This is a genomic window from Gimesia sp. (assembly GCF_040219335.1).
In the GTDB taxonomy this organism is placed as follows: Bacteria; Planctomycetota; Planctomycetia; order Planctomycetales; family Planctomycetaceae; genus Gimesia.
Map to the genome: position 1 here is coordinate 1 of NZ_JAVJSQ010000029.1, position 115,343 is coordinate 115,343.

Below are 115,343 nucleotides of genomic sequence, written 5' to 3' on the forward strand. Positions count from 1 at the left end.
CTAAGGATACTTGATGACTGTTTATCAATAGCAGTCCGATCAACAACCTGATGAGGACGATGCTCTTAAAGTTTGACCACCAACCTTTTGCTATATCAAAGCCTCACTCAGAGAAATCTGAGTGAGGCTTTTTTTGCGCGCTGACATCAAACTCAACGAATCAGGTTCGAATTCGTTTCAGAATCCGTTCCAACAGGGAACGTTGTGGAGCTGGGATACCCGAGAATCCCGGATTGTGCAGTGCCGATTCAAATCGGGACCGCTGCTGCACCAATTGTGATTGGCAGTATCTTTCTTGCAAATAAATCATATTCCAATGCGAAATAGACTCCCCCCCCTCAAACCTCATGCTTCAACCGCTGTTCCAGTTCCAGCAGGGCCTGACTGACAATCTCTCGCAGTACAGGTAATTGCGTGCTCACGGTTTCCAGATCCCCATTCGCAGCGGCTTCTTCGGTGCGCTCAGCCTGTTTCAGCAGGGCAGGGATGCCGAATGTTCTCGCGGCTGCTTTTGTTGTGTGGGCGTGGCGATAGGCCTGGACGGCATCGCCGTGCTTCAAATCTCGCTCCAGCCGGTCCATTAATTCAGGCAGTTCGGTGAGACTTTCCCGGATCAACTCACAGAGCAGACCTTCGTCCCCCTCGACCACCCGCAACGCTTCCTGCCAGTCGACCAGAGCTTCGCACGCCTCTGGTTCCGGTTCAGTCGCTATGTTGTCTGAATCGATGACAGCAGTCGCAGGGAAGAACTTCACCAGAGCCGCATCGAGTTCCTGTTTATGAATCGGCTTGGCAATGTAGCCATCCATGCCCGACTCAAGACACGCCTTCACATCAGACTGCATCACCCGCGCCGTCATCGCGATAATCGGAATGTGCGCATCGCTCGCCGCTTCCTCATCACGAATCAATCCGGTCGCCTCCAGCCCGTCCATTTCCGGCATCGTCACATCCATCAGGATCAGATCGAACGGCTCACTTCGCCAGCGCTCTACCGCAAGACGTCCATTTTCAGCGATTTGCACCGTATGTCCCCACTTCTCCAGCAGTGCTTTGACCAGTCGCTGATTCGACCTTCCATCCTCGGCAACCAGGACCCGCAGCGGGGCACTCGTCCACGCATCAGGGCTTTCCGACGGTGCCGATTCTGCTTCAGGTGAATCACCGGCGGCTTTCTCTGCCGACGCGTCTCCCACTGGTAGCGGGAGCGTGAACCGGAATGTACTGCCCCGCCCCTCTTCGCTTTCCGCCCAAATCCGACCATGCATCGCTTCGACAATGCCGGCAGTGATCGTCAGGCCCAGTCCCGAACCGCCAAACTGACGCGTGGTCGAAGAGTCCGCCTGCACGAACCGCGAGAAAATCCGCTCCAGCTGTTCTGCCGGAATACCGATGCCCGTATCGCGGACCATAAACAGCAGTTGCACGCGGCTCTCCGCATCATCGGCTTCGCGTGTGACCTCCAGGTGGACTTCCCCCTCAAGCGTAAATTTGATCGCATTCCCCACCAGGTTCATCAACACCTGTCTCAGGTGCACGGGATCACCAATCAGAGTCTGCGGGACTGCCTCGTGTACCTCCCACGTGATCGCCAGATTTTTCTCCCGATTATGAGAACTGAGCAACCGAAAAACCTTGCCGACCTCTTCACGCAGATCAAAGGAAACCGCTTCCAGTTCGAGTTTCCCTGACTCAATTTTGGAAATATCAATCAGATCATTAATGATCGAAAGCAGCGATTCGCCCGATTCCAGCACGATCGTCAAAAATTCCTGCTGCTGGGGTGTCGGTGAATCACTAAGCAGCAGCTCGGAGAGGCCGATGATCGCATTTAAAGGTGTGCGGATCTCGTGACTCATGTTGGCCAGGAAGCGGCTTTTTTCTTCATTCGCCTGCTCGGCGGCCAGCCGGGCTCTCTGCAGAGTCTCGTCAATCTGTTTATGCACGGTCATGTCAAACAGACTGATCAGCACCAGTTGCTCGTCGTCGATTTCCACGGGAATCAGTCGGACTTCCAGCGGAATCAACTTCCCATCCTGACAGACGCCGTTCACTTCCTGCGGCTCGTTGAGCAGCCTCGCCTGCGGATGATTCAGCAGCTCGCGCAGGCTCTGAATTTCCACGTCCCCCGAGTGCTGGGAGAACAGGTTTTCCAGCGTCATACCGATCAGCACATCCAGATGATAACCAAACATCTGGAACGCGGCCCAGTTAGCCAACTGGATTGTCCCCGCGAGATTCACCAGCAGAATCGGATTCGGCGTCGCTTCCACAACGAGCCGAAAGCGTTCCTCGGCCCGTTTGATCTCAGTAATGTCATGGGCAATGCCGAAGGTTCCAATGACTTTCCCCTTGCGGTTCCGCAGCGGGATTTTCGTTGTCAGCATGGTGAGGTTCTTCCCGTTGGGTCCCTCCAGGCTCTCTTCCCGACGCAACATCTCGATTCCATTCTGCATCAGATCCCGTTCCTGCACCAGACGTTTCCGGGCATAGTCGGCGGGGAAGAAATCGAAGTTGGAGAGCCCCTCCATCTCTTTGGGGTTCTCAATCCCCAGTCGTCGGGAAAGCGCCGCACTCACACGCAGGAACCGGCCTTCGGTATCTTTGAACATGATTTCATCGGGCAGATAGGTGAGCAGTGTTTCCAGTAGAAACTGTTCGTATTCAAGCGCGGCTTCTGCCAGCTTCTGATCGTGAATATCGGTAATCGATCCCGCCATTCGTACTGCACGTCCCCGGTCATCCCAGATCGCCTGCCCACGGGCACGAAACCAGCGGTAAGCCCCATTTTTCAACTGAAGTCGGTACTCCACGTCATACGGTTTACGCCGTTCGATGTGTCTGCTGAGGGCGGCTTTGGTTGGGGTGAGATCATCGGGATGCAGACGATATTCAAATTCGAAAAAGTCGTCACCCATTTCCTCTTCTTTGAGTCCCAGCAGTTCCTTGAAGCGAGTCGCGTAATAGACCTTATTGGTCAGCAGATCCCAGTCCCACAGTCCATCGGTGGACCCCGCAACGGCCAGCTTGAACCGTTCTTCCTTGGCCTCCAGTTCCCGGGTACGCCGGGCAACGGTCTGATCCAGCCGCTCATTGGAAGTCTGTAGACGCCGGTTGAGATCGATCAGTTGCTGCTCCGTGGCGTGATACGCCCGCAGTGCAAACGAAAGGGCAGCGATGTAGGCACTGATCCTCAGGAAATGCCACCACCACCAGGCCATGTCCCACAGTGCCGACATTTCAAACAGAATCCCCGCTGCCCCCAGCAGCATGGTGTGCACGGCAAACAGCCACGATTCATGCTGCGCTGTTTTATGGAACCGCACGATGAAAAACAGACCCGCGATCAGAAATCCCACGCCGCCACAGATATTGAGCGCCCGCGCCAGTGGAGTAAAGTTGCCCTCAGTTATCATCGACGGCAGTTGAGTGGGGAACACGCAGGCATGTAATCCCAACAGGCAGCTGGTCAGCAGGATCAGCCAGATCAGTACCTGGGAGAGCCGGCCCGACAGCGGGGCATAACTGATCCAGACAGTAGCGAAGATCACCCCTCCCGCAAGGGTGGCGACGCTGTGCAGCCAGACAAAGGCATTGCCCGGTTCCACAGCCGCATGGAATGTATCGAGCACGCCCATCGCAATCAGGGCACTGGCCATCGACAGGTAGCAGACTGCTTCCGGCTTACGTCGGGATTCCACCATCAATATGCCGGCAATCGCGACCGCCATCAGTCCACCCGATGTTTCCAGCAGCGAATGTACGGGCAGGTGGGCGAAGCGGGTCTCCGGATAAAACAGCAGCACGATGGCACTGCCGACCGTCGGCATGACGAGTGAGAGCAGCACTCCCAGCAGGGCCCACCAGAGAGTCGGTTTACCTGACATGCCTTTGTCTTTCTACTCGACCATCTTGATTAACAGGATGGTAATGTCGTCCTCGCTTCTCAGTGATCCCGAGAAACGGTAAATCGCTTTTAGAATCTGTTTTACAATTTCTTTCCCCGGTTTCTCTCGATGCTGGTGGATGACCTCACACACCCGTTCGATGCCAAATAACTCCCCTTCGTCCGAGCGGCACTCATACAGGCCATCGGTCACGACGAGTAGAATATCGCCAATCTGTAACTGCAGTTTGCCATCCGTGCCATATTGGTAATCGTGCAGCAGTCCCAGGGCCGGACCGTTGTAATCGGGCATGCTTCTGATTCCCTCGGTATTGATGACCCAGAAGGGATGCCCCGCCGAACAGTATTCCAGTGTCCGTTCCAGGGGATCGTAACGTCCGTAACAGAGAGTCACGAACTGCCCCTCCAGTGTCACCTCACTCACAGCGCGATTGGCAAAGGTCAGAATCTCCCCCGGATCCTGCAGAATGTGGGAGCAGGTGCGCAGCACGCGGCGGGTATCGACCATGATCAGCGAAGGCGCGAAGCCGTGACTGCTGACATCCGCAATGGTCAGGCCCCAGATGGAATTGAGTTTGTCTTCTTCACTCATCAGATGCGCGGGTTGCCAGAGATCATGATTCTTTTTTGCCTGGCGGCTGATCGGAATCACGTCAAAAAAATCCCCGCCAGTCCAGTTAGCGGGGATATAAGCACTTGCCATGTCGACGCCGGCGATTTCCGGCAATGTCTGAGGCAGCAGATGCCGTTGAATTTCCCGGGCATATTCCAGATCCCGGTCCATCGCGATCATGTTCATTTCCATTTCCAGGCGGTGCCTGCGTTCGATGGCATAGCGTATCGATCGCTGCAGCACACAGCTGCTTGCCTCGGATTTGAACACGTAATCCTGTGCGCCCAGTGAAACCGCTTTGATGGCCAGTTCCTGATCGTTACGTCCGCTTAAAATCACGATAGGAATGTGCGCGAAACGCTGATGCAGAAATTGAAATGTATGCAGCCCCATCGAGTCGGGCAGCGTGAGATCGAGGACGATCACATCCACACGCGGGGCAGACTTGAGCCAGTTCACTGCTTCCTCCAGAGAACCGACATGTGTGAGAGCACCGCAGCCGATCTTCTGTAAGCGAGATGTGATCAGCCTGGCATCCAGGATGTTATCTTCGACAAGCAGTAATGAGGTATTTTGCATAATGGCCACGCTGAATATGCAGCATGGCAGGAATGAATATTCCCTCCCTGTATTCCTGCCACTGAACTAGTTACCTCAGGCCCATGTCTTTCAGGTCGAACTTGGAGCCGCGCACAGTTCTATGAATTGTGCGCGGTCAGTTATATCTAAGTTTGCTGATGTTTATTTGAGTTGGCAAGATGAATTTTTCGTTTAAGCAAGAGTTTTAAAAACTGCAACGAAAACCCTTATTCTTCCACTTGCAGATACAGATAAAATGATTCCTTATTCTCTGTTTTTAAGGAGGGTTTTCTCTGTTGTCTATTCGAACAGGTTTTCGCGAAACAGGCCAGCTTTTCTGAACCTGCATCGGGCGGAGATTGTCAGTAAACTGACAGAAGGAGTCCTTTCATAATGGCATTGAACCGCAAACACAGCCGCCGCATCGTGGTGGACAAAGAGACGTATCGATTTAAAGTCTCGACAACCAGCCTCGACAAAGACGGGAATTATCGCCTGAATGTAACCGTGCAGCGCGAGACAGGGGGAGCCCGACTGGATGTACGCGGTCTGCTGACACGCGATTTCTGGCTGGATATTTCGGAACCGGGAGACAAGGACCCTGCGGACTATCCTGTTATCACGCCGAAGCACGTCCGCTTTATTATCGAGCAGGCCCGACAGCAGGGCTGGCAGGCACTGGAACCAGGGCCGACGTTTGTACTCGAACTCGAAAATCAAATGCTGTTCTCTTTCTGAAACCATCGTCTGTGACTTAGCCAGACAGCAGCAGGGAATTTGCCGTGTTGAATTACGAACTCAGGAATCTGTATCACGATCTCATTGATGAGCAACAGGGATTCCAGAGAGCGGATCCCGCTGATATTCAATACCTGTTGGACGAGATCAACGCCGACCCGCAGCTCGGCCGGGCCGAGCGCGCTTTCCTGCGGGGCTATCTGAATTACCACTTTCGCGAAGTCATGCAGCCTCTCGACCGCGAAGCAGAATTCTGGACCGCAGTCGCACTGGCTCCCGACGATCACCAGTCCAATCTGCATCTGGGTTACGAAACCTTTGATGTCGGCAAATACGCGACCGCCCTGACGCAGTTTCAGAAGCTCAATCTGACACTCCATTTCCTCTGGTCGCAGATCAAAATCAGGGAATTGATCGTCAGCTGCCACCTGCATCTCCAGCAGTTCGAGGCGGCAGAAAGCCTCTTGTTCCCCCTGCTTCAACTCTCAGCCGAAGTCAAAGATGATGATTATGCATACCCCAGTGAACTGCTGCGGGCATTGGCACAATGGCACGCCGAATTCCATGCCGCAATTGGAGAGACCGCCTGGCAACGCCTGGTCGAACTGCTGTCTCTGGTTATAAAGAGACACGATCTGAACCGCCTGTTCCAGAAGGAGCTCAACCAGATTATGCAGGATGACTTATCCTCGCTGCCGGAGCTATTTGATTGAGGGAGGCTCCTGTTCTGGACATCCCGCGGAGACTCTGTCATGCTGAATACTACGTATAAGCTGTCACAGTTGTGAATTCGGGAGACGAAAGAAATGAGTCAACAGTCCGGAGATGTCCCCGTTGATCAGGATCGTCCGGTAACACGCAGAACGTTCATCCAGCAGGCAGGTACGGCGACGGCCGCCGGGCTGGCTGCCGCACCTTATGTCTGGGCCGGGGGGAATGAGCAGTCGGAAACACTCCGGGTCGGTCTGATCGGCTGCGGTTCCCGCGGCTCCGGGGCGGCCGTGAATGCCATGCAGGCGGATCCGAATTCAAAGCTCGTGGCTATGGCGGATGTCTTCGAAGATAAACTCAAAGCGAGTGCCGACCGGATCAAAAAAACGATTGGCAAGCAGTACGCTGTAAAACCGGATCAGCAATTCATCGGCTTCGACGCGTATGAAAAACTGTTGCAGACCGACGTCGATGTCGTGTTGCTGACCACGCCGCCCCACTTCCGCCCGCTGCATTTAAAGCAGGCGATTGCCGCCGGCAAACATGTTTTCGCGGAAAAGCCGGTCGCCGTCGACGCCCCCGGTGTCCGTTCCGTGATAGAAACCTGTCGCGTGGCCCGGGAGAAAAAGTTGTCCATCATGTCCGGCCTGATGCTCCGCTACAGCAAAGCCATGCAGGAAACGATGAAGCGGATCCATGAAGGGCAACTCGGCAAGATTGTGACGCTGCAGACGAATTACAACATCAATGGGCTCTGGTCACATCCCCGCAAACCCGAATGGAGCGACATGGAATGGCAGATGCGCAACTGGTACTACTTTACCTGGCTCTCGGGGGGACAACTGGTGGAGCAGCACGTGCATGGACTCGACCTGATGTCCTGGGCGATGCAGAATGAATATCCCGTCAAATGTTTCGGACTGGGCGGTCGGCAGTCGCGGGTCGATCCCCTCTATGGCCACATCTTCGATCATCACGCCATCTGTTATGAATACAGTGGCGGCGAACGCTGCTTTGCTTACTGTCGCCAGCAGGACGGCACCGACATCGATACCTCCCAGCTGATTTACGGATCAAAGGGAACCGCCGATCTGAATCGTAATACGCTCAGCGGCGCCAAGACCTGGCGTTACAGCCGGGCGCGCGGCAGTGCCAGAGGCGGCGTGCAGGACCTGCCTTACGTCCAGGAACACGCGGCCCTGTTTGAGAGCATTCGCACCGGCAGCCCCATCTGCAACGGGGAGTACGCCGCGAAAAGTTCGCTGATGGCCATCATGGGACGCATGGCTTCTTATACCGGGAAAAACGTGACCTGGGAAGAAGCCTGGAACTCTCAGGAAGACCTGACACCTGCCGAATATGCCTTTGGTCCTCTGAAAGTACCTCCCGTCGCCCAGCCAGGGAAAACTCAATTTATTTAAGTGAAACGGGCTGATTACCTCTGGGGGGGGTATCAGCGATTCATTCTCCATCCGTTCCGGTTTCGTTTTTTACGGACGCCTCTGATGCGGAATCCCCGACGATGAGGTGTTTCAACTCTTCAATTTCCTGTTGTAACTTTCGGAGCCGCCGAAGATGTTCGCCCATCAGTTTGAGCAGACCTAAGAGCGCGAAAAATACAAACAGCTGGAAGAAAACCATAGAATTTCCTGTCGAGAAAGTGGTTGATCCTGATGAGCAGCCTGTTTCAGGGAACGCCAAACAGGCCGCAAGGATCAAAATGAGTCGGAAATTGGGCAAATTTCTTTTTTTGCGTGATATTTCTATCTGTATTACGCCTCACTCACTGCAGGGCTAGATTTCTCCGGAAACGGGGGAGTCCGGCAGACGTCCAGTCAGTGATCTGAGGAGTCCGTTATGGACCAGCTTGAGCGACAGCAGAAGCGGTTTTTAAACGCGTTTCTATTGGCGTTATTTCAATTCGTATTGAATCCCGTCTTACTCTTTTTCGGATTCTGTTTTCTGGCAGCCGGTCATGGTGATGATCTGCTCTGGAATCTGGGGGTCACGTCCTGTCTGCTTTTCAACCTGACACTGTTGATGACAGTCGTAACCAGTTATCCCCTCCGCAAACAGGATATAGAACGGACTTTTATCTTTTATACGTTCCTGTTTTTCTTCCTGGCTTACGGAGTCTTCTCGTTCTGGGGACTGTTGCACCTGTAGTGCGTCGGACTGGGATACTTCATTGGCTGATGAAACAGGAACTGAGATGAATTTAACGCAACACATGCCTACATTTACCCGCTGGTATCGAACAGCCAGGCAACGCCTGGTCGAGATGCCTCGCACACCTTACGTTCTGTTTCTGCTGGCTTACATGTTGGCGTCGACAATCTTTCCTCTCTTAATGATGGTGGTTGATTGTCCGCCATTCTTTACTGAAACCATGCTTCTCTGGTTGCCGGTGGTGTCAGGAAATGTGGCGATTCTGTTTTGGAGCAGGAAACACAAACAATTTCGGCCGTCTGTCCTGGTGCGATTGCTGATCATGGCCCTGGTGATGGAAGGGTTCTTTCTGATCATGCGATACTATTATCCTCAGGAGACACCCGAGTATGCCACCATGGAAGAAGTCGTCTTCATGACCGTGTACGGCATCCATTGCGTGTTGCTCTTGATTATGGAACCGGGGCTCCGCAGTTTAATCCGCGGTAAACGTATCATTCGTCTGGTCGTCGATCCGGGGGATTACACAAGACCGTTCTAAAGGCGTTCCGCGATTGAGGAGCTTTGCCTTTACACCAGGCAAATTCCATTTATAATCCGACAGAGTTAATCAAGAATAAAAAACACATTGAGAAGCGATGCAGGACTTCTCAAAGAAAGGAACAACATGCATCAACTGCCTGACGCCGTGAGTGCGTCTTCTCATCTCCTGGTCGTTGATCTGGAAGCCACCTGTTGCAATCAGAAAACGGTGCCCCGCCACGAGATGGAGATCATCGAAATCGGGGCCGTGATGGTGGCCCGCGAATCGCTCCAGACCGTCTCTGAATTCCAGACCTTCATTCAACCGGTCCGGCATCCCCGGCTCACTGCCTTCTGTACCGAACTGACTTCGATCACTCAGAGCGATGTCTCTACCGCAGTCCGTTTCCCTCAAGCTCTGGACGCGCTGATCAACTGGAGCAGGGAGTACAAACCGTTCCTGTTCTGCTCGTGGGGCGACTATGACAAATCACAGTTTCAGCAGGACTGCCGATACCACGGTCGAGAGTATCCCTTTGGGAAGGAGCATCTCAATCTGAAAAAGCAGTTCTCTCAGGTCCAGGGTTATCCACGAAAATTCGGAATGACGCGCGCCCTGAAGCTGACGGGCCTGCCCCTGGAAGGAACCCATCATCGTGGAATCGACGATGCCCGTAACATGGTCCGCATGCTGCCCTGGATTGTGGGGGATTTTAAAGTCTCCGGGGCAGCGAAATCCTGATACCACAGACAGGAAACAGGAAAAACTCAAGAAACAATGAGTTTTTTTCATCTTTGCGCAGATCTTTACGTAAGAATGATGGTTGATTTCTAAACCAGCAGACAGGGAATGTACGCCATGCGGAACTCACGGGAGGCTCACTGACACTGTATTAACGCAGTAGCCAACCCGTTCAAAACTACGTTAAGCATCAATAGGTTAGCTGACTTATCTGCGTCAAGTTCCATAAAATTAATGGGAAAAAGAAGTCGCTATTTGCGTTTGTTTTCCGGCTGGTTTAAAATAAACTGTTCATCGGTATCTTTTATGCTGTACGCGGTCGATTGGGAATTGACTTCTGCACTGCGCAGGTGGAAGATATCAGGATAGAAAAGCGTACTGGAGACCAGGCAACAACCCTTTTCGAGTTACAAAATCCCGTCAAACTGCATCGGGCTGGGATCATGTTCAACATTTACAGGGAGTGATCGATGCGCGAACTCGTTTCAGATTCTAAACATTCATCCCGCAAGGGGTTTACGCTGATTGAGCTGCTCGTCGTGATGGCAATCATTGCGATTCTGGCTGCCATGTTGCTGCCAGCAATTCAGAGAGCCCGCGAGGCGGCACGTCGCACACAGTGCATCAACAATCTGAAACAGATCGCCCTGGCCACAATGAACTATGAAAGTTCTTTTCGCTCGTTCCCTTCCGGCTGGATTGAAGCGATGCCCGTCGATGCGAATGGAAATCAGCAACCAGGTCCAGCAAATGCCAATGTGGCTTTCGCCGAAAACGTGGTAATTCCAGTAGATACTCATACTACGGATTCCAACGGTAATAAAGTGCCCGTGACCCAGTGGAGCCTGACCGAATGGGAACTCTCCCCCTGGTGGGGCTGGCAGGCTCTGATCCTGTCCGATATGAATGCTACGACAGTGAATATCGATTATGATCTTGGCAAATTTGAACAAGACAGCAAAGTGGCGAGCACTGTTCCCATTGAAAGTTACATCTGTCCCAGTGCTTCTCTCCCCTCGAATCGTCCCCGGGACCTAGGGTATTGCAACTATCGTGGCGTTGGTGGACTGCTGACCGGATATTCTTCGGTGAATCCCTTCAGTGCCCAGTTTCGGGGTGGTGTTTTCGGTCCGAATAGCGCGACCAAAGTACGCGATATGCAGGATGGCGAATCCAATACGCTGCTCTTTGGCGAAGCGGCCTTTGGTTTCTGGGCGGACAGCCATAGCGCCGTCTCGGGGGCCGTCTTCGACCCCAACGCCGATCCCAGTACCAACCCACCCATTTTCCACGAAGGGACCAACTTTGACGGTCCACCTTATATGAGCCAGACAATCCACCTCACTTTTGGATCATGGCACGATGACGTCGTTCACTTCGCGCTCGCTGATGGCTCTGCCCGCGGGATGGCGAAAAATATCGATGCCCGGGTGTTCCTGGCGCTCTGTACCCGGAATGGAAACGAACGCGTTACCACCGAATGGTAAACTTCAGGCACGGTCAAACGGAAACGCAATCACTTCCTGCAGTCTCTGTTTACCCAGCGCCAGCATGATCAGCCGGTCAAGTCCCAACGCGGTTCCCGCGCAGGCGGGCAGGCCGGCTTCCATTGCCTGTAACAGATAACTCTCCGCCGGCAGTACCAGCCGCTGTTCCTGTTGACGCAGTTCTGACTGTTTCTGAATGCGTGCCCGCAGTTCGGTCGCGTCAGTCAGTTCGTGATACCCATTACAGATTTCGACTCCCTGTAGATAGAGTTCGAACCGTTCCGACACCGCATGTGGTGACTGCTCATCAGCAGGACGGATCCGGGCCAGCGCGGATTGTTCGGGAGGGTAATCATAAACAAAGACGGCGCCCCTGCGTTTCAATTCAGGTTCGACCAGTTCTACCAGCATCAGGTTCTGCCAGCTTAAACGGTCAGTGGCATCGAACCCTCCGGGCACAGAAATCTGTTTTGATTCTGCAACCCGGGCAAATTCTTCAGCAGATGAACTCAAAGCGGACAGCCCGGCAAACTGCTGAAAAGCGGCTTCATAGCTCAGCCGGGTGAATGTCTCGCTGGGCAGTGGATGTCGCTCACTCTGATCCGAAATTTCAGCAGCCGTCTGATAAATGGTGCGTACGAGAGTCTCCACAAAGGTCATCTGCTTCTGATGCGTCTCGCCCTGTCGATACCATTCCAGCATACTGAATTCGGGGTTATGCATCTCGCCCCGCTCGGCCTGTCGGAAAGCATGCGTGATCTGGTAGATCCGATCTGCCCCCGCGGTCAACAGCCGCTTCATGGCGAATTCGGGTGAGGTCTGCAGGTAGCGGATTGCTGCACCCCGGTTGGCTGTTGGCTGTGCTGTTCCTTCTTCGGCTCGCCACTCACTGGTGAAGGGGTCGATATAGGCATCAACAACAGTATCCCGGGAGAGCAGAGGCGTTTCGACTTCCCAGTACTCGCGCGCCTGGAAGAATTCCCGTATGGTTCGCAGTAACACACTTCGTTGTTGCAGAGTTTCCAGTGAAGCGGTCGGTAAATAATCGGGGAGCTCTGTCACAGCGGGCCTCAGATGGCAGGTGCCTGGTTTCGGAACGGGTTAAGGTGCGGTCGCCGCGAACTTCTGACGAATTGCTTCGATCCGTTCGCGGTTGGTTCCCAGGTCGGAATAACCGATGCGTGATGCGGATCGCACCTGGATCACATTCTGACGCGGTTCGATCAGGAACTCAACATCATCGACAAACCGCAGCCAGCGTGTACGAAATTCCGTCCGTAGATAGTTCTCATCTCCCGTCACAATCTGACAACCAGGAAATTCAGCCAGGACTGACAGCAGGCGTTCACGGGCCTGTGACGGGGAATCAGAAAACTCCAGGGGGGCGATCTCATGAGTTTTAGAGCTGTCGCTGGAACAGACGCAGTTCGGAGATTCCGGGCAGGGGCTGAGTTTACCAGCGTTAACTCCCAGGTTGTCAGGTGGGGAAGTCAGGGAATTCACCCCTACGATGCCGAGCCAGACGGCAATAAAAAAAGAGACGCACCAGAACAAAATCATGTATCTAATACGCCTCCTGTTTCGTGTTGTCTTGTGGGGACTGGTTATGGTTCTGCATCCGTTTCAAAATCAGGCTGATCCTGCAATTCGTGATCCGCATCGGCCTGGGGAGTTCTACGCTTACGGCGGGAATTTTTCACCAGTTGTGCTTCCAGTGATTGTAGTTCTTCCTCATCTGCTGACAATGCTTCTTCGTCAGCAGAAAATGAATTACTCTCTTCCAGAGTATCTGGCTCATCCTGAAAATCCACGAGCTCCGTAGCCGCCGCAGGTTCTGTGGCTGTTTGCGGATCGACTTGTTCGTCCTCGGCGCTGGACTCGAGATTCGACTTATCGGGGAACAGTTGCTTTACCTGCAGCAAACCACGCAGGAACTGAGCTGACGAGGTGACACTGACAGCCAGCGCTGCCCATTTGATGATCCCCAGAGTATTGGATCCCCAGATCGACTCTGCGAAAATAATCAGGGTCGTCAGCACACAGACGCTGGTCAGAATTCCTTTGAACAGCAGATCTGTTTTCTGATGCTTCATCGAATGCCGGGCGATCGCCATACGGGCCGAATAGTTGGCCACATCACGGAATGAGTTCATCGCATCACGAACCGCATCGCGATCCTGAGCGTGTGTGGGAGCCTGGTTCAGCGTCGCCAGTTTTTCTTCCATCGACAGCTGGGGAGCGGTGGCTTGGTGGACCAGCTTCATACCTGCTTCCGCATGATGCGTCGCGCCAGCCGGCTTTGCTGATCCGGATTGTTTCTGATTTGGTTGTGAACCGGGAGATTTGGAACGTGATCGCTCCAGCAGTTTTTCCATATAGGCTGCAATCGAATTTTCTTCCTCTTCTGCTTGCGGAGCAGGAGAGGGTTCGGCTGCAGTCGACTCATAAACAGACTGCATTTCTGCTGACTCAGTTTGCTCCATGGTCGGTGTGGCGTTGTCTTCGGGAGAAACTTCTGGATCTACAGGAGTCTCGCGGGAGAACATGCTCAGCAGCCGGCTTGTCTGCAGTGTCACACCCTCATTCTGTTTTGATTCAGGTTCAGAAACTGGCTCCGGCTCTGGTGTCTCATCTGGCTGGCTTAAGAATGATTCGAGTAAAGAACCGGTCGCTTGAGGTGTTTCTGTTTCAGACGGAGCTGGTTGAGCGGTGTCTGTTTCCGCTAACGCTGCTGCTTCTGGCTCTGCGGCGCTATGATCATCCATCCCGCTGGCAGGGAGCCCCACTTCCGCCATCAGGCTTTCGCGTTCATTCAACTGTTGCTCTCGCAGTTCGACGATATGTTCCCGATCGTCCAGTTGCCCGCGATCTTTCTCGATCTGTATCTGCTGTGTTTCCAAATCATCCCGTTGACGGCTGATCTCATCGCGATCAATCTCCAGCTGATCGCGATCCAGCATTAACTGTTCCCGCTCTGTGGCCAGTTGGGCGATCGTCGACTGTTCTTCATCGTACGCTTGCTGATTGTCAGTCAGTTCCTGTTCGCGTGCCGCGAGCTCTGCTTCCCGGTCCGCCAGTTGCCGTTCCCGCTCATGCAGCTGTTCCTCGTGTTCTCCGAGTTCAGCCTGGGCCTGCTGCAACCGGCTTTCATCCGCCTGCAATGCTTCCTGAGCAGCCTTGAACTGTTGCTGGTTCTGAGCGAGCGTTTCCTGCTCGGTTTCCCGCTGTGCGAGTTCGGCTTCGCGTTCTGCCAGTTGTCCCTCTCGCGCACTCAACTGTGCCTGTTGTTCTTCAAGTTCCGTCTGAGCTTCCTGCAACCGGGTTTCACCTGCCTGCAATGTTTCCTGGGCAGACTTCAACTGTTCCTGGCTCTGAGTGAGTTCTTCCAGTTCGGTTTCCCGTTCTGTGAGCTCGGCTCCACGCTGTTCCAGATCCGATCGCAGCTGTTCCAGTTCGTCACGCTCAACCGCCAGTTTCTCCGCATCTGTCGAATTCATGACGTCAGCAACAGGCTCATTCACCAGTTGATCAGCGCGTTGTTTCTGCTCGCTGATCAGTTTCGCAAGTTCCTGTTCCTGCTCCGAAATCAGGGCTTCCCGTTCCGCTAATGTCTTTTCGCGTGTTGCTAATTCATCCTGATCCGGCAAGTCGGATTTAGCACGTTCCAGTTCAGTTCGAGCTTCGTCGAGTTCGGTACGTTCTGTATCCAGCGCTACCCGCGACTGGGCGAGTTCGGCTTGCGTATTCTCTAATTCTGTCTGTGCGGTTTCCAGGGAAGACTGCTGCGCTTCCAGGCTGGTCTGTAGTTGTTCAAGTTCCTGCTGCCGTGTTTCCAGTTCAGACTCACGCTCAGACAATTCGAATTTCTGACGCTCGACTTCATCCTGTTGGTGATCTAGCGTAGACTGTGCCTGCTGTAATTTCTCTCGCTCAACTTCCAGCTCTTCACGGTCCCGAACGATCGCGGCCCGTTGTTCCTCGCAGGAGTTGCGATTCGTCTCCAGCTCTGTTTGTTCCTGCTCGATCGTAGTTTGTTTCGATTCCAGTTCCGCCTCTGTTTGACTCAGTTCTGTTTCGCGGTCGGTCAGCAGTTGTTCCTGTGTCGTCAGCTTCTGCTGCAACTGGTCGAGTTCTTCACTTCTCTGTGTGAGTTCTGTACGCTGATCATCCAGTTCAGCGCGGGCTCCTTCCAGTTCGCGTTGTTCCTGTTCCAGTTCGGTACGGGCATTGTCCCATTCGAGTTTTTCGTTTTCGAATTCACTCTGCTCGGCTTTCAGCTGTTCCGTCTGTGTGGCCAGCTCTGCCTGCTGCGTTTCGAGTTGAGACCGCTCTGCTGACAGTTCCTCAACCTGAGACTCCAGAGCCGCCTGTCGCTGCTCGAGTTCTGACTGCTGGGCCGTCAGTTCGTTCTGCTGCCGGGAGAGTTTGGTTTGCAATTCTTCCAGAGCCGCTGATTTCTGATCGAAGGCTTCACGCTGTGACTGCAATTCCTGTTGCTGCTGCGTGCAGGACTCTGTTTCTGCTTCCACTCGGGACTGCTGCGCTGCTAATTCCTGCCGCGCGGTTTCCAGGGATTCCCGCTCCTGTTGCAGTTGTTTTCGCTCTGTTTCCAGCTCCTGTTGCAGTGCACTCTGGTCGGCTGCGTTCTGCTGGGCGACATCGAGGTTCTGCTGCTGCTCTTTTAGGGCCTGTTGTTTCGATTCCAGTTCCTGCTGACGTTGTTCCAGGTCTTCTGCCCGGGTATTCAACTGGTTGTGCTGTTCTGCCAGATCCTGTTCCCAGTTTCTGAGAGCACGCTCAATCTCGATGACGGCGGCTGTCGAGTGCTGTTGGGCAGACTGATCTGCTTCCAGCCAGGCACGTTCGGTTTCCTGTTCTGAACGATCGGCGGCCTGCGTCTGTTCCAGGTCAATCCAGGCTGCGACCAGGGCACGCTGTTCCGCAGTGATGTTGTTTCGTTCGGCTTGCAGATTCTTTTGCAGACGCTGTAATCGTTGGTGCTGACCTTCCAGTTGTCGCTGTCCGATGATGATTTGCTGCTGTTCTTCAGCCACATCGCCTTTGAGAAGTTCCAGCTGCTGCAGTTTCTGATCCAGTTCCAGGATCGCTGCATCAAAAGAACGGATTGAGTCCTCCTGTTCTGCAGAGCGGGGCGCCGGTTCGGGCGGAGCAGGGGGCTGCAGGGTGAAGCGTTCCTGCAACTGTTCCAGTTCCGCTTCCTGTGCCTGCATTTCCTGCTGCAGGGCAACCTGCTCCTGTTCGATCTGTTTCAGGAGTTGCTGACGTTCTTCGAGCTGTTTCTGGAATGCAGCCAGGGCACGCAGTTCTTCCGGGATCTCAATCTGGGTACGTGTAGCAACAGGTGCATTGACTGGCGCTGGTTCCATTTCCGATTTCGCGGCGGGAGCCACTTCTTCGATCGATTCGACCTCGAACTTCACAGGGCCGATCAAAAGCTTCATGCCCTGCGTCAACGTCAGTCGTCGAATGGGGCGTTCGTTAACCCACAGCCGGTGATCGATGGCTTCGATCGTCGCGTCAAAGTCGGTGATTGTCAGCCGACAGTGTTCCGGAGCAATTCCCGGTACTTCCAGCCGGATCGCGCATTCCGTCCCTGAACCGATCAAATATTCACCGGTAGTCAGTTTGAGTGGAGCGATGCGATGAGTTATGGGCACGAGGCAGACTTCGAGCCCTGAGGTGCTCGTCTGCTGCCCTGACTGAGAGGCTGTGGATGAGGTCGTTAACATCCTGCTACTCCAAAAAAACACGTGGCTGGTACGGCGGGGAACGTAGCTGTCGCAGTGACCAGAGAGTTCAAATGTGACGATGATTCAAAAAAGAAACATACAATATCTACTGGCATATACCTCAGAAACAGAGGTCGGTCAAACTTTGGCACCTGCACAAATGGAGGGATTTCTCTGAAATAAAAGTGTCAGGTAACTCGGCGCGAAAATGACGATTGTAGGTATTCTCAGCCCGCTGGTTTTTGTCTGTATTTCCGGAAATTCAGACAAAAATGGTAGTGAAACCGCTCTCTTCTACAGAGTCCTGTGACATCGGCAGCCGGGATGTCTATAATGGTAGTGACTGTTACAATTCCGATTCGCACTCTCCATTCCATGACGGCGACACGGCAGGTTCCAGGGGGCCTGTCTCGCAAATGGTACCGGTTATATGGCACACTGGCTGAAAAATCCGTCGAAGGCAAAGCGTCGCGAAGAAGATATACCGGAGCCGTATGAGATCGTCTGCGTCTGTGGCGTGAGCCTTTCCGGATATCGACGCAAGGCCCCCTACAGACATACCTGTCAGCAGTGCGGCGAAAGCTATTTTATTCTGCCCCGTAACACTTATCCCCCGCTTCAGTCCCGGAAGAAAAAGAAGAAGATTCCGACCCAGCAGCGGATTACGGAATACGTATTGAATTCCCCGCTGGTGACGCGCCTGCGGGAGAAACGCCAGCAGAAACAGGCGACCCGTAAAGGGCAGGCTGCAGACAACGGTCAGCCCGCTCAGGCCGAGCTCTCACCCTTTGAGCTGCCACCCCCGCGTACCCGACTGATCACACCGTTTCGGGCGATCCTGGCGGGAATCGCGTTGATCATTGGAGTCACCGGTTATGGCATCTGGCACAGCCGTCAGATTGAGAAAGCCGAGGTCATGCTGAAAACCGCATCCGAAGCCGGGCAGCAACTGCTGGAAGAGGGAGATCTGGTCGGGGCGAACAGTGCATATCAACAGGCGTCTGAAGCCGTGGATATACTGGGCAGGCATGACCGACAGGCATTCGATGTGCAGCAGACCGCGCGGGAACTGCAGGCACTGAACCGCCAGGCGGGGGCTCCGCTGTTTGACATCGCAGAAGAAGCGGTCACTCAGATCAAGGAACAGGATCTCAAAGGTTGGCAGTCCCTGTTTGACATTCGTTATGAAGGCAGCTGGCTCCTGTTTGAAACCACACTCTCTCCCGTCTCCTCGGGTAAAGAGGAAGCAGGACCTCGCTACCGGCTCAATTTTCCGGTGATGCTGGATGAATACACGTTGAATCTGGATCTGGCTGATCCGTCATTTCGCGAGTATGTCGAAAGGCACCCCGGTGAGCCGCTGATTTTTGCCGCGCAGATGAAGGCCTTTGAACAGGATCAGAATCAGCCTGCGTCCGGCGTGATTCTGCTCGACGGCAAAACCGCATTTCTTTGGTCACACCTGAATCTGTATGAGCAACTGGGTATCCCCTTCGATGAATATCACGACCGGGGGCACGTCGAAAAACTGCTCAAGCAACAAACGTTATTTCTGGAGCGTGCCCTGTGATACAACGCCTGATACGCACCTGCTGCCTGTTTTTAGTCTGTCTCTCGTTGATCGGCACGGGGGATATCTTCGCCGCCGACCGCAGTATCCAGAACTTTGTGAGTCAGCGCGAACAATGGAATAAACTGCTGGGTGTGACGCAGACGCTGGAAGGACGCGTTTCAACGTACAACTCGCTCTCGATGCGGTTCCGCAACTGTCCCATCCCCTTCTACTTTGCCGGTAAAGTGCCCCGGCTGGATGACAGCTTTCAGAATGTGGAAGTGACCGGTCAACTGGCCCGCGAGAATGGACGGCTGTTGTTTAAGATTACATCGCTCAAAAAATTACCGGGCGACCTGGAGCATTTCGTCACCGAACAATCCAAAATCGATTTGAGTGATCCCCGCGACTGGTATGAACTCGCGAAATGGGGACAGCAGCGGGCCGAATTTTATAACGACGAGGAGCTCAAACAGAAGGCACTCAATGCATTTCGCCGAGGCGTCGAAGCCGAATACAGCCAGCTGCGAATCAAGCAGCCGGAGAACCTGATGAAACTGGCTGAGAAGGCAGAGGAATTCAAACTGGATCCCCGGCTGGCAGAGGCCTATCGGCACGAAGCCCTGGTTCTCGAATGGGAACAGTTGAAAAAACAGAAAGGTTCCAATGCAGATCCCGTCCGGGCGCAGCTGATCAAGCTGTTCCCCAAAAGTATTACCCCGCTCAAAGCCGATCAGCCGGCCGAACGCAAACGCTATCTCGCAGATCAGGTGGCCGAATTTCAGAAAGCAAACCCGGAGCAGCGGCAGCGGATGGTCCGCTGGTTCTATTCACAGATTGTGCTCGATCAGATTCTCAAAGGGCTCGCCGAAGGGGGGAGTAACGGCTTCAAGATCGCCGCAGATATCAAAAAACAGCTGCCCGAACGACCTGACCTTGCCAGACAGTATGAGCAGATGCAGCTCAGCTTTGACTTCCACCGGATTGACGAACTCCCCCGACAGTACGTTCTGGATCTGGCGAAAGAATACCAGCAGCGCGGTGATCAGACCAAAGCGAAACAGACTCTGGAAAACTGGGTGGAAGCCCGTCGGAAGAAACTCGAGCCCGGCGATGCGGATGGTCGCGTGAGTGTGGCCCGCGACCTGATGGAGCTGACGGGGAACAGGCCCGGGGCTGTCAAACTTCTGCTGCAGGCCTGGGAACTGAATCCGAAATCAGCGGAAACCGCAGCCATGCTGGGGCGGCTGGGGTATATGCTGCATGAAAATAAATGGCTCGATCCCCAGGAAGTTAAGGAGTTTCGCGACGATCCGATTCGTAAGGCGATTCGCAACGGGACCGTGGTCGCTGGCATGAACCGGGATCAGGTTAAGAAAGCACTGGGAGCGCCAACACAGGTCGGTCGCAGTATTTCCGGCGGGGCGATCAACGAGCTCTGGATCTATGGTGAAGCCGGGAACCAGGGATTGATCATTCAACTCTCCCGCAAGCAGCGGGCAGACGAATTCAAAGTCATCCGCATTAAAAATGCCGCCGCGGCAGCCGGTGGAATAGTGCCCGAAACATCAACGATTGAGTAAGCGAATGCACACACTGTGCTGCAGTCTGCCATGCGCATATGTGATTGTGAAAATCCGTTGAGATTCCCGGCTTTCATTGAATCAACATTGTAAGAAACCGTTGCAGACACTATGGTTTAGCTGCTTTGAACCCGGGTCCGGGTTGTCTGAATGCTCCCCCTTTACAAGGACTGTAACTGGTGACCGAAACGGAATCGACGTCTCAAACAGAACTGCCATCCCTGTATCATGATTCCTCGTTCTGGGGGATGACGGTCACGCAGTTCTGGGGCGCCTTCAACGACAATCTCTATAAACAGTTGGTGTTGCTGTTCTGCGCGCAACAGGCGCTGCAAGGGGCGAAAGATCAGCAGGGGATCGCACTGGGAGTCTTCGCGCTCCCCTTCGTCTTCTTCTCAGGATTGGGTGGCTGGTACGCCGATCGACACACAAAACGGACGATTGTCATCGCCTGTAAGGTTGCTGAGATCATCATTGCGCTGCTGGCGATGGCGGCCTTCTTTACCGGTCAACTGTTGCCTCTGCTGGTCGTTCTCGGTCTGCTCAGTACCCAGAGTGCGATCTTCGGACCTGCCAAGTATGGGATCCTGCCGGAAATGCTCCGCAGCGATGATCTGCCTCAGGCTAACGGTGTGATTCAGATGACAACATTCGTCGCCATCATCTTCGGCATGGCTTCCGCGGGCTTCGTAAAGCAGGCCTTTCCCGATGCATTGTGGAAAACCAGTTATTTCTGTATCGCGATTGCCGTGATCGGCACGATCTCTGCCTTCTGGGTTCGCCGCACGCCGGTGGCGCATCCGGGGCTCCCCTTTCGCTGGTCGACACTGGGCATTAACCCCGAGACGCGAACTCTGCTATTGCAGGATCGTCGCCTGTTGTCTGTACTGCTGATTTCATCGGTCTTCTGGTTTGTGGGAGGCATCGTGCAACCCCTGGTGAATATCTTCGGGATTGGACAACTGCACTTAAGTGAAAGTCGTACCAGTCTGATGGCGGCCTGTATGGGAGTTGGGATTTCGCTGGGATGTGTCGCCGCGGGACGTGTTTCGCATAAACGGGTGAATTTCAAACTGGTCACTGTCGGCGCCTGGGGGCTGGTCCTCTGCCTGGCGCTCATGTCGGGGATCGGCTGGTGGGGGCCTGGAGACGGACTGGAAACCGTCAAACAAACTGATGCTTCGCTCTGGGAAGCCTTCATTCCCCTCAACGCCGCCGAGTGGATGTCGCGGACGGTATTGACCCTCGTCGGTTTCTTCGCCGGTCTGTTCATTGTCCCGCTCCAGGTGGAACTGCAGACCCGGCCCCCCAAATCGCAGAAGGGCCGCATGATCGGTACAATGAATCTGATCAACTGGGTGGGCATCGTACTCTCCGCGGTCTTCTTCGGTCTCTTTACCATGGTCTGTAACAAGCTGAACTGGCCTATGAGCCATGTCTTCCTCGTGCTGGCATTGGTAATCCTGCCTGTTGCGCTGTTTTATCATCCCCGCGATGAAGCTTTATCGCACGATGCCCCTGGAACCTGATAACTTTTGCTTGACCAGCGTCGATCAGCGCCCACAATTGAATGAGACGCGCCATCCTTGCAGCCGATCCTTCAGGACAGAACACCCATGACCAGGCAATTTGATTTTAATCCGGCCAAAGTCCATACGATTCTCAACGAGACCTGGCGGCACCTGAACTATGCGGTCGAAACGGAAACGCATCCCTGGCGGCTGGGCACTCTGGCTACGATTTCAGACAATCGTCCCCGCGTACGTACCGTGGTTCTGAGAGCCGTGGAAATCGAGCAGCGGCAGGTGATCTGCTACACCGATCAGCGTTCAGACAAAGTCCAGGAGCTTAAGGAAAAACCCTGGATTGAGTGGGTGGCCTATGATCCGGTCACACGGGTGCAGATCCGTCTGCGCGGCCGGGCTGAAGTGCATACCCAAAATGATCAGGCTGCCCGGCACTGGGAGGCCAGCAGTCCCGAGCACCGTCGTGGTTATATCACAGTTTCAGCTCCGGGAACGCAGGCCGAAACCGCTTCGCCCAATCTGCCCGACTACCTGTTTGACCGACTGCCCAATGATGAAGAAGCACAACTGGGCTACGAAAATTTCGCGGTAATCGTCTGTCAGATTGAACACATCGACTGGCTGGAACTCCGCCGCAACGGCCATCTCGCCGCCCGGTTCCACTGGACCGACAAATGGGAAGGCCACTGGAAATATGCGTGACAGGATGCTTTAAAACGAAGAAAATCCCATCAACCTGATGGAAGGAGTCGGCGATGTCCAGACAGCTCTGGAGAGATCTGGCAGTGATGATGGGGATCTTCCTGCTGCTCATCGCACTGCTTGTCCCAGCCATACATCGTTCCCGCACGGCAGCCCGTATGTCGTCAGCGAAAAACAACCTGAAACAAATTGGGCTGGCACTGCACAATTACCATGACACTCATGGTTGCTTTCCTCCCGGCGGTGTGATTCGCGAAGACGGCACTGCCATACATGGCTGGATGACATTTGCCATGCCGTTCCTCGATGCAAGTCCCTATTACAATATGATCAATTTTGATTACCCTTGGGACAGTCCGGAGAATAACCGGGTCTTTGAGGTCAAATACCCTGTTTATCAGATTCCTGGCAGAGACATGGGGCTGACCAGCGGCGGATATGAGCTTACCTGTTATATGGGGAATCCAAATCTACTGTCGCGAAACAGTTCCGTGACACTTAGAGAAATCGACACAGGCAGTTCACATAACTGGCTTGCAGGGGAAGCCGCCGGAAACTTTCAGCCCTGGGGCTACCCGTTCAACTGGCGTCCTCTGGGAACAAAACTCTGTGATGGACCGGATAGTTTCGGCCAGCTTGCCTGGGACGGCGTGCATCTCCTGCTGGTGGATGGCAGCGTGCATTTTTTTTCTACTGAGACTGCTCCTGAAATATTGCAGGCACTCGCAGACGCACCACCGATCGCCACCCATGCTCAGACTGCGGTTCCTGAACGCACCTTTGTTATCGGCGATTATGAGTGGGAGCGAATCGACCTGCAGTCCGATCTACAGGGGGAAAATCAATATATCGTCAAAGTCTTGCGAAGACCTGCTGGCATGCCATTGAAAATGAGCGTCTGCTCTAAATACATCGTGAGGCCGGGAGACGAACCAGAGTATAAGGGAAAGGGGGCTGTGTTTCTGTTCCTGGCACACATTGGTCCGCAGACAGACATAGCCTCTACTCTCAAAGATACGACTCTCAAGGAAGAAATCACTCCCAAACAGTGGGCAGCAAACATGAAATTGTTAAAATCCATTCAACAACAACTGCCACAAACTGATGCACAATAAATACTATTAACGTAAAGTGAGTTGAGGAGTCTGAAGATGCAGCGTTGGATTTCGGTAATCGTTGTTTTGCTATTAATCGTGCTGGTGATCGGCCTGACGATGCCCGCGGTGGAGCAGACCAGGCAAGAGGCGCGCAGGTCTCATTCGAAATATAACCTGAAGCAGATTGGCCTGGCGGTGCACAATTATCATGACGCACACAAGTGCCTGCCCCCCGGTGGTGTCATTCGAGAGGACGACGTCGCACTGCACGGCTGGATTACGATGCTTCTGCCTTACTTTGATCAGAATGACGATTACTTAAGAATCAACTATCAGGTTCCCTGGGATCAGGATAGAAACAGAGCTGTTTTGGAACAATCTCGATCCCTGTTTCTGATTCCCGGAAACTTTTCGCGGTTCACGAGTCAGGGGTACGGCCTGACCAACTACCTGGGAAATCCCAATCTGCTGTATCGCAACAGCAATGTCACCTTCGAGCAGATGTCGAATGGTACCTCGCATACCTGGCTGGCGGGAGAAGTGGCCGGCAACTTCCAGCCCTGGGGTTATCCTTTCAACTGGCGACCGCTGGGGACGAAACTCTGTGACGGACCGAATAGCTTCGGCCATCCCCCCTGGCAGGGCGGACATCTGTTGTTTGCCGATGGGAGTGTTACGTTCTTTTCAGAGAATACCTCGGACGTGATCTTGGAAAAATTCGCCGCGGCACCACCGGTCTCCACCGCCGAACAGACACAAGTCCCGGACAAAACCTTTCAAACCGGCGACTTCTCCTGGAATAATCAGTCCTTACAGTCAGATCCCCAGGCGGAACAGCTGTACTACGTGCACGTACTGAGGGGGCAAAACGATCAGCCACTAAGGATTGAAGTCTATTCAGAGATCAACCTGGAACAGGTGCCGGATTTACCAAAGCTCCGCGGCCCCGACTTTCTCTTCTTGGTTGATAAGAACACCGACATCGCTGAGGCGCTTCAAGCCACATCACTACCGAAGTCTTCTTCCCCCGAACAATTACAACACAATGCTGAGCTTTTGAAGAACCTGCAGGAACGACTACCGGAGTAGAACCTGGTGAGAAAGGAGACTGAACGATGCAGCGCTGGATTTCAATAAGCGTCGTTCTGCTCCTGATTGTCCTGGTGTTCGGTTTGCTGATTCCAGCGGTACAGCAGGCACGCGAAGCGGCACGCAGATCGACTGCGAAGAACGACCTGAAACAGGTCGGACTGGCGGCACATAACTATGCAGACGCGCATCGCTGTTTTCCTTCCGGTGGAGTGATTCGCGAGGATGACACCGCCACGCAGGGCTGGATGACGATGTATCTTCCCTATCTGGATGCGAGTCCGGATTATTCTCAGCTTAGTCTGGATGAGCCCTGGTTGAGCGCAGCCAATCGAACTGTGATCGAAACCGTCCGACCACAATATCTGAATCCGGAAGTCAGGTCGAACTATACAAGTACCGGCTTTGGTCTGACGCATTACCTGGGAAATCCGCATCTCTACTACCGTAACAGCAGTGTCACTTTCGATCAGATGGAGCGGGGCACCACATATACCTGGGTGACTGGAGATGTGGCTGGTGAATTTCAACCATGGGCTTATCCGTTTAACTGGCGTCCTCTGGGAACACAACTTTGTGCAGGACCGGGAAGTTTCGGCTGCCCGAACTGGGAAGGCGGTCATCTGCTCTTTGCCGATGGCAAAGTCCTGTTCTTTTCTGAAGAGACTTCGCCGGAAATTCTCAAGCAGTTGGCTGCAGCTCCACCCGTGCCAGCGTCGGAGCAAATGGCAGTCCCCGATAAACGCTTTGAGACGGGAGTCTATCATTGGGAACATGTTCCGCTGGAGAGTCAACCAGAGAACGAACATCGTTTTTACGCTGAAGTTCTGAAGAAAGCCGGGGAACCACTGCTGATCGACCTGTTTGCAGTTGAGAATCTGTCAGACAGTGAATGGGAGGAAGTGATGGAAAAGGAAAGGAGCTTTCCAGATACCCTGCTGATACAGAGAATCGACAAGACCACCGACCTTTCTCAGGTTCTGTCAGGATCGATGCTGAAGCAGGCGGCCAGTGCGCAGCAGATGCAGGAGAATCTCAAGTTGCTCAAGACGCTCCAGAAACAGATGCCTTAGGTTAATTCCTCCGCTGCTAGAAATGCGAGCCATTGACGCTTGCAGCAGGTTTACCGAGATGTTCTGCTAGATGTGCTAATATCTGTGTTTTGTATCACTTCAAATATTTGAGATTACCATGCGCGAATCAGGGACAACGCCAGATCCGGAACGGATTTCAGGCCATCAATGGCTGCGCGAAGATTCGCGTTCACTGCAGCAGACCAGGCGAGGCTTGAATCTGTTTCTGTATGGCATCGTCCTGGTTTTCTTCGCCTTGCTGGGGGTACTCTACTTCCGCTTCACTACTGATCTACTCTCTGTCATGATGACGCTCCTGCCGATCTTAAGCATGACCGGTAACCTGTTGATGCTCGCGGGGGCCATCTATTGCCGGGCCGTGCCTGCGGAAGCGGACTGTCGCAATCTGCTGTGGGGCGTCATCGCCGGCGTCTGTGCCAATATCATTTTTTCCGGCTTCATGTATTCCGACCCCAGTCTGATGCCCATGCCGGTCGCCCTGTTACTGAAGCTCGTCGGTTATACTGGTCTGATCCTCTTCGCTTTATTCCAGCGACGCTTGTTACTCTATGTGGATCGCCCCGATCAGACAGGCAAGGTGACCATTCTGGTGCTGACCACGGCACTGTTTCTGCTCGGATCCTGGGGAATGGAAGTGGTGGCGTATCTCGAACTCATGGAAATCGCGTCCATCACGATCTACGCGGTCATGCTGCCCGGATTTTTCACCTATCCCTGTTTTCTTGGCAGTCTGAAAAAGGCCTTCGTGCCTGCTGGATGATTCAGTCAGAGGGGACAGGCAGTGCGGAAACGCTCGGTCATGTCCTGAATCTCGGCAGATGTGGTTTCTCCGGTGTGGGAATGTCTGATCAGTGCCTTTTTCCCCTGATCTGGACTGAAAATCGCCCCCTGGAATCGAAAATCTGGAATTCTTTACACTGAAAGCGTTCTCAGCCGGGGGATCAGCTTGACGCGTAATTTCAGGGGCAATATACTCGCGCGATGGACTCAGTTATCTCGTTGGGAGAGCATGAGTTTAGGTCTGTTTAATATTCACTGTGAGAGACTCTGATGAAGAGCGAACATCGACACGATCTGCAAACCAATGACCTGGGCAAACTGATGGTTCAGGCAGAGCCCTTTGTGGAAAAATATGGCGCGAAAATCCTCGGTGGTATCGGGGCATTAATCGTGCTGCTGATCGTGCTGATCATCTGGAATTCTCAGAAAACCTCTGCACAGTCCGAAGCCTGGACCCGCCTGGCGGCTGCAGGCTCTACTGAAGACTTCGAAAACGTTGCTGAAGACTACGCAGGTACTCCCGTAGCGAACTGGGCACTGATTCACGCTGCTGAAAGTCATCTGCAGTCTGGTATTCGCAGCTCTTTCACTGATCGCAGTGCCGGCGATCGTGAACTGAAGGACGCCAAAGAACAGTTCCAGAAACTGCTGGATTCTTCCTCAACACCTCCGGAAATTCGCGAACGGGCTCTGTTCGGGATGGCACGCGTTGAAGAAACAACCTCCAATGGCGATCTGAAAACCGCCACCGAGCTTTATCAGAAGCTGATTAACGAATTCCCCGAGTCTATTTTCCGCCAGCTGGCTGAACAGCGGGTGAAACCGGTTGAAGGGGAAAAAGTCGCTGCTCTGGATGAGGAAGGGACCAAAGAGTTCTACAAATGGTTCCACGAGCAGAATCCCAAGCCCGGCGACCGTCAGCGTCCTGGTTTCAATATGCCGATGCCCGGTATGGCGCCCCAAGGGGCAGCGCCCCAGGGAAGTGCCCCCGCAGGTGGTGCAGGCACTCCCGGTCTGCCGGAGCTCCCGGCTCTGCCGAGCCTGCCCGGTCTGCCTGAGCCTCTGACTTCGGAAGAAGGAAAAGCCAGTGAGGGAACTCCGGCTGCTCCCGAAAAAACCGAAGCACCCAAGACTGAAGGTAAGCCGGCTCCAGAAGCAGGGAAGGCTCCCGCGGAACAACCTAAAGCTGAACAACCCAAGACCGAGGCACCGAAGCCGGAACCAGCGCCCGAAAAGAAACCATAATGTCTGACGAACTTTCGTCACCGCCGGAACTCTCCACCGAGCCGATCGAAATTACTGTCGAGGCACGCGCTCATGGCTGGCGGATAGATCATTATCTCTGTCGCCTGTATCCGAATTACACCCGCGTCTTATTCCAGAAAGCGATCAAGCAGGAAGCGGTGCTGGTCAACGGCTTGCCCGTCAAAGCTGCCCGCCGCATGCGAGTCAACGACCGGGTCTCGGTTCGCCTGCCTGAGCTGCCCGATAATCAGCTTCCCCCGGAAGACATTCCGCTGGATATCATTTACGAAGACGACTTTATCGCCGTCATCAATAAGCCTTCGGATATGATCGTCCATCCCGGCAAAGGCAACTATGCGGGAACACTGGCAGGAGCCCTGCAGCATCACTTCGATCAGCTCAGCGATGTCGCCGGCCAGTTTCGGCCCGGAATCGTCCATCGTCTCGACCGGAATACCAGCGGTCTGCTGGTTGTCGCCAAGGATAACCAGGTTCACGCCCGTCTGAGTGCCCAGTTCGAAAAGCGGGAAGTTCAGAAGGAATACCGGGCGATTGTCTGGGGACGCATGGAATTCGACACCGATTACATCGAGACGTTCATGTGCGTGCATCCCCGACACCGGGAGAAAATGATCGTCTGTGATGAAGGGGGCAATGCCCGCGACGCGTTCACTTATTACGAAGTGATTCAGCGTTACAAGGCGTTTAGCTACGTGCGACTCAAACCCCGCACCGGGCGCACCCACCAGCTGCGGGTACATATGCAACATATCGGCCATCCCATTGTGGCGGACCGCGTGTATGGCGGCCGGATCACTCTGAAAATGAAGGATCTGAGCGTGCAGGCCGAGGCGGACGCCGCGGAGCTGGAAAGCGACATTCTGATCGAACGACAGGCCCTGCATGCCTATCGTCTGGAATTTAGTCATCCGCACAGTGGAAAACCGATGCAGTTTGAGGCACCATTACCAGAAGATATGCAACAGACCTTAGCCGCCTTGGACCAGTATCAGAAGGAAAATTGAAGATGAAGCTCGCGAAAGTGCTATTGTCAAACGGGGAACGTCATGTCGCCATCGTGGAAGCAAACGGAGTGCAGCTGCTGGATCTGTCACAGGTCGACAACATCCACCGTCTGTCGGACATCCTGCATTCCGCCGATCCGGTCGGACTGGCCAAATTCCTGATCGACAAAGAGCTGCCGCCCGTCCCCTTCAATCAGCTGGAGTTCCTCGCCCCCGTTGATTACCAGGAAGTCTGGGCCGCCGGGGTGACCTACAAGCGCAGCCAGGTGGCGCGGATGGAAGAATCCGAAACAGCCGCTTCGCATTACGACCAGGTCTACACCGCAGATCGTCCCGAGCTCTTCTTCAAGGCAACTCCCAACCGGGTCTGTGGTCCGAATCAGCCGGTTCGTGTCCGCTTTGACAGTCAGTGGTCTGTGCCCGAACCAGAGCTGGCTCTGATCGTCTCTCCCGATCAGAAACTGGTGGGTTACACGGTGGGCAACGATATGTCCGCCCGTGACATCGAAGGCGAAAACCCGCTTTATCTGCCACAGGCGAAATTTTACAAACAGTGTTGCGGCCTGGGCCCCTGTGTCCTGCTGCACGAGGGCCCCCTGGATCGCGAAGCCACCAGGATCATTCTGACCATCGAACGGGACGGCGAAGAAGTCTTCCGCGGCGATACGTCCGTCGCAGAAATGGCCCGCGGACTGGAAGATCTCATCAGCTGGCTCGTGAAAGAGAATGATTTCCCCAGCGGTGCGATTCTGCTTACCGGAACCGGCATTGTTCCGCCGGACGAATTCACTCTCGAAGATCGGGACATCGTCTCCATCGAGATCACCGGTATCGGGACGCTGATCAATCCAGTTGTGAAAGATTCAGCTCCTTAGTCTGCAGGACGGCTTCGATTTCCGCGAGGGACGGCAGTGCATCCCGATTGCCCAGGCGTTCGCATTTCAACGCTGCGGTGACACAGGCGAACTTCAGCACCCGCTCCCGCGGCCAGTCCTCAAGCAAGCCATAGAGCAGGGCACCGCTGAAGACATCGCCGGCCCCCGTGGTATCCAGAGAAAGCACGGGGAGTGCCGCGCAGTGCAGACAGCCTTCCTGACTGAATAACCACGCGCCGCGTACTCCATCGGTCACGGTGACCAGCTCCGGTCCCTGGTCCAGCAGTACTCTGCCACCTGCCAGCACATCGTCGGTCTGCAGATACTCGCTGAGAAACCGACGGGGGCAGTTCATGACATTCAGGTAAGGGATCAGTGTCTCCATCCCCGGCTTGAGTGAACCGGCATCGAGACAGACGGTCACGCCGGCTTCCCGGGCGATCTGCGCTGCTTGCAGACACGTTTCCTGAGGCCAGCCATCCAGGTGCAGGAAGCGGGCCTGCTGAATGATTTGTCGATCCAGATCTTCCGGTTGCAACCAGTGTTCGGGACGATAGCAGGCGATCGTCCGCGTGCTTGCCTGTTCGTCGATCCAGACCTGGGCATATCCCGAGCGGGTCCCGGGGAGCAGACGGCTGGCATCGAGGTTCAGCTGCTCTGTTGCCAGGTCCTGCGCTATCAGGGGCCCGTATTGATCGTCGCCCCAACTGCCAACAAAAGCGCACTGTTTTCCCAGGCGACTGAGCACAACCTGCGCCGTCGGCACCGGTCCGCCTACCTGGTAGGCGTCGCTGATAATGTTGGTTTTCGCATCCTGGGGTGGGTGTTGTGCCAGCAGGACCAGGTGGTCCACCACAACGGTTCCCAGACCGACGACATCATATTTCATCTGACTGTGATTCTAACTTATGAATGATAGGTTCGACTTGCTTAGAGCTTCTTTTCCCAGAACAGTGCGCGTCCCATTTGAGGATCCAGTTCGTAGCCGTTGAAACCGAATTTACGGTAAGCCGCCTGGGCACGCTGATTTCCTTCCAGCACTTCCAGCGTAAGTTTGCAGCAGCCCCGTGCCCGGGCGATCTGTTCAACGAATTCAAACAGCTGCCCGGCCAGACCGGTGCCGCGAAACTCCGGAGCAACATACACATCGTGGATATTCAGTAGAGGCTGACAGGCGAACGAGGAGAATCCTTCAATGCAGATAATCAGGCCGACGGGTGTCTCTTCGTCAAACGCGAGGACGACCACTGCATCGTTACGCTGATGCAGACGCGGAGCCAGATTCTCCTGCACCGTTTGTGGCAACGGTTTGCCGCCCCCTTCCGGCGAACAGGCGTAGCTGTTGAGCAGAGTCACCACCGCCGCAGCGTTACGGGGTTCACTCAAGTCGGCTTCGATAATCTGCATCAGTGGCTCTTTTCATCTGGAAGCGAGAGGGGAGCCCGTTGTCTCCTCCGGTTCATATTCAGGCTGTTATTGTAATCAGATCCGCTGTCCCGGGGGAGCCAGACTGTTGGGGAACTGTTAAACTAAGTCTTTCTGGTTGTATTGAAATACGGATTTCTCAAGTAAGAGACGCGATGAAAATCATTCCGGTACTGGACATTCTGAATCAAACCGTGGTGCGGGGGGTGGCTGGGGAACGCGATCTGTATCAACCCCTCCAGAGCAATCTGACTGACTCCAGTGATCCACTCGATCTGGCCCGCGCGATTCGCGCTGAATTTGGCCTCAGTGAATTCTATGTAGCCGACCTCGATGCCATCATCCACCAGCGGCAGAATCTTGAGTTGTACCAGGGCCTGCTTGCCGAGGGTTTTACATTCCTGCTCGATTGCGGTCTGCGCACTACAGCGGACTGTGCAGCTTTGCAGGAATATCCGGGCATCAACATCGTGGCTGGCCTGGAGACGCTGGCAGGACCTGAAGAACTGGCGACACTCGCTGATCAGTGGGGGAGTGAGAGAACGGTCTTCAGTCTCGACCTGAAACAGGGAAAGCCTGTAGTCAGTGTTGCTGCTGGGAACCTGTTTGCGGAGCTTACGAATCCTCTCGATGTGGCAGAGCTGTCGCGGGAGCAGGGCGTTATGCAGATGATCCTGCTCGATCTGGCACAGGTCGGCACCAGTCAGGGGACCGGCACCGAAGAGTTGTGTCAGACGTTACACGCACGATATCCCGAGTTGACGCTGATCACTGGAGGAGGGATTCGCAACGCAGCAGAGCTCCAGGCTCAGGCGGCACTCGGGGCCGCGGGTGTGCTTGTCGCCTCTGCCTTGCATGACGGACGACTGGGGAGAGACGTGGTGCTCTCCCTGTCGTGAGTCAGCGTCTTTCGGTGCCCGGACTACTTCAGCAGATCGGGCAGGGCTTTCTTGACATCAGCCACGGTGGCACTGCGGTTGACGACCTTGCCCGACTTGTCCACGAGGAACATGGTCGGCAGGGAGATCACACCAAAGTCCCGGGCAGGGGCACTTTCCAGGCCACCCTCTTCATGGATGTGAGCCCAGGCCACTTTGTGCTGTTTGATATAGGTTTCAGCCAGTTCCGGGGTGGCGTCGAGGTTGATCCCCAGTACATCAAAGCCCTGGCTGTGGTACTTGTTGTAGAGGTCCTGAATCTGAGGCAGGTCTTCCGTGCAGGGTTTACACCAGCTGGACCAGAAGATGACCAGCAGCACTTTGCCGCGATACTGTTTGGCATCAATGCCGCCTCCGGCCAGACCTTTGCCTGACAGCTCCAGTTCCTGGCCAGCCAGGTTCATGCGTCGCAAGGCGCCTGCACCACGGGTGCCTGCTTCCGAACTGGCGTGAGACTCGACCAGTTTCGTGTACCATTTCTTGGACTCGGCAACTTTACCGCTGAATTCCTGGGTGACTGCCAGCTGCAGCATTGCTTCTGCAGAGTCATCGGAATTCGGATATTTCTTAATGAAGTCTTCGAGCTGTGTCAGCCACCAGGTCTGCACATCGCGGAGTTTATCGCTCTGCGTGCTCTGTAACTGGGTGCTGTAATCAGCGAGCAGGGTCCGGTAAGTGACGTAAGCCACCAGGTCCTGATCCTGTGAGGACTTCTGGACTTCGTCGCGAATCCGTTTCAGTTGAGTGAGGCCGTCCTTATAGCCTACCGTCTGAACGGCGGCGGCCAGACCGTCAACCATCTGTCGCGTCCACTGGGAACGTTCGTCTTCGTTCTTGGAAGCAGCAATCAGTTTTTCGATGATCGCCACCCGGTCTGCATTGTAGCGGGCGACGGCTTGCGGACCCTGCTCGGGAGAGGGGCCGTTCTGATCCAGTTTCTGCAATTCATCCAGCAGCCCCTGCATTTCTTTCGAGAGGCCAACCGTTGAGTTGGTAGGCAGTGTGCTGGCACCGGCAACAGGCTGCATCAGTGTGCCCCCTTCGGTGACCTGAATCGATTCACCTTCAATGGGCAGCGGTGCCTGGGTCAGACGCCAGGCGTCGCCAACGCGGATCAGTTCACCGAACTGCACCAGCCCACTTTTCCCCTTGGTGTCGACAATGGCCATCACGTTTTCAAAGACCTGCAGGTCTTTATCGGTTTTTACATCGTCGGCGGGAATCAATCCAGGCATTGCACCGTCGAAGCGAACCCAGACCGTATCGGACGAGAGCATTTTCGATTTCGAGAGCAGTTCGGGAATCTTCGCGGAAGCCGCTTTGGTTGATTCACTAATCTTGTCGGCGAAGGGATTCTTAATCCCGGACGCGGACAGCTCATCATCGGTGATCAGCAGCGATTCGAAAACCTTTGTGTTATTTTTCGCCAGTGCGCTGATGGCAACCCGGGTGACTTCTTCGGGCGAAATCATTTTCCATTCATCAATGATTCCGTCTTCATTTTTATCGAGGCCCCAGCGGGTCCCTGCCAGATTCATCCAGCGCGATGCATCAACCTTGTTGTTATAGTTCGCATCAATGTCCCGGTAGACTTCCAGGCCGCGATTGAAATACCGCCATTGATCGACCACGTTGTCTCCGTTGGTGTCGACGAAGCGACGCAGGACCTGGCCATTCGGGCCGTAAACGATCCAGCCAGAGCTCTTCTTGCTCTGTTCGACTTCGACCTTGCAGCGACCGTACTCCGATTTTTCAGGCGTTTCGATTTCGATGTCCTGCTGAATCGGCTTGAAGGTGAGTGCCAGTTCAACAGAGGGGGCATCCGCCGCGGGTAGCGAACGGGAGAATGTAACCAGGAGGGCAAAACCAGTGAGGAAGATTATGCGACCAATAGACATAGCACGGGGCTCCGATTCCGTTTGACGCGTCAGTAACAACAGTAACATTTAACAGAGTCGGGATTTTAGTAGAAAACCGGCTCTGGGGTCACCATCAATTTTGACGATTCCCGGGAAACCCGCTGGACTTGCCGCAATCGGCGGTCATCAGTTGATCAAGAGGCCTGCATAACCGACGACCCGCGATCGATCGCCGGTCACATCGCCCGAAGTTGCATAGCCCACTCGCTCTACCTGACTCAGTTTGCCCATTTTCTGAAGGGTCTTCATCACAATCACAGCGGGCAGCACACCACACATGGAAATATGCTGTGCCCGCACCGTTTCCAGCAGACCATCAGGATCAAGGGCGTCCATCTTTTCCAGGGCCAGTTGATCCAGTCGTCGGTTTTCGGCATCCGTGGCAAAGTGATTCATATCGCTGGAGATCAGCAATAGAGGCGGTTCGTCCAATTGTTCGATGACCCGTGCCAGCCCCGCTGCGAAAGCGTCGCATTGCTGCAGGTTTCCTCCGCCGATGGCGATGCCGACGACGTGGGAATCGGGAGCCAGACGTTTGATCAAGGGGAGTTCGACTTCGATGGCATGCTCACTCCGATGTGCAGCGGCATCGAGTTCCAGCCCGGGGATCTCCTCAGCCAGTCGGCGTGCGAGAGTGACGTCTGCTTCGAGGTTTCCATTAGGCAGTTGCCAGACCTTGTGAGGGGCCACCGCCCATTCCACGCCCTCCCGCGTGTGCTTGGGGCCGATTACAATGATCGTGGATGGCAGTTTGATTCGCTGTAGAACCTCAGCAGCGATCTTGCCGGAGTACTTCCAGCCTGCATGAGGCACCATGGCTGCAGCCCACGTCTGAGGTTCTGCTTCATCGCGAAACAGTTCATCCAGTTGCATTTCCACGCTCTGAGGGTCAGCAGGGTAAAACGTGCCTGCTACGCCGGTGGGGCGGATTTCCGTACCCAGTTCTGCCCGGGGCCGATTGACGATCTCAAACCGGGACACAGCGGACTGTGTGGCCATACTGGCGACCTGGGCCGTTTCCAGCTGCATGAGCGACAGTGACTCTTGTGCCCGGGCGATGATTTCGGCTGCGGTCTCTTCCCGCTGATAGAACCAGCCCGTTTTCTGACCCTCCATCACAAACAGACTGCGGTTGCGGGAATCGAAGTCCTCCAGCGCAAGCCCTTCGACCGGGCCATGCAGGGCGGGGTCAGTCGCCAGGACCAGTTTGACCTGGAATTCACCCGGCCTCAGATTCTGGCGGGCAATAATCTGCGCGAGCTGCTGACACATGGAGAAGACGGTCGACTGCATCGGGAACGACTGTTTCAAGGCCCATTTAGAGAGCACCAGTTCTTCCGCAGTACTGCCGTGAATCAGAATCAGGGCCACTCCCTGAATGTTGGCATCCGAGACTTGCGGGCAGTAGTAGGAAGGAACCTGTCCCAGTCGTAATGCTTCGATCGTTGACTGAATGTACTGCTGGTACTGAGCGAACTCGCGGTGACTCAGAATCTGAGGCGCCGCTTTCTCCAGCGGCGCTTCCAGCATCTCCACCAGCTTGGCCTTACAGGAAACGCCCTGATAGCGGAGCAGGGTGGTCCCCGGATCTTTCCATGCGGTTGGAGGGAGCCCTGCCTTGATGCAGGTCTGGTTCAGAAATTCCTCTTCGCTCCAGCCATGGTCCAATGGCACGCCGGGCAGTAATAATCCGCTGCGGCCATCGGCGCGAATCTGCAGCCCATGCAGGCCGACCTGAACCGCTTTCAAACGTTCGAGGCCCTGTTCTTCTACCAGTTCGAGATCGGAGAGCAGCCAGACTTCGACGTCCAGTTGTTCGATTTCACTTGGTGAGATAGGGGGAAACCGCGGGTCGTCTTTCGCGGCGCGGATGGCTGCCTGGTGGAGCGCCTGTCCCAGCGGAAGCGGCTGACCGAAGTTACCACAGCAGGACCGCAGCTGTCCTTGTCTTTTGAGGCTGACAAATGCGCCGTTGATGACCATGTTCTCTAGATCTTCCAAAGCGATCTCGGCCGGCACGGTGCGAGTCGCTGTTCCCACTACCACCGCAGCCGCTTTCTGCAGAAGTTTTTGATGATGTTCGGGAGAAAGTTCGATCCTGGCAGTAGTGGAATCGCTTTGCATCGACGTGGAACCTTTCTGCTGTTCGCTGGAAGAAGAAGGAAGTGGATGCTGTTTCAAAAATGACTGCATATCCACGGGGAGTCGCTTTTGACCCCAATCACCCGGTCGTTGATCGAAATGCCCGGCAACCTCAGTATTACAATACTGACAGCGGTTACCATTCAGAGCATACTTTCCGAGCTGGTACCAGTTGCGTTCAATCAGTGTTTCGCCACAAGCGGGACAATAAGTACTCTGTCGGCGGACATCATTCACGTTTCCGGTGTAGACATATTTCAAACCGGCGGCGACTGCGATCTCACGGGCCCGGATCAGAGTTTCCGGGGGAGTGCTACCCCGGTCCAGCATGCGGAAGTCCGGATGAAAGGCAGAGAAGTGCAAGGGAACTTCGTCTCCCACTTTGTTGAGGATCCAGTCGCACATCCGCTGGAATTCGTCGTCATCATCATTGGCCTGGGGAATCACCAGGTTGGTAATTTCGAACCAGACATCCGTTTCCCGTTTTAACCAGCCCAGGGTATCCAGGACAGGTTGGAGATGAGACAACGTTATGCGGTAGTAAAATTCCTCGGTAAACGCTTTGAGATCGATATTGGCGGCGTCAATGTGCTCGAAGAAGTCCGCGCGGGCCGACTCGGTGATATAACCTGCTGTCACGGCGACCGTTTTGACACCCTGGGCATGACAGGCTTTGGAAGTTTCGATCGCATATTCCGACCAGATGATCGGGTCGTTGTAAGTAAACGCGACACTCTGGCAGCCCAGTTGTGCGGCGACATGGGCAATTTCTTCGGGAATGGCCCGGGAGCTCAGGCGTTCGAATTCCCGCGATTTGGAAATGTCCCAGTTCTGACAGAACTTACAACCCAGGTTACAGCCTGCGGTTCCGAAAGACAGCACGCTTGAACCGGGATAAAAATGGTTCAGTGGTTTCTTTTCGATCGGGTCGACGCAGAATCCGGTGCTGCGACCGAAGGTAGTCAGTGCCATCTCGCCGCCCAGATTCTGGCGGACGAAACAGAATCCTCGATCATTTTCCCCCAGGGCGCAGGCACGGGGACAGAGATCACAGACGATCTTTTCTCCCTCGCGATGCCACCAGCGCGCGGGATACAGGCCCTGATCGCGATCCGCTGGAGACGCATGGCCGGACGAGAGAATAGGGAGTGCTTTTTCTGTCATGGTTTTGAGAGAGAGAAACAGAGTATCAGAGAAGGGAGCCCTGTCCTGTTCAGAATAATACATTCAAGGGGACAGGGCTAACAGTTTGTCAGATTTTTAACCGGGGAGGCGAATAGAATCATCGCTGGACCCCGGCTGGTGGGTACTGATGCTGATTATTTGTAACTGGCGTCAGGACCTGTCGTTGTGCTCATCTACCGCTGTCGGGTATTATCACGAGCACAGAATACGTCCTGTCATGCCTCTGACTTTATTATACGAATCGCCCCTGCTGATGTTTACAGATTATTTCTGGTTTTTTGTCGCGGTCCTCTCCTATCTGGCCGGTTCCATCCCTTTTGGCCTGGTGACAGCGAAGCTGGTAGCCGGCACCGATATCCGCAAAGTCGGCAGTGGGAACATCGGTGCGACAAACGTGGCCCGTACACTGGGGGCAAAATGGGGCATTGTGGTTCTGGTGCTTGATGCGCTGAAAGGACTGTTGCCGGTCCTGTTTATCCCCGCGCTGTTTGTCAGCCCGGATTCCCCCGACTTTGATCATGCCCGCGTTTTGAGTGGAATCGCCACGATCGTCGGGCACATGTTTCCGGTCTGGCTTGGCTTTCGCGGAGGCAAAGGAGTTGCGACCAGTCTGGGCGTGATTCTGGTACTGGGCCCCTGGTCAACCCTGGCGGCTGTCGGGGCATTTGCCCTGACATTTTTTATCTCGCGGATCGTGGCGCTCAGCTCGATTGTGGCGGCACTCGCATTTGGTATCGCCCAGTTTGCGCAGTTGGGAAGTGCAGCCTTCACGCGGGAAAAATGGAGTCTGACCGCATTCAGTATCGCGGTTCCCCTCTTGATTATTATCCGTCATCGCAGCAACCTGGGACGGATCGTGCGGGGAGAAGAGAAGAAGTTTCAGTTTGGCAGCCGAAACAAAGAGGGCACCGGATCCACCTCAGCCAGTGAGCAGTCAGAGGGCTGAACGGTTCCGGGGTGGTCGGTAGTCGGGGAATCAGCCGCGAGAGATCATCCTGATCCTGTCGCTGGCTCAGATTCCAATACGGTGTGAGACCTTTCCTGAATCCTGCAGGAAAGCAGACCTTGATCAGGATTCAACGCGAATGTTGTTGGTGAGGGCGTACTGATCGATTTCACTCAGTGCGGCGTGGGTTGCCAGCTGTTTGTGGTAAAAGGAATCAGTGCGTCCCGAAAGCACGACGATCTCTCCCAGAATATCCACTTTCAGCGACTGAACCTGACTGCCGGTTCTCAGGGCAATGGTCTGTTCAATCTTTTCTGACAGCTTCCTGGCTTTTTGAGAGTAGGTTTCGACGGTCATAAGCGATCCTCCTTGAAATCAGTAAAAGTACTAACAGACAATCACTTGTGTTCCAGCCAGTGCACAATCCAGGCTGTGATGACGTTCAAGGCAGGTAACTCTGAGGCAGCAATCTCTGGAAACTTCGGTCAGCAGACACTGTTCCACACCGGGTAGAACGCTAAGCTCATTTCTGTCAGCGTAAATCTTAATTGAATACTTCCTGAAATTCAGGGGAGATGGAACAGGCGCTGGCTCCAGGGTCCTGTCGCTGAAGCCCGCAACCGGAAGATCCCCCGCTGAATATTTAATGAAGTAAATTTATCGAGCTGTCACTCGTTCGTCAAATAAAATTGTGAACGAATGGTACGATTCGAGGGAAATAACTCGCTTGAAACCGTGCTCGTTATTTCTCTGAATCGGATTGCCAGATCCAGACCAGCGCTTCCGGCAGAACAGCTTTACCGTGCCGGCTGCTGTGCATGCCATGTCCTTCAACGAACCAGTATTCGTAGCCACTGTAAGCCAACGCGGCTGCCATTCGTTCATTGTTCAAAAACCAGTTGCCCAGCTTGTTGTCCAGGTCGTTATCTCCGTCCTGCAGAAAGACTTTGATCTTCTTCTGTGGATACTGTTTACGGATCAGACCCGGGTAATCGTGGGCGGTTTTCCACGGACCAAACTGGTCGAGTGGCAGCGTGTTTTTCTCGCGGGACGGGTAATCGTCGATTCCGCGGAAGTCACAGAAACTGCCGACAAATGAGATCACTTTGCCGAACAGGTCGTTACGATGCCAGGCAGCCGTGAAGGCACAGCTTCCTCCGGAAGAGGCACCACAGAAAATATGATCTTCCGGCTTGTCTGAGATCCGGTATTCTTTGCGGACGATGGGCAGCATCTCTTCATCGAGGAATGTGGCATACTGCGCGGTGCAGGTATCGTATTCGTTGCTGCGGTTGCGAACTTCCTGCTTCCCTTTTGTGCCGGCAGGGAAGACGCCCGGATTGATGAAGACGGCGATGGTCACCGGAATTTTTTTCGCGTGGATCAGGTTGTCCAGCACGATAGTCGCATTTCCGTCATTGTGACAGTATCCGCCGCCATCCGCGAAGACCATCAGTTTGGCTGGGGTCTGTGATTCTTTATATTGAGCTGGCACATAGACCCACCAGTCACGCACGGTGCCGGGATAATGCTTCCGGCTTTCAAAGGCGGGCATCTTGGTGAGCTTACCCTCGGGGACGCCGGGCTGTTTCACACTTTCGGGTTTCCATTCATAGCTTTCGAACCCAAAGCGACTGTTTTTGCCGGCCGGTAAGCGGTCGCCGTTAATCTCATAACGATAATGGACTGAGGAGAAGTTCGGGAAACGTTCCACCCGGGCAAAGTAACCGGTATTTCCCAGCTCGATCATGGGCCAGGAGCGGCCCTTCTCAGCGAAAATGACGACCTGGTCACCCGGCTCTGCTTTGAAGAACCAGCCGGCGTAACCGCCACCATCGTCGGTCTTCTGAATCAGATACTTCTGGTCCCCTTTGGTAAGGTCTTTTTCCTTCTGATATTTCTTTTTGAAAAATTCCAGCGCCTGTTTTTGATTAGCCTGACTGACGGGAGCCTGTAATAATTCAGAAACCTCCTGCAGCGTCTGAGGTGCAGCGGTCAGTGGATTGATGAGACACAGCATTAAGCCGGCCCAGACGGACAGCGAGACGGTTGAGGGGCGAGATGACAATCGCATGGCAGGAGACTCCTGGTAAATGATCTCTGGCAGATCAGGGAAGATTCTATGGTAGAGGCAACCCGGCTTTCCCGGATTGCCTGAACTTGAAAATACAGATCCTATTACACTGGGTGTCGAGTGGATTTTCAATTCAGACCGTGGTTGGAATTCAAATCTGTTGATTCATCAGAGAAAGTGGAGGCTGTCCGTTTGGATCAATTGCGAATCCAGCTACAATGAAAGGAGTTATTGATCACCCCCGGAGAGGAAAGGCAGTGTCGTGACAGGTTCGCTCAATCCACATCATGCTGTTTATGTCGGCAGTTTTGATCCACCAACCCTGGGTCATCTGGATATTGTGGAACGGGGTGCCGTGATTTACGACAAGATCACCGTGGGCATCGGGATCAACCCCGATAAACGTCCGCTGTTTTCCCCCGAGGAACGACAACAACTGCTGGAACTGCTCGTCCAAGATTTTCCGAATGTGGAAGTCAAATGCTTTCAGGGACTGGCTGTCAACTTCGTAAAAGAGTGTGGCGGCGGCGTCATGCTTCGCGGGTTGCGCACCCTGACCGATGTGGAAGCAGAATTCACGATGTCGCTGGCTAACCGCACGCTGTCAGGTGATATCGAAACGGTCTTCCTGATGGCCAGTGAAAAATACACGCACATCTCCAGTTCGCTGATCAAACAGATCGCGCAGCTGGGTGGTGATGTGGCTGAAGAGAAACTCAGGGACTTCGTCCCGCATCAGGTGGTCGCCCCCCTGATCGAAAAATTTGCATCAAAAACTTCTGCTCAGGAATAGCGTAATACTTCCTGATCAATTGAGAAAGGAGAACATACCATGGTCAAAACTGCCTCAACAATGTTACCCCTCGGAACGCAGGCTCCCGACTTTTCACTGAAGAATGTCGACGGACAGACCGTATCGCTCAGCGATTTTAAAGATTCCAAAGGCCTGCTGGTCATCTTCATGTGCAATCACTGCCCCTTCGTGATTCACCTCCGCGAGGCACTGGCTGTATTTGCTGATGAATACATGGCGAAAGGCATGGCAGTCGTCGGCATCAGTGCCAACGATGTGGCCACTCATCCTGATGACAGTCCGGAAAAGATGGTCGAAGAAGCAAAATCCGCAGGCTACAACTTCCCTTATCTCTACGATGGGACTCAGGAAGTTGCCAAGGCCTACAAAGCAGCCTGTACTCCCGACTTCTTCCTGTTCGATCAGGAACAGAAACTCGTCTATCGTGGCCAGTTCGACGACAGCCGTCCCGGGAATGACAAACCCGTGACTGGTGCCGATCTCAAAGCGGCCTGCGATGCCGTGATCGCCGGAGATCCAGTCACCGAAAATCAGAAGCCCAGCATCGGCTGCAACATCAAATGGAAAGAAGGCATGGAACCGGAATACTTCACCGGACAGCCTGCTGTTTAATCACAGCATCAACCTCACGCATCCAACTCTCTTCGCTGCCGACGGAGAGAGTTTTTTGCTGCGCGGTTCTCAAGATCCGATGTTTCAGATGAGCTCACTTGTATTCGGGCAGGGCCTCTGCCTACAATTTATTAACCTTTCTTCTTAATGTTCTGTGCACTGCGGTTGTCATTTTAGCCGTCGAGAGGTTTCTGATGCGTTCTATTTTCTGCAAACCGACTCTGTTTTTCACTGCAGGAGCCATTCTCGCGTTCGGAGCGATCAACGCTGGTCGCATCACTTCCGCTGAGAATCGTCCGCTGCCGCAAGATTCGCTGGCCGAAAAGCTGCCTCACCTGGAACCGACCGCACCGGACAAGGCAGAAGAGACTTTCCGCCTGCTCAACGGCTTTCGCATGGAACTCCTGGCGGCGGAACCTTTAGTCACCGATCCGGTAGCGATGCAGTATGACGAGAACGGGCTCGGGTATGTGATCGAGATGAATGATTATCCCTACACGGATAAATCAAAAGATGAAGCCTGGGCTGAGCAGAAGTCAGCACCGATCGGCAAGGTGCGTGTGCTGGAAGATGTCGACGGGGACGGCAAGTTCGATCGTTCGACGATCTTTGCCGAGGGGCTCTCCTGGCCCACCGGCCTGGCCTTCTGGAAAGGGGGCGTCTATGTCTCAGCGACTCCCGATATCTGGTATTTCAAAGATACAGACGGCGATCATAAAGCCGATATCAAACGCAAAGTCTTCACCGGCTTTCGCAAGTACAACGTGCAGGCTGTAATGAATAATCTCAAGTGGGGCCTCGATCATCAGATCTATGGTGCAGGGGGGAGTAACGGCGGAGTCATTCAGGTCGTAGGGGCTCCCAAGAGTGATCCGATCAATATGGGACGTCGTGATTTCCGCTTCGATGCAGATACAGAAACGTTCGAAGTGATTTCAGGGGGCGCCCGCTTCGGAAATACTTTCGACGACTGGGGCAACCGGTTCATCTGTAACATCCGCAACCCGCTGATGCATATTGTTCTGCCAACAAAGTATCTGCAGCGGAATCGCTATCTGCCGGTGACTTCGGCCATCAATGATGTTGCCAATGCCGGCGATGCGATTGCCGTCTTTCGAGCCAGTCCTCCCGAACCCTGGCGGATCATCAATGCCCGCCGTCTCTCCAACGATCCGGACTCTCGCTCACCCAGCAGTGAGAAGCATGCCACGGGTTTTGTGACCTCCGCTGCCGGGATTACCTTCTATCGGGGAGCCGCTTATCCGTCCGAGTATTATAACAATGCCTTCATCGGTGAAGTGGCCGGCAATCTCGTGATGCGGTATCGGGTCGCACCGGACGGGGTTACGTTTAAAGCAGATCGCGCCCATGAAAAAGTGGAATTCCTGGCGTCGACCGATAACTGGTTTCGGCCAGTCAACTTTCTGAACGCACCCGATGGGACGTTGCACGTGCTCGATATGTATCGCGAGAACATCGAGCATCCCTGGTCGATGCCCGAGGATATCAAAGCACATCTGGACCTTACCAGCGGACGCGACCGGGGCCGCATCTATCGGATGCTGCCTGCGAAATATCCGGATGGCTTCCAGAGACCGGAACCACCGCGTTTGGGCGAAGCTGATATCAATCGACTGGTTGCTGAACTGGAAAATCCGAATGTCTGGTGGCGTGATACCGCGCATCGACTGATCTATGAACGTCAGGATCCCCGGGCGATCCCTCTACTGATTCAACTCTTCCAGCAGAGCCCGTCTGCCCTGGCGCGACTGCACGCACTCTGGTCTCTGCAGGGACTCAAGGCACTGAATGAAGAGCTGCTGCTGCAGGCCCTGTCCGACAGTGAACCGGAAATCAGGCGGGTCGGGGTCAGGCTGGCAGAGCCGGAATTGAAACAGAGTGCAGCACTGAAAAAGAAGGTCATAACACTGGCGAAAGACGACGCTCCCCGCGTCCGGTTCCAGACGGCTTTTACCCTGGGAGAAGTGACAGGACCGGAAGCAGCGAAAGCACTCTACACGATTGTGCGCCAGGATTACGGTGATCCCTGGATCCGGACGGCGGTGCTCAGTTCGTTGTCCGAATCGACGGCGGATTTCCTGGCCAGCCTGCTCTCAGATGTCAAATTTGCAGCCAGCCCGCAGGCACGTCCTTTATTGTCTCAACTGGCCAATGTGATCGGGACACGACAGCAGCCAGCGGAGGTAGAACGCATACTCGAACTGGCAGCCCGCTATGATTATCCCGATAAACCCCGGCAGACGGCTGCAGTACAGACTGAGCTCCTGCGGGGACTGGGAGAAGGCCTCAAGCGCAGCGGTAAATCACTATTGCTGTATGCGACCAACGAGAATACGGATGCCGCTCGCTTGATCCGCACGCAGATCTCACAGGCGAAGAAAACCGCAGCTGACCGGCGAGAAACCTCTGCCAGACGGTTGGGATCTATCGACCTCTTGAGTTGCACAGATCTGACTGCTGCACAGTCAGCCCTGCTGCCGTTACTCGATGCGCGCGAAACACAGGAACTGCAGTCGGCGGTGGTGGTCGCACTCACCAGTTTTGCAGATCCCCGGGTCGCGGATCTGCTGCTGGAACAATATCCCTCGTTGACTCCCGCGATCAGAAGAGAAATTGTGGACCGTCTGCTCAGAAGGCAGGACTGGATTCTGCAACTCTTTTCTGCCCTCGAGGATCGCAAGGTTTCCGTGAGCCAGATTCCGCAGGTCCGGCGCGATATTCTGATGAAGAGTACGAATCCGGAAATTCAGAAGCAGGCGAAACAGTTGTTTGCCGGTGAAGTGCTGGGACCGCGTCGGGAGATTATCGTCGCCTATCAGCCTGCTTTGTCAGTGAAGACAGATCTCTCAGCTGGAAAGCGGATATTTAAACGAGAATGCCTGACCTGTCACCGGCTGGGGCAGGAAGGTTACGAAGTCGGTCCCAATCTGGCAACCATTAAAAACCGGACTGCTTCCGAAATTCTGGTGCATGTGCTCGACCCCAATAAAGAGGTCTCGCCCAACTACCTGGAATTTGTGGTGGTTACCGATGAGGGGCTGATTGAAACGGGAATCATTGTGAATGAAACGCCCTCCAGCATTACGCTCAAGAAGGCGGAGAATAAAAAGGTCACTATCCTGCGAGAGAATATCGACGAGATCAAAAGTTCCGGCAAGTCACTGATGCCCGAAGGCTTTGAGAAAAAGATTCAGACCCAGGAGATGGCTGATCTGATCGCTTATCTATTGTCACTCGAAAACTGAGAGGGCAACACTGAATTACCATAAAAAACGCCCCTGATTCCATGGAATTCAGGGGCGTTGATGTTTTGTGGTCAGCGGGTGGAATTATTCAGTGCTGAGCGTAAAGTTGATGATGTTCTCCCCCGGTTTGACCTCTTCAGTCAGAGTGGTTTGCGAATTGTACATGGGAGGAATCGTTTCTTTCGCCGGGGCGCCACTCTCTTCGCCGCCGGATTCTTCAGAGCTGTCGGTCTGGGCCGTGGTGATGCTCACTTTGTGTTGACCGATCTTCGCACCCTTTGTATCGCCCACGTATTCCAGTTCGTAGTTTCCTTCGGCGTCGGTCACTCCCATGGAAGAGCGACCATTTTCAGGGCTGAATACCACCATTACATCGGTCAGCGGTTCACCATTCATGGTGACAGTCCCGGTGACGGTTCCCAGATCGGGCTGGTCAGTCGGGGCACCACCACAGCCGACCAGCGGCAGGCACAGTGCACAAAACAATAAGAACCAGGCTGGTTTACCTGTCGATTTCATTCATCATCTCCTGAGCGCGTTTCGACGACGATTCGCCGTGTAAGTATGGGAAAAAGCAAAGGACGATCTTAGGGCAGGGCTTGTGGAATCTCAACCCAGCGCAGAGAGGTGTAATCCGTAATAAGAGAGAGACAAGCAGCAGCAGCGGCCACTTGTCTCTCAAGAAAACAGAATCACTCTGGATGACTGCGTCGTTTAGAACTCACCGACGACGTTACCGTCATTGATGCCGATCAGATATTCGAACGTACTGTCGGCAGGAATGGTGGCGGCACGGTGATCAATGTTCTCGCTCAGGAAAGCAACGCGACCATCGCCAAACAGGAAGTGCGCTCCACCAACGTGCTTACTGCTGAATGCGATACGACCCTGTCCGGATGAGGCATTCGCATTGATGGGAGCGGCCCCACCACCAAAGATCGAGATCAATCCCTGGTTGGAACTGGAACCAGCAGAACTGATGGCAGGACCAGTGGCGTTGTAGTCACGGGCAGCATACAGAGCACCCGCAAACGCATTATTCGAACCCAGCTTGTAGGCCCGTTCCCCAGCCAGAATCACGTTGCTGCTGCCGTCGGTCAGGTCGCGCATCCGCACGTTACTGTTCCGGTAAAAGGCACCGTTGGCGTAGTTGGTCGGATCGGTACCAGCGTCTTTCTTCAAACCGTATGAGTTGTTGGACGCAATGTAGTTCGTGACGGCCAGACCGTATTCAGATCCACCAGTGGCCATGATCCGGCGGCCGGCTTCGACATGAATCTGTGGGCCGGTATCAGAGGGGCAGCGAAATACGGGCAATGTTTTCTGCATGGAGCCGCGGACCGTGGCATTATTCAGCATGGTCGAAACAGGAACGGTACCAACGTTGAGCTGGTTAAACAGTGGTGCCTGATCGAGATAAGGCAGCAGCAGAGCGTTCCAGGCCCAGTGACCTTCATTGTCGGCGACATGGCCGCCATTGGTGTTCAGGATCTCTTCCACGTAACCCGGGGGAAACATTCCGAAGGTTTCGTGGTAGTTGTGCATGGCCAGCCCGATCTGCTTCAGATTGTTTTTGCAGGTACTGCGGCGGGCTGCTTCGCGAGCCTGCTGTACAGCTGGTAACAGCAGAGCAATTAAAATAGCAATAATAGCGATGACCACCAGCAGTTCGATCAGGGTAAAACCCCGCTGGCAATTTGAGCGACGTGCATTCTTCATTGAGTCGTTCCTGTTTTCTTAACTGTTTATGAGGAAATAATTTGTTCAGCTGGAGCAAGTAAAAAATGATGAGTCCAGAGAAACGCAGTACGTAAAGAGGGACAAAATAGAAAGGCTTCACCAGACCTTGTCCCAATAGAAATCAGACAAGGAGCCCCAGTAAAGCACTCGTATGTAAATACGTTGATTTACCGGAATATTTTTTGAAATATGACAAATATCGCATATTTTGCCGGCTGGAGAAGTGGTCTTTAGTGCATTGTTGGGGTTTGAGCCTTGAAAGATTCCGATCTATATCAAAATTGCCCAATTGATGGGGTAAGTCGCTCTTTATGTGTACGATAGCTTAATAAGGCGACTTTCTTTTTGAATAGCGGGTCGCAAATCAGTATCGTATTATTCAACAATATGAATGAAATCGTTCCGATGGATAATGAACAGCACCCGACTGACATCTCCGACGATTTGCATGTGAAATTTTTGCATGTATTTACCCAGCATCGGAACCAGATCTATTCGTATATTTTTTCTCTGCTGCCTCACAGGGATGACGCTGAGGACGTTTTTCAGCGGACCAGTCTGATCCTCTGGAAGAAGTTCCCCGAATACGATGAGTCGAGCAGTTTTTTTTCCTGGGCCTGTGGCGTCGCCTTTTATGAAGTCAAGAACTTCATCAGGGTGGCACAACGCAAACGACTGCAGTTCCGGGAAGATGTGATTGAACAGCTTGCCGACGAACGGGCCGGGATCCCTCAGCTGAAACTCGATCAGCGAGCCAGCACGCTGCAGGAATGTATCAAGAAATTAAAAGATAAAGACCGGGAACTGATTAATCAGGTCTATCGTGAGCAGACTCCTGTCAAGGAACTGGCGGATGCCGCAGGAGCAGCCATTCAGACGTTATATAACAGGCTGAATCAGATCCGCCGTCAGTTAACTCACTGTATTGAACGCACGTTGTCATATACAGGAGAGGGAAAATGAGCCAGAGCAATCAGCATAACGAAATCCTGTATGAGCTGTTTGGTGCACTGTGCAACGAAAGCATCACGCCCGAGCAGCATCAGCAGCTTGAAGAGATTCTGGCTACCGATGCAGATGCCCGGGAAAAGTACTTCAACTATCTCGATCTGCACCTCAATCTTGATCGTTTGCACGACGAACAGACAGACGAGGAATTTGAATTTCAACCGCATATTTCTCCCGCCAGTCAGACAAATACACTGCCCGGGAATGTCTGGAAAACGTCCCAGGTTCTGTTGCTGATGAGCGCATTGATCTGTGTGACAGTCATCGTCAGTTTCGTCGCTCTGAGTCAGCCACAGGCACCCGCGCTGCTCAGTCAGGTGGGGCCCGCTATTCCTGCTCTGGACGAATCACCGCTCGCGAAAGTCACCCAGACTGCAGCAGTCCGTTTTGCAGAAGGTGCACCGCTGCTGAAAGTTGGTTCGCCAATCGAGGAAGGTCAGGAATACGCGATTTCAGCCGGTCAACTGCAGCTGATTTTTGCCAACGGTGCGGAAGTGATTTTAACAGGCCCTGCCGTCTTTGAGAGCCAGGGCTGCGAGCATCTGGCAGTACGCTACGGTGCCTGTTCGGTTTATGCTCCCGATGGTGCAGAAGGCTTTACCGTCGAAACCCCGCTCTCCAACGTTGTCGATTACGGTACCCGCTTCTCGGTGAATGTTTCAGAAGCAGGTATCACCGACGTGCAGGTGATTGAAGGCGAAACAGATGTCCGACCCGTCAAGCTGGATCCGTCCTGTGATCTGCCCCCCAAGCGACTGACCCGGGGCATGGCGCAGCGGCTGACTACCAACAACGGTCTGGTCGTAGACGAAATTCCCTTCGACAAGAGTCAGTACGTTTCCCAACTGCCCGACCGGATCGTGACCTACACAACGACCAGGGGACCCAGCAACCGCGCGCAGGACCTGAAATGCGTGACTGTGCAGCGTGGCGGAAAACAATACCAATACGAAATAGAAGACCTGATCGGCGTCGAATTGACACACTATACCGGGAAATCTTTCCTGACGCGGAATGACGGTATCGACCCGGCTAAGGACGACAATTCAGAAACACTCCGTCGTCATCTGCTCGATCAGGATCACTGTCTGTTGACAGGCGTTGTCAATCCTGGTGGGGCTACCAACCCTCTGACAACTCCACCAGTGATGAACCCAGTCAACGATCCCAGTCAACCAAATACACCAGGTATGGCAGTCCGTTTCCATCAGCCGATCGTCAACGACGTCGGTCCGGATATCGTGCTGTTCGATCTGCAGGTCATCGTACATAGCACCACCGGCGATGCCTTTTATGTCACGCCGCTCCCCTTTTCCTCAAAACTGAAAACACACAAAGTTGAACAGTTTGATATCGATCTGGCTTCTCCGGAAGCACAGCTGCTTGAGAAATTCTGGCTGCATATTTTCCAGCAGAAGAACAAGAATCAGCAGGATGCAATTCAATCGATCAGCGAACTGGAATCAGCCATCGGCAATGGTGGTAACTGGCATGTGGTCGGCGCGAAAGCTCTGGCTGTAGGCATTGATCTGTCCGACCTGGGAGTCCCGGAAGGCCAGGCTGTCGATGGAATCTTCCTCCAGGATGCCCTCGATAACCAGGACATTGTCGATCCGGTCTTTATTGCCGGGTTCCCTCCGTTGAAACATACCACTGAAAAATAACTGCATTACTGCATAACAATAAATTCGAGTACGTTCAGAAGATAGATACCCTTTTATTTTCAGCGTCGCTAAATGAAAGAGACTAAATTCATGAGACTCCTTGCTGTTAGTCTATTGCTGTTAATCTCGGTCCCTGCGGTCCACGCAGCCGATAAAGCTCAAACTCCGAACGCCGCTGATGCGCATCAGCAGTTGAAGTTCTTCGAGAAAAATGTACGCCCCCTGCTGATTAAACACTGCCTGGAATGCCATGGCGAAAAGAAGCAGAAAGGCGAGCTGCGGCTGGACTCCCTTAAAGCAATGTTGCAGGGGGGAGAGAGCGGTTCCGCTTCGGTCGTGCCCGGAAAGTCGTCCGAAAGTCTGCTGATCGAGGCGATCAAATACGAATCATACGAAATGCCACCCGAGAAGAAGCTCTCTGATAAAGAGATTGCCGTGCTGACTCGCTGGGTGGATGAAGGCGCATTCTGGCCACAGCACGAAGATCATGTTATCAAACAGCGGAAAAACGAAACCTTCTTCACCGAAGAAGACCGCAGCTTCTGGGTCTTCCAGCCGGTCGAGGAGCCCAAGGTTCCCCAGGTGGATCAGGCACAGTGGTCAAAGAACCCGGTCGATGCTTTCGTCTATCGCCGTCTGAAAAAAGAAGGGCTCGCTCCCGCGGATGAAGCGAGCCGGACAGCATTGATTCGGCGTGCCTACTTCGACCTGCTGGGACTGCCTCCCACCGTCGAGCAAATCAACGCTTTTGTGAATGATCCCTCTCCCGATGCCTGGCCACGCCTGATTGATGAGCTGCTGGAAAGCCCGCACTACGGCGAAAAATGGGCCCGTCACTGGCTGGATGTTGTCCGCTATGCGGAATCGGACGGTTTCAACCAGGATGCGTTCCGACCGGAAATCTGGCGTTATCGGGACTATGTCATTGAGTCATTCAATTCAGACAAGCCTTATTCCCGCTTCGTCAAGGAGCAGCTGGCCGGCGATGAAATCGCTCCCGAAGATCCCAATGCTCTGGCAGCCACCGGCTTCCTGAGACACTACCTCTACGAGTACAACCAGCGCGATTCCCGAACCCAGTGGAATGACATTCTGGATAATATCACCGATGCTACCGGGGATGTGTTCCTGGGGGTCAGCATGGGTTGTGCCCGCTGCCACGATCATAAGTTTGATCCGATTCCCAACCAGGACTACTATCGTCTGCGGGCCTTCTTCGCTCCGCTGATGCCCCGCGATGACGTTCCTTTTGCGACTCCACAGGAGCAGGCAGAATACAATCAAAAACTAGAAGTCTGGGAAAAGAAAACCGCTGATATCCGCGCTCAGATTGATGAGCTCACCAAAAGCAAACTGGAGCGAGCGGCTGCGAATCAGATCAAGATGTTCCCGCCCGACCTCCAGGAAATTATGGCTAAGCCGCAAGGAGAGTGGACCGCGCTGGAACACCAGTTGGCCGATCTCATTCAGCGACAGGTCGACATTCAAGAAAGTCGAGCGCTGGCTTCTCTGAAGAAGAGCGACAAGGATGATGGGAAGAAATACAACGAACTGCTCAAGCAACTGGCGGCCTTCGATGATCTGAAGCCCAAACCGCTGCCAACCGGTATGAGTGTTACTGACGCACCTGGTGCACCACCGGTGACCACGATTCCCGATGATCCAAATCATACGCCCATCGATCCCGGATTCCTCTCGCTGCTTAAGCCGGGTGAAGCCGAGATTATGCAGATTTCTACCGCCCCGCATTCTTCAGGGCGACGTACTGCACTGGCGAACTGGATGGTCGATCCCAACAACCGGCTCACAACCCGAGTGATGACCAACCGGGTCTGGCAGTACCATTTCGGTACCGGTCTGGTCGCGACTTCCAACGACTTCGGTCACATGGGAGAAGCGCCGACTCATCCCGAACTGCTCGACTGGCTGACCTCCTATTTCGTCGAGAATAACTGGAGTATCAAGAGCCTGCACCGGTTGATCATGAATTCGAAGACCTACCGTCTGTCGGCCTTTCATCGCAATCCGGGACCGGCTGAGTTGAAAGATCCCCAGAACCGTCTGTACTGGCGGGGAAATATCCGTCGCCTGAATGCGGAAGACATTCGCGATGCGGCACTGCTGATTTCAGGTGAACTGGATACAAAACTGGGTGGTCCCAGTGTCAGTGCCAGCCAGCCGCGACGCAGTGTCTACACCATCATGAAGCGGAATAAGCAGGATGAAGTCCTCGGGGCGTTCGACCTGCCGGGCGGCATTCAGAGTACTGCGAAGCGGGATGTCACCACGACTGCAAACCAGGCCCTGCTGATGCTCAACGGAAAATGGTTCCTGTCGCGTGCCAAAGCCATGGCCCGCACAGTTAAGCCGGAATCATTTAATGATGACCGGGAACTGGTATCGTTCTTGCATCAGAAAACCTACGGCAAGAAACCGGAACCGGCGGAAATTGATCTCATGCTCGGATTCCTCAAGTCACAGGAAAAACGCGTAGCCGCTGCAGCGGAATCTCAACAGCAGAACTACGTTGGTCAGATCACGCAGACCGATGCGGAAGCGGTCAAGCTGGGTAAAGGCTCGACGTTGAATGATCTGCACCTGTCTCCAGCCCACGCGTTGCCCGATGAAGATTTCACAATCGAAGCAACGGTCAAACTGGATTCCATCTATGAGAACGCCGCCGTCAATACGATTGCCTCTCACTGGACCGGTAATAATAAACAGCAGGGCTGGTCGCTGGGAGTCACCAGTCAGAAGTCTGCTTATAAGCCGCGGAATCTGATTCTGCAGTTTGTCGGTAAGAACAAGGAAGGCAAACTGACTTATGAAGTTGTACCTTCCAATCTGCACCTGGAACTCAATAAGCCCTATTACGTGGCCGCGACCGTCGATATTTCAGAGACCGGAGAGTCCGGCATTCACTTCTATGTGAAAGCCCTCGACTCGAAAGAACCTGTGCAGACGGCTGCAGTAAAACATCAGGTCGTCGGCGACTATCGTCCGGGGCATGATTTTATTCTGGGCGGTCGCGAGAAAACCTCCGGCAGTCGCTGGAACGGGATGCTTGACAATGTCCGACTGTCTCGTGCAGCACTGACCCCGGAAGAACTTTTGATTAACAAACCGGAACAGCGACCCGACTCCGTGGTCGGTTTCTGGCAGTTTAATACACAGCAGGGACTGCTGAAAAACAGTCTGGCTGATCGTCTGCATCTGTCTGCTCCCGCTGGTTCGGGAGGCGCCGATGCGCGACAGCAGGCCCTCGTTGACTTGTGTCACGTGATGTTGAACTCTAACGGGTTTCTGTATCTCGATTAAGGATCAAGCAGAAACGCCATCAAACACCCGTGACCATTAAACGCTTTTGCGGAAAGATAATCTCATGAATCAATATCAGGATATCAATACTGTCGTCAATCGTCGTCAGCTCCTCATGCAGGCTGGAGCCGGCTTCGGTGGGATCGCTTTGAACGCCATGCTCGCACAGCAGGCCGAAGCAGCTGCAAAGACGAAACCAAAGAAGCCTACGCAATCCTTTTCACCTCTGTCAGCCAAGCAGACGCACTTCCCGGCAACAGCGAAGAGTGTGATCTTCCTGTTCATGGAAGGGGGCCCGAGCCACATCGACATGTTCGATCCCAAACCGGCACTGCAGAAGCTGGCTGGCAAACCGCTGCCCGACAGTTTCGAGAAGCCGATTACCGCGATGGGTGAAATCAACGCACCGCTGCTGGCTTCCAAACGCAAATGGAAACAGCACGGCGAAGCCGGTACCTGGGTTTCTGACTGGTTGCCGAACATCGCAACCTGCGTAGATGACATCGCTGTCGTACGCGGCTGCTGGACCAACGGGATTAACCACGCCGGTGGTGTCTGCCAGATGAATACCTGTATTCCGCTCGCTGGCCGTCCCTCACTGGGGAGTTGGGTGACTTATGGACTGGGAACCGAAAACGAAAGTCTGCCCGCCTTCGTCGTCATTCAGGACAACAACGGCACGGTGGTCAATGGTCCGCGTAACTGGGGAACGGCTTTCATTCCCGCCGTGTACCAGGGAACCCGCTTGAATACAGGTAAGGAACCTATTTCCAATCTGTATCGTCCCGATGATGTGTTTGTCACTCAGGAGTCTGGCAAACTCGATCTGCTTGCCAGGCTGAATGAGCGGCATGCTGCGTCCCGCAAACAGCAGTCTGAACTGGATGCTCGAATTGAATCCTACGAGCTGGCGTTCCGGATGCAGGCTGCTGCTCCCGAAGCTGTTGACCTGACTCAGGAAACCCAGGCGACCCGGGAAATGTACGGGATGGACGAGAAAGAGACCCAGGTCTACGGCACCAACTGTCTGCTGGCTCGCCGCCTGGTCGAACGAGGCGTCCGCTTCGTGCAGCTCTACAATGGTGCTGGTAGTAAGTGGGATTCACACTCCGGTATTGAAAAACGTCATTCGGCACTCTGTCGCGGCATGGATAAATGTGTTGCCGGCTTGCTGAAAGACCTCAAGCAGCGTGGTCTGCTCGATTCGACTCTCGTCGTCTGGGGCGGAGAATTTGGTCGAACCCCGATGAGTGAAAAAGGGGATGGCCGCGATCATAACCCGACCGGGTTTACCATGTTCATGGCCGGTGGCGGTGTGAAAGGGGGCCAGACGATCGGCGGGACCGACGAACTGGGCCTCTATGCCGTCGAAGACCGGATGCATGTGAAAGACATTCACACCAGCATTTATCACCTGCTCGGTCTGAGTAACATGAAGCTGGAATATCGTCACAAGGGAAGTCCGGAACGCCCCACGCTGAACGAAGGGGAATTCATGGAAAAACTGGTGACAGGCTAGTTGATTGTGTAAGTATATTTAAAATAATACTTTACGAATAGATGAGCGGTTTGCGTGCTGTCAAAGGTCACCAAACCGCTCTTTTTTACATAACCCGGATCTTTTTACCGTTTCTGATTAATCCAACCCGTTTGAAAATCCTCTCTTGCACTTCGGGGTAAAACCGATACCATAATATATAGGCAACTTTTAGTTATTATTAGACTTTGAGCTGCTCATGAGCCCTCCATTTAGACTGCCTGGTTCCGCCGGGTAGCCCTCACCATAAACCTTACCACGAGAGTCTTCTTCTATGATCGGTCGACTTTTCCTGGCGTCTCTGTTTTCTGCATCCGTCTGTCTGACTTCAACTCAGGCCGCTGAGTCTGAGAAAAAAACGGATACGCTCTCCTTTGAGAACGATGTGCGCAAGATCCTCAAAGTCCACTGTTTGCACTGCCATGGCGAAAATGGCGAGATGGAAGGCAGTCTCGATCTCCGTCTCAAGCGGTTCATGGTCAAAGGGGGCGACAGCGGTCCCTCCATCGTGCCGGGCAAGAGTGGCGAGAGTGAACTGATCGCCCGCATCGAAGCCAAAGAGATGCCTCCCGAGGGCAAACACATGCCTGATGAGGAACTCGCGATTCTCAAACAGTGGGTCGATCAAGGCGCGCATACGCTGCGTCCCGAACCGGAAAAAATCGGCGCTGATTATATCGCTCCTGACGACCTGGCTTTCTGGTCATTCCAGCCTGTTAAAAATCCTTCCGTACCACAGGTAAAACAACCCAAACTGGTCCGCCAGCCAATCGATGCGTTCCTGTTGTCCAGACTGGAAGAAAAAGATCTGACCTTTACGGCGGAAGCAGCCAAAGCATCGCTGGCACGACGTGCGTTTTACGATCTGATTGGCCTGCCTCCCACTCCGGAAGAACTGAAGCAGTTTCTGGATGATAAGAGTCCGGACGCCTATGAAAAACTGATCGACCGTCTGCTCGCTTCGCCGCATTACGGAGAACGCTGGGGACGTCACTGGCTGGATGTCGCCGGGTATGCTGACTCCGAAGGCTACAACAATAAAGACCAGGAACGCCCCTGGGCCTTCCGTTACCGTGATTACGTCATCAAGTCGTTCAACGAAGATAAGCCTTACGATCAGTTCCTGCAGGAACAGCTGGCCGGCGATGAAATGGTCAAGCCGCCTTATCACAAGTTGAGTCCGGAAGACATGCAGAAGCTGGTTGCCACCGGTTTTCTGCGTATGGCCCCGGATGGGACCGGCAGTAACCCTGCTGAAAAGGAAGTCGCGAAAAACCAGGTTGTGACAGACACCGTGGATATTGTGTCGTCTTCCATCCTGGGAATGACCGTCGCGTGTGCCCAGTGTCACGATCACAAATACGATCCAATTCCACAAAACGATTACTATCGTTTCCGTGCCATTTTCGAACCGGCTCTGGACTGGAAAAACTGGCGGACCCCAGCCGGACGTCGGATTTCGATCATGTCGGACGCTGATCGCCAGAAAGCGAACGAACTGGAAAAAGAAGCTCAGAAAGTCCTCGCGGAACGTACCGAACTGGTTAACAAGTTTATCGACCGTACTCTCGAGCGTGAACTGCTGGAGGTGCCTGAAGAGAAGCGGGAAGCCGCCCGCAAAGCTTATAAAACGGCGGGTAAAGAACGGACCAAGGAACAGGTGGCCCTGCTGAAGGACTATCCCCGTATTAACCGTCTCTCTGCAGGTTCGTTGTATCTCTACGACCGGACTCTGTATGAGCAGTCCAGCAAAGCGACTCAGAAATCCAAGGAACTGGCTCGCGATCTGGTCGAAAAAGTCAAAACAGAAACGCTGGCCAAAATTCCGGAAGACCGCAAAGCACTGGCTTTAGCTGCACAGAAAGCCGACGCGAAAAAACGGACGGAAGAAGAGAAGAAAATTATCGAAGAGTTTCCAGGTCTCCTGGTTTCGACAACCAATCTGAAGGAATTTGATCCTGAAGGAGCTGCGCAGGTGCAGCACTTCAAAGATGAAGCCAAGCGGTTTAATGAACTGAAAACCACGGCGATCCTCAAGGAATACAGTGACAAAGCGGCTAAGATCCGTGAGAAAAAACCGCAGGAAGAATTCATTCGTGTCCTGACTGAAGTCCCGGGGAAAGTGCCAAAAACCTTCTTCTTCAATCGGGGTGACTTCGAACAACCCAAACATGAACTGGAACCTGCAGGCCTGTCGGTCGTCAAAACCAGTCTGAACCAGCAGGTTGAAATTCCAACGCAGAATAAAGACATCCCCACAACGGGACGTCGTCTGGCCTACGCGAAGTACATCACCAACGGCGAGCATCCGCTGACGGCCCGTGTGTTTGTGAACCGTCTCTGGCTGCATCACTTCGGGAAAGGGATCGTGGCTTCGCCAACCGACTTCGGCAAGCTGGGCATTCCGCCGACCCACAGTGAACTGCTGGACTGGCTGGCTCACGACTTTGTTTCCAACGGTTGGAAAATCAAACGTCTGCACAAGATGATGATGACCTCTACCGCTTACATGCAGAGTTCACAACGATCCGACGAATATGATGTCGTCGATCCAGACAACCTGCTCTACGGCCATATGCCGGTTCGTCGTCTCGAAGCGGAAACGATTCGCGATTCCATCATCGCCGTGACAGGTAAACTGAAGAACGACCTGTATGGTACTCCGGTTCCCGTCAAAGAAGACGAAGTCGGCCAGATCGTGGTTGGGATCTCCAATGTCGATTCCGCCGGTCGCCAGGGTAAGAATATCAAAATGGACGATCGCCAGTTCCGCCGCAGTATCTATGTTGCGGTCAGCCGCAGTAAACCGCTGGCTGTGTTGGATATGTTCGATGCTCCCAAGATGGAGCCCAACTGTGAAAAACGTTCCTCCTCCACCGTGGCTCCACAGTCACTGTTAATGATGAACAGTGGTTTCATGGTGGAACATGCCGAGTACTTCGCAGAACGTCTGCAGAAAGAACGGGCCGGCAACAAAGCGGAACAGGTCAAACTGGCCTGGATGCTGGCCTACGGTAAAGAGCCGACGGCCGAAGAAGTTAAACAGTCGATTGCGTTCATTGATTCACAGATTCCTCAGTTTGATAAGAAAAACAGTGCAGGCAAAACTCCGGAACAGCTGGCACTGGCAACCTTCTGCCAGGCCCTGCTCAGCAGTAACGGATTCCTGTATGTCGACTGACGCGGGGCGCTGAATTTCAGCTGCACGCCTTTTATGTCTCACATGTTTTAAAACTTCAGATACTCGAATGGTATCGCACTATGCATAAACAAGCCCCCCTGACAGCCCCGCATTCACGCCGTCACTTTCTGGCCTCCAGTTCCATGGGCATTGGTTCGGTCGCCCTGTCCTGGTTGCTCAATCATGAGCAGGCCCAGGCGAAGAATCCCGTGGCCCGGCCGGAACTGGAAAAGAAAGTCTTTGACCTCAAGGTCAAACCGACGCATCATCCAGCCCGCGCCAAGTCGATGATTTCCATGTTCATGCAGGGCGGTCCCAGTCACCTGGACATGTTCGACCCCAAACCGATGCTGCAGAAGTACGACGGCAAAAAGTTTCCCGGCGATATCAAATACGACAATGCCGCCCAGGCCAGTTCCAAAGTGCTGGGCACCCCCTGGAAATTCAGGAAGCACGGCGAATGCGGCATGGAGCTCTCCGAGCTGGTGCCCGGTCTGGGAGAAGTCGTCGATGACATCGTGCTGATGCGTTCGATGCACACCGGCGTCAACAATCACGGACAGTCGATCTACGCCATGCACAGTGGTCGCATTCTGCCCGGTCGCCCGACACTGGGGAGCTGGTTGACATATGGTCTGGGATCAGAATCCGAAAACCTGCCCGCTTATATCGCCATGGTCGATCCCGGCGGCGCACCCGTTTTGGGCGTTGATAACTGGACCAATGGCTGGCTGCCCTCGTTGTACCAGGGCACGGTCATTCGTCCGAAAGAACCACGTATTCTGAACCTGAATGCACCGCCGCACCTGAGTGGTAAAGCCCAGGAAAAATATCTCGACTTCCTCGGTCAATTGAACCAGCGGCACCTGAGCCAGCATCCTCGCGAAGACGATCTTTCAGCTCGTATCGCCAGCTATGAACTGGCAGCCAAGATGCAGACCGCAGCCACCGAGGCACTCGACCTGAGCCAGGAAACACTGGCCACCCAGAAGATGTACGGCATTGACGTGCCGGAATCAGCCGAGTTCGGCAAACGCTGCCTGATTGCCCGCCGCCTGATTGAACGTGGTGTTCGCTTCGTGCAGATCATGACGGGGAACCAGCACTGGGATCACCATACCAGCATGCGGACTTCACTGCCGCGAACCTGTAAGCGGGTGGATGTGCCTTCCGCAGGTCTGGTCAAAGACCTCAAACAACGCGGTCTGCTGGATGAAACCCTGGTCCACTGGGGTGGTGAAATGGGTCGTCTCCCCGTGATCCAGAACGATGCCGGAGTTGCCAAGCAGGGCCGCGATCATAACACCTATGGCTTCACTCAGTGGATGGCCGGCGGTGGCCTGAAGAGCGGTATGACGTATGGCGAGACCGACGACTTTGGTCACCATGCCATCAAAGACAAAGTCAGTCACAGCGACTATCACGCTACTCTGATGCATCTGTTTGGTCTCGATGCTGAGCAGTTGACCTTCACCCGCAACGGGGCAGAGCAGACGCTGATTGATGGTCAGCCCAGCCGCATCGTACATGACATCATTGCTTAATGGCAGATGCACTGACGACAACTGAGAATCAATGAAAAACGCCCTGCTGTAATGCAGGGCGTTTTTTGTTTGCTCGATCGAAGCGGATTCGCTTACTTGACGGGAACCGCGATCATATCCATCAGCAGGATCCGGTTCGGAATGCCCACGCTTTTGATGGTCGCCTTGGAGGCTGCCGGGGGCCGTTTCGGATTGTAGTATTCCTGGCGGATCTTACCGAAGTCGCCACTGATTTCGTTGTCGGAAACATAGTAGGTCGCTTTGGCCAGGTGCTCCATATCGCTGCCTGCTTCCGTCACAATCGCTTTCAGCTGGTCGAAGGCGCTGTGGATCCGCGTACTGTAATTCCCCGGCTCTTTAGAAGTGATTCCCGAAACATAGATCCGGTCACTCACCTCGGCAATCGCGACGCGACTGTAGACGGGGGACGCTTTCATCCCGGTCGGCGTCTTGTAGGCGATGGTCTCCGCAGGACGGGAGGCTGGTGCCGGCTCAGGTAATGCGACAATCATTTCGATCTCGACCGGCAGGGTGGAAAACCATTCCACCAGCGAGACCGGCGGGCGGCGTTTCTCGGGGAAGAAACTGTCAATCACCTCTGCGGAACTCTCTCCCTGTTTCATCGGGGTAAGAAACGCTTTGAGGTGCACGATGTTTTCGGGAGAGCCACCCAGGAACTTCAGTGTCTGGTGAAGTTCTTCCATGGTCTTTTTTGTGGCTTCTTCCAGTGTGTCCGCTTTGACGGCCTGACCGGAAATGTAGGCGGTCCGTCCTGCGGGTAACAGGGCGACACGGAACCCGGAGACATTGTCGTTGTAGATCTCAGTCTTCGCAATCTTTTTGTCTGAGTCGAGTGCCGCCACCACATCCATGGCCACCAGGGCCTTGGGATCTGCGAGTTTGGTCACCACGAAAGTACAGGCGGGCTGAACTTTGAATTTCAGTTCTTTGACCAGTCGCTGTTTGACTTCAGAGACCAGTTCCTCGCGGGCCACATAGACGTTGAGTTTCACAATGCGATACAGGGTGGCATCGACTTTGCCCAGCAGGTAATCCAGATTCTGCAGTACCATCGCAGTCTGATCTCCCGCATTTCCTGCCACGACCTGTCCCCCATTGAAATTGATCGGCAGGATCTGAGAAGTGTGTGCGAGCACACTGTTTTTGACGACAGCACACTGCGAGGTTCCTGTCTCAGCGGACGGATTCAGGTAGGCCACCTCGGCCGAGGCCGATCCGGTCAGAGCCAGCAGTGCAACGGCTGTTAGTAGATTCGTCAGGGATTTCATGAGTGAGTTCACCATTAAAAAGAATCGAACGTAAATACTCCCCGGGCACATTGCCCGGGGAAGTGTTGGGTCATTTCAAACGCCAGAATTCATCGAAGAAGTTGGCATCAACCACTTTTCCGGGATACTGACTGCCAGCCGGAGTGCGTAAATCGATGATTGCCCAGTCGGGCAGCATCGGCACCTGGCGGGCATTATTCAGATAGGCATACTCGCGATAAGTAAACCCGCTGTTGAGAACTACGTATTTCTCTGGATTCAGTGGGTTAGGGAAGATCAACACGGGAGCGTGATGGTCGGCAGCATACTGCTTATTGCCTACAACGATCATCTCCTGGTTCCACTGGATCGGCAGCTTGTCGATGATTTTCTTCAGGATCTGATTGCTCTGCGGGTCGCCCCAGAGTACCAGATTGCTCGCAGCGATTTCCTTGTCCGTGATCTGTGAGTCCTGCATCACGCGGGCATCACCGCGGAACTGCTGACGCCAGTGTACGATCGCATGTTTCATTTCTGACTGGACCCACTTCTCAACCGTAGGTGAGGCAGATTTGCCGGACGGAGAGACAAAGATGAACGAATCCATAAAGGCATCGTCGATAGGACCCTGCAGATTATGTTTTTTGACGAGTTGCCCCTTGGCATATTCAGCAGGGCCGACCTGCCAGCCAGCATCGGCTTTATGAAACGAGACCTGCCAGGAACGGTCTGAGAGCGGGCGAGGGGCTTTCAGTTCCGCACCGTCTACTTTGACTGTGACGGGATGCGTCATGTCCAGTGGTGCTTCGCCGGGAGCCATCTTCAATGTGAAAGCAGTGACATTCTGTGTTTTGACCTCCACCCGGTTGCCTCCCGGCAGGCGGGCATCAATACGGCCCTGGGTCCATTCTTCGCCCATCGCATCCAGAGTCACCCAGTCCATCTGATTGTATTTGAGGGTATAGGTGACCAGGTGAATGGTGGAAGGCACCCGCTGTCGCCCTACGCGAGCCAGGGAATCCATTTTCTCTTCGATGATTACCTTGGAGTCGGGATGAATCCGGTGTGCGGTTTCCGGACCGATGATGTGGACCATGTCGATGCCTACTTTGGCGAGTGCTTCCTCCATCACATCGGCTGCCTGCTTTTGTTTATCGATTTCACCACTGTAGGCGACCGTCGGACATTGAAACAGGTTCAAGGCATACCCGGGGCAGTCGTAGAGTTGCCAGAGTTTTTCCTCGTACCAGGTCGGCTTCAGCTCTTCGTTCTGGAAGACATCCAGGAAGAGCGGGGTTTCGGAGAAGCCTGCTCCCGGATTTGCGGCAAACCAGCGGTCAGCATAATGGACGGCAAACTGCCAGCAGGCAGCGCCCCCCATCGAGAATCCACGGACTGCGACGCGATCATCGTCGATGCGGTAATTCTGTTTTGTTGATTCCAGTGCTTCCAGGACATCGACTTCGCCGGCGAATTTAAACGCATTCGAGTAGCGGCCGTAAGGGTGCAGAACGATCGTGTCGGTCGGCGTGTACTGCCCGCGAGAACGCTGTGCCTGGTTAATGAAATTAACTTCACTCAACCGTTCACCCCGTCCGTGGAACCAGAGGTCACAGCGGTACTGGCTCTTACCCGAGAAGGTATAGCTCTCGGGAATGACCAGGCCGTAAGGTTGAACCGTCTGATCGATTTTCGAGATATAGCCGCGGACGACCAGGCCGGTCTGTTTTGTCCAGGGGGCTTCCCCTTTCAGCAGCTGGTCGGCTCGCTCCTGTCCCTGTTCGAGCAGCTTCGAGCCCACTCCGATTTCCCGTTCGTGGAAAAACTCCTGGTATTCCAGGGCACAACGCACGGCCCGATGGTAGATTTCGACATCGGGGATCAGGGAACGAATGCGGGCATCCTTAGTCTGTTTAAGCTGATCGATTGACGATTTGAGTTTCGCCAGCCCCTCTTCCAGTTGCGCACGCTGTTTCTCTGGTACTTCGACACCCAATGCGGGGATGCGGCGGACCTGGTCGGGCAGATTATCCTTCGGGCCATCCGCGTACAGCAGGCTGGAAGACCAGCAGGCCGCCAGGATGAGTGGGATTGTATTTTTGACAAGATATTTTTGTGGTAATTTCATAGGATGAATCTCGCAGGAACCAGGAATGATGTAACTTCTTAAACAGTGGTCACTAAGCTTGGTATCCATATCATGTCTGAATCCGCCTCGTTTGAAAACTCCTGCAGTCCAGATTATCCCTGATCGGGTAAAGAGGCGAAATCGCTCACAATTGGCATGGACCCTCTAAAAACTGTCTGTTAGAACACCGGCCAGAGCCTGCCCCGGCTGTAAGAATTTAGTTTTCCAGGAAGCTGAGTTCACTCAACAAATCTGAAATGGAGTTCAGAAATGCTCACCCGGATTTTGGTCGTAATGTTGTGTCTGATTGGAATGTCTGATCTGTGCTTAGCCGATGGTTTCGTTCCAGGTCGTAAGTATTTTGTGAAAAATACCTATACGCCGCGTCCTGTAAAAACGAAATCCCTGGAAGAACTGCCTTTCAAAGTCGAGGCAGAGGATTTGACTATCCACGTGACACTTGAGGATCAATGTTTCATCAGGCTCAAAGGCAATGCTCGGCTGCTCTGTGGTCAGACTCGGTATGCTGCAGATCAGATCGAGGTTTCTTATGGAAGTCCAGATGATCTCTGGATCCAGATGCAGGGGCATGTGGAGATTGAAATTGCACAGGAACAGCTGCGAATGACCGCTCAGCAAGCGATCCTGGATAAAGGACGACGCTTTCTCAGGCTGCAGTCCCGTCAGGGAGAAGAAGTAACACTTTCGACGACCCAGGGGACACAAACTACTCAGATTCGTGCGGGTTACATCGACCTGTTTTATAAAAACCTGGATACCCTGCTGATTCATCCCACAGATCACGTCACGATGAAAGTGCTGCCAGCAATGCATGCACAGCGGATCGAGGTTACCGGAGGGCAGTCAAATCCGTTTGATTTCTTCAGTGGGATCGAACTGGCTGCGATCAAATTCTATTCAGAGGAATGGGTAGCCACAGCTCGAAAGCCTTAGCACTATCTGGTTTAAGTTCATTCTGTGTATCAGAAAATGTATCCAGCAAGCTGAAACGGAGTTCAGAAATGGTGTCTCGAATTTTCGCGATTCTGGTATGCCTGGCCGGGCTGCAGGTGATCTGTTCTGCTGAGGATAATCCACGTCAGGAGAAAGCGGATCATGAAAAAGTGAGCGAGACCGGCGATCAGACACTGGAGTTTTGTCCATTCGTTTTACAGGGAGAGGATCTGAAGGTCCGTCTGCGTAGTAAGGGGCGACGCAACGTCGCCATTACTGGTAAAGCTCGTCTGGTGTGTGGAAATACGCGTTTCATTGCTCAATCCATTGAAGCTTCCTGGAAAAATTCGGGTGAGATGTATTTCAATCTGTGGGGAAATGTCGAAATTCAGAACATCTCCGGTCAACTGCGGATGTATGCACCGCAGGCAGCTCTGTTTCATGATCAGGATGGCACACATCTGGTCCTGCAAAACCTGCGACAGGGGACTGTCACTCTGCTCAGCACTGCCGATCAGAAAACCACGGAGCTTGTTGCGGTCAAGATCAACGTCTGTTCCAGAGACTCAAAAACGTTTCGAGTTGTGCCCACTGATCTGGTGAGTTTTGATGAACGCGATAGACGTCTGACTGATCAAATTCGATTCGAAGCTTCAGCTCCCAGTGAATACGATATTTTTAATCAAATCTCAAAGATAGAGTTCGAGATTCCGCCTCGCCGGTCAGCGTCCGCTCAAAGCCAGAAGATATCGAAAACTGAATTCCTGCAACTGCTTAAGTAGGTTTCCCGCGGTTTGAGCACGAATCTGCCTGCGCTCGACAGGGCGAAAAATCCCTCTTGACCTGTTTTTCACAATGCCATAAGCTCCCGATCCACATTAATCTCTCTCAAAATCAAATCTCAATTTCTCTTCAGGTTTTCTACTTTGTCGATTCCGGCACTGTCTGATTCCTCAGGTTCATTTCAGTAATTTTACTGATGCAGGGACAGGTTCTCGCGAACGGTCCGTCTGCCTGTTGATCAACGTCCGTCCGGCTTCGGTTAAGGTGGGGAACACACATTCTGAAAAGACTGTATTCTCACAAACGGGGTCGTGCTGTGAAGAACTTTGTCAATCCGTTCATCGTGCTGATCACACTGGCGTTTTCATTCGCCGGATGTCAGGAACTCGATTTGAAGCCACAAAGCTGGCTGAAAAATGTCAACATGCGGTCGCAAAGCCCGGATGAAGATGAGGAGGAAGACTTCTCCGAGCTGGAAAAATTCGAGACAAAGGTCGAAACGCCCTTTGTGGGAGATTACACACAGATTACCGGGAAGAACCTGATCGCCCTGCAGGGGGTCGGCCTGGTGACCGGCCTCAAAGGGACCGGTGGTAATCCACCTCCGTCCGTGCACCGCGAAGCACTGCTGCGTGAGATGCGCCGCCGGAATGTCAAAAACCCGAACATGATTTTACGCAGCCCGTCTACCGCGCTGGTCATCGTGAAAGCCTATCTGCCTCCGCTGATTCGCAAAGGGGAGAGCTTCGACGTGGAAGTCTACCTGCCTGGTAACAGTGAAGCGACCAGCCTGGAAGGGGGCTGGTTGATGGAAGCATACCTGGCTGAACAGGCAATGATTCAGGGACGCGGTCTGCTCAAAGGTCATATCCTGGCGAAAGCCAAAGGTCCGATTCTGATTCCGCCGATGGGCGAGGATGTCGAAGTTGCCAACGGAATGCTCCGCCGTGGTCGTATTCTGGCCGGTGGGATCTCCACCGCGGACGACCGGGATCTGGCACTGTACCTGCGGAACGATTTCAAGAGTATTCGTAACGCGCAGCGTATCGCCAACAAGATCGGCACACGATTCCATCATTATGATCAATACGGAATCGAAGAGCCTTTAGCCGAAGCCAAGACTGACAAGAAAGTAGTACTGAAACTCAAGCCACGCTACAAACACAACGATTCACGTTATCTGCAGGTCGTGCGGTATATCGCCTTCCGGGAAACCGATGTGGCGCAACGCGTACGCATGCAGAAGCTGAGTGAAGAAATTATGATCCCCGAGAAAGCGGAACGGGCTTCCATTCAACTGGAGGCCATCGGTAAGAAATCGATTCCGATTCTCAAGATGGCTTTGAAGAGTCCGTTGCTCGAAGTCCGCTTCCACGCTGCGGTCGCGCTGGCTTACCTGGGAGAAGGAGCGGGTCTGAAGCATCTGGCTGAAGCCGCCCGCGAGGAACCTGCGTTCCGCGTCTATGCCCTGGCTGCGATGTCGGCGATTGACGAGCCGGAGGCGCACCTCTACCTGCGGGATCTGATGTGCATGACCAGTGCCGAAACCCGTTACGGGGCGTTCCGGGCACTCTGGACCCTGGATAAAAATGATCCCTTCATTCGTGGTGAAGACATGAATGGTCAGTTTCTGCTGCATGTTCTGCAGACGGAACTGGAGCAGGGAACCAGTCACGATCCCAATCAGAAAGAGGGCAGCAATGCCCGTAATGGCGGGCCGATGATTCATATCACGCACCGGAAACATCCGGAAGTAGTCCTGTTTGGTTCTGAGCAGGAGTTCCGGGTTCCCATGGCAGTGCGTGCCGGGGAAGTGCTGGTGACCGGGGCTGCCGGCAGTGAGGAAGTGATTGTCAGTAAATACGAAGTCGGCGAACCCGACCAGCGAAAGAAAGTCTCACGGAACATCGCCGTTGTGATACGCACCGCTGTGGAGATGGGAGCCAGCTATCCCGATATCGCCGCCATGATCCTGCAGGCACACCGCCAGGGGAACATTGACGCACAGGTTGAAATCGACGCACTGCCGGAAGGGGGCCGGATGTACTTCCGACCCGAACCGGAAGATTCACTGATGGCTCTGAAATCGGGCGAAATGAAATCTACAAAGCCAAAACGTCGTAAAGGTTCACGCGTTGGCAACGAAAACATGGTCCCCAATATCTTCCACGATGGTGCTCCTCAGTCGAAACGTTCCAAAAAATCGGAATATGAAGAGGAAATGCGGGAACGGGCAGAGGCAGAAGGTGATTCAGACAACAAAGGTGAAGCCAGTCTGTCTGATACACGGAAGCCGAAAGCCAGTCCCACGGATGAGGAAGGGAAATTCGTGAAGCGGGGTGCCTTCGATAGCTGGTTACGTTACTTCAAAAAATAATCCGGCAAGGACGGTCAGGCACCTTGATTGCGATCATCGTACCTGACTCCCTGCTCATTAAGACGTCTGTTGTTTAATTTCCCGTTTAAGGTTTAGTGATGCTGAAATCATTGGAACTGTTCGGCTTTAAGAGTTTTGCCGATCGGACCATCTTTGAATTTTCGGAAGGCATTACTTGCGTTGTCGGGCCCAACGGAAGTGGTAAGAGTAACGTTGTCGACGGAATCAAGTGGGTTTTGGGTGACCAGAGTCCCAAGAGTCTCCGCGGCAAAGATATGACCGATGTGATCTTCAACGGATCCAAAGGGCGTAAAGCGAACGCCTATGCTGAAGCGACGTTGACGTTCAAGAATACCCAACGGTTTCTGGATATCGACGCCGAAGAGGTTCATATCGGACGCCGTCTCTGGAAGAACGGCGATTCGGAATATCTGCTTAACCGGAATCCGGTACGTCTGAAAGACATTCGCGACCTGTTCATGGGGACCGGAGCCGCCACCTCGGCCTACAGCATTATTGAGCAGGGACGCGTCGATCAGATTCTGCAGGCTAATGCAGCTACCCGGCGCGTCGTCTTTGAAGAGGCAGCGGGTATCAGCCGGTATAAAGCCCGCAAGGTCGACGCCGAACGGAAACTGGAACGGGTCGGACAGAATATTCTCCGCCTGACGGACATCGTCGATGAAGTGGAAGCCCAGCTCAACTCAACGCGGAGCCAGGCCTCTAAGGCGGCAAAATATCGTGAGGCATCAACCGAGCTGCGAAAACTCTGGATGGGGATGGCCGCCGATGACTGGCGACATCTGACCGCCCAACTCTCAACCTTGCATAACCAGATCGGTCAGTACCAGAAACGGATCGATGAACTGAACGCGGGTTACCAGGAATACGAAGATAAGCTGGGCGCCATCGACGCTGAAGTATCCGAATTCGAGGATCAGCTTCGAACCGTGGAAAAACAGCTGTCCACTCACCGCGAAGGGATCGCCGGCAACCAGACTGCCATCGAACATCAGCTCGAGCGGAAAACGGAATTCGAAACCGAAATCACCCGGCTTCGTAAGCAGCGGATTCTGATGGCCAAGCGTACGACGGAAATCCAGCGGGATCTGGAAGCGGTCACACAGGAGAAAGAAAATTCCGAAGCCGGTTTTGAACTGCAGCGGGCAAAACTGCAGGAAGCCCAGGAACGCATTACCGTGGTCACTGCGGAACTGGATGCGATCAGCGAAGAAATCCAGCAGAAGCGGCAGCAGATGCACGAGTTCAACAAGCAGTCGCTGGCTTTGGATAATCGTCTGTTTTCCATGCAGACTCAGCAGGAAACCGTCAGTAACTCGATGACCAAGGCGAATGAAAAACGCCTGCAGCTGGAAGCACGCGTTGAAGAAGCCGAGTCGGTCGTCGAAGAGTGTACCGCGCGCTTCCGTACCGCCGGGGACAAAGTCGCCGAGTTCGCACAGGCACTCTCGGCCGTCGATGAAAAACAACAGGATCTGCTCAGTCAGCAGGATCAGCGCACGCAACAACTCTCCGAATTGCGGGAACGTCGCTCTGCGTACCAGGCTCGCAAAAGCGTACTGGAAGATCTGGAACGTCGGCAGGAAGGCTTGAGCATCGGCGTGAAGGATATTCTGAACCGTGCCCAGACCTCAAATTATCCCCCCTGGAATACCATCCTGGGGAGCGTGGCAGATCTGCTGGATGTTGATCTGGAACAGGCGGCTCTTCTCGAAGTCGCTTTGGGCAGTCGGTCACAGCTGTTGGTAATCAGTGAGTTTGATCCCCTCTATCAGTTTTTAAAAGAGGGCAAGTATTCCATTTCCGGTCGCGTCGGTTTTATTACGCATCCCTCTGCGAATGCTGCCGAACCGAATGCGGCGAGTGGGTTCACGCTGTCGGCAGATTCCCTGGTTCCAGAGAGCTTTGCTGTACCGAAGGCAGAGTCGGAAACAACGACGAATTCCCCGGAAGGTGTGCTGGATCTGAGCAGCGAGCGGGGAGTGATTTATCGTGCCGATCAGCTGGTAAAAGACACTCCCCAGAACCGTCAGCTTGCCGAACTGTTATTGACCGATACCTGGATCGTGGATTCCCTGGAGACGGCTGTTCGCCTCTCCCGCGAGGAAGGGAAGCAGTGTCGATTCGTTACTCTGCAGGGCGAACTGGTCGAGGAAAACCTGTCGATCTTCGTTGGGGCGATCGGTGGTGAATCAGCGATCTTCACTCGCCGTAGTGAACTGCGAAAACTCAAGAATGATCTGATTCGTATCGACCGCACACTGAATGATAATGAAGTCGCGCTGGAGAAGCTCGACGAGCTGTTGTCCACGGTTGATGGGGAACGCAGTGCCTGCCAGGAGCAGATGCAGGAAGCGTCCGAAGCACTGGCCACGGAAAAAGCAGCCAAGGTTTCTGCAGAACAGAAGCAGGAACAGTTGAACGAAGAACTGGCAACGGTTCTCAGTGACCTGCAGGATCTGGAAGCACATTCCGCGAAACTGACTGCGGAAGCCGAAGCGGTGCTGGTCGAGAAGCAGGAGCTGGAAGCAGAACTGGATCGCCTGAACGCACTGATTCAGGAAGGCGAACAGCAGCTGCTCGATAAGCAATGTGAAGTCCAGGAACTGAAAGAACAGCAGAATGCGCGCAAGCTGGAACTGGCGACGCATGAGGAACGTCTGGCCGGTCTGGAACAGCGTTTCAGTCGTCTCAACAGTGAATCGGAACAGCGTCACCAGCAGCAGGAAGAATCGAATCGGCGGTACGAATCTTCTCTGGAGAAGAATTCCCAGATCAATCTGCACATTCTGAATACACGTGCCCTGCTGGATGAACAGTTGCTGGTTCAGGAGAACTTCCTGGAGCAGGCACGCAACCTGACTCTGTTGCGGGATGAGAAACGCCAGTACAAGAAACAGTTGAGTTCCGAAGAGGCAGCGATTCGCAAGGAGCGTCGTGAGCTGAGCGACAAGAAGCACGAAGAGGAATTCAAGACGCGCGACATCGAGCATGAAATCAAGACGCTGGCCGAGCGAATTGAGGAAGAGTACCAGCTCACTTTGGAAGAAATCGTCTCCTCGGGTGAATCGATTCTCAAACAGCACCTGGAAGAGATCGCGGAAGCGGAACGGGAACAGGCTGCTGAGGAAGAAGCCGAAGTCGCTCAGGTAGAGGAAACAGATCCGGAAGCAGAGAGCGCGATCGAGCAGGATTCACTCAGTGAAGACTTCGAGACAGCGACTCCGGAAGAGCCGGTCGAGATCGAGCTGGTCAACGAAGATGATGCGCTGACTGAACCGGGTTTCAATGCGGAGCTGTACCTCGAAATTCGTCCCGAGATTGAAGCCCAGGTAAACCGACTGCGGCGGAAAATCAAGATGATGGGCAGCATCAACTCGGACAGTCTGAAAGACCTGGACGAACTGGAATGCCGCTTTGAGTATATGAAGTCACAGCTGGATGACCTCAATGAAGCCAAATCGTCTCTGGAAGAAATCATCCGCCGGATCAATGTCGAAAGTAAGCGGCTGTTCTTTGATACGTTCGAAGTGGTGCGGGGGCATTTCCAGGAAATCTTTCGTAAACTGTTCGGCGGTGGTGAAGCCGATATCATTCTGGAAGATCCGGATGATGTGCTCGAATGTGGAATCGAAATCGTCGCCCGGCCTCCCGGAAAAGAATTGCGTGGTCTGACGCTGCTCAGCGGTGGCGAAAAGACTCTGACCGCGGTGGCGCTGTTGATGTCGATCTTCCGCAGCCGGCCCAGCCCGTTCTGTATTCTGGACGAGGTTGATGCCGCGCTGGATGAAGCAAACGTGGAACGTTATGCCGGACTGATCGATGACTTCAAGGAAACGACCCAGTTCATTATGATCACTCATAATAAACGATCGATGACTGTTGGTAACGTATTGTATGGCGTTACAATGGAACAGTCCGGGGTTTCCAAGCGGATGTCCGTCCGGTTTGATGACATCAGCGAAGATGGTCACTTCAAGCAGTCCAGCTCCGGCGGTGACGGGGCCTCCGAAGCCGCTTAAACAGTGGCTGCGTATCCGGTTCCAGTTGAGGGGACCGACCCCTTTTCTTTGACACAGCCGAGGTAGCGATGTCTGAACTGACCCATTTTGATGACGAGGGCGCCAGCCGCATGGTTGATGTGGGAGGCAAGGATGTGACTGCGCGGATCGCGGTGGCAGAGTCCTTCGTCACAATGGAGCCTGCCACACAAAGGCTGATTCTGGATCGCCGGGTCTCTAAGGGAGACGTGCTTGAGATCGCCCGGATCGCTGGCATCATGGCGACGAAAAAGACGGCAGACCTGATTCCCCTGTGTCATCCATTGAGTATCAGCAGCGTGCGCCTGGATTATGAAGTTCAGGACGAATCTACCATCCGGATCATCGCCACCGTCAAGATTGATGGTAAAACGGGTGTGGAAATGGAAGCCCTCACAGCCGTCAGCATTGCAGCGCTCACTATTTACGATATGTGTAAAGCCGTTGACCGGGGAATGAGTCTGGGACCGACTCGACTGCTGGAAAAGTCGGGTGGCAAAAGCGGACATTTTATCCGCGAAGATGCCTGAGTATAGTGCGGTGAGAGGCAGTATCGTTCACGCTGAGCTGGTCTGACCCTGCTGACTTACCCCAGCAGACGGGAAAGTCTGATTTCATCCCCGAAATCCAACAGAGGCCCCTGTTTGCATTCCTATCTGCCGGTAGAATGCTTACAATGGTCGCGGAATATGATCGGTGGAAGCGATTCATATGTTCCGTATTTGATAAATAACTGACCGCCAGACGAAAACTGGAAATCGATTCGATATTGTGGTGAGGCTGTAATGGGGGAGCATCTTACGACACATGACCTGCTGGCACGTGTCGAAGAGTTAATTGGCGGTGAGCTGGCACAGGCAGAGCAGGTCTTTTTGAGCGAAGTCAGCTCGAAGCACCCTTACGTGCACGACGTTTTGCAGCATATCACCCGCTTTCAGGGAAAACGGCTCCGTCCGATCCTGCTGCTGCTCTCCGCTGCAGCGACGGGTGGCATTAAAGAGAGCCACTATGTTTTAGCCTCCGTGGTCGAGATGATTCATCTGGCGACGCTGGTGCACGACGATGTTCTGGACGACGCCCTGATCCGCAGACATGTCGCAACCGTCAATTCCCGCTGGAATAACGAAACCAGCGTACTGGTCGGTGATTTCCTCTTCACCCATGCGTTCCATCTGAGTGCCAGCCTGGGCGATGCCCGCGCCTGTCGATTAATTGGTCGGGCAACCAATCTGGTCTGCGAAGGCGAACTGGCCCAGATCTACGAACGGGGTAACGTGGCCTTGTCGGAAGAACAGTATCTGCAGATCATCAACGGGAAAACCGCGGAACTCTGTGCCATCAGTACCGAGCTCGGAGCCCTGTATGCGGGAGCCGATGAGACCGTAGTGACTGCCCTGGAAGATTATGGTCGTGCCCTGGGAGTCGCCTTCCAGATTACCGATGACCTGCTCGATCTGCTCGGAGACGAAGAGCAGATGGGCAAATCACTGGGTTCAGACCTGCAGAAAGAGAAGCTGACACTCCCCCTGATCCGCCTGCTGGACCAGAGCAGTCCTGCCGATCAGGCGACGATTCAGGAGATCCTCACACAACCCGACCCGCAGACCAAATCGCGGCTGTCACAGTTCATCAAGAACAGCGACGCCATCGAATATGCCGCCAACCGGGCACGGGATTTTGCCCGCCAGGCGCGGGAATCGCTCAAGGTATGTGCCGCTTCACCCACACGACAGATTCTTGAGGAACTGACCGAATTTGCCATCCAGAGAACGATCTAATATCATTAAAGAATAACCGGTCGAGGGGAGAAGGGCGTCTCTGACTGACTACAGTCACTTATCGGATAAAGAGGCCAGAGAGCATTGTTTAACAATCCTATTTTCATTCGGGAAGCACTGACGTCACCCCGACAGATCCGGCATTACCTGATTCGTTCCGGCTACGTGGCTGCGGTATTCATTCTGATTTTCACCGCCGGCCAGACAATCCTGGGAACTCAGCAGATTCAGACCACCACCATTGGTGAATTTGCCCGGTTGGGAAATCTGATCTTTCAGATGATCTCGTTTCTGCAGTTGCTGCTGGTGATGTTTTTTACACTTCTGTTTTCTGCGGGAAGCATTGCGCAGGAAAAAGACCGCGGCACCCTGATTCTGCTGCTGATGACCGAACTCAAGGACCGGGAGTTGGTCAGCGGGAAAACCCAGTCCAGTCTGCTGATTGTGTATGTTTTGCTGGCGGCGTCGGTCCCCGTGTGTGTCTTCCTGCATCTGCTGGGAGGCGTCGAACTGGCGCAGATTCTCTGGATGGAACTGATCTGCCTGATCACCGTTTATGCCACGGGAAGCTGGGCCGCCCTGGTGGCGTTCTGGCGGGAGAAAACATTCCAGACGCTGGCGATCAGCGTCTTGGGGATGGTGGTCTTTCTGGGAGTTATGGAACTGCTGGTCGGTCTGATCGGACCCACATCAGCACTTCGCCCCTGGATCGCCGGCCTCGATCCTTTCCGAGCACTGTATGAAATTCTGAATCCGCTCTCGCTGAATACCGGTCTTTCGCCGATCTCCGTGAGTGCCTGGCCTTCCCTGATCAGTCTGGCGGTACTGGGAATCGCATTGCGGGTGTTTACCGTTTTCCGGCTGCGTGTCTGGAATCCGTCCCGCTCGGTTTACAAAGCAACCCCCAAAGCAGAGAAAGAAGGGGAAGCCCAGGCCGAACAGCAACCAGTCATCGTCAAAGAAAAGTCACGTGCCATCTGGTCGAACCCGGTCATCTGGCGTGAGATCATGACGAAGGCCTACGGTCGCAAGGTGTTTGTGATCAAGCTGGCTTACTTTCTGCTGGCCGGTTTCCTGCTCTGGTCGGCGACCAGTTCCGAAGCGGCCGCGGCTGGAATGCTGTACCTCGGAGTAATTCCACCTCAGGGGCTCGCGTTTGCCGGGATTGCCTGGTTGAGCCTGGTATTGGCGAATACTCAGGCGGTGACGTCGATCACCTCGGAAAAGGACAGTAAAACACTTGAGTTGCTGCTGGTGACCGATATTTCGGCGAAGGAATTCGTGCTCGGCAAGCTGGGCGGTATTTTCTATAACAGCAAAGAACTGATCCTGGTGCCCGTCCTGATTCTGTGCTACCTGGTGGCACAGGGGGCGTTTTCAGTGGAAGGTTTCCTGTGTGCACTGATCGGATTCCTGGCGTTGATGATCTTCTCGATCGTGCTCGGTCTGCACATGGGATTGACCTATGACAACAGCCGTTCGGCTATCGGCGGCAGTCTGGGAACGATGTTCTTTCTGTTTATCGGGATCGGGATATTCATGATCCTGCTGGTGCAGGCCCGCTCATCGTTTGCCCTGCAACTGCAGAGCTTCCTGGTGTTTATCGTCGTGGGAAGTGCCGCCCTGCATTCGGCTCTGACACATCGGAACCCGTCGCGGGCTCTGGCGATTTCCGCCTGGCTGCTTCCCTTCCTGACCTTTTATGCTATTACTTCGTTTTTACTGGGAGGCACACTGGGTGTGCTGGTGACGATTCTGTTTGCCTACGGTCTGCCCGTGCTTTCCATGTATATTCCCGCAGTATCTGAGTTCGATGTTGCCCTGGGAAAAACTACTTACGATAAAGGATAGAGCGGCCGTCCCGTTTCACGATGATCGCATTAATTGATACGATTGCAATCTGGTTTCCCGGAGCTCTGGCTCTGCTGGCTCTGATCTGTGCCTCCGGATTTTTTTCCGGTAGTGAGACTGCCATCTTCTATCTCTCTCGGGCTGAGCTTCGCCAGTTCAGCAAGGGAAAGTCCAGCGAACAGGTTGTTGCTGCTCTGGCCGCCGATGCGGATCGCCTGTTGACAGCGGTCCTGTTCTGGAACCTGCTGATCAACCTGTCCTACTTTGCGGTCGCCGGTGTGATTGCCAAGGAATTAGCTGACGAGGGACAGCCTGCTGCTGCCGGATTTTTCACGGTGGGCAGCCTGTTGGCGATCATTCTGTTTGGAGAAGTGCTTCCCAAAAGTCTTTCGATTGTATTCCGCAAGAGGATTGCGATCCTGGTCAGCTGGCCGCTGGCATTTTCGATACGCGTGCTGGATCCGGTGATCCCACTGTTACAGAATATCAGTCGTCTGATGCGGCGGACTTTCTGGCCGCATATTCAGAAAGAGTCATACCTGCATTCCGAGGACCTGGAACGTGCTGTCGATGCCTCGGGGGCGAGTGAGGAAGTGATTCGCCACGAGCGGCAGATCCTGCATAATATCCTGGACCTTTCGGAAATCCTCGTTGAAGAGGCGATGCGTCCCCGGGGGACCTATCTCACGTTCAAAATGCCTCTGCAGCTGGAAGACCTCACACGGATTACTCCCAATACCGATTACATCATCCTCCGCAAACAGGGCGTCGACTCAGAAGAAATCGATCGCATTATTTCCTTATCCGAGTTGTCTTCGTTTTCTACTTCTTCGCTGAATAAAAAATCGAAGCGGGTAATTCATGTGCCCTGGTGTTCGAACCTGGCAGACGTCTACACCCGGTTTCAGGCAGAAGAGTGTAACTTCGCCTCGGTCGTCGACGAATACGGAGAGACGATCGGCATTGTCGCTTTTGATGATATCATCGATACCATTTTGTCTCCGGAACCGAGTCGCGCCAGGCGCATTTTACGCCGCGATCCGGTGCGTGAGGTCGAGTCGGGTGTGTACCATGTCGAGGGCATCACGACCCTGCGTTATCTCTGTCGCAAGCTGCAGCAGGAATATGAAATTGCCGATGACGGCCTGCTGACCGTAGCCGGCATGTTCCACGAAAAACTGGAACGCATTCCTGAAGTGGGCGATGTCTGCGACTGGCAAGGATATCAGCTGGAAGTAATCGAAGTCCGTAAGCTGGGGCACCTGGTGGCGGAACTCAAGCCTCAGCCACCTGGTGATTCTGAAGAGGAAGAAGACTGACAGGCCCGGGGGGCCTGTGTTTATTTCTTCCACATTCCCGACATCCAGTAGAACGCGATCGCTGGCACGGAGAGGGTGGAGAGCACCCAAGGCCATGGCCAGGTCTGTGAAAAGACATAGTTTTTCAGTACAAACTGGTCGATCAGAACGGCGGCAATGAATGCCCAGCCACTGAAGATGATCGAGAGCTGTTTCCTCTCCTTCAACTGCTCAGGTGCGAGTTGACTTCCACCCTTCGCGGGCTTCTTCTTTTCGGGCTTTTTGGCCGGCTTGGCAGCTTTGGCTGACTTTTTGGAAGTGGTCTCTTCGACTGCGACTTCTTCTTCCGATTCGCTCTCTTCAGCGGCCGCATAGTACTTTTTGATCCCCTCGTTGATCGAGCGGGGCATCGCGAGTACCCAGCGAGAGGGAACCTGGTATCGCATCCGCAGGTCATCTTCGAGTTCGTGGGTGGGTTGATCCGCACAGGCAACCAGCAGCATATCATCGTCGATGAAGAGTGGCAGAATGGTATTCCTTTTGGCGACGTGCTGGGGGAGTTCGAGGAGGATTTCGTGATCCGGCTGGGTTTCCTCCAGGTCGATGTACGGCATCCCCTGGGAGCGGGCCATGGCCTGAGTGGCGGTGGCCGCGTTAACCAGTCGCATCTGGACGGCGGCATCACGCATGGTCAGTCCGCGCTGATCAGCAAAACCTTTGAGCTCCGCTGCCTGCTCTTTCGTGATGTGTCCCTGTTCGACCAGGACCTGTTCAACGGACTGTGGACCGGTGAGTTCATCTTCCTCAAACTCGCGGCCCAGGCTTTCGTCGTACTCGCGTTTCCGTTCCGGGTCAGTCAGGCAGAGCATGGCCTTGGCCAACTCGTTGAGCAGTTCCTGGGATTCGTTGGAGTATTTTCCGGCGGCGTATTTTCGAACGTGATTATTCAGCTTCTTATAATGCGCTCGAATTTTCTCTTCGTTGTCTTCGAATTTGACCAGACGCAGTAAGTCGTAGTGGTGTGGAGGACGTTCTCCTTCCGGGATTCCCAGCCATTCCTTGTAGACGTCAATTGCCACCTGAGAGAACTCCTTGCTCTGTGTTGTGAAATCACAAATTGAAAAACATCAGCGACACTTATCAGAAAGAGGGCGGCGGGTCGAAGATGGCCCGCCGCACTGATTTTTACTCGACCACGTAGTCTCTGGCCAGAACTTCGAAGCGGTCAATGCCTTCAGAATCCAGACCGGAATCGCGGACAATTTCCGTTGCCGATTCGTTGTTCCCGGTCAGTTCGCGGGCAGACGCATGAATTCGGCCGTTAGCATCATACCGGTAGGTGACTTCTACCGGAGAACCTTTCGGAAGGTTGGGAGGCAGATTCAGGATGCGGAAGTCACCGATTGTGGTGCAGGCATCCGGATCACTGGCTTCCCCTTCCAGAATAATCACGTGAATCCGTTGCTGGTTGTCTGAAGTTGTAACAAACTTCTGGCTGACACTGGCAGGGATTTCGGTATTGCGTTTGATCATGATGTGATTGATCTTCCGAGTCCGGTCGTTGGGATCGGTGATCTTCACACCCAGCGAGTGCGAGTTCACATCAGCGGTGCTGACGTTACGCAGACGCTTGTTAACTGCCTGGGCCATGCGGCTTTCACCGCCGGTAGCGCGGGCTTCCAGAATTGCCGCATGGATCGCGGCTCCCTGGGCAACGGCTTCTTCCGGGTTCATGCTGCGGGATGGCTCGCGACCACAGACGGTCTTCAGCATCTCCTCGACAACGGGCATCAGGGTTGAACCACCTACCAGCACGACGTCGTCCAGTTCCCCTTTTTCGACGCCTGCCTGCTGCATAACCAGCTCGGTGGTGTCACGGGTACGCTGCAGGAGGTCGGCGGTCATGCGCTCGAAATCGCCTCGGGTCAACGCGACCGTCAGTGTGTTCCCTTTGTGATAAATCGATACCGGGGCCTGGGCTTTCTGACTCAGTTCCCGCTTGGCGTCTTCACACTCCTGCACGCAGGTCCGCATGGTGACGGGATCTTCGCGCGGGTCGCTGCCGAACTTTTTCTTGAACTGTTCCGCGACATGGTCCACGATTCGCTGACTCCAGTCCAGACCACCGAGCATCACGTCCCCGTCGGTTGCCAGTACGCGGAACTGCGTAGGCGAATAGCGGACGATTGTGACGTCGAATGTACCACCCCCGAGGTCGTAAACCAGAATGGTGCGTTCGCCGTCAGGCATGGCATCAGGATTACCCAGCTCGTTCCGTTTCCAGGCATAGGCCAGGGTGGCTGCCGTTGGTTCGTTGATGATGTCAATCACGTTCAGCCCGGCAATCCGGCCGGCGTCCTGGGTGGCTTTACGACGAACGTCATTGAAGTAGTAGGGCACGGTGATGACAGCATTGGTGATCGAACCGATGTCTTTTTCCGCATCCTGTTTCATTTTCTTCAGGATCAACGCTGACAGGAATTCCGCGGTCAGCTTCTTTTCCTGATAGACGACGTAAAAGTGATCGTCGCCCATATGGCGTTTGACTGCTTCGATGATGCGGGAGGGATCGTCTTCGATCGCCGTCCGTTCGAACGAGGGGCCGACGACGACGCGTCCCTCTTCTCCCAGCAGAACTACCGAAGGTGTAATCGAGCGGCCATCCGTGTTTTTCAGGGAAATGGGATTCCCGTCTTTGTCGAGTTGGGCGATGGCGGAATATGTGGTTCCGAGGTCGATGCCAACAGTCTGGCCTTCAACAAACTTCATAATGCTACCTTAATTTCGATTATCAAGCGGGTTCATCATGGATCAGGACATTGGAGCGGAATCGCAGGAATCAGGTTGCGAAACAGGAAGACGCGCTCCCGATTTCATCTGATTCTGAAATCAAGATTGGTGTATCCAGTTAATCTGTATAACGTTTAACTCACCTATTCTGCCACCGTGGTGATGGGGAATCAAGGACTTGATCGTTGGGAAACTAAAATCTGGCAAAGTCTTAACGAAATGGATTTGATCGTTATGGGCAAAAATTCAGTGCCATGGTCAGGAGCGTTTCCTGACTGATTCCTACATTCGCGCTGATCGGGATAACTGGAGTCGCAATCTCGATTGATGAAAAGTCTCGATTTCGATTTCTGAACGTGACTTCCAGAGCATTTCCTGCGCGCGTCCGCAGAATCAGAGAGGGCGTGAGGGTTGGCTCTGGGAGAAGTTCCCTTTACAATCTAAGCCAGATTCAGAACCCGTTCACACCAACCTGGTTCGTGATAGCGGTCTGGGAACTGCTCCGGTTCTGAAGCAGAAACAACTGATATATAAGATTTTACGCACATAGAAACCAGCTCCCGCGGTCTCAACAATGAAAACGAGAACAGGATGAACCAGCCGTCTCCTTCCATCACTTCCGAGCAGGCACTCGATCTGGCTCAGAACGCTGTCTCGGAAAAACAGCTTTCCGAATCCGCTTTCAAAAATCTCAAACGCTGGGTTACTGAACCTCAGTATGCCAGCTATCAGCCGGCACTGCTCCAGCTGATTGAAGACAAAGCCTTTGAAGATCTCGATACCTACTTCTGGGAAGTGATCCCGTTTGGAACCGGCGGACGTCGGGGGCTGATGAGTGAGCTGGGTTCAGCGACGATCAACGAGCGGACGATTGCCGAGTCGGCGCATGGACTCGCCGCGTATTACAAGAAATTCTCGGGACAGGAAACAGGTAAGGCCGCGATTGCTCATGACTCGCGTATCAATTCCTCGAAATTCGCCCGCATTGCAGCCAGTGTGCTGGCCGCCCATGGTCTGACGGTTTACTTCTTCAAGACATCCCGTTCCACGCCGGAACTCTCTTTTGCGGTTCGTCAGCTGGGCTGTGACGTCGGGGCCATGATCACCGCCTCGCACAATCCCCCCTCGGACAATGGGTTCAAAGCCTACTGGTCCACAGGTGGGCAGGTTCTGCCGCCACACGACCAGGGAATTATCGATGAAGTCTACCAGGCGACCGAAATTCCTGTTGTCGATTTCGACACCGCGATGGAACAGGGAACAATTCAACTGATCGACGAGGACGTTGCCGGCGAGTATCGCAAGTGTGTCGCCGAGCACAGTCATTCGAGTGCCCGGGAACTGAAAGGACTTTTCACACCTCTGCACGGTGTAGGCGAAACCTCTGTCTTTCAGGTTCTGCAGCACGTTGGCTTCAAAGGCATTGAGCGGTTCGAACCGCAATGCGAACAGAACGGCAACTTTCCGAATGTACCTGACCAGCTGCCTAACCCGGAACGGGATGAAGTCTATCAGCCGGCCATTGAGCAGGCAGCGCAGACCGGAGCCGAGATCATTCTGGCCAGTGATCCGGATGCGGATCGACTGGGAGTCTGCGTCAAAAACGATGCTGGCCAATTCGTGCATCTGACCGGTAATCAAGTCGGGGCACTGCTCGCCGATTATGTGTTACGCAAACAAAAAGAGAACGGCAGCCTGACCTCCGAGCATTATGTTGTGGAGACAATTGTCACCACGCCGCTGATTGCTGCGATCACACGGAGCGCTGGTGCACGGATCATTAACAATCTGCTGGTCGGCTTCAAATACATTGCCGAGACAATGGATGCGGAAGGGCCGGACAAATTCGTGTTCGGTACGGAAGAATCGCTGGGTTACCTGGCGGGAACGTACTGTCGTGACAAAGACGCCGCCATTGGTGCCCTCTGGGCCTGTGAACTGGCGGCAGAATTGAAGAGTGAGGGGAAAACCCTGCTCAATCGCCTGGACGAACTCTATGTTGAGCATGGATTTCATCTGGAAGGTCAGGTGTCCAAGACGTGTAAGGGGTCACAAGGCAACGAGCAGATCAGACAGCTGATGAAGGCGTTTCGCAGCACGCCCCCACAGAAAATGGGGCAGCTGACGTTTACTCTGGTCCGGGATTACGCGGATCTCGAAATTCGTTCATTACCCGAAAATACCACTGCTGAGACCTTTTCTAAACCCAAAGGAAATGTTCTGATGTTTGAAGCGCGGGCCGAAGGCTCGCCGCTGACAGTTCAGCTGGGTGTGCGTCCGTCAGGTACAGAACCGAAGATCAAGTTCTACTATTTTGCCCAGGCGGAGGTTTCTGAAGCCGGTCAGCTTGCGGAAACCAAAGCCTCCGCACTGGCAACCATTGAAGAATTCAAGCAGTCACTCATGGACTGGATTGATCAGACATTACAAACCAGCTGAACCGAGTCCAGAGACAGATCAGATAAAAATGTGGGTGAGTCTGGCATTTCCTTGATTGTGAACTGACGACTGCCATCTATAATATTAAGCAAATTTAAGTATATTTTCCGGCAATTTATTGTCATCAACTTCCCTCAGAGATGGTGATCCAGCATCAGTAGTCAGGAGTTCCGGTTGGCCTCATGTCATGCCGGTCTCTACTGGACTGCCCCCACCCGGCCAGCTAACAACAACGATTACCATTAGACCAACTTTTATCAGATTTCAGGCAATATCATGACGCAACAACGTATCGGGATTTGGATTATCGGAGCATGGGGCGGTGTGGCTACCACAGCTGCAGTGGGGCTTTCCGCATTGACGAAAGGCCTGACCGGCACCAGCGGTCTTGTTTCAGAAAATCCCTACTTCAAGAAACTGAACCTGCGCGACTGGGATCAGTTCGTCATCGGCGGTCACGAAATCCGCGATACCTCGTTTGTCGAAGCCGCGAAATACTTCAGTGAAAACTCAGGCGTGTTCCACCCCGCGCTGTTGCAGGCCGTCGAAGAGGACCTCAAGTCCTACGATGAAAACGTCAAGCCGGGAACGCTGATCCATGTAGGAGATACGATTCGATCTCTCGCCGGTGATGCCGTTCGTAAGTTCGATACAGAAACTCTGCAGGAAACCCTGGCCCGTCTGACTGCGGATATCAAAGAGTTCCAGGAAAAGCATGATCTGGGCCACGTCGTTGTGGTCAACCTGGCTTCCACGGAACCGCCGGTCGATGAAGCAGCGAAATCGCTCAGCCTGGCTGAACTCAAAGACGCCCTCGAAAACGGAGTGACATCTCCGGTTCCCGCCAGTTCGCTGTATGCGATTGCCGCGATGGAAGCCGGCTGTTCGCATCTCAACTTCACTCCTTCCGCAGCCACCGATCTGCCGGCGATGATCGAACTGGCAGAAGAGAAGCAGGTTCTGCACGGAGGACGGGACGGTAAGACCGGTGAGACTCTGATGAAGAGTGTACTGGCCCCGATGTTTGCTCATCGCAACCTGAATGTGATGAGCTGGGTCGGACATAACATCTTCGGAAACCTGGACGGCAAAGTGCTGGACGATCCGGTTAATAAGTCGAACAAGGTACATTCAAAAGACCATCTACTGACCGAAATCCTGGGATACAAGCCGCAGACACTAGTCTCCATCGAATACATTGAATCGATGGGTGACTGGAAGACCGCCTGGGACCACATTCACTTCCAGGGCTTCCTCGATACCAAGATGGCGCTGCAGTTTACCTGGCAGGGAACCGATTCGATTCTGGCTGCTCCCCTGATGCTCGACATGGTTCGCTTTACCGAACGGGAATGGCGGCGGGGTGGTCGCAGCGGTGTGATGTCGTATCTGAGTTCGTTCTTCAAGAGCCCGATGCAGGCAACCACGCCCGAATTTGAACGACAGTACCAGCAGCTGGAAGCCTGGGCCGACGCCGTTTCCGAGGAATAGAAATCAACGTCAGCATGAAAAAGTGTCTCGCGTATTTACAATTAATGCGGTTTCCCACGGTGTTCACAGCGATGTCGGACATCATCCTGGGGTTTCTGCTGACGCATAATTCGTTTGAGCCACGGCTGGATTTCGGATTATTACTGGTCGCATCAGCGGGCCTGTACCTCGCGGGTATGGTCTTCAACGATGTGTTCGACCGGAAAGTGGATGCCGAAGAACGGCCGTCACGGCCGATTCCTTCCGGACGCATATCTACTCGGAACGCTGCGGTGCTGGGTGGTATGTTGATGCTGGCCGGTGTCGGGGCAGCGCAGACGGTGGGGACGCAGAGCCTGATTGTCGCCGGCCTGCTGGTTGTCGCGATTCTGGGCTATGACGTGATTCTGAAGAAGACATTCCTTGGTCCGGTCATGATGGGCAGCTGCCGTTTCCTGAACCTGATGCTGGGGGCCAGTGCGGTGGCACGCGAGATCAATCTGTGGGTCAAACCACAATTACGCATCGCGGCTGCCATGGGACTCTTCATTATGGGGCTCACCTGGTTTGCCCGTATGGAAGCGAAACAGAGTCATCGCGGCCACCTTGTTGGTGGCCTGCTGGTGATTAACGCTGGTCTCGGCGGCCTGGTCTGGATGCTGGCGACCTATCCCTGGCCGCGGGAAATCAATCTGACGATGGTCCTGGCGGCGGCAGGTGTGGTGATTCTGACCATCAACCGGCGGCTGGTGCAGGCCATTCTGAACCCCGCCCCCCAGAACGTGCAGATCGCCGTCAAGACGATGCTCATCTCGTACGTGATGCTGAACGCGATCATGGTCTTTGTGTGGACGACCAACCCTGCCTACGCGATTCTGACGGCGGCGTTGCTGCTGCCCACGATCCTGCTCTCCCGCTGGATGGCGGTCACCTGATCGGGGCAGGCAGAGAAGTCCGTTTGACTTATACCGGCTGGAAGCCCATGACCTGGTAGCGGGCCAGTTCCATTGTGTCGGTCAGCTTGATGGCACTGATCGCTTCATAAGACAGCATGACTTTGCGCGCTCCCTGGGAATCCGGTTTGTCCCGCTCCAAAAGCACCACGCCCGTAGAGAGCAGGAAGTTCTGAAAAGGAATCGTTTCCTGGTAATTCGTGACGATGATACCCTGTTTGGGGATCACTTCGGGCCAGTTCTCTAGAATGGAACGCCATCCTTCTGCACTTTGCATGGTAATTGTCTTTCGAAGGAAATAGGGAAAAACTCAAACACCACGCAAGATAGGATTTCCCGATCATTTCAGCAAGAGGAACATTCGGGGATGAAGCATGGTTTTCTCCGCGGGAGTGGAACGATATGATTCAGAGGCGGGCGCCCGTATCACTGATAATTCCCTGGATCTCCTTCTAGTAGAAAATAGCGTTCCTTGAGTGTGAAACGAGAACCCGTCGCGATTTCCTTTGCGGAATTTGTGGCGATGATGGCTTTGATGCAGTCGCTGGTAGCACTTTCGATCGATGCGATGCTGCCTGCCCTGACAGAAATCGGTCAGGATCTGGGTGCCCGTGAAGCCAATGACAGCCAGCTGATTGTCTCCTTTCTGTTTCTGGGACTCGCGTTCGGGCAGGGCGTGTATGGTCCACTCTCAGATACCACCGGCCGAAAACCAGCTGTCTACCTCGGATTCGGTCTGTTTCTGACAGGCAGTCTGTTTTCACTGTTTGCTACAGATCTGAACGTAATGCTCGGGGGGCGGTTTCTCCAGGGGCTCGGGCTGGCAGCGCCCCGGTGTGTCATCGTGGCGATTGTCCGCGATCAGTACGAAGGCCCCGCGATGGCCCGGGTGATGTCGTTCGTGATGACGATCTTCATTTTTGTTCCGGCGATCGCACCCACCCTGGGTCAGGGGATTTTACTGATCGCACACTGGCGCGCCATCTTTGCTGCGCTCTTGGTCTGCGGACTGCTGACCCTGGCCTGGTTTGCGCTGCGTCTGCCCGAGACGCTGAGCGTAGAACGGCGGATTCCCTTCTCAGTCGCGCGCATCAAGTCTGCTGTGATTGAAGTCTGCTCACACCGCGTTTCACTCGGTTACACGATATCTTTGGGGTTGATCTCCAGTGCGTTCCTGGGATATTTAAGTTCCGCCCAGCAGATCTTTCAGAAACAGTACAAACTGGGAACCATGTTTCCGCTGTACTTCGCCATCCTGGCCCTCTGTATCGGCAGTGCTTCGTTTGTGAACGGGCGACTGGTCATGCGGTTCGGGATGCAGAACCTGTCGCGGTGGTCCAAACAGTTTTCGACGGTCATCTCCCTGCTGTTCTTCGTGTACGTTCTGAGTACGGGAGGACAGCCCCCGCTGTGGACGATGATGGGCTACATGATGATCATTCTGTTCTGCTTTGGGATCATGTATGGCAATCTGAATGCGATGGCAATGGAGCCACTGGGGCATATCGCCGGCATCGGAGCGGCGGTGATGGGCGCACTTTCTACGCTGATCTCGGTTCCCTGCGGGATTCTGATTGGTCACAGTTATAACGGCACCGTCATTCCGGTCATCAGTGGATTCATGCTGTCCGGAGTGTTGATTGTGGTTGTGATGCACTGGGTGGAATCCGCGCCGACACAACCCACGGAAGAGACTGCCTGAACCGGTCCAGACTGCGGCAGAATTAACAAAACGGATCGTTTCTGGTAAGGTAACGTTTTCTAAAGCCGTTCCCTCAAATATTGCTGCCTCAGGACTTACGATGAGTTATCAGTTCGAACAAGGTGAATCACTGGCAGACGGCGTGCGTCGGATTGCCGGTCATCAGGTGCATAAGGCAATCCAGGAACTGCAGGATTCAGAATCGGACCGGCACGAGGCCATTCATGAAGTTCGCAAACGGTTCAAGAAACTGCGGGGGTTGATTCGAATCGTCCGGTCGGGACTGGGAGACGACTACAGCCGCATCAATGTCTGGTATCGCGATGCAGGACGCAGGCTGTCCCGCGTACGCGATGCGGAATCGATGCTGGAATCTCTGGCGAAACTCAAGAAACGCTTCGACGATCCCGCGTACGTAGACCTGTTTGCCGCTTTTGAACGCTGCTTCCAGGAACGCAAGCAGCAGCTGGTGGAAGAGTGGATTGACCTGGATCAGGAACTGCAGCAGCTGTGTGATGAACTACAGACTGCACACCAGCAGATTGACGAGTGGAAGATCAAAGGCAAATCGGACAAGATTCTCAAAACCGGATTGCAGCGGAATTACCGTCGCGGTGCTGAGGCTCTGGCGGAACTGTACGTGCAACCTCACGATGAACTCTTTCACGAGTGCCGCAAACGTAGCAAGTATCTGATGTATCATCTGCGGCTGCTGAAAAAAATCTGGGAGCCGATCATGGCAGCCCAGCTTGAGGAACTCGATCAGTTAAATGACTACCTCGGCGATGATCACGATCTGGCGGTGATGACCAGTCAGCTGACCAGCGAACCGGAGCGGTTCGGCGCGACCAGCGACGTCGATCAACTCATAACGCTGATCGGTCAACAGCGGGAAGAACTACAATCAGCGGGCCTGGCACTGGCCGATCGCATCTATGCGGAACAGCCCAAAGCATTCGCCCAGCGTCTGCAGGCTTACTGGAAACTGTGGCAGAACCAGTCGTCGTAAAGAATGTGATCGCAGCAGGTCTGGGAATGCGTTCTTGTATTCGTGCTCTGTTCCGGGTACAGTGATTTTTCCGTTCCCATGCAAAACCGCAGCGTATCGCGTTTCGACAGCGGTTGACTTCTGAAGATGAGCCACGGAGATCACGATGGACTCAAACGAGCACAGTGAATCACAGACGCCAACCTCCACGCCGGAGACAGACCGGCAGCATCCACCTTATCGCTCTCCGCTGATCGTCAGAGGACTGGTGTTCGCGTTTCTGATTCTGCTGGTAGTCGGCATCTATTCCGGTCGCCTCTTCAAACCCACAGAGCAGGCACATTCCTTTAAGAGTGAAATGCAGCCGCTGGGCCTGGCGTATCACGAGTTTCATCAGAAACGGGAACGCTCTCCTTCCAGCCTGGAAGATCTGCAGGACTTCATCGACAACCCTCCGCCTCCCCCGAAAGCGGATGGGATCGTCCCTCCCGATTCCGTAGTTGTGGTTACGATCCCCGAGAGTCTGAAAAAGATGATTGAAGCGGGGAAGGTCGTCGTCATTTGGAATGCCGTGCTGACAGACTCGGGTCAGGAGAACGACAAGTACCTGCTGGCCTACACCGCAGACATCGCTGACAACGGCGGCTTTGCACTCACTGCAGCAGGCCGTGTATTGGAACTGACGGCAGAGGAATTCAAAGCCTATCCACTGGTGCCGACAGTCACTGACGAAGTGAAACCAGACGACGCTGAGGCCCCTGAGAAAGATTCGGGAGAATCAACGGAAAAGCAGCAGTCAGATGCAGAACAACCCCCGTCAGAACCATCGCCGCAGGAATCGACTCCCGCCAACAAGGGTTAAGTAATTCCGTCTTCCGGACATTCGGGGATTCGCAGCAGGGAAATCAGCAGCCCCCGTTTCTGTCCGTTTACTTCAGCGATTTCGGGCAGGTGCCCGCAGACTTCGAAACCGAACTTTTCATTCAGATGTTTCGTGCCTTCGTTGTGATCGAAGTGCATGCCGACCAGGGTTGTGATGCCCAGGGAAGGGCAGGCATCGATCATTTTCTGGAGCAGAAATGTGCCCAGTCCCTGTTTCTGGTGGGAGTTCGCCAGGTAGAGACTGACTTCGGCCGTCTTGTCATACGCCGGTCGTCCTGCGTAAAACGAAGTCACGTAGATGCAACCGGCGATCTGTCCCGCTTCGTCTTCAACCACCCAGATGGGCCGCTTGTCTGGTGAGAACTGGGCAAACCATGTTCGGCGGCTTTCAGCGGTAATCGGCTTGGTATCCGCTGTCGCGGTGCCGGCGGGAATCGACTGGTTGTAGATGTCGACAATTGCAGGCAGGTCATTAAGAGTGGCATCGCGGGTCGTGAACATGGGACTTTATCTACTTGAGTTTTGAGGATGCGATCAGCGTCACAATCACGCCGATTGTTAGACATGTTTTAGCATGTCAGACATTCATAGTACAAATGAGATCACGATGACCGCTACCAGAATGAGCGGGTACAGGATCCGCGACCAGAAATCGAGTTGCGCCACCAGACGTTTATTCTGAATACTTTCGCCCTTGAGCAGGTAGGTGTTTGTCACCGTCTGGATCAATCCTGAAAACACCGTGAGGGTCGACAGCATAATGAAACGGTCGATGCGCGTGATATAGGAAATCCGCGGCAGCAGAACCGTGATCGCAAACAGGTAAGCGACCAGAGTCAGGAACGCGGACGTGGAGATCCCGATGTTGGTTCCTGACTGTTCCGGATTCAGCCAGCGGGGCAGCCAGGACATGATCACGATCAGACATAACGGCAGAATGACCTTTAAGATGTAGTATTCGGGCTGTCGGGCAACCTGGATTTTCATTTCGTAGCCAGCGACGCCGATGGGTCCCTGGTCTGGATAGTACGGTGCCGATTTTGCTTCGAAGGAGAGAATATCAAAGTCGGGTAAGGAAAAGTGCGGAGCCAGGTTGGAAGTTCTCCCCAGTTCGCCAACCCAGGGTGTCATGCTGACCTGATTCTCAGAAAAGCCCGGGGCCACCAGTTGGATCGAGAGTTCCTGTCGGTCAAACGGAAAGTCGTGCAGGTTCAGTGGCTGTGAAAAATGCCCCCAGACTTTCTGCCGATAAATGACGGTCCCGTCCGGCAGGATTTCCGCCGTTTCGGGATACGACTTCCAGGCATTCTGCTGTCCAATGATGGTCAGGCGCGGATTCCAGAGATCGGCCAGATCGACGTGCAGCGGTCCGGGGCCTGCATGTTGGAGCAGGGGGCTGTTCCAGCGGGCTTCATAATACACGCTGGCGGCGAAGCTCTGATCGGCGGAGTTGATTTCATCAATATCAATCACATAAATCAGGGCCTGCACCTCAGTCGCTTCACCCGGACTGGCGGGACGCTTCAGTTCCGGCTTGGCCTCTTCAACCAGGGTTGACTTCAGAGGACTTTTTGCTGCACTGGGATCAGTGGGACCAGGGGCAACTTCCTGAGCAAAAGCAGGGACTGGCAACAGCAGCCCGAGGCAGACCAGAAAGCGAGGCAGAAACGCGTTTGCCAATCAAGTGTTCCTTATCGAGAAGTGGGATCAGACTGGCCGGGAAATCCAGGGCGAGGTCTGTCTCTTTGATTATACCCACGGCCTGAGGGTTGATCCCTCTGAATCTTTCCACAGTTCATCAATCAGTGGAAATGCATACTTTGGTCTCTCTCGACCAAAAAAAGCAATATTACTCTGTGTACCGGTTTCGGAAATTGACAGAAAAGTTTATGACAGGAACTGTCTGCTGTCGCGGAGCAGGGGGAAGTGGGAGAGGAAATCGAGGAAAGCGGTGAGATGATTGAGGATTTGCGAGAGCTGAAGTTCGAACGACTGGAGGACGCGGTTGCGGAAGTGGAGTCGCTGTTACGGACCGGCTACACCCAGCGGGGCAAGTGGAATCTGGCCCAGATCTGTCGGCACTTGTCTCTGGTGCAGGATCCCGCACTCGACGGATACCCAAAGTGGATGCTGATCTACGCCCCTCTCTGGCCGGTGATGCGTCGGCTGTTCCTGCCGCGTCTGCTCAAGGGAGATTCTCCCCAGGGAATTCCGACAACTCCGATCTTCGTCCCGGCAGCGGACCTGGCAGACGCAGTGGAAGCGGAACACTTTGCCGAGAGCGTGGCCCGCTTCAAATCCCATGAGGGACGCTACCACTGGCATCCCGGCTTCGGCCGCCTGGATCGCGAAACGCTGGAAACCGTTTACACAACCCACGCCGCCCATCACCTGCGGTTTCTGGAGCCGGTGAGGTAGATCTGTCAATGATGATTGTTTCCTGAAAACAGGCCCAGTTCTAATGCTACTTTGAACTGTTCTCGATATTGGCCGATCGATTTATTTTCGTAGGCAGTAATTATATTCTGCAGGGGGTCATCGGAAGTCTGAGAGAGCCGTTCGTATTCTATCATCAGTCGTTCTTCGATAAATTCAATTCCCCTTGAGGCTTCGGGGAGTACCAGCACCTGTTCAGGATTTAATCCCAGTAAGTTTTGAAAATAGGGTAACGGACATTCCAGCAGTCCCCAGTCTTCATATAAGGGGGAAAGTAAAAAAGAATCGAGAAGTTCCTGATACGTGGTAGCAAGATAAGCTGTCACCGACCCATTTTTATTCTGAAATACTCCCGGATAATCCTGTAGGTTATATTCTCTTTCTTTCTCCAAATTTTTGAGTTCAATCAACCAGGGCTTCAGCAGGTTGACAACTTCCAGGTCTGTCGCGGATTCGTCCCCCAAGGGAACGTTCATAAACTGTTCATTCTTGAAACGCAGCCGGGAATCGGAAGTGATCTCCGGTAAAAATGAAATTCCAGAGTAGTGTTTCCCCTCAGCAAAATGAAATTGTTCCCGTGTTGATGTTCCCTGTTCCAGCGCTGCTTTCATTTCTTTCAATAACCCGGTGGGGCCAAAGAGAAATGGATAGAAACCGGGAAACCTGATTTTCAGCAGGGGAAGAGCGGCGGGCCATCTTTTGATGCGATTGACGATGGATTTATTAACAAAATCTGAAACGCCGTTATCATAAATCTCTGAATACAACTCATCTAATTGATAGGCAAAGCCGAGGTAACCTGGTAAATCAGAAAACGCATTCAGAGCGGCTGTAATCTGATCCAGGGCAAGCTTGTTACCAGACAGCGTTTCTCCTGATTCAGGAATGTCTATGACCAGTTCGAGGATCGAGGGATAAAAATCAATCGACTGGTATTTCAGCTCTGACTTTCTGCCATGGATAGTGATAGCAATAGAGTGGTCGTGTCGTCGCTTCGTTTCTGTTGGCTTTTGTACCACCCAGAGGGGATTCAGAGGCGAAACAGACAGACATCCAGTCATTGACTTCAACCAGTGTGGTGATTTCGAAGCGGCTTTCATTTTCAGATACACAAAATTCGCCTGAAACTCCCTGGTCATCTCTTTGATTTTCTCGACATCGCAGGAACGTGTCGTTTGGATCTGGGACCGCCAGATTTCCATCTTGCAGGTATATTTCGAACCCGCAAACAGCGCAAACGGGAGGTCGAGAGCCTCCAGTATCTGTTCGTCTTCCTGGGGAAGAATCAGGGAAAAATAGAGCTTCATTCTATACCTGTTCCACTATGCCAGGTTGAACTGACTTTTAATCATTTGTGATCTTTCGATAGTTCATGACCACGGCTCCATTTCTAGTGATCGCGTAGTCAACACCGATCAGGTACAATTCAAAATAGTGATTAAAGTTGAGGTCTGTATTCAGGAGATCCGCAGTCAGTACCCACTGCAGGTGCAGATTACTTGCCAGACCATAAAATGCATTGCTCAATGCTCTGATTTTACCGTCGCTGTTCGCAAGTTGTCCTACAAAAAAGTCGCTCAGACTATGAATGAATTGATGGTTTAAATCACTGTCAACAGCGACCTCGAAATGTGTTTCATTTTTAACTTCTTCTGCTATTCCTCGATCGATTGCATCCAAGACAGGTTGTGAATTGATGAGTTGTCGCATCTCCTTGAGGTCGCTGTGTACAAGATCAATAATGTCTGACTCTGTTTTATCTTCTGCACGAGCATCCATCCGAATCATTTTTTCAAGTATGTGTTCCGAATTGGAAACGTGGCTGAAAATAAGGGCCAGGTCCTGCTTATCTTTTTCCGTCAGCGGAGCCAGATAGAGCTCCATGAACATGGTGGCGAAATGGTTTGGATCAACCGTATGCTCATCCTCACAGAAGAGAAGCCAATCTTGTAATTCCTGGGGTTCGATCATCGATAGCTACAATAAAAGAAAAGTAAATAGCTTCACTAGAATACGAACTGCTTAAACGAGGAGAATCCGGGTACCCTACCCCTTAACCTGTCCCAGCATTTTGCGGGCGGCGTGGCCCAGCATGACGGTGTCGACGCCGACGGTGATCAGGGTGAAGCCTTTGTCGATGTAGGGTTTGACAGCGTCCACGGTGACGCCGAAGATGCCCAGGGGCATATTGTTTTTCTGACAGACTTCGGTGACATGGTCGATGGCGCCGGTCACTTCGGGATGATCGATCTCTCCGATGCGTTTCATACTGGCAGAGAGATCGTAGGGGCCGATCAAAACTGCGTCGACGCCGGGGACGGCGACGATCTGTTCGATCGCGTTGACCGCATCGATGTGCTCGGCCTGAACGACGACAGTGGTCTCCTCATTTGCTTTGGCCAGGTAGTCATCGAAGGTAAAGCCGTAGCCGTGGGCGCGACCCAGGCCGACCCCCCGGGTTCCTTCAGGAGAGTAGCGGGACCAGGAGACGATCTGTTCGGCCTGTTCCACGGAATTGACTTGCGGGGCGATGATACCGGCGGCTCCCAGGTCGAGGGCTTTCTTGATGGGGACCTCTTCGGGTGCGGGCAGCCGAATCAGGCTGGGGATCTTGTGGCTCACCCGTCCCACGATGGCCTGCAGATCGGAGGGGTCAAAGGTGCTGTGTTCGGCATCAAGGAACAGCCAGTCATAGCCGACGTCCGCCAGGATCTCGGCGGCTTCCGGGCAGGAAAAGGTAACCATGGGGGCAATCAGCAGTTTCCCCTGTTTGAGTTGCGAGCGGAATGTGTCAGACATGGGAGGTCCCTGGTATCTAAATGTGAATGATAAAACAGCCTGAACGCGACTCGGGCGGTTGAAGCGAGATTGTTTCCGGCTCGCGCCTGCGGTATCCTGAAGACGAGGTCCAAATCCGTTCGTTTTCAGTTACCGGGAAGAATATCGATGTTGAAATCAATCCGTAGTCTGCGTTCCACACTGTTGATTCTGTGTTGTTTGAGTTTCATCGTAGCCTCGCTGCAGGCGAATGACAAGAAAACCGAACCGACCAACGCCGACGAAGCTGCTGCTAAAAAAGCGAAGCAGGAAGCGGAGATCAACAAAAAGTTCGCGGCCTGGAAAGCGACACTGCCCGCGAAACAGCAGGCGTGGGAAACCGTGCTCGAGGAAAACCTGGGCGGTTTTTATCTCCCGATCTATAAAAAACAGAAAGTCGCCGGTCAGAAGACCGCCTGGGATTATGTCGCCGATGATCCCAAACTGCCCCGCGTGCTGTTGATTGGAGATTCGGTTTCGCGGGGATACACGCAGGCGGCCCGGAACGCCTTAAAAGGGAAAGTGAACGTGCATCGGGCTCCAGCGAACTGCGGACCGACGGCGACCGGCTTGAAGAAACTCGATGTCTGGCTGGGAGACGGCAACTGGGACCTGATCCATTTCAACTTTGGCATTCACGACCGTCGGACCAATGTCGACGACTACGAGAAACGCCTGGAAGAGATTGTGAAACGACTGAAGCAGACCGGGGCGAAGGTGGTCTGGGCCAGCAGTACGCCGATCCCGGCTGACTGGAAAGAGGGACCGGAAATGAAGGCGAAGCTGGAAGAAAAGAACGCGATCGCTGCGAAGGTGATGGAGCGGAACGGTGTGGAGATCGACGATCTGTTTACCTTCATCACGCCACATCTGGCGGAAGTGCAGAATCCGAAAGACGTCCACTTCAACGGCAAAGGCTATGACCTGCTGGGCAAGCAGGTGGCGAAGTATATTGAGGGGGCACTGCAGGAAGAGAATCAGAAGTAGCTTTCCTTACAGTATTTAAGACAGCAGCCAGTAGCCGATGCCGGCGATGAGGCAGATGCCGGCCAGGACGGAGGCGGCGATCAGCATCGGCTTCTTCTTGTTTTTCTGGACGTACTGATTCGGCGAGGCGACGCGGAAGTGATAGCTGGCGGCCAGTGACAGAGTGTTGCCGGGAAAGAGGATCTGTTCCTGAATCCGTCGGCCGTCGACTTCGGTGCCGTTTTTGCTTTTGAGATCGGTGACGATCCAGCCGGTGTTCTCGTAGTGGAATTCGCAGTGATTGCCTGAAATGCCGGGGCGATCGATTTGAATGTCGCAGGTGGGATTCCGGCCGAGGGTCACCCGCTGTTTGAAAATCGGGAACCTGCGTTTATCGTCGAGGTCGATCAGTTCAATCGGTTGAAAGTCTTTGACCAGAGCGTCCGAGGCTTCCTGGGCCATGTGGTCTGTTGATTCGGTGGGAACGCCACGACGGAGGATGCCACTCTTGGAAATGTCCGATTCGCCGCGGGTCAGGCGTTCGATGCCGTCTGATTTCTGTTGCTGCTTAGCCTGTTCGGCAACATGACTGGCGGTTGCAATGCGTGAAGAGAGCTGCGGTTTAACAATACTCGACTGAGCGATCGCACTGCGGGCCTTGGCATGCTGAACCCGCTGCGAGACAACTTTATTGAAGCGGAATTCGACCGGCTGGCGTTCGGCGAACGGTTCCAGGGCTGCGGCGACTTCTGCCATCGACTGATAACGTTCCTCGGGATCCTTAGCCATCATCTTTTCGACAATCGCGACGACTTCAGCAGGGATCGCCGGTGCGATTTCGGCGATCGACCGGGGAGCCTGTTCGCGGTGGGCCTGAATTTTCTGGGCAGCGGTCCCTTTGGGGAAGGGGAGTTTACCGGTCAGGAGGAAATACATCGTCCCCCCCAGTCCGTAAACATCGGCCCGGGCATCCACGGTTGTGCCTTCGCGGGACTGCTCGGGGGCAATGTATTCCGGGGTCCCTACACAGCCGTGACCGAAGATCATTGAAAGCGAGAATTCCGCATCCGGATTGTCTTTAAGCAGGGCCAGACCAAAGTCGAGGACTTTGACATAACCCTGGGAATCGATGATCAGGTTTTCCGGTTTGAGGTCGCGGTGGATAATGCCCGCCTGGTGGGCTTCTTCCAATCCCCGGGCAGCCTGGGCGATGACATCGCAGACCTGGGGAGAGGGGAGCGACTTCTGTTTGAGCAGCACCAGTTCCAGCAGGCTGATGCCTTTGATGAATTCCATCGCGATGTAACAGACGGCCCCTGATCCTTCATAGGAGATCGTGCGGACAATGTGGGGGTGATCGAGACGCGATCCGGCTGAGGCTTCCAGTTTGAGCCGGGTCAGCATTCCCGCGTCGTTGCGGCATTTGTCATTGAGTACTTTGAGGGCGACCGGTTCCTTCGTCTCCAGATGCTCCGCGAGATACAGGCTGCCCATGCCCCCGAAGCCGAGCACTTCCAGCACCTTGTATTTGTCGATGAAGAAACCACGTTTACGGCCGGCCAGCAGGCGTTCGCCCTGGTAGCGGGTCAAGACTTTCCCGGTTACCAGACGTTGAGCGGCCTCTTTGGGCTTTTCGGCGGATTCCAGGTCGAATTCTTCAATGACGGCGCGAACTTTGTCTTCCGAGAGCAGATGGCTCTCCTGCAGTAATTCCAGAAATGACGGTACGTCTTGTGGTTTCGACATAAATCACAGTTGCGCGATGGGAAATGAGAAATGTTCCTAATTATATACAGATGCAACGCACTTTGGTAGCGGATTCCTGTGAGGCACACAAATTCCTGAAACTTCGCGCAGACCGAAATCCTGATCTGGTAACTGCTTCGGACAGACAGAGTCGAAGTCGATGAATCAACGTGTATGGATGTGTGTCTGTTGCGGGAGGTGCGCGACAGGCGATTGGCATGACGGACGGGGAGACGCCCCGTGGAATCGCACAGGCGGGAAAAGAGAAGCAGCTCACAACCGGAGTGGGGGTTGTGAGCTGCTTTTCCGGAATGACTCTGGTTGGATATCAGTCTGCGGATTTGGTCATCTGGTAGTCCAGCGTGAACTGATGCTGGTCCCGTTCAGGGATCAGCTTCGTTTTTTCACAGGAGGCCCCTTTGACGGGATTCCAGGTGCGGACCTCGATTTGGTTTTGAGCTGGCAGGAACCGCATCAGCCGGAAGCCTTCGGCTCCATAGTCGGAGAGCAGTTCATGCACCGTATTCCCATGTTGGCCTTTGACGCTCTGGCGCATCGCCTGGGTACGGCTCTGGTCACCACAGCAGATCAGAAACAGGTTCTTGTGTTTGCTGAAACATTTTTCCCACATCTGCTGTGAAGTGTTCCCATTGGCACCGTGGCACTTTTTCCAGACCATGCGACCTTTGGGCGCGTCGAAGTAGTCGCCTGGCTGTTTGGGATGCTCGAGTGGGCCCAGATCCATGTGGGTGGTGACAATCGCTCTGCGGTCGGCATGTCTGGTGAGTACTTCATTGGCCCAGTTGAGAACCGGATCGGGTGCGTTACATTCCAGATGCACGATAATGAAATCCATACCTTCTGCAGAGAAGAGCTGATAACTGTTCGCGTTGTTGCCCGAGATTTCCGGTTGGTTCGGTTCGCCGGGATAGCAGCCGCCATACCAGTCGAATTCCGCGAAGCGGGAACGGGGAAAATATTTCTGGAATAATGCCGAGTTGCCGGTTTTTCCCGTCATGTCGTGATTGCCGACACTGATTCCGTAAGGGACTTTGCCGTGCAGCTTGTCCACGCAGTTCTGTGCGACGGCCCATTGTTCGTCGTTATTGATGTCGACGATGTCGCCGACATGAGAGACGAACACAATCCGCTGTCGGTCCAGCTCATCGACGATGCAGTCCGTGATCGCTTCGAAGACGGGGTTCGTCGTGGGATCTTTGGCCTGCTTTTTACTGTGCGTGCCACGTCCCTTGTAGTGCTGGGTATCCGGGATCACAGCAATACTGAAGGAGCCCTGTGGCGCCGGAGGAAGTTCTTCCCCGTGAACGGGCAGGACAGAGGCAGCGAGTAACAACATGGGAACGCAGATCGTCTGGAGCTTCATGGTGGTTCTACTATTGGGCGAATGAAAATGGGAGGACTCAAACTATAATATCAGATTGGTCTCCCGGTTGCAGGGAAACTGCTTCGACAGGGGACCATATTTTTGAACCGGGAATCAGGCTGACAAATAGAATTCTCACTTTTGGAAGAGACACGGTTCTGAAATTGGATGCAGATCGGATTACAGATGGCAGCACTGCAGGCTGTGTATCGGGGCTTGTTCTGGTATGATAAATCACAGTATGTTGATGTGTGTTTCCGGTCCATTACCGATGAGGCGAGGCTGTCATGAGTGGGATTGTTGGTCATACGATGTACGCCATCCTGGGAGGGAAGGCGGCGGTTCAGAAGCAGCTGCCGATGGCCTCTCTGATCCATCGGCACTTTTCAAGTTACCTGGCCGGTGCCTATATGGGGTGTGACATTCAGATCATGCCGGAAGCGATCTGTGTGGATACGGGGGAAGAGGTCGGCTTCGGGACGGCTCCCCTGGAACGCAGTCCGTTGACCGGCGGTGAGGTTAAGCCGTGGACCTTGAAGTTTCAGGGCAATGAATATCGTCCGCGGGAAATCCATCAGCTGTTCTATGGTCGCGCACATGTGGTTTTCGGCTGGGGGCCTGCTGAGCGGAAGTTTACGGTGCCCTGGGATCATCTCCCTGATTATGCGGCCCGTGTGTTTCAGGATGCGCGGGATCTCTATCCTCCGGGGGATCGCCAGCTGGCGTACCTGTTTGGCTGGCTGGCGCACATCGTGGGAGACAGCCTGATCAAATCTGTGCAGCCGGGGATTACGTTGAATCTGCTTGACGGAAAGTATACGCCGGCAAATCGACCGATTCAGGATCTGGTAACGTTACACGAAGTTGGTCGCAAGGAACTGAAACTGGACTGGGCGAGCCTGTTAGCTGATCTGGCTGAGACTCCAGTCGAACCGGTTCAGCTGCACTACATGCGCGTCTCGCAGCCACGTGGTCTGCTGGGCACGGACTTTCCGGATGCGTGGGCACCACAGCACGAAGCTCTCTTGCTGCGCGTACTGGCGGAGAATCGTCGCTATCAGCAGATTCGAAATCCACGGTTGATGAAGCAGTATGCTTTGAAGCAGCAGGGAACGCGCTGGGTATGTGACGAAGAACTGAGCCGTCGAACGGGAGGACTCTCTTATTCGGAAATGGTCGCGCTGGCTGAGGAGGCGAATCTGCGTCATGCATTGTGGGAGATGGGAGAAGCGGTCGCGAATTTATTTGCCCAGGTCGTTGAACGCGTGCCTTATCTACAGAACCTGTCCGACACAAGCGTACCCGGGTGGGAAGAGCTTACAGTCCGCTGGAAAGCGACTTAAAGGAACTTGGGACCGGCGCCGTTGCAAGTAGTTTATTGTGTGTCGGTTTTCTTCTTATTGGCTTCGTACTTGGCAATCCATTTTTCCGGATTGGCTTCAAAGGCTTTTCGACAGCCGCTGCAGCAGACAAAGTAGGACTTACCCTGATATGAGACCTGCGAGGTCCCCAGACCTCCCGAGATGATACAGGTTTTAGAACCGTAGTCCGAATCGCTTTTCGCAAACGAGGTTCCTTTGCGACGGGTGTTAATGGTATCTACTCGTGCGTAGCTGTCGCCACGAAGATCGTAAAGTTCGAACATGTAGCGATCGTTGTTCTGCTGATTGAAGATGATCTGGGCGTGTTTCTTTTCATCCGCCGGTTCGACCAGTGCCAGGCTGAGCTTATAGGTGGAGTGCAGGACGTTGGGATCGTCGTCGCCGGGGATCTTGGTCAGGGGGACGGAGAATTCGCCTTCGTAAACTTTTTTCTGTCCGTCTTTGTCGGTAACAGTCAGCCGGTATTTCTGTTTATCGGCCAGGTAAGTGAGCCGTGCGTTTTCGTAATAACGACTTTTATCGGCCTGCATGACGAGCGCGGGTTGAGCCGGATTGCTCTGCAGGTCCCAGACCCAGTCGAGTGTTTCCACAGAACTGAATCCATCGAATTTTTTGAAAGTTGTGCCTCCCCATTCGCCGAGCATGATCTGCAGGGGCTTGAGTGCTTCGAGTACGTTGTCGAATTTCTGTTCTTCTGGAGCACCATCGGCAGAGGAGCCGCTGGCGGACTGGTTACCACCGAGTGTCACAGGCTGGAACCGCCGGACCGGTTTTTGGGTTTTGGGTTCCGAAGGGGCAGCTTCCATTTCCAGAGAGCCGGCTTCACCCATGTCGACACCGCCGCCCAGATCGACGCTGACCTGTTCCGGCGCGTTTTGTGGCTGGTCAGAGGAACCGCAGCCGACGCTGAAGATCAGAGTGAGGGTCATCAGACAGCCGGTGCAGAGGGGACGCGAAGACATAAAACAGAACTCCCGAACTTGAAAGCAGAATGTGGATTAACGTGCGTCAAGTTTCACTGGTGAAACCGAAGCGTTTTATCTGTGAGACTAGTATAACAGTCTGTTCACGATTCTGTCACTCTGAATTCAGTTCTGATTTTTTTTGTCATTCGGGCAGAGGTCCTTTGTGTCTGGTCAGAATCGAGAGTACAATCGTTCGCTCAAACGCTCATTTAATAAAGAAACGTTTAAAAGTGAGGGCCGTGCAATGACCGCACCAGTGAACGACACAGAGTCCATGGAAGTCGACCCTGTCTTTTTAAACTCCAGGCGTGAGGCCTGGATTATCCTGGGATTATGGGTTGTCGCGTTGCTGTGGGCCGTGCCTTACTGTTACCTGAACGGGTTTCAGTCGGGTCTGGATCCTGAAGCGGTTGAGACGACAATGGGAATACCCAGCTGGGTGTTCTGGGGGATTGCATTTCCCTGGGTCTTAGCTGACCTGTTTACAATCTGGTTCTGCCTGTTTTATATGAAAGAAGACGACCTCGGAGTAGCTCACGAAGGTGAAGATCTCGCAGAAGAAATAGCAGAGATGCACGCAGCACAAGATGATGCAACTACCGGGGGGGATGAGTCTTGAAAGTCTTACTAGCTACCAGTCAGAGTCTACCATTACTGTTTGCAGCAGATGAAACCGGCCCCGATGCGGCGCTGATTTCCTTTATGATCTATACGCTGGCGGTCTTCGTACTCGCGGCCCTTTCTAATCAGCTGCTCAAAAGCAAGAGCTTTCTCAGTGAGTACTTCCTGGGAAGTCGTGGCCTGGGGGTCTGGGCCTTCGCTTTGACCTTTGCTGCCACCAGCAGTTCGGGCGGCAGTTTTACCGGGTTTCCTTCCAAGATTTACTCGCACGGCTGGATCCTCGCCTTGTGGATCGGCAGTTACATGGTCGTCCCGATCTGTACGATGGGTTTGATCGGGAAACGATTAAACCAGATCGCACGGCGCTCCGGTTCGATTACGGTTCCTGACGTGATTCGCGACCGCTTTCACAGTCCCATTCTGGGTTTGATGGCCGTCTCGCTGATCGTGTTCTTCATGTCGTTTAACCTGGTGGCCCAGTTCAAAGCGGGCAGTCTGATTCTGCAGACACTGCTCGATGGCGTCGCTGTCTTTGAGAGCACCGCCGATGGTCTGGCCCAGGCTGTCTCGGGTATTCCTTTTCTCTCTGATGGAGTGAGTCCGGAATACCTGCTCTGCCTGTTGGTGTTTGGTATCGCCGTGATTGTTTATACAACGTATGGTGGTTTCCATGCGGTGGTCTGGACCGACGTGATGCAGGGGATTGTGATGGTGATCGGTGTGATCATCATGCTCCCCCTGGCAATTTCACAGGCAGGCGGACTGGAGAACACCACTAAGCTGATGGCGAAAATGACGCCTCCCCGCTATTCCGCTGCGGACAAAGGGGGGATCACGCTAACCCTGGATCAGCCTGCTGAGGCAGACATGCGAATTGAGGTTGGCACCTGGATTACAGACAAGCCGATTGAAAGCTCGAAAGTCCCTCTGTTGTTCCGGGTGACCGCTGCCTCAGAAATTCCGGCTGGGAAAACCACGGTGGATGAGGTGAAAGTCATTCAGCTGACAACGCTGGAAGACATCGACCGCATTTTGAAACGGAAAGAACAGGAGAATTTCCTCAGCGGAGTGAGTGTCTCCAACATCGATCTGGTGCAGTATGCCTACGGAGAGGAAGCAAGCCAGCAGGGGTCTTACGTTGTCGGTCCGGGGCCGAGTCCTGCCAGTAATAATGGGTTTCTGCCTTTAAGCCTGGCGATCTCGTTCTTCTTCATGTGGGCGATTTCCGGAACGGGGCAGCCTGCGAATATGGTGCGTCTGATGGCGTTCCGCGATACGAAAACGCTGCAGCGTTCGATTTGTACCGTGGCCATCTACTATACCCTGATTTACTTCCCACTGGTGGTGATCTTCTGTTGTGCCCGGGTTATTTTGCCGGGGATGGAAGGCGAATCCGACCGCATCATGCCGGCGATGGCCGTCTATCTGACGGAGAACATCGGCATGGGCTGGCTGGCTGGTCTGCTGGTGGCGGCACCGTTTGCCGCTGTGATGTCGACCGTAGACAGCTTCTTGTTGCTGATTTCCTCCGCCTGGGTTCGCGACGTGTATCAGCGGAATATCAATCCCGAAGCCAGCGAGAAGACGATTAAAATGCTGAGTTACCTGGCGACCTTTGTCGTTGGTACCGCAGCGATGATTGTGGCGATCAATCCACCTCAGTTCCTGCAGGACATTATTGTGTATGTAGGGAGTGGACTGGCGGCAAGTTTCCTGGCACCAATCGTCTATGCTCTGTACTGGCGACGTGTAAATGCCGCTGGTGCAATGGGGGCGATGGTGGGCGGTTTCGGACTGCATCTGGCGATGTACGTGACCGGATACTTCGAGAACGGCAGCTTTTTCAAACCATATCAGTTGTTCGATTTCGATCCGATCATTGTCGGTCTGTTTGGTTCCTTCATCTGTGGATTCATTGTCACGAAGCTGACTGCACCTCCGCCACAGGAACTGGTGCATAAGTTTTTCTATCAAGAGAAAGCCGGTTCCTGAGCCGACTTTGTCCAACGGGTTTCTGACTCTTTTGAGGATCATGCTATGGAATATATCGACGCACATTCGCATGTCTGGACTCCTGACGTCAAAAAATACCCCCTGGCGCCCGGGTATAAGGTCGCGGATATGCAGCCTCCCAGTTTCACCGCGGAAGAGCTGCAGGTAGAAATGATGCCGGTCGGTGTGAACCGGGTCGTGCTGATTCAGATGTCCTTCTACGGTTTTGACAACAGCTACATGCTGGACTGCATGGCCAAGTATCCGGGAATGTTTTCCGGTGTGGCTGTGATCGACCAGAAGGGGGACAACCCGACGCCGAAGATGCTGGACCTCAAGAAAAAGGGAGTACGTGGCTTCCGGATTGCACCGAAGACGAAGAAGGTAGGCGAGTGGCTGGACGGTGCGTGCATGGAAGAGATGTGGACGACCGGTGCAAAAGAAGGTATGGCCATGTGCTGCCTGATGAATCCCAACGGGCTGCCAGCACTGGATAAAATGTGTCAAAAGCATCGCGACACGACCGTGGTGATCGACCATCTGGCACGGATTGGTGTGACCGGCAAGATCGAGCCTGAAGAAGTCGACGCGTTGTGTAAGATGGCCAAGCATCCTAACGTTTATGTCAAAGTTTCTGCCTTTTACGCCCTGGGCAAGAAGCAGATGCCCTACCATGATCTGGCGCCACTCATTAAAAAGGTGTATCAGGCCTTTGGTGCTAAACGCCTGATGTGGGCTACCGACTGCCCCTACCAGGTGCAGGGACCCCATACTTACAAGGCGTCGATCGATCTGATCAAGAATGGACTGCCGTTCCTGTCGGATGACGACAAATCATGGATTCTGGAGAAGACAGCTGAACATGTCTTTTTCCAGGGCATTTAACAGAAACGTGAATCAGGTTTGCTCATGGATGCATGCTATCAGATAGAGGATACCAGTCAGATTATCTCTCCCGGGATGATCATTTTCAAAGATCTCGTGGAAGAGAATTTAAAGCAGATGATTGCACTGGTGGGGAACCCCGACCGGCTGCGGCCGCATTGCAAGACCCATAAGATGCGGGAAGTCATTGAGTTGGAACTCTCGCTGGGCATCAAGAAGCACAAGGCGGCGACCTTTGCTGAAGCGGAGATGCTGGCCGAGACTGGCGTTAAAGATATCTGCCTGGCTTACAATCTGGTAGGCCCCAATATCGCGCGGGCCATTGAGTTCCGCACACGCTGGCCCGATGTGTCGTTACAGGTAACCGCCGATCATCCTACCCCCATCGAACAGCTGGGAACCGCGATGACCGAAGCAGGTCTCGAAATCGAAGTTCTGCTCGATCTGAATACCGGGCAGAACCGGACCGGGATTGTACCCGGAGACGCAGCGGTAGAACTTTACCAGCTGATTGCGAATACCCCCGGTCTGATTCCCGCAGGTCTGCACGTTTATGACGGTCAGAATCATCAGGTGGATTTCCATGAGCGAGAAGTCGCCGTCAAGGAGGTCTGGCATCATGTTTCCAGGCTGCGTGATCAACTCCTGCTTGAGGGATTGAAGGTCCCCCGGATTGTCGCGGGCGCGACCGGTTCTTTTCCGATCTTCGCCAGTATTGATGATCCCGCGATTGAAGTCTGTCCCGGAACCTGTGTCTTTCACGACGTCGGGTACGGCGAACTCTTTCCCGATCTGAAATTCAAACCGGCGGCGATGGTTCTGACACGTGTGATCAGTCGGCCTGGTCCCGACCGGGTTACGTTTGACCTGGGTTATAAAGCGATTGCTTCGGACCCTGCGATGGAAGGCCGCTGTCGGTTCCCCGATCTGCCCGATGCCAAACCGGTACTGCAGAATGAAGAGCACCTGGTTGTGTTGAGTGAGCGGGCAGGGGAGTTTCAGCCGGGCGACGAGCTGCTGGCCATTCCCCGCCATGTCTGTCCGACCTCGGCTCTGCACAAATCGGTAACGGTTGTCAGCGGCGGTAAAGTGATCGGTCAGTGGAATGTGGCTGCCCGGGATCGCTTCATCACCGTCTGAGTTGCACTGAGCTCATACTTCCATGCAAACGAATCTAAACCCCTGGAGGCGATCCCGAACTGCCTCTGACTGTCAACGAGTCGAATCATGTCTGAACTGCGCCAACAAACGGGAATTCCGGAACTGGATGAAATGCTGTCGGGGGGATTACTGCCTGGAAAGCTGACAGTGGTTCTGGGGGCGACCGGCATTGGAAAAACGCAACTGGGACTGCAGTATGCCCAGGCAGGACTCGCCCAGGAAGGGGAGACCGGGATTCTGTTCGATATGGCGACCCGCGGCGATTCACAGAGTCATGAGGATTATGCAGAGCGTCTGTTTCAATGGAAACTGCGGGAACAACTCGTCGATGAGGTTTTTGACCTGGAACAGATCTGGGAGCGGGAACAGGCACGCAAGGATTATCAGCATCTCTTCCGCCAGAGTGGCCGCCGGGTGACCCGCCGGGATATGGAACTGGACGAGTGGAAGGAATGGAAGCTGGAATTTGTCAAAAAGCTGGATGCAGCAATCGCGTATTTCTATGCCAATTTTGTGCATGGTGTCCGGCGTACAGTGATTGACGGGATCGAACCGACCGAACGTCCCAGTGATTCCTTTCAGTTCCATGCCTTCGAATACGTCTACCATCAGATCCTGCGCAAAGAATACGACTGGGTGGCTCGCGATCTGTTTCGGGCACAGTTTCGCAGTCAGCAGGAGCAGATTGAAGCACATCGTTACGATTGCCAGCAGATCGGCTGTCTGTTGCTGTTAACCACGCATGAGGTAATGCTGGACGATCTGATTCAGCGTCCCATCGAAAGTGGTGACGTCCTGTCCAATGCCAATACGATCATCCTGATGGGTAAGATCCGGGAAGGCAACCGGATGAGCCGGGCATTACACATCGCGAAACATCGTGGCAGTGCCGTCGATGAATCCCTGATCCCTTATGAAATCAGGGAAACAGGCCTGGAGCTGCTGTGCTGAAGCCAGGCGGCCAGAAATTCGGATCTTGAGGAGGGATTTCTCTGGACTGCAGGTTCTGGCCATTCGCATTATAAAAGTGCTGACCGTTACGACTGGAAGAGTCCCGGCCGAGAATCCAAAAATCGGTTCGTATGCTCCAGTTTCTGCCGTTCCCTGCTGCTCTCAAAGATAGATTTTCGACGAGGTTCCCCTCAAGGGGCAGAACATATATAGAGAGCCTGAGAACAGAGAGAAGGACGGTCATGTTAGTTGATAATTGTTTAGACCCGGGCGATCTTGCAGACGCCTTTGTTCAACGTCTGGATCGATTACATTCCGCACCCAAGGTCGCACAGCAGGTGCTGCAACTGACCCGCGATCCTGAGAGCCGGATCGATGATATTGTAAACTGTATCGAACACGATCCGGGGCTGGCTGCCAAAATTCTGCAGGTAGTCAATTCAGCCAAGTACGGTGTATCACGCCGGATTACGAGCATCAAACATGCTGTATCCTATCTGGGCAAAGATGCCATTCGGATGCTGACAGTCAGCTTTTCCATGGTGGAATCACTGACCAAACGGAGTAAGGGGCGAATCTTCGCCGATTACTGGCAGCGTGCATTGACGATTGCCTCGATTTCGTCTCATCTGGCAGACCATCATAAATGTCTTAAGAAAGATGAAACCTACACAGCCGGCCTGCTGGCGGATGTGGGGATTCTCGTGTTTTCCCAGGTTGAGCGGGAACAGTACAGCCTGATCTATGAAAGCTATCCGCACGGCGAAGCGCTGGTCAAAGGCGAACGTCAGTTCTTCGGATTTGACCATGCTCTGCTGGGCGCACGCCTGATGGATTTCTGGGATCTCCCACATGAAATGGTGGTGGCGATTGAACATCACCATGATACTGGTCAGCACGGTTGTCCATTGGGAATGGCGCTCCGGACGGGTAGTCTCTTGGCTGGCTCCTTATGGAACCGGAATTCAGAGGAGTTCGCCGAAGCGGAAGATCTGCTGATCTCTTTCTTTGACTTCGAAGAACCACAAATCGAACAGATGATCGAAGAATGCCGGGCAGATATTGCTGAAAGTGCCGAGTTCTTCGGTGTGAATCTCGAAGGCTGAACGCATTGTATACAGTGTGCCTTCAGTTCTGAATCGATATTGAAATAATAAAGCCCCGCACGCTGGAAAGCGTGCGGGGCTTTTTATATCGCTGATCATATCAGGATTGATAGAAGACTATTTACGTCTGCCTTTGGGATTGTTCTCTGCCTGGTATGTTTCCTGGATCACCTGCAGCAACTCTGTCTGCGTATAGATCATGTCTGTCGGCTGGTTGAAGCCTTTGCCGGTTTTGGTCTGGGATAGGTATTTTCCCAGGTTCTTACCCCCTTTGGTGGTGGTCATGTATTCAATCATCGTGTAACCGCCGGGGGAGTCGATGAACTCTTTGATTCGTCGTTTACCATACGGCATCTTGAGCAGATGATCGAGGCGATCGTAGCCGCCCGGCATCTTCGCGATTTTACGCATGAATTTGACGCCTTTGGGAGTACTCAGCTGTGAAGCAAGAAAATCGCCGTTGGTATGCATCCGACTCAGAATCGCTTTTTCTGCTCTGACCTTCCAGCCAGCCTGCTGCAGTTCCCGAAACAGAGGTTTGACGTCATTGCTGGTCAGCAGATCACCGGATTCATAGCCTTTGCGATTTGTGAAATACTCCCGGGCTATGCTCATGACTTCTGAGAGCTCAGGAAGTTTTTGGGGAGGCATGGCGTCGTCAGGAATCACTTCGGGCAGTGCCGTGCCCTTTGGGGGGTCTGCAGCCTGGAGTGTGGGTGGAATGCACAGGCCTGCTAAAATAAGTGCGGTCAGGTAAGACCTTGGAACGAGTGGCATGGGACTTTCCCCCTGGACAGGTGACTTAATAGTAGGATTGAGCTTCGGATTGCGTTACCAGCATATATCGACCATTGGCCTGAATGGCTCGCAGTCAGGTTTGTGTTTCGATCTACTGCAAGTTTACCACACTGCTGCAAAATGCTTCACTTTTGTGCCAAATTAGTGAAGCATTTTGCGTGAATCTCAGTTCGTGTTAAACAGGATAGAATAGGGCGTGTGTGACGTGGCGACGCATCACACAGTAAACTTTAAGGGTTATGATAAATTTTTTAAAAATTTGGATTATTCCGCAAACTGGAACCCTGTTTGCTGCGTATAATCCCCAGAGATGGATGTAACTCTTTCACTCTACTGAGTAGGGCTTGGTTAGATTTATCAAAGGAATGAACTCAAGAAAGGAGTCCACTGATGTTAGTGCTCACGAGACGCAAGGATGAAGAGATTTTGATTAATGACAATATCTCGATCAAAGTGCTGTCAGTAAAGGGGAATCGAGTACGTCTGGGGGTGGAAGCACCTGACGACGTTCAGGTGAATCGCGCTGAAATTCGCAAGCTGGTCACCCAGTTTGAAGTCGAATGTGAGCCCCTGCAGAGCTGTGGTTTTTGATTGATCGCACTGATCGCTGATTGATCAGACACTGGTTGCTGAATAGCCACAGTGGTTGTTAATTGATCTGGCAGTGAATTTGGGACCTTCCAGGTCAGTTTGCGACGGACCGATGCTATTATTTTTCTCTCGTGGGAACAGCTTATTGCAGTTGTTTTCCATGTTCTCTATTTGCCTTGGTTTGTCAGCAACCAACTGATCATCATTACTGATCCGGCTCTGATAGCCAGACATTTAATACGACATGCCCACACATCTCTAAGCAGCAATTGCTTGCAGATGTGAAAATAGGAAAAATAAACTCTTTTTTCCGATTATATTAAAGATACCTGTTAGCGAGTTCCGATAGATAGACGGGGGGAAGTGTCTATCGAAACTCGTTGACATCGCCATTATCTGTTTGATTCAGATGGTGGCGGTTCATAACAGGTATCTAAATGATTTATGGCATGTACCTCTCAGCACAAGGCGCTGATGCAAATTCAGTGCGAATGGATGTGCTGGCTAACAATATGGCGAATGCGAACACGACTTCATTCAAGCGTGATATACCCATTTTTCGCATGAACCCGCCTGCCGACGAGAAACAGGCTCCCCTGGCGCCTCTTCCCGGAGATCTGCAAAACCACAGCGGTGGTATCACTCTGGAAGGGATGACGACCAATTTCGAAAACGGGGCCATGATCTCGACCGAAAGCGATTTTGACCTGGCCTTAAAAGGGCAGGGTTTCTTTCAGGTTGGCAATTCTCAAAACTCCTATCTGACTCGCAACGGGTCCCTTTCTCTGGACAGTAAGCGCCGCGTTGTGACTGCCGATCAGGGGTTGCCTCTGCTGAATACCAACGGTCAGGAAATTACACTGCCCGTCGATGCCGTTCGCATGGAAATTTCTCCCGATGGTCTGGTGACTCCCTTTGACGCTCAAGGCCAGGCGCTGGGAACCCGGGGACAGATTGCGATCGTGATGCCATCGTCGCTCAACGAACTCGTCAAAATGGGGAATAGCCTCTACACCACTGAAGGCCGTGTTTCCGAGGCCAAAGGGCCGGTCACGATCGAACAGGGTTTTCTGGAAGCGTCCGGCACCAACTCCATTGAGGAGATGATGGAACTGGTGACCTCTACCCGGATGTTCGAGTCTAATATCAACATGATTAAACTGCAGGATGACTCACTGGGCCGTCTGATACAAAGTATGCCCCGCAGATAGAAATCAAACAATCAAAGACAGTTTTAGCTCTGTAATCCGTTACAGAACTTGAGGAAGTAAGGAGACAACCGATGGCAGTCAGAGCCCTGTATTCCAGTGCGACGGGAATGGCAGCGAACAGCTTCAATCTCGATACCATTGCCAACAATCTGGCCAACGCGGGTACCACTGCTTACAAGCAGAACCGCGCGAATTTTGAAGACATCTTCTACGAGCATTTCAAGCTGCCCGGTGTGCAGGACAACCAGGGAAACATCACTCCCACTGGCACCGACCTTGGTATTGGTGTTCGCGTTCAGAGCACCGAAGGTGATTTCAGTCAGGGATCAATCGTACCTTCGAATGGAACTTATGACCTGGCCATCGTCGGAGACGGCTTCTTCCAGGTGAACGACGGCACCCAGGATCTCTACACGCGGGCAGGCAATTTTACACTCAATGCAAACGGTAACCTGGTCATGGCCTCAGCGGACAAGGGTTATCTCCTGCAGCCCAACATTTCGATTCCCCAGGATGCGATCAATGTGACGATATCCGGAGACGGTGTCGTGAGTTACCAGCAGCAGGGATCCACACAGATTCAGATCGCCGGCAACATTCAGATTGCCCGCTTCATCAATAACCAGGGTCTGCTGCGTCAGGGAGACAACCTGTATACCGAAACAACAGGCTCTGGTAACGCACAGATCGGTAACCCGGGGACAGAAGGACGTGGCCAGTTGCGTCAAGGGTTTCTGGAACAGTCGAATGTGGAACCCGTACGGGAACTGGTCGAACTGATTAAAACACAGCGCAACTTTGAGTTGAACAGTCAGGTGGTACAGGCAGCTGATCAGACACTGCAGACCGTCACGAATCTGCGTCGTTTCTAAGCTGACTCTCTGACCGACTAACCATAGAAATTTGAAAACTGTAATGAATCGTATCTGGGCCAAGTCCGTTTTAAGTCTGTTGCTGACAGCCTGCTGTCTGAGCCACACGTGTGACGTGCGGGCTGAGATTCTGCGGCTGAAGTCGACCGCGGTCGTGAATTCGTCCGTGGTACGTCTGGGCGATGTGGCTGACGTGCTGAACGCAGATGAAGCAGAGGCCGCCCGTATGCAGGCGATGATTCTGCAGCCTGCACCGGCGCAGGGGCGCACCCAGGTCATCACGATTTCACAAATCCGCAGTCGCCTGCAGGCACTGGGCGTCGACTTGAGTCAGCTTGAGTTAACAGGACGCAGCCAGATTCGTGTCAGTTCTGAAAGCCCGCGGGAAGAGCCCCAGGTTAAGAAGGTCGCGACACAGCAGGAGTTGCAGCAGACTGAAGAAAAAGTCCAGCAGGCGCTCCAGAACTGGATCAGCCGGACTGCGCCCCAGGCCAGCCATTTCAGGGTCTCGGTTCGATTGCAGCCGGCAGACGTGCCTGTGGTACGTGAAACCCGGGCCGATGGCTTTTACTTTTCACAACTGGACTTGAATCGTCAGACCGAGCAACCTGTTCTGCTGCAGTTGAAAGATGCTCAGGGAATGGTCCGGCAGGTGCGTGTTATTTGTCAGGTCCAACGAGTGCCGGAAATTCTGGCAGCCAAATATACATTAAATCGGGGTACGGTGGTTCGCGCCGACGACCTGGTCTGGATGCGACCCGAAAAAGATCAGAAAGGGATCAGCGATCCGCGGCAGGTAATTGGCCGCGAACTGACCCGCACTGTCTATCAGACGCAGCCGATGCGAACCGAAGACCTGATCGAAGTACCCCTGGTACGTGATGGTGCGATCGTAACCGTGTATGCCCGACGAGGCGGCATTTCTGTCCGCCGCGAAATGCGGGCACGCGGTGATGGTTCCATGGGAGATCAGATCACACTGATCGCTCTGGAAGGCCGCGATCGTTTGACGGCGACGGTGACCGGTTACAACCAGACCGAAGTGAACTACCGTCCGTCCAGCCAGATGCCACAGTCGACGGGAATCCAGTTCATCTCCGGTACGACCGAGTCAGCTGGTCCCTCGCGAGGCGGTCAGGTGCAGACCGTATACGAAATTCAAAGAGGGGGGAGGTCTAAATGAAGTCACTCAGAGGAAACAGTGTGCGAACCTGCCAGCGAAGAAAAAAGCTGGCAGTATTACGGGAGGCGATTTCCCTGGGATGTATCGTATTGTTTTGTTCGAGCGTCGTGCGGGCACAGGGTCCAGCTGTGCAGAACACCGCGCAGGCCAATCAGAGCACTGCAATACGATCCACCCAGGGTACTTCCGAACTGAGTAACATCGAAGCTTTACGACAGAAGGCAGACAAACCCGTCACGCCGCCGGAACGTCTGGCTGCCCGTATGAATCAGTTTGAATACTCATCCGAGGCGATGGAAGTGACCGAGTCCCTGGCGAATACATTCGGGCAAGGAGACCTGTATACACCTTCGCCCAAGCCACCATTGTTGCGTGATTATTCGCTGATCTACGTACCTGCGCCTGAGCCGATTGTTGTTAAGGTGCACGACATCATCACGATTATGGTAGATGAAAAATCAAGCGTGACCATCGATTCCCGTTTTAACCGGAACCGTACCGAAACACTGAAAGCAGAACTCAAAGAGTTCATGCGGATTGATAACGCCGGAAACCTGGCACCCGCTGCCTTGAACAGTCCCAAGATTGACACGCAGTTGCAGGGACGCCTGCAGAGTACTGGTCAGGTGGCGGACCGCGAAGGGATTCAGTACCGCATCGCCGCGACCGTGGTTGATATTCGCCCGAATGGTAATCTGATTCTGGAAGCCCGCAAAAGCATTCGCAGTAATCGGGATGTCTGGGAATACCGGCTGACGGGAGAGATTCGCAGTAAAGATGTCAATCGCGACAATACGGCATTGAGTGAAAACATTGCCAACCTGGATATCGTCAAACACCAGCGCGGGAAAGTTTACCAGAGTACGAAGCGTCCCTGGGGCGTGGTGTTGTACGACTGGTTCTTCCCGTTTTAATTTTGAGTCTTATTGTTAAACGAATACGGAAATTCATCATGTCTGCCCGGTTCTCCCAATCTGTTATCGTCTGTCTGCTGTTCCTCGGAATGCTGACCTGTTCGCAACAGGAACTGCAGGCACGTACGCGCGTGGAGAATATCTGCAGCGTGTATGGCATGCGGGAGATTAAGCTCACAGGCATGGGACTGGTGGTTGGGCTCGACGGGACGGGTGATGGTGCTAAGAATCTGCCGACGATCCGCAGCCTGGCAGCGGCACTCAAGCACTTGAACAATCCGGTGGTCGATCTCAAGGATCTGGCAGCCGCGAATAACGTGGCACTGGTCATGATCGAAGCCACGATTCCCGCCAGTGGCATTCGCAAAGGGCAGAAGCTGGACTGTTTCGTCAGTTCCATGCTGGGAGCCAAAAGTCTGCGGGGCGGTCGTCTGCTGGTCGCACCAGTGGCGACACCGGAAATCGGTAACGAAGTGTTCGCCGGTCTCTGTTCCGGAGCTGTGATCCTGGAAGATGAACTTTCTCTGGCAACCGGGAAGATTATCAACGGCCTGGTGATGGAGCGGGACTTCGAACTGTCATTTATTGATCGTCGGACCCGTTCGATTACGTTGCTTGTCGATAAGCGTCATGCCGGTTTCCACACTGCCAGTGAAGTCGCCCGTGTCATTAACGCCGAATTCAGTTTTGAAGCAGGGAACCGTCAACTGGCGATTGCCCAGGGACCGGGCCGGGTGTTTATCCGGATTCCCCGTCAATATATCGAATCACCGGTCGAGTTTATTGCTGCTGTGATGGAGGTCGGCATTGATCGTCCGCACCAGCAGGCCCGGGTGGTGGTCAATCCTAAATCACAAACCGTTGTCGTCACCGGCGAAGTCGAAATCAGTCCGGTGGTGATCTCACATAAGAATCTGACCGTAGGCATTGGTAATCCAGCCGAGGGGGGGCTGCCGGGAGGCTTTGTGCCGGTTAATGGACAGCCAGGTCAGCAGAATACGCAACGTCTGCAGGAGCTGGTCGAGGCGTTGAATCAGTTACGCGTGCCTACCGAAGATGTGATCAGCATTATCCGCGAGTTGCATCGTTCCGGAAAACTGCACGCGGAATATGACGAGCACTAAGAGTCCTGTCGTTTACTCAATCATTTTCACAAGGATCACCAGCCATGGCCCCCCTGTCTGGAATTCAAAACAACATTCAACAGAGTACCCTGCTGACACCTGTCAGCCAGGCACCGTCGGAATTACAGCAGCCCGGTCAGAGTTCTCCGGAGCTGAAGGAAGCGTTCCAGAAGTTCGTCGCGGGTACGTTCTATCAGCAGATGTTCAAAGCGCTGCGTTCTGCCCAGGGAAAGCCGGCTTATTTTCACGGTGGCCAGGCGGAAGAGATGTTTCAGTCTCAACTGGACCAGCAGATTTCTGAAGACCTGGCTTCACAGGAAGGAAATGCGTTTTCCGACACGTTGTTCTCGTCATTTTCACGCCAGTTGAATGCGCAGTCGATGAAATCGATCAATGCGGCATCCGGCGTAACACTATAAAAGAACAGTCTTTATACCTGACGAGGGGATTCTGAATAAAACAGACGCGAGAGATAGAGCGATTGTGCCGATTATAACGATAGGCGATTTTCACCGTCCGAGGGGCGGATTATGTAATCCGGGAGAAAGGGGGCTCCCATGCATGCAGCACCAACTGCGCCGGTACCGGCGCAACATCAACAGCTATTGGGGAAACTGACCGGGATCCTGAATGATCTCGAACCCATTCAAAAGAAACTGCTCGAACTCTATGAGCAGAAGTCACAGGCACTGAAACAGGTCGATCCGGAACGGATTGAACAGCTGGCCGTGATCGAAGAGCAGCTCACCAATACGCTGCAGTTCATTCTGCTGAGACGACAGCAACTGTTGCAGACCGCGGAGCAACTCGGTCTGCCCGCCGGTTCCCTGCAGGAACTGCTGCCTGGTCTGGGGCTGGGCATCGAGGTCTCCGAACCGATCGCGGAACGAATTGAAGTCGTGCAGCAGCGGTCGCAGAAGCTCAGGCATGAAAGCTGGGTCCAGTGGATTGTGGCCCAACGTTCGTTTCAGCATTACTCGCAGATCCTGGAGCTGATTGCGCACGCAGGGAAAAAGACGCCGACGTACTCGGGCGGCCAGAATGAAAATGGTTCAGGGGGGGCGATCTTTGACGCATCGGCCTGATTGCGGCTGCCCGTCACGGGCGGAGCAGGGCGATGGTTTAAGAACGCATATATCATTACGGACATACTGCCATGGGACTTAATGCAGCATTATCAATGGCCAAGCAATCGATGGAGGTATTCAGTACCGGCATCCAGGTTGCGGGTCAGAATATCGCCAATGCGGGCACTCCCGGCTACATCCGTGAGAATCTGGTTCTTAATCCGTCCGATCCCTATCGACAGGGGGCGTTGATCACCGGGACGGGAGTGGAGATTTCCGGGATTCAGCAGCAGATCGATCTGTTTCTGGAAACCCGCATCCATTCAGCAAACACCGAATACTCTTCCATCAACGAGCGCGATACGATTTTCAAACAGCTGGAGAGCGAGCTGCGCGAGCTCTCAGGCGGAGACCTGTCGACCGGTCTGAATGATTTTCTGGCCAAGTTGAACAACGCGGTGAATCAGCCTGGCTCGATTCCGGACCGGGAGTTTGTGCTCAGTGAGGCTCAGAAGTTTGCGTCCGAGATCAGTTCGCTGAGACTGCGGATCAACGATCTGCGCGAGACCCAGTCGGTCAACGTGGAAAACCTCGTGAAAGAGGCCAACGAGCTGATCGACAAGATCGTGGACCTGAACCCGAAGATTTCGAAGCTCGAAGCATCCGGACTGTTGCAGAGTGATGCGGGCGCTCTGCGAACCGAGCGGTATAACGCGCTCAATCGACTTTCCGAACTGATCCCGGTGCGGTTTCGCGAACGCGCGGATGGTGCCATCGATGTGTTTACCGGTTCCGATTATCTGGTTCTGGCCGGCTCCTCTCAAAAGCTGACGGTCCAAACCGATACCGATAAAGGGGTTGTCGTTCAGGAAGTGTTCTTATCCCGGACCAATAGTAACATTTCACGAACCGGGGGAGAGCTCAAAGGAATTATCGAAGGTCGCGATGACATCCTGGGGGGCTTTGTGGACCAGCTGGATACCTATGCTTCCAACCTGATCTTTGAGTTCAACAAGATTCATTCTTCCGGAGAAGGGACCGCAGGCTTTGAGCAATTGACCTCCGCGTCTGCGGCACTGGATCCTTCCGCCAATCTGAGTTCAGCGCTTTCGGGGCTGCCCTTCCAGGCGAATCATGGCAGTTTTCAGATTAAAGTCACGAATAAGACGACGGGGATTACCAATACCACAACGATCAATGTCGACCTCGACGGAATCGGGGCGGACACCACGTTAAACAGTCTGGCCAGTGCGCTGAACGGCGTGGCGAATCTGAATTCGAGTGTGTCGACCGATGGTCGGCTGAACCTCAGTGCCGACTCCGATTATGAGTTCCGCTTCTCGAATGATACCAGTGGGGCCCTGGCGGCCATCGGCATCAATACGCTGTTCACGGGGGCCGATTCCAGTGATATCGGAATCAACTCCGTCGTGCGAGATAACCAGCAGTTTCTGGCACTGGGGCAGGGGGGCGGCCCTTCAGATGGCAGCAACGCTGTGGCGCTGGCTGCCTTTTCGCAGCAGCCCATCGAGTCACTTGGGGGCATCACCCTCGACGAGTATTACGATAAAGTGGTATCGAGCATCGCCCAGTCATCCGCTTCTGAGGGTGCGCTGGCGGAAGGCGCTCAGACATTCCGGGATTCACTCAAGAATCAGCGCGAACAGTTCTCCGGAGTGAGTATCGATGAAGAGACCATCAACGTCATGAAGTTCCAGCGTGCGTTTCAGTCTGCCGCCCGACTGGTCAGCACCATCGATGAACTCTTTACCATTCTATTACAAATTTAAACAGACAATATACCCGTGGCGGATTGTCAGAATTGCGTCTCGGAAATGAATGACGGATGCCGTGAATTATGAATATCGGTCCTTTATTACCAGGTCGACTGCCTTCGACGATGCTCTCTGAGCGGTTGAAGACATCGTTGAACAGCAACGCCCGGGAACTGTCGAATCTCCAGCAGCAGGTGGCCACCGGACAGAAGTTTTCCCTGCTCAGTGAATCTCCTGCAGCGGCGCTGCGGACAGTCATTCTGCAGTCCACACTGGAACGTCAGCTACAGTACCAGACCAACATCAGCACCAACCAGAGTCTGCTCGCCATGAGTGAGACGGCGATGAACAGTGTGGGCGATGCGCTCAATACCGCCAAGACGCTGGCACTATCGGGAGTCGGATCGACAGTCTCCGACGCCGAACGCGTGGCACTTGCCGATCAGGTGGCAGCGCTGCGGACACAGGTCATCAACGCGGGCAATACCACGTTTCGCGGTCAATATCTTTTTTCCGGGAGCCTGACCAACGTCGCCCCCTTCCAGGAACTGGCCGACGGGCAGGTGGTCTATCAT

90 protein-coding genes and 1 pseudogene (1 of these 91 running past the window's edge) are annotated in these 115,343 nt (G+C 53.8%); 62 read left to right on the forward strand and 29 right to left on the reverse strand.

Annotated elements, in window-relative coordinates:
* Window positions 1-338: 338 nt before the first annotated feature.
* Complete coding sequence (locus RID21_RS21930; RefSeq protein WP_350192612.1) at window positions 339-3,887, reverse strand: PAS domain S-box protein; 3,549 nt, start codon at window positions 3,885-3,887, stop codon at window positions 339-341.
* Between the two features lie 12 nt (window positions 3,888-3,899).
* On the reverse strand, window positions 3,900-5,099 hold the full coding sequence (locus RID21_RS21935) for a PP2C family protein-serine/threonine phosphatase (protein WP_350192614.1): 1,200 nt from the start codon (window positions 5,097-5,099) through the stop codon (window positions 3,900-3,902).
* Between the two features lie 393 nt (window positions 5,100-5,492).
* Between RID21_RS21935 and RID21_RS21940 the strand changes: the two genes are divergently transcribed.
* The 3 genes from RID21_RS21940 (at window position 5,493) to RID21_RS21950 (ending at window position 7,969) form a co-directional block, all read left to right on the forward strand.
* Window positions 5,493-5,837, forward strand: a complete 345-nt coding sequence (locus RID21_RS21940) for a hypothetical protein (protein WP_350192616.1) — start codon at window positions 5,493-5,495, stop codon at window positions 5,835-5,837.
* A 44-nt stretch (window positions 5,838-5,881) separates the two neighbouring features.
* Window positions 5,882-6,550, forward strand: coding sequence for a tetratricopeptide repeat protein (locus RID21_RS21945; RefSeq protein WP_350192618.1), 669 nt, complete (start codon window positions 5,882-5,884; stop codon window positions 6,548-6,550).
* 93 nt (window positions 6,551-6,643) lie between these two features.
* Window positions 6,644-7,969 (forward strand): Gfo/Idh/MocA family protein, encoded by a 1,326-nt coding sequence (locus tag RID21_RS21950; RefSeq protein ID WP_350192620.1) that lies wholly within the window; start codon window positions 6,644-6,646, stop codon window positions 7,967-7,969.
* 40 nt (window positions 7,970-8,009) lie between these two features.
* On the opposite strand, the gene RID21_RS21955 is transcribed toward RID21_RS21950, so the two are convergent.
* On the reverse strand, window positions 8,010-8,189 hold the full coding sequence (locus RID21_RS21955; RefSeq protein WP_350192622.1) for a hypothetical protein: 180 nt from the start codon (window positions 8,187-8,189) through the stop codon (window positions 8,010-8,012).
* A gap of 216 nt (window positions 8,190-8,405) precedes the next feature.
* Between RID21_RS21955 and RID21_RS21960 the strand changes: the two genes are divergently transcribed.
* From RID21_RS21960 to RID21_RS21975, 4 genes are all read left to right on the forward strand, one after another.
* Window positions 8,406-8,714 (forward strand): hypothetical protein, encoded by a 309-nt coding sequence (locus tag RID21_RS21960; protein ID WP_350192624.1) that lies wholly within the window; start codon window positions 8,406-8,408, stop codon window positions 8,712-8,714.
* Between the two features lie 46 nt (window positions 8,715-8,760).
* The gene (locus tag RID21_RS21965; protein ID WP_350192626.1) at window positions 8,761-9,258 is read left to right on the forward strand and encodes a hypothetical protein; all 498 of its coding nucleotides are present in this window, start codon (window positions 8,761-8,763) and stop codon (window positions 9,256-9,258) included.
* Window positions 9,259-9,384: 126 nt separating this feature from the next.
* Complete coding sequence (locus tag RID21_RS21970; RefSeq protein ID WP_350192628.1) at window positions 9,385-9,981, forward strand: 3'-5' exonuclease; 597 nt, start codon at window positions 9,385-9,387, stop codon at window positions 9,979-9,981.
* 470 nt (window positions 9,982-10,451) lie between these two features.
* Window positions 10,452-11,468 (forward strand): DUF1559 family PulG-like putative transporter, encoded by a 1,017-nt coding sequence (locus tag RID21_RS21975; protein ID WP_350192630.1) that lies wholly within the window; start codon window positions 10,452-10,454, stop codon window positions 11,466-11,468.
* Window positions 11,469-11,471: 3 nt separating this feature from the next.
* On the opposite strand, the gene epmA is transcribed toward RID21_RS21975, so the two are convergent.
* Genes epmA through RID21_RS21990 form a run of 3 tightly spaced genes read right to left on the reverse strand, consistent with a single transcriptional unit; the run spans window position 11,472 to window position 17,218 of the window.
* The gene (gene epmA, locus RID21_RS21980; RefSeq protein WP_350192632.1) at window positions 11,472-12,530 is read right to left on the reverse strand and encodes an EF-P lysine aminoacylase EpmA; all 1,059 of its coding nucleotides are present in this window, start codon (window positions 12,528-12,530) and stop codon (window positions 11,472-11,474) included.
* 39 nt (window positions 12,531-12,569) lie between these two features.
* Window positions 12,570-13,028, reverse strand: a complete 459-nt coding sequence (locus RID21_RS21985) for a DUF1499 domain-containing protein (protein ID WP_350192634.1) — start codon at window positions 13,026-13,028, stop codon at window positions 12,570-12,572.
* Between the two features lie 44 nt (window positions 13,029-13,072).
* Complete coding sequence (locus RID21_RS21990; protein ID WP_350192636.1) at window positions 13,073-17,218, reverse strand: FHA domain-containing protein; 4,146 nt, start codon at window positions 17,216-17,218, stop codon at window positions 13,073-13,075.
* Between the two features lie 430 nt (window positions 17,219-17,648).
* Here RID21_RS21990 and RID21_RS21995 point away from each other — a divergent pair, with 430 nt between their 5' ends.
* From RID21_RS21995 to RID21_RS22045, 11 genes are all read left to right on the forward strand, one after another.
* Entirely contained in the window at window positions 17,649-18,788 is a 1,140-nt protein-coding gene (locus tag RID21_RS21995) for a hypothetical protein (RefSeq protein ID WP_350192638.1), read from the forward strand.
* A complete protein-coding gene (locus tag RID21_RS22000; protein ID WP_350192640.1) occupies window positions 18,785-20,353 on the forward strand; it encodes a hypothetical protein in 1,569 nt (522 codons plus the stop codon). Before RID21_RS21995 ends, RID21_RS22000 begins: the two co-directional genes overlap by 4 nt.
* A 179-nt stretch (window positions 20,354-20,532) precedes the next feature.
* The gene (locus RID21_RS22005) at window positions 20,533-21,882 is read left to right on the forward strand and encodes an MFS transporter (RefSeq protein WP_145439003.1); all 1,350 of its coding nucleotides are present in this window, start codon (window positions 20,533-20,535) and stop codon (window positions 21,880-21,882) included.
* Between the two features lie 87 nt (window positions 21,883-21,969).
* Window positions 21,970-22,581, forward strand: a complete 612-nt coding sequence (locus RID21_RS22010) for a pyridoxamine 5'-phosphate oxidase family protein (protein ID WP_350192642.1) — start codon at window positions 21,970-21,972, stop codon at window positions 22,579-22,581.
* Window positions 22,582-22,634: 53 nt separating this feature from the next.
* Window positions 22,635-23,696: a DUF1559 family PulG-like putative transporter gene (locus RID21_RS22015; RefSeq protein ID WP_350192644.1), complete on the forward strand. Its 1,062-nt coding sequence runs from the start codon at window positions 22,635-22,637 to the stop codon at window positions 23,694-23,696.
* 36 nt (window positions 23,697-23,732) lie between these two features.
* Window positions 23,733-24,767, forward strand: coding sequence for a DUF1559 family PulG-like putative transporter (locus RID21_RS22020; protein WP_350192646.1), 1,035 nt, complete (start codon window positions 23,733-23,735; stop codon window positions 24,765-24,767).
* A 26-nt stretch (window positions 24,768-24,793) separates the two neighbouring features.
* Complete coding sequence (locus tag RID21_RS22025) at window positions 24,794-25,840, forward strand: DUF1559 family PulG-like putative transporter (protein ID WP_350192648.1); 1,047 nt, start codon at window positions 24,794-24,796, stop codon at window positions 25,838-25,840.
* Between the two features lie 118 nt (window positions 25,841-25,958).
* Window positions 25,959-26,621, forward strand: coding sequence for a hypothetical protein (locus RID21_RS22030; RefSeq protein WP_145180936.1), 663 nt, complete (start codon window positions 25,959-25,961; stop codon window positions 26,619-26,621).
* Between the two features lie 290 nt (window positions 26,622-26,911).
* Window positions 26,912-27,886 (forward strand): hypothetical protein, encoded by a 975-nt coding sequence (locus RID21_RS22035; protein ID WP_350192650.1) that lies wholly within the window; start codon window positions 26,912-26,914, stop codon window positions 27,884-27,886.
* Complete coding sequence (locus tag RID21_RS22040; protein WP_350192652.1) at window positions 27,886-28,911, forward strand: RluA family pseudouridine synthase; 1,026 nt, start codon at window positions 27,886-27,888, stop codon at window positions 28,909-28,911. Before RID21_RS22035 ends, RID21_RS22040 begins: the two co-directional genes overlap by 1 nt.
* Before the next feature lie 2 nt (window positions 28,912-28,913).
* Complete coding sequence (locus RID21_RS22045; RefSeq protein WP_350192654.1) at window positions 28,914-29,786, forward strand: fumarylacetoacetate hydrolase family protein; 873 nt, start codon at window positions 28,914-28,916, stop codon at window positions 29,784-29,786.
* Here RID21_RS22045 and RID21_RS22050 read toward each other — a convergent pair.
* Window positions 29,755-30,675 (reverse strand): carbohydrate kinase family protein, encoded by a 921-nt coding sequence (locus tag RID21_RS22050; protein WP_350192656.1) that lies wholly within the window; start codon window positions 30,673-30,675, stop codon window positions 29,755-29,757. The genes RID21_RS22045 and RID21_RS22050 overlap by 32 nt on opposite strands.
* Before the next feature lie 41 nt (window positions 30,676-30,716).
* Window positions 30,717-31,196: a GNAT family N-acetyltransferase gene (locus RID21_RS22055; RefSeq protein ID WP_350193560.1), complete on the reverse strand. Its 480-nt coding sequence runs from the start codon at window positions 31,194-31,196 to the stop codon at window positions 30,717-30,719.
* 170 nt (window positions 31,197-31,366) lie between these two features.
* Here RID21_RS22055 and RID21_RS22060 point away from each other — a divergent pair, with 170 nt between their 5' ends.
* The gene (locus RID21_RS22060; RefSeq protein WP_350192658.1) at window positions 31,367-32,110 is read left to right on the forward strand and encodes a HisA/HisF-related TIM barrel protein; all 744 of its coding nucleotides are present in this window, start codon (window positions 31,367-31,369) and stop codon (window positions 32,108-32,110) included.
* Window positions 32,111-32,133: 23 nt separating this feature from the next.
* Here the strand turns inward: RID21_RS22060 and RID21_RS22065 are convergent, their stop codons facing one another.
* The 3 genes and pseudogenes from RID21_RS22065 to amrS all read right to left on the reverse strand — a co-directional run.
* Entirely contained in the window at window positions 32,134-34,047 is a 1,914-nt protein-coding gene (locus RID21_RS22065) for a redoxin domain-containing protein (RefSeq protein ID WP_350192660.1), read from the reverse strand.
* A gap of 147 nt (window positions 34,048-34,194) precedes the next feature.
* A complete protein-coding gene (gene amrB / locus RID21_RS22070; RefSeq protein WP_350193562.1) occupies window positions 34,195-36,261 on the reverse strand; it encodes an AmmeMemoRadiSam system protein B in 2,067 nt (688 codons plus the stop codon).
* Window positions 36,244-37,374 (reverse strand): annotated as a pseudogene (gene amrS / locus RID21_RS22075) (AmmeMemoRadiSam system radical SAM enzyme); the annotation flags it as partial. The pseudogene amrS and the gene amrB, both read right to left, overlap by 18 nt.
* A gap of 274 nt (window positions 37,375-37,648) precedes the next feature.
* Between amrS and plsY the strand changes: the two are divergent.
* Window positions 37,649-38,341 carry a glycerol-3-phosphate 1-O-acyltransferase PlsY gene (gene plsY, locus RID21_RS22080; protein WP_502892630.1) on the forward strand — a complete coding sequence of 231 codons (693 nt, stop codon included), beginning with the start codon at window positions 37,649-37,651 and terminating at the stop codon, window positions 38,339-38,341.
* Window positions 38,342-38,464: 123 nt separating this feature from the next.
* Here plsY and RID21_RS22085 read toward each other — a convergent pair whose 3' ends face one another.
* Complete coding sequence (locus RID21_RS22085) at window positions 38,465-38,698, reverse strand: BON domain-containing protein (protein ID WP_145036790.1); 234 nt, start codon at window positions 38,696-38,698, stop codon at window positions 38,465-38,467.
* A 385-nt stretch (window positions 38,699-39,083) separates the two neighbouring features.
* On the reverse strand, window positions 39,084-40,415 hold the full coding sequence (locus RID21_RS22090) for an alpha/beta hydrolase (protein ID WP_350192664.1): 1,332 nt from the start codon (window positions 40,413-40,415) through the stop codon (window positions 39,084-39,086).
* Between the two features lie 262 nt (window positions 40,416-40,677).
* Between RID21_RS22090 and coaD the strand changes: the two genes are divergently transcribed.
* The 3 genes from coaD (at window position 40,678) to RID21_RS22105 (ending at window position 45,107) form a co-directional block, all read left to right on the forward strand.
* Window positions 40,678-41,208 carry a pantetheine-phosphate adenylyltransferase gene (gene coaD / locus RID21_RS22095; protein WP_350192666.1) on the forward strand — a complete coding sequence of 177 codons (531 nt, stop codon included), beginning with the start codon at window positions 40,678-40,680 and terminating at the stop codon, window positions 41,206-41,208.
* Window positions 41,209-41,247: 39 nt separating this feature from the next.
* Window positions 41,248-41,841 carry a thioredoxin family protein gene (locus RID21_RS22100; protein WP_350192668.1) on the forward strand — a complete coding sequence of 198 codons (594 nt, stop codon included), beginning with the start codon at window positions 41,248-41,250 and terminating at the stop codon, window positions 41,839-41,841.
* 194 nt (window positions 41,842-42,035) lie between these two features.
* A complete protein-coding gene (locus RID21_RS22105; RefSeq protein WP_350192670.1) occupies window positions 42,036-45,107 on the forward strand; it encodes a PVC-type heme-binding CxxCH protein in 3,072 nt (1,023 codons plus the stop codon).
* An 84-nt stretch (window positions 45,108-45,191) separates the two neighbouring features.
* Here the strand turns inward: RID21_RS22105 and RID21_RS22110 are convergent, their stop codons facing one another.
* Together RID21_RS22110 and RID21_RS22115 are read right to left on the reverse strand one after the other, a co-directional pair.
* Window positions 45,192-45,626, reverse strand: coding sequence for a transthyretin-like family protein (locus RID21_RS22110; RefSeq protein ID WP_350192672.1), 435 nt, complete (start codon window positions 45,624-45,626; stop codon window positions 45,192-45,194).
* Window positions 45,627-45,821: 195 nt separating this feature from the next.
* Complete coding sequence (locus tag RID21_RS22115; protein ID WP_350192674.1) at window positions 45,822-46,826, reverse strand: DUF1559 domain-containing protein; 1,005 nt, start codon at window positions 46,824-46,826, stop codon at window positions 45,822-45,824.
* 426 nt (window positions 46,827-47,252) lie between these two features.
* On the opposite strand from RID21_RS22115, the gene RID21_RS22120 reads away from it, so the two are divergent.
* The 6 genes from RID21_RS22120 to RID21_RS22145 all read left to right on the forward strand — a co-directional run bounded on the left by RID21_RS22120 (window position 47,253) and on the right by RID21_RS22145 (window position 59,099).
* A complete protein-coding gene (locus RID21_RS22120) occupies window positions 47,253-47,810 on the forward strand; it encodes a sigma-70 family RNA polymerase sigma factor (RefSeq protein ID WP_187782046.1) in 558 nt (185 codons plus the stop codon).
* A complete protein-coding gene (locus tag RID21_RS22125; RefSeq protein WP_350192676.1) occupies window positions 47,807-49,519 on the forward strand; it encodes a FecR family protein in 1,713 nt (570 codons plus the stop codon). Before RID21_RS22120 ends, RID21_RS22125 begins: the two co-directional genes overlap by 4 nt.
* Window positions 49,520-49,609: 90 nt before the next feature.
* On the forward strand, window positions 49,610-52,837 hold the full coding sequence (locus RID21_RS22130; protein ID WP_350192678.1) for a DUF1549 domain-containing protein: 3,228 nt from the start codon (window positions 49,610-49,612) through the stop codon (window positions 52,835-52,837).
* A 64-nt stretch (window positions 52,838-52,901) separates the two neighbouring features.
* Window positions 52,902-54,356, forward strand: coding sequence for a DUF1501 domain-containing protein (locus tag RID21_RS22135; RefSeq protein ID WP_350192680.1), 1,455 nt, complete (start codon window positions 52,902-52,904; stop codon window positions 54,354-54,356).
* A 292-nt stretch (window positions 54,357-54,648) separates the two neighbouring features.
* Window positions 54,649-57,555, forward strand: a complete 2,907-nt coding sequence (locus tag RID21_RS22140; protein ID WP_350192682.1) for a PSD1 and planctomycete cytochrome C domain-containing protein — start codon at window positions 54,649-54,651, stop codon at window positions 57,553-57,555.
* Between the two features lie 80 nt (window positions 57,556-57,635).
* A complete protein-coding gene (locus RID21_RS22145; RefSeq protein WP_350192684.1) occupies window positions 57,636-59,099 on the forward strand; it encodes a DUF1501 domain-containing protein in 1,464 nt (487 codons plus the stop codon).
* Window positions 59,100-59,191: 92 nt separating this feature from the next.
* On the opposite strand, the gene RID21_RS22150 is transcribed toward RID21_RS22145, so the two are convergent.
* Together RID21_RS22150 and RID21_RS22155 are read right to left on the reverse strand one after the other, a co-directional pair.
* The gene (locus RID21_RS22150; RefSeq protein WP_350192686.1) at window positions 59,192-60,388 is read right to left on the reverse strand and encodes a RidA family protein; all 1,197 of its coding nucleotides are present in this window, start codon (window positions 60,386-60,388) and stop codon (window positions 59,192-59,194) included.
* Window positions 60,389-60,458: 70 nt separating this feature from the next.
* Complete coding sequence (locus RID21_RS22155; protein WP_350192688.1) at window positions 60,459-62,495, reverse strand: prolyl oligopeptidase family serine peptidase; 2,037 nt, start codon at window positions 62,493-62,495, stop codon at window positions 60,459-60,461.
* A gap of 270 nt (window positions 62,496-62,765) precedes the next feature.
* Between RID21_RS22155 and RID21_RS22160 the strand changes: the two genes are divergently transcribed.
* From RID21_RS22160 to RID21_RS22195, 8 genes are all read left to right on the forward strand, one after another.
* On the forward strand, window positions 62,766-63,449 hold the full coding sequence (locus RID21_RS22160; RefSeq protein ID WP_350192690.1) for a hypothetical protein: 684 nt from the start codon (window positions 62,766-62,768) through the stop codon (window positions 63,447-63,449).
* Between the two features lie 68 nt (window positions 63,450-63,517).
* On the forward strand, window positions 63,518-64,231 hold the full coding sequence (locus RID21_RS22165) for an LptA/OstA family protein (protein ID WP_350192692.1): 714 nt from the start codon (window positions 63,518-63,520) through the stop codon (window positions 64,229-64,231).
* A 317-nt stretch (window positions 64,232-64,548) separates the two neighbouring features.
* Window positions 64,549-66,609 carry a flagellar basal body P-ring protein FlgI gene (locus RID21_RS22170; protein WP_350192694.1) on the forward strand — a complete coding sequence of 687 codons (2,061 nt, stop codon included), beginning with the start codon at window positions 64,549-64,551 and terminating at the stop codon, window positions 66,607-66,609.
* A 98-nt stretch (window positions 66,610-66,707) separates the two neighbouring features.
* Complete coding sequence (locus RID21_RS22175; RefSeq protein ID WP_350192696.1) at window positions 66,708-70,652, forward strand: AAA family ATPase; 3,945 nt, start codon at window positions 66,708-66,710, stop codon at window positions 70,650-70,652.
* 68 nt (window positions 70,653-70,720) lie between these two features.
* Window positions 70,721-71,200: a cyclic pyranopterin monophosphate synthase MoaC gene (gene moaC / locus RID21_RS22180; protein ID WP_350192698.1), complete on the forward strand. Its 480-nt coding sequence runs from the start codon at window positions 70,721-70,723 to the stop codon at window positions 71,198-71,200.
* A 255-nt stretch (window positions 71,201-71,455) separates the two neighbouring features.
* Window positions 71,456-72,448 (forward strand): polyprenyl synthetase family protein, encoded by a 993-nt coding sequence (locus RID21_RS22185; RefSeq protein ID WP_350192700.1) that lies wholly within the window; start codon window positions 71,456-71,458, stop codon window positions 72,446-72,448.
* A gap of 84 nt (window positions 72,449-72,532) precedes the next feature.
* The gene (locus RID21_RS22190) at window positions 72,533-74,299 is read left to right on the forward strand and encodes an ABC transporter permease (RefSeq protein ID WP_350192702.1); all 1,767 of its coding nucleotides are present in this window, start codon (window positions 72,533-72,535) and stop codon (window positions 74,297-74,299) included.
* Between the two features lie 20 nt (window positions 74,300-74,319).
* Window positions 74,320-75,618 carry a CNNM domain-containing protein gene (locus tag RID21_RS22195; protein ID WP_350192704.1) on the forward strand — a complete coding sequence of 433 codons (1,299 nt, stop codon included), beginning with the start codon at window positions 74,320-74,322 and terminating at the stop codon, window positions 75,616-75,618.
* A gap of 20 nt (window positions 75,619-75,638) precedes the next feature.
* On the opposite strand, the gene RID21_RS22200 is transcribed toward RID21_RS22195, so the two are convergent.
* Together RID21_RS22200 and RID21_RS22205 are read right to left on the reverse strand one after the other, a co-directional pair.
* Window positions 75,639-76,676: a GspE/PulE/PilB domain-containing protein gene (locus RID21_RS22200; protein ID WP_350192706.1), complete on the reverse strand. Its 1,038-nt coding sequence runs from the start codon at window positions 76,674-76,676 to the stop codon at window positions 75,639-75,641.
* A gap of 106 nt (window positions 76,677-76,782) precedes the next feature.
* Window positions 76,783-78,366: an Hsp70 family protein gene (locus RID21_RS22205; protein WP_145439062.1), complete on the reverse strand. Its 1,584-nt coding sequence runs from the start codon at window positions 78,364-78,366 to the stop codon at window positions 76,783-76,785.
* 612 nt (window positions 78,367-78,978) lie between these two features.
* Between RID21_RS22205 and RID21_RS22210 the strand changes: the two genes are divergently transcribed.
* The 3 genes from RID21_RS22210 to RID21_RS22220 all read left to right on the forward strand — a co-directional run bounded on the left by RID21_RS22210 (window position 78,979) and on the right by RID21_RS22220 (window position 83,231).
* Window positions 78,979-80,826 (forward strand): phospho-sugar mutase, encoded by a 1,848-nt coding sequence (locus RID21_RS22210; RefSeq protein ID WP_350192708.1) that lies wholly within the window; start codon window positions 78,979-78,981, stop codon window positions 80,824-80,826.
* A 276-nt stretch (window positions 80,827-81,102) separates the two neighbouring features.
* The gene (locus tag RID21_RS22215) at window positions 81,103-82,317 is read left to right on the forward strand and encodes an inositol-3-phosphate synthase (RefSeq protein ID WP_145180968.1); all 1,215 of its coding nucleotides are present in this window, start codon (window positions 81,103-81,105) and stop codon (window positions 82,315-82,317) included.
* Between the two features lie 71 nt (window positions 82,318-82,388).
* Window positions 82,389-83,231, forward strand: coding sequence for a UbiA family prenyltransferase (locus RID21_RS22220; protein ID WP_350192710.1), 843 nt, complete (start codon window positions 82,389-82,391; stop codon window positions 83,229-83,231).
* A 28-nt stretch (window positions 83,232-83,259) separates the two neighbouring features.
* Here RID21_RS22220 and RID21_RS22225 read toward each other — a convergent pair whose 3' ends face one another.
* The gene (locus RID21_RS22225) at window positions 83,260-83,526 is read right to left on the reverse strand and encodes a hypothetical protein (protein ID WP_350192712.1); all 267 of its coding nucleotides are present in this window, start codon (window positions 83,524-83,526) and stop codon (window positions 83,260-83,262) included.
* A gap of 195 nt (window positions 83,527-83,721) precedes the next feature.
* Between RID21_RS22225 and RID21_RS22230 the strand changes: the two genes are divergently transcribed.
* From RID21_RS22230 to RID21_RS22240, 3 genes are all read left to right on the forward strand, one after another.
* Window positions 83,722-84,951: a multidrug effflux MFS transporter gene (locus RID21_RS22230; RefSeq protein WP_350192714.1), complete on the forward strand. Its 1,230-nt coding sequence runs from the start codon at window positions 83,722-83,724 to the stop codon at window positions 84,949-84,951.
* A 100-nt stretch (window positions 84,952-85,051) separates the two neighbouring features.
* Complete coding sequence (locus tag RID21_RS22235) at window positions 85,052-85,960, forward strand: CHAD domain-containing protein (protein WP_350192716.1); 909 nt, start codon at window positions 85,052-85,054, stop codon at window positions 85,958-85,960.
* Between the two features lie 145 nt (window positions 85,961-86,105).
* Window positions 86,106-86,801 (forward strand): hypothetical protein, encoded by a 696-nt coding sequence (locus RID21_RS22240; protein WP_350192718.1) that lies wholly within the window; start codon window positions 86,106-86,108, stop codon window positions 86,799-86,801.
* Here the strand turns inward: RID21_RS22240 and RID21_RS22245 are convergent.
* Window positions 86,798-87,322 (reverse strand): GNAT family N-acetyltransferase, encoded by a 525-nt coding sequence (locus tag RID21_RS22245; RefSeq protein ID WP_350192720.1) that lies wholly within the window; start codon window positions 87,320-87,322, stop codon window positions 86,798-86,800. The genes RID21_RS22240 and RID21_RS22245 overlap by 4 nt on opposite strands.
* A gap of 84 nt (window positions 87,323-87,406) precedes the next feature.
* Complete coding sequence (locus RID21_RS22250) at window positions 87,407-88,501, reverse strand: ligand-gated ion channel (protein ID WP_350192722.1); 1,095 nt, start codon at window positions 88,499-88,501, stop codon at window positions 87,407-87,409.
* Window positions 88,502-88,777: 276 nt separating this feature from the next.
* On the opposite strand from RID21_RS22250, the gene RID21_RS22255 reads away from it, so the two are divergent.
* Entirely contained in the window at window positions 88,778-89,239 is a 462-nt protein-coding gene (locus RID21_RS22255; protein ID WP_350192724.1) for a DUF1569 domain-containing protein, read from the forward strand.
* A 5-nt stretch (window positions 89,240-89,244) separates the two neighbouring features.
* Here the strand turns inward: RID21_RS22255 and RID21_RS22260 are convergent, their stop codons facing one another.
* The 3 genes from RID21_RS22260 to RID21_RS22270 form a co-directional block, all read right to left on the reverse strand.
* Complete coding sequence (locus tag RID21_RS22260; protein WP_350192726.1) at window positions 89,245-90,564, reverse strand: hypothetical protein; 1,320 nt, start codon at window positions 90,562-90,564, stop codon at window positions 89,245-89,247.
* Window positions 90,565-90,601: 37 nt separating this feature from the next.
* A complete protein-coding gene (locus RID21_RS22265; protein WP_350192728.1) occupies window positions 90,602-91,228 on the reverse strand; it encodes a hypothetical protein in 627 nt (208 codons plus the stop codon).
* A 75-nt stretch (window positions 91,229-91,303) separates the two neighbouring features.
* Window positions 91,304-92,056: an HpcH/HpaI aldolase family protein gene (locus RID21_RS22270; RefSeq protein WP_350192730.1), complete on the reverse strand. Its 753-nt coding sequence runs from the start codon at window positions 92,054-92,056 to the stop codon at window positions 91,304-91,306.
* 147 nt (window positions 92,057-92,203) lie between these two features.
* On the opposite strand from RID21_RS22270, the gene RID21_RS22275 reads away from it, so the two are divergent.
* Window positions 92,204-93,061 (forward strand): SGNH/GDSL hydrolase family protein, encoded by an 858-nt coding sequence (locus RID21_RS22275; RefSeq protein WP_350192732.1) that lies wholly within the window; start codon window positions 92,204-92,206, stop codon window positions 93,059-93,061.
* A 15-nt stretch (window positions 93,062-93,076) separates the two neighbouring features.
* On the opposite strand, the gene RID21_RS22280 is transcribed toward RID21_RS22275, so the two are convergent.
* Together RID21_RS22280 and RID21_RS22285 are read right to left on the reverse strand one after the other, a co-directional pair.
* Complete coding sequence (locus RID21_RS22280) at window positions 93,077-94,786, reverse strand: FHA domain-containing serine/threonine-protein kinase (protein WP_350192734.1); 1,710 nt, start codon at window positions 94,784-94,786, stop codon at window positions 93,077-93,079.
* 328 nt (window positions 94,787-95,114) lie between these two features.
* A complete protein-coding gene (locus tag RID21_RS22285; protein WP_350192736.1) occupies window positions 95,115-96,170 on the reverse strand; it encodes a metallophosphoesterase in 1,056 nt (351 codons plus the stop codon).
* 287 nt (window positions 96,171-96,457) lie between these two features.
* Between RID21_RS22285 and RID21_RS22290 the strand changes: the two genes are divergently transcribed.
* Window positions 96,458-97,513 carry a hypothetical protein gene (locus RID21_RS22290; RefSeq protein ID WP_350192738.1) on the forward strand — a complete coding sequence of 352 codons (1,056 nt, stop codon included), beginning with the start codon at window positions 96,458-96,460 and terminating at the stop codon, window positions 97,511-97,513.
* 32 nt (window positions 97,514-97,545) lie between these two features.
* On the opposite strand, the gene RID21_RS22295 is transcribed toward RID21_RS22290, so the two are convergent.
* Window positions 97,546-98,514, reverse strand: a complete 969-nt coding sequence (locus tag RID21_RS22295) for a hypothetical protein (RefSeq protein ID WP_350192740.1) — start codon at window positions 98,512-98,514, stop codon at window positions 97,546-97,548.
* 247 nt (window positions 98,515-98,761) lie between these two features.
* Between RID21_RS22295 and RID21_RS22300 the strand changes: the two genes are divergently transcribed.
* The 6 genes from RID21_RS22300 (at window position 98,762) to RID21_RS22325 (ending at window position 105,233) form a co-directional block, all read left to right on the forward strand.
* Window positions 98,762-99,136 (forward strand): hypothetical protein, encoded by a 375-nt coding sequence (locus tag RID21_RS22300; protein ID WP_350192742.1) that lies wholly within the window; start codon window positions 98,762-98,764, stop codon window positions 99,134-99,136.
* Window positions 99,133-101,130 carry a sodium:solute symporter family transporter gene (locus RID21_RS22305; RefSeq protein WP_350192744.1) on the forward strand — a complete coding sequence of 666 codons (1,998 nt, stop codon included), beginning with the start codon at window positions 99,133-99,135 and terminating at the stop codon, window positions 101,128-101,130. The genes RID21_RS22300 and RID21_RS22305 overlap by 4 nt, the downstream gene beginning before the upstream one ends.
* A 45-nt stretch (window positions 101,131-101,175) precedes the next feature.
* Complete coding sequence (locus tag RID21_RS22310; protein WP_350192746.1) at window positions 101,176-102,015, forward strand: amidohydrolase family protein; 840 nt, start codon at window positions 101,176-101,178, stop codon at window positions 102,013-102,015.
* Between the two features lie 24 nt (window positions 102,016-102,039).
* Window positions 102,040-103,155, forward strand: coding sequence for a D-TA family PLP-dependent enzyme (locus tag RID21_RS22315; protein ID WP_350192748.1), 1,116 nt, complete (start codon window positions 102,040-102,042; stop codon window positions 103,153-103,155).
* Between the two features lie 87 nt (window positions 103,156-103,242).
* Window positions 103,243-104,127 (forward strand): RAD55 family ATPase, encoded by an 885-nt coding sequence (locus RID21_RS22320; protein WP_350192750.1) that lies wholly within the window; start codon window positions 103,243-103,245, stop codon window positions 104,125-104,127.
* Window positions 104,128-104,369: 242 nt separating this feature from the next.
* On the forward strand, window positions 104,370-105,233 hold the full coding sequence (locus RID21_RS22325; protein WP_149341846.1) for an HDOD domain-containing protein: 864 nt from the start codon (window positions 104,370-104,372) through the stop codon (window positions 105,231-105,233).
* A 117-nt stretch (window positions 105,234-105,350) separates the two neighbouring features.
* On the opposite strand, the gene RID21_RS22330 is transcribed toward RID21_RS22325, so the two are convergent.
* On the reverse strand, window positions 105,351-106,010 hold the full coding sequence (locus tag RID21_RS22330; RefSeq protein ID WP_350192752.1) for a hypothetical protein: 660 nt from the start codon (window positions 106,008-106,010) through the stop codon (window positions 105,351-105,353).
* 411 nt (window positions 106,011-106,421) lie between these two features.
* Here RID21_RS22330 and csrA point away from each other — a divergent pair, with 411 nt between their 5' ends.
* From csrA to flgL, 10 genes are all read left to right on the forward strand, one after another.
* The gene (gene csrA, locus RID21_RS22335) at window positions 106,422-106,622 is read left to right on the forward strand and encodes a carbon storage regulator CsrA (protein ID WP_145036890.1); all 201 of its coding nucleotides are present in this window, start codon (window positions 106,422-106,424) and stop codon (window positions 106,620-106,622) included.
* A gap of 437 nt (window positions 106,623-107,059) precedes the next feature.
* Window positions 107,060-107,833: a flagellar hook-basal body protein gene (locus RID21_RS22340; protein WP_145036892.1), complete on the forward strand. Its 774-nt coding sequence runs from the start codon at window positions 107,060-107,062 to the stop codon at window positions 107,831-107,833.
* Window positions 107,834-107,904: 71 nt separating this feature from the next.
* Entirely contained in the window at window positions 107,905-108,705 is an 801-nt protein-coding gene (flgG, locus tag RID21_RS22345; protein ID WP_350192754.1) for a flagellar basal-body rod protein FlgG, read from the forward strand.
* Window positions 108,706-108,748: 43 nt separating this feature from the next.
* Complete coding sequence (gene flgA, locus RID21_RS22350) at window positions 108,749-109,888, forward strand: flagellar basal body P-ring formation chaperone FlgA (RefSeq protein ID WP_350192756.1); 1,140 nt, start codon at window positions 108,749-108,751, stop codon at window positions 109,886-109,888.
* Window positions 109,885-110,802 carry a flagellar basal body L-ring protein FlgH gene (locus RID21_RS22355; RefSeq protein ID WP_145439109.1) on the forward strand — a complete coding sequence of 306 codons (918 nt, stop codon included), beginning with the start codon at window positions 109,885-109,887 and terminating at the stop codon, window positions 110,800-110,802. Before flgA ends, RID21_RS22355 begins: the two co-directional genes overlap by 4 nt.
* A gap of 38 nt (window positions 110,803-110,840) precedes the next feature.
* On the forward strand, window positions 110,841-111,926 hold the full coding sequence (locus RID21_RS22360) for a flagellar basal body P-ring protein FlgI (RefSeq protein WP_145439111.1): 1,086 nt from the start codon (window positions 110,841-110,843) through the stop codon (window positions 111,924-111,926).
* 44 nt (window positions 111,927-111,970) lie between these two features.
* Entirely contained in the window at window positions 111,971-112,345 is a 375-nt protein-coding gene (locus RID21_RS22365; protein WP_149341834.1) for a rod-binding protein, read from the forward strand.
* A 138-nt stretch (window positions 112,346-112,483) separates the two neighbouring features.
* The gene (gene flgN / locus RID21_RS22370; RefSeq protein WP_145036904.1) at window positions 112,484-113,011 is read left to right on the forward strand and encodes a flagellar export chaperone FlgN; all 528 of its coding nucleotides are present in this window, start codon (window positions 112,484-112,486) and stop codon (window positions 113,009-113,011) included.
* Between the two features lie 95 nt (window positions 113,012-113,106).
* Window positions 113,107-114,783 carry a flagellar hook-associated protein FlgK gene (flgK, locus tag RID21_RS22375; RefSeq protein WP_350192758.1) on the forward strand — a complete coding sequence of 559 codons (1,677 nt, stop codon included), beginning with the start codon at window positions 113,107-113,109 and terminating at the stop codon, window positions 114,781-114,783.
* Between the two features lie 68 nt (window positions 114,784-114,851).
* Window positions 114,852-115,343, forward strand: the 5' portion of a protein-coding gene (flgL, locus tag RID21_RS22380; RefSeq protein ID WP_350192760.1) for a flagellar hook-associated protein FlgL. It continues 1,770 nt past the right edge of the window; the window shows 492 of its 2,262 coding nt (coding positions 1-492); it begins with the start codon at window positions 114,852-114,854; its stop codon lies beyond the right edge, outside the window.

Excerpts from the sequence above, each read along its gene's own strand:
- RID21_RS22365 (WP_149341834.1), top strand. The coding sequence starts at position 111,971 with ATGGCCCCCCTGTCTGGAATTCAAAACAACATTCAACAGAGTACCCTG.
- moaC (WP_350192698.1), top strand. The coding sequence starts at position 70,721 with ATGTCTGAACTGACCCATTTTGATGACGAGGGCGCCAGCCGCATGGTT.
- RID21_RS22045 (WP_350192654.1), top strand. The coding sequence starts at position 28,914 with ATGAAGCTCGCGAAAGTGCTATTGTCAAACGGGGAACGTCATGTCGCC.
- RID21_RS22110 (WP_350192672.1), bottom strand. The coding sequence starts at position 45,626 with ATGAAATCGACAGGTAAACCAGCCTGGTTCTTATTGTTTTGTGCACTG.
- RID21_RS21950 (WP_350192620.1), top strand. The coding sequence starts at position 6,644 with ATGAGTCAACAGTCCGGAGATGTCCCCGTTGATCAGGATCGTCCGGTA.
- RID21_RS22270 (WP_350192730.1), bottom strand. The coding sequence starts at position 92,056 with ATGTCTGACACATTCCGCTCGCAACTCAAACAGGGGAAACTGCTGATT.
- amrB (WP_350193562.1), bottom strand. The coding sequence starts at position 36,261 with ATGCAGTCATTTTTGAAACAGCATCCACTTCCTTCTTCTTCCAGCGAA.
- plsY (WP_502892630.1), top strand. The coding sequence starts at position 37,649 with ATGTTTACAGATTATTTCTGGTTTTTTGTCGCGGTCCTCTCCTATCTG.
- RID21_RS22015 (WP_350192644.1), top strand. The coding sequence starts at position 22,635 with ATGTCCAGACAGCTCTGGAGAGATCTGGCAGTGATGATGGGGATCTTC.
- RID21_RS22240 (WP_350192718.1), top strand. The coding sequence starts at position 86,106 with ATGGACTCAAACGAGCACAGTGAATCACAGACGCCAACCTCCACGCCG.
- RID21_RS21940 (WP_350192616.1), top strand. The coding sequence starts at position 5,493 with ATGGCATTGAACCGCAAACACAGCCGCCGCATCGTGGTGGACAAAGAG.
- RID21_RS21965 (WP_350192626.1), top strand. The coding sequence starts at position 8,761 with ATGAATTTAACGCAACACATGCCTACATTTACCCGCTGGTATCGAACA.
- RID21_RS21990 (WP_350192636.1), bottom strand. The coding sequence starts at position 17,218 with ATGTTAACGACCTCATCCACAGCCTCTCAGTCAGGGCAGCAGACGAGC.
- RID21_RS22140 (WP_350192682.1), top strand. The coding sequence starts at position 54,649 with ATGATCGGTCGACTTTTCCTGGCGTCTCTGTTTTCTGCATCCGTCTGT.
- RID21_RS22360 (WP_145439111.1), top strand. The coding sequence starts at position 110,841 with ATGTCTGCCCGGTTCTCCCAATCTGTTATCGTCTGTCTGCTGTTCCTC.
- flgK (WP_350192758.1), top strand. The coding sequence starts at position 113,107 with ATGGCCAAGCAATCGATGGAGGTATTCAGTACCGGCATCCAGGTTGCG.
- RID21_RS22130 (WP_350192678.1), top strand. The coding sequence starts at position 49,610 with ATGAGACTCCTTGCTGTTAGTCTATTGCTGTTAATCTCGGTCCCTGCG.
- RID21_RS22185 (WP_350192700.1), top strand. The coding sequence starts at position 71,456 with ATGGGGGAGCATCTTACGACACATGACCTGCTGGCACGTGTCGAAGAG.
- RID21_RS22295 (WP_350192740.1), bottom strand. The coding sequence starts at position 98,514 with ATGTCTTCGCGTCCCCTCTGCACCGGCTGTCTGATGACCCTCACTCTG.
- RID21_RS22255 (WP_350192724.1), top strand. The coding sequence starts at position 88,778 with ATGATTGAGGATTTGCGAGAGCTGAAGTTCGAACGACTGGAGGACGCG.
- RID21_RS21960 (WP_350192624.1), top strand. The coding sequence starts at position 8,406 with ATGGACCAGCTTGAGCGACAGCAGAAGCGGTTTTTAAACGCGTTTCTA.
- RID21_RS21995 (WP_350192638.1), top strand. The coding sequence starts at position 17,649 with ATGGCACACTGGCTGAAAAATCCGTCGAAGGCAAAGCGTCGCGAAGAA.
- RID21_RS22175 (WP_350192696.1), top strand. The coding sequence starts at position 66,708 with ATGCTGAAATCATTGGAACTGTTCGGCTTTAAGAGTTTTGCCGATCGG.
- RID21_RS22355 (WP_145439109.1), top strand. The coding sequence starts at position 109,885 with ATGAAGTCACTCAGAGGAAACAGTGTGCGAACCTGCCAGCGAAGAAAA.
- RID21_RS22285 (WP_350192736.1), bottom strand. The coding sequence starts at position 96,170 with ATGAAGCTCCAGACGATCTGCGTTCCCATGTTGTTACTCGCTGCCTCT.
- RID21_RS21930 (WP_350192612.1), bottom strand. The coding sequence starts at position 3,887 with ATGTCAGGTAAACCGACTCTCTGGTGGGCCCTGCTGGGAGTGCTGCTC.
- RID21_RS21935 (WP_350192614.1), bottom strand. The coding sequence starts at position 5,099 with ATGCAAAATACCTCATTACTGCTTGTCGAAGATAACATCCTGGATGCC.
- RID21_RS22025 (WP_350192648.1), top strand. The coding sequence starts at position 24,794 with ATGCAGCGCTGGATTTCAATAAGCGTCGTTCTGCTCCTGATTGTCCTG.
- RID21_RS22165 (WP_350192692.1), top strand. The coding sequence starts at position 63,518 with ATGGTGTCTCGAATTTTCGCGATTCTGGTATGCCTGGCCGGGCTGCAG.
- RID21_RS22300 (WP_350192742.1), top strand. The coding sequence starts at position 98,762 with ATGACCGCACCAGTGAACGACACAGAGTCCATGGAAGTCGACCCTGTC.
- RID21_RS22050 (WP_350192656.1), bottom strand. The coding sequence starts at position 30,675 with ATGAAATATGATGTCGTCGGTCTGGGAACCGTTGTGGTGGACCACCTG.
- RID21_RS22220 (WP_350192710.1), top strand. The coding sequence starts at position 82,389 with ATGTCGGACATCATCCTGGGGTTTCTGCTGACGCATAATTCGTTTGAG.
- RID21_RS21955 (WP_350192622.1), bottom strand. The coding sequence starts at position 8,189 with ATGGTTTTCTTCCAGCTGTTTGTATTTTTCGCGCTCTTAGGTCTGCTC.
- RID21_RS22310 (WP_350192746.1), top strand. The coding sequence starts at position 101,176 with ATGGAATATATCGACGCACATTCGCATGTCTGGACTCCTGACGTCAAA.
- RID21_RS21975 (WP_350192630.1), top strand. The coding sequence starts at position 10,452 with ATGCGCGAACTCGTTTCAGATTCTAAACATTCATCCCGCAAGGGGTTT.
- RID21_RS22280 (WP_350192734.1), bottom strand. The coding sequence starts at position 94,786 with ATGTCGAAACCACAAGACGTACCGTCATTTCTGGAATTACTGCAGGAG.
- RID21_RS22115 (WP_350192674.1), bottom strand. The coding sequence starts at position 46,826 with ATGAAGAATGCACGTCGCTCAAATTGCCAGCGGGGTTTTACCCTGATC.
- RID21_RS22290 (WP_350192738.1), top strand. The coding sequence starts at position 96,458 with ATGAGTGGGATTGTTGGTCATACGATGTACGCCATCCTGGGAGGGAAG.
- RID21_RS22155 (WP_350192688.1), bottom strand. The coding sequence starts at position 62,495 with ATGAAATTACCACAAAAATATCTTGTCAAAAATACAATCCCACTCATC.
- RID21_RS22325 (WP_149341846.1), top strand. The coding sequence starts at position 104,370 with ATGTTAGTTGATAATTGTTTAGACCCGGGCGATCTTGCAGACGCCTTT.
- RID21_RS21985 (WP_350192634.1), bottom strand. The coding sequence starts at position 13,028 with ATGATTTTGTTCTGGTGCGTCTCTTTTTTTATTGCCGTCTGGCTCGGC.
- RID21_RS22090 (WP_350192664.1), bottom strand. The coding sequence starts at position 40,415 with ATGCGATTGTCATCTCGCCCCTCAACCGTCTCGCTGTCCGTCTGGGCC.
- RID21_RS22040 (WP_350192652.1), top strand. The coding sequence starts at position 27,886 with ATGTCTGACGAACTTTCGTCACCGCCGGAACTCTCCACCGAGCCGATC.
- RID21_RS22260 (WP_350192726.1), bottom strand. The coding sequence starts at position 90,564 with ATGAAGCTCTATTTTTCCCTGATTCTTCCCCAGGAAGACGAACAGATA.
- flgA (WP_350192756.1), top strand. The coding sequence starts at position 108,749 with ATGAATCGTATCTGGGCCAAGTCCGTTTTAAGTCTGTTGCTGACAGCC.
- RID21_RS22340 (WP_145036892.1), top strand. The coding sequence starts at position 107,060 with ATGATTTATGGCATGTACCTCTCAGCACAAGGCGCTGATGCAAATTCA.
- RID21_RS21970 (WP_350192628.1), top strand. The coding sequence starts at position 9,385 with ATGCATCAACTGCCTGACGCCGTGAGTGCGTCTTCTCATCTCCTGGTC.
- flgG (WP_350192754.1), top strand. The coding sequence starts at position 107,905 with ATGGCAGTCAGAGCCCTGTATTCCAGTGCGACGGGAATGGCAGCGAAC.
- RID21_RS22120 (WP_187782046.1), top strand. The coding sequence starts at position 47,253 with ATGGATAATGAACAGCACCCGACTGACATCTCCGACGATTTGCATGTG.
- RID21_RS22195 (WP_350192704.1), top strand. The coding sequence starts at position 74,320 with ATGATCGCATTAATTGATACGATTGCAATCTGGTTTCCCGGAGCTCTG.
- RID21_RS22020 (WP_350192646.1), top strand. The coding sequence starts at position 23,733 with ATGCAGCGTTGGATTTCGGTAATCGTTGTTTTGCTATTAATCGTGCTG.
- RID21_RS22315 (WP_350192748.1), top strand. The coding sequence starts at position 102,040 with ATGGATGCATGCTATCAGATAGAGGATACCAGTCAGATTATCTCTCCC.
- RID21_RS22145 (WP_350192684.1), top strand. The coding sequence starts at position 57,636 with ATGCATAAACAAGCCCCCCTGACAGCCCCGCATTCACGCCGTCACTTT.
- RID21_RS22210 (WP_350192708.1), top strand. The coding sequence starts at position 78,979 with ATGAACCAGCCGTCTCCTTCCATCACTTCCGAGCAGGCACTCGATCTG.
- RID21_RS22235 (WP_350192716.1), top strand. The coding sequence starts at position 85,052 with ATGAGTTATCAGTTCGAACAAGGTGAATCACTGGCAGACGGCGTGCGT.
- RID21_RS22205 (WP_145439062.1), bottom strand. The coding sequence starts at position 78,366 with ATGAAGTTTGTTGAAGGCCAGACTGTTGGCATCGACCTCGGAACCACA.
- RID21_RS22265 (WP_350192728.1), bottom strand. The coding sequence starts at position 91,228 with ATGATCGAACCCCAGGAATTACAAGATTGGCTTCTCTTCTGTGAGGAT.
- RID21_RS22060 (WP_350192658.1), top strand. The coding sequence starts at position 31,367 with ATGAAAATCATTCCGGTACTGGACATTCTGAATCAAACCGTGGTGCGG.
- RID21_RS22085 (WP_145036790.1), bottom strand. The coding sequence starts at position 38,698 with ATGACCGTCGAAACCTACTCTCAAAAAGCCAGGAAGCTGTCAGAAAAG.
- RID21_RS22150 (WP_350192686.1), bottom strand. The coding sequence starts at position 60,388 with ATGAAATCCCTGACGAATCTACTAACAGCCGTTGCACTGCTGGCTCTG.
- RID21_RS22035 (WP_350192650.1), top strand. The coding sequence starts at position 26,912 with ATGAAGAGCGAACATCGACACGATCTGCAAACCAATGACCTGGGCAAA.
- RID21_RS22010 (WP_350192642.1), top strand. The coding sequence starts at position 21,970 with ATGACCAGGCAATTTGATTTTAATCCGGCCAAAGTCCATACGATTCTC.
- RID21_RS22320 (WP_350192750.1), top strand. The coding sequence starts at position 103,243 with ATGTCTGAACTGCGCCAACAAACGGGAATTCCGGAACTGGATGAAATG.
- RID21_RS22225 (WP_350192712.1), bottom strand. The coding sequence starts at position 83,526 with ATGCAAAGTGCAGAAGGATGGCGTTCCATTCTAGAGAACTGGCCCGAA.
- RID21_RS22160 (WP_350192690.1), top strand. The coding sequence starts at position 62,766 with ATGCTCACCCGGATTTTGGTCGTAATGTTGTGTCTGATTGGAATGTCT.
- RID21_RS22100 (WP_350192668.1), top strand. The coding sequence starts at position 41,248 with ATGGTCAAAACTGCCTCAACAATGTTACCCCTCGGAACGCAGGCTCCC.
- RID21_RS22125 (WP_350192676.1), top strand. The coding sequence starts at position 47,807 with ATGAGCCAGAGCAATCAGCATAACGAAATCCTGTATGAGCTGTTTGGT.
- RID21_RS22245 (WP_350192720.1), bottom strand. The coding sequence starts at position 87,322 with ATGTTCACGACCCGCGATGCCACTCTTAATGACCTGCCTGCAATTGTC.
- RID21_RS22275 (WP_350192732.1), top strand. The coding sequence starts at position 92,204 with ATGTTGAAATCAATCCGTAGTCTGCGTTCCACACTGTTGATTCTGTGT.
- flgN (WP_145036904.1), top strand. The coding sequence starts at position 112,484 with ATGCATGCAGCACCAACTGCGCCGGTACCGGCGCAACATCAACAGCTA.
- RID21_RS22135 (WP_350192680.1), top strand. The coding sequence starts at position 52,902 with ATGAATCAATATCAGGATATCAATACTGTCGTCAATCGTCGTCAGCTC.
- RID21_RS22105 (WP_350192670.1), top strand. The coding sequence starts at position 42,036 with ATGCGTTCTATTTTCTGCAAACCGACTCTGTTTTTCACTGCAGGAGCC.
- csrA (WP_145036890.1), top strand. The coding sequence starts at position 106,422 with ATGTTAGTGCTCACGAGACGCAAGGATGAAGAGATTTTGATTAATGAC.
- RID21_RS22065 (WP_350192660.1), bottom strand. The coding sequence starts at position 34,047 with ATGTCTATTGGTCGCATAATCTTCCTCACTGGTTTTGCCCTCCTGGTT.
- RID21_RS22330 (WP_350192752.1), bottom strand. The coding sequence starts at position 106,010 with ATGCCACTCGTTCCAAGGTCTTACCTGACCGCACTTATTTTAGCAGGC.
- RID21_RS22215 (WP_145180968.1), top strand. The coding sequence starts at position 81,103 with ATGACGCAACAACGTATCGGGATTTGGATTATCGGAGCATGGGGCGGT.
- RID21_RS22030 (WP_145180936.1), top strand. The coding sequence starts at position 25,959 with ATGCGCGAATCAGGGACAACGCCAGATCCGGAACGGATTTCAGGCCAT.